The organism is Prevotellamassilia timonensis (assembly GCF_021531665.1).
In the GTDB taxonomy this organism is placed as follows: Bacteria; Bacteroidota; Bacteroidia; order Bacteroidales; family Bacteroidaceae; genus Alloprevotella.
The window spans coordinates 57672-173014 of record NZ_JADYUH010000001.1; the positions used below are offsets into that span (position 1 = coordinate 57672).

Below are 115343 nucleotides of genomic sequence, written 5' to 3' on the forward strand. Positions count from 1 at the left end.
CCATTTGACACCTGTTTGACAGTCTTCCGAAAGGGAAAGCTCTTACGTTCATCAGACAGAAAATCTCGGAAAGCAATAATTTGGGCGCAGCGATGGAAATCCGTCGTTGCGCCCAAAGTGCGTTCTGTGTGTTATCAGTAAAAATCAATAGTGTGTGTTCTGCGGGTCAAAGTGACGGTGTCACGGAACTGTCACGGAAGAGACAAAAAGAGAACCTTGTCTTTTCCACGCGTAGAAAAAGGAACTTGAAAAATGGAACAGCGTGGAAAGTGGGACAAGGTTCTCCGAGGGGTGTCGTTCAGCCCCGATGCGTTTTTTCACTCTTTTGTCTGTCTCGTGTTATATAGTATTGTCTGATTCTGTTTTGTTTCGCGTTCTCTGCTCAGAGCAGTTCAAATTGTTCTTTGAGTTTGCTGAAGTAGCGTCGCGAGACCGTGAGCTCGAGTTTGTCAAAGGGCGGGCAGAGCCTGCAGCGCTGTGTGGAGTTCTCGATGGCGGCGAGATAGTTGATGTTGATGATGCAGGTGTTGCTGATTCTGGTCAAGGCAGGGTGTAGTGCGAGGAGGTTTTCCGCGTTGACGCCTTTTTTCAGTAGATGCACCGTTTGGTCGGTGAGTGTCAGTTGCCAGGAGCGGGTGTCAGCGTTGTAAACGAAGATGAGAATCTGTTCCATGCGCAACAGGAGCAGTTCGGTCACCGATTGCAGTGCGAGTTTCCGTGGCATTTCGTCGCTGATGGGGTTGAACTGTCGCGGTTTTTCTTGGCAGTCGCTGATGATGCGGTTCATGACGGTTTGCAGTTCCTCTTCCTTGTAGGGTTTCAGCAGGAAATCGTAGGCAGCGCGTCGGATGGCATCCAGCATGTAGTGCGAGAAGGCGGTGTAGAAGACTGTTTTAAACGTGAAGTTCAGTCTTGGGCGTATGGCGTCGAGGAACTCCGGTCCGGTGCGTCCCGGCACTTCCACGTCAAGGAAGAGGATGTCGGGTTGGAGGTCCAGCAGGGGCAGGGTGGCTTCCGCGTAGGAGGTGAAGGTGTGAACCTCGCCCACCGCTTCAAAGCGTTTGAGGTCGTTGGCGAGTGTCTCCCGTGCGGTGAGTTCGTCATCGACGATGAAAACAATGAGTCCTTTTCTTTTTTCCATTTTTCAGAGTTTGTTCACGGGCAAAAGTAATATGTTTTTCTTGAACCGATTGTCGTCAAAATTTCACGTTCGCACATGAATTGCAAAACAGCGGGCGCGAGCGGTCGGAAAATGGGGTTAAGTGACGATAAATTTTAGAATACCAAGAGGGTTGAATCAAGTTTTGTGTCCCAAGTCTTTGTCCTCTTTTAAAAAAGTTGCCTAACTTCGCGGGAAATTACGCATTTATAGAGCATGAACCCCCATAGACAGTTGTATCTTCTCAGACGTTTTTCTTCCGTTGTCCGACGACATACTCGTGTGCTGCCTCTTCTCTTGCTGCTCGTTCTGACCGTTTCCTGCGGTCGGAAGGACAGGGTGGATTTGGAGCACGACTTTGAGAAGAAGTTGGGCAACTCCGTCAATCTCATCTACACTCAGCCCGAGCGTGCCGACTCCCAGTTTGTCGCCTTGCAGCAGATCTTGACAGACAGTTCGTTTTGGTATCGTGTGGAGATTTTTCGCGGCACCTGCCTTCTGAGACGTTCAGACACGCTCGGCGCGATGAGGAAATATCAGAAGGTGGCAGCGTGGTGTGAGAAGAATCCACGCTACAACGTGACGGCGGGTGTTCTGCACAACCATCTCGGCGTCTATAACCTGCTGGGTGGGCGTGTCGATTCGGCGCGCTACGAGTTTGAGCGTGCCTTTGAGCTTTTGGACCGTGACCCAAAACAAAGCACGTTGATTTCCACAGTCCTCAATCTTTCCGACCTCTGCTTGCAGGCAGGCGAACTTCCGCTCGCGGCACGTCGGCTTCGCTATGCGCTCTTCCTCTGCGACTCATTGCACGACACGCGCAACCGCTCCGGCATCCACACCGGGCTGGCGCAAATCTACATGGAACTCCAAAACTTTGAGGAGGCGCACCGCTTCTTTGCAAAAGCGCGGGAGGAGGTGGAGACAGAGGACATCTACGCTCGCTTCTACTATCTCACCGCTCTGGGAAACTGTCTCTATTTCGAGCATCGCTATCCTGAGTCCTCCTCCTGCTTCCGGCAAGCCTACAAACTGGCGGACGAGATGAACAGCGACCTGGACCGCTTCTCCTGTCTGGCGAACCTCGGCGAACTTCATCTCATGATGAACGACTTGAAAGAAGCCAAGCGTAGCCTGCACAAATGCGACAGTCTGGCGAAGGTGATTTCAACGGTGAAAAGCGACTCGCGCTTCTATGTCAAAAGCCTCATGGCGGACCTCGCTCTTTTGGAACGCGGCGACACCACCCTTGCCTCCTCCATCAACCTTGACAGCCTGCCCGACCGCGTCGGTTCGCTGCGCTACAAAATCCTGCATTATCAGCGCTTGGAAAGTTATGCAGCAGAACATGGATTGTGGGACAAAGCGTGGCTCTTCAAAACCGAAGCCACCAAGTTCTCTGATTCGCTGCGCTCCTTTTCCACACACAACAGCGTCGCAGAAATGACCATGCGATTTCAACGTGACACGACGCTCTTGCATCAACGAATCATGCTGGCGGACTACAAAGCAAAAAACGTGCAGCAACGAAACATCATCCTCTTCTCGCTCCTCGTCATCATTGTCCTGGCACTGCTGGCAACGCTGGCGATGCTCATCTATCGACGCCGCGTCAGCGAACGTTTCAAAAAGCAGATGGAGAAAATCAACGGTCTGAGAATGAACCTGGTCAAAAACCGCGTCTCGCCGCACTATGTCTTCAACGCCTTGGGCACGTTCCTGCCAAAGGTGAAGAGCTTCCCGGAAATTGACGTGCCCATGGAACTGCTGCTTGACGTCTTGCGCGGCAACCTGCTCAACTCGGAACAGACGGCGGTGAAACTGGACGACGAAGTGGACCTGGTGAAGAAGTTCCTCGCACTCTATGACCTCTCCCACGAGAACCATCCGACGGTCTCATGGCACATCGACGAGCAACTGCTTGACCGCGGCATCATGATTCCCGGCATGGCGATTCAGATTCCCGTCGAAAACGCACTGAAGCACGCCTTCCCCTCTCCGACGCCGCAAAACCGGATTGAAGTGGAGGTGAAGAAGGTGGACGAGAAGGTCTGCCTGCGCATCTCAGACAACGGGCAGGGATTCGACCCGGGACACAGCATCCAAAGCGTCTATGACACGGGCATGGGACTGAAACTCTTGTATCGCACGCTCGAAATTTTGAACGAATATAATTCCCAACAGGCGACACTGACCATTGAAAACCTTCAACTGCCTCTCCACGGCACGGTGGTCACCATCTGCATTCCGCTGGACTATGACTTTGAGCGGACTTATGTTGAATGGGGGGATAGAATGAGGTAAGTAATCCTCAAAAAATAACCTGCATCATCTTTGAAAATCTTTTCGGTCCATATTTCCTCCCTCATCCGTCACATAGCTACGGCTATGCTCCTTCTTCGGGTGAAAATCTGACCTCGAAAATCTAGTTCAAATCTGACGCAACTTATTATTTTCATATTACTAAATCGTTTATTTCTCCCAATAAATGGGGAGTGTGTCGTTTCTCCCTTCAGCGTAACTTTGCAGCGCTTTTCGACCGCAACCGAGGTCGGAAGGCGCATTTCTTTTATTTGCGCAGAAACGATGCGCTCACTCCTTATTTATTTATATGACACTTTTCCTCTCTCTCCTTTCCGTTCTTCTGCCCTCAGTGCCGACAGACACCGCCAGTTTTGACATTGAAGAAGCCGTGGTGGTCGCCTCGCCCAAGGAAACCCGCGCGCTTCGCTGCCAACCCGTCAGCGTCTCTCTCTTTGACGCACGTTCCCTGGAACTGAGGGGCGTGAATGCTGCTAAAGACTTGTCGAGTCTTGCGCCGAACCTTTTCATGCCTGACTATGGCAGTCGGCTGACCTCTGCGGTCTATATCCGCGGCATCGGTTCCCGCATCAACACGCCTGCCGTTGGAATGTATGTCGATAACGTCCCCTACACGGACAAGACGGGCTACGATTTCCGCTTCACCGACGTCGATCGCGTCGATGTCTTGCGCGGTCCGCAGGGAACGCTCTACGGACGCGGCGCCATGGGCGGCGTGATTCGCATCTTCACCGCCAACCCTCTTCAACACAAAGGCACCGACGTGGAAGCCGGCTTCACCACCCGTACCGGAGGGCGGCGCGTTGCCTTCACAACCTATCTCCATCCTCGCGACAAGATGGGGCTCAGCGTGGGAGGATTCTATGAAGGCGCGGAAGGTTTCTTCACCAACCGCGCCACGGGCAAGAAACAAGACGGAGAAAACTCCGCCGGAGGAAAACTCCGCTGGGTTTGGCAACCCACCGACGTGGTCAAACTCGACTGGACAACGTCCTACCAATACACCGACGAGGATGCAAACCCCTATTCTCTCATCGAAGACCCCACTGCCGGCTTAACCGGTTCGACGCCTCTTTTTGGAATCTATCAGAACCGCCCGAGCACCTATCGACGTCACCTGCTCAACTCCGGCTTGGGAGTGGAGCACACGTTCAACCACTTTGTTCTCACCTCGACCACAGCGTGGCAAATGATTGACGACCGTCTTTTCATGGACCAGGATTTCACGGCGCAAGACATCTTCACCTTGGAGCAGAAGCAAAAAGTGCACAATCTCTCCGAAGAAATTGCGTTGCGCAGCCGTGACCCTCTGAGTCGCTGCAAATGGACCGCGGGCGCATTCCTTCTTTATCAGCACCTCGACACGAACTGCCCCGTGACTTTCTGGTCCGACGGTGTCAATTTCCTGAATCGCATGTTTGCGAGCGTACTTCCCTCCAATCCGCCCATGACCCTGGCGCTGCAAGGCTCTGAACTCCCCTTCGTGGCGGACTTGTCCACGCCCACCTTTAATGCCGCCTTCTTCGGAGAATCGACGGTCAGCGATTTCCCCTTCCAAAACGTGGACTTGACACTCGGCGTCCGTGTGGACTATGACCACCGCCGGCTGGACTTGGCGTCGGGAACCGCGGAAGCCGTGCCCTATCATTTCTCCATGTCGATGGGTCCGCAGATGTCGTTTGCAAAGGACTTGCTGGCGGAACCAACGGTGAATGGCGAGGTGAAACGTTCCACGTGGCAGGTGCTCCCCAAAGCAAGCCTCAGCTACCGCCTGCCGAACCATCTCGGAAACGTCTATTTCACCGTCTCCAAAGGCTGCCGCGCAGGAGGTTTCAACATTCAAGCCTATTCCGACCACGCGCAAGTCGCCCTTCAGAAGAGCATGATGGAAGGCGTCAAGGCGTTCAGCATGGAGCAAATCAACGCGCTGCCGATACCTGAGGACAGGAAGCAGGGAATCCTGGCTGCCATGGACGGCGCGCTGAAGATTCCGAACGACCCGGATGTCTCTACCTTGTATTATAAGCCCGAATACACTTGGAGTTATGAGTTCGGCACTCACCTCTCTCTGTTGAAAAACAAACTGTGGCTTGACCTCGCCGCTTTCTACATGAAGACGCGCGACCAACAGTTGGCACAGTTCGCGGGCAGCCAGTTCGGACGCACCGTCGTCAATGCCGGACGTTCTGCCAGTTGCGGAGGAGAAGTCGGCATCCGAGCCTCGCTCTTGAAGGACAGACTTCATCTGAATGCCAACTACGGCTACACCAACGCTCGCTTCAGAAGTTACTATGTGGCTAATTCAGCCTATGACTCCCAAGATCCCGCCAGCCCTCAGTTCATCAGTTTCCGCGGAAAACGCGTGCCTTTCGTGCCGCTCCACACGATGAGTTTTTCTGCTGACTTCCGCCAGCCTCTCGCCGACGATTCGGAGCACAAAAACTTCGTGAAAGCCATCGGCGGCGGCGTGGAGGTGAAAGGCGACGGCGGCGTGAAATGGGACGAAATGAACAACTACGGTCGCTCCTTCCGTGCCCTTCTTGGTGTGCGTCTCTGTGTCGAACTGGCGGGCAACATCACTCTTTCCGCCTGGGGACGTAATCTGACGGGCGAACGCTACTCCACCTTCGAGTTTCAGAACATGAATCGCCGCTTTGCTCAGAGCAACGAACCGCGTCACTTTGGCTTCGACGTGAAATGGCATTTCTGAAACTGCTTGCCTCAGCAGTCTTTTTTTACTTGGAAGGCGGTGTGTCAAAACAAAGATTTTGACACACCGCCTGCTTCGTGTTGGGCTGACAGCAAAACTTGTGCCATGATGCCCTTAAAAAGGAACGCTGGAAAAAATATGAAATAGGCTCCGCGCGCGAGACGCGCGTATTCACCTTTCAAACCTATACGTTTTTCAAGGGTACATGCATTTCCTTCAAACCCTACACAGTTCGGGTTTAATGCCTGATAATCATAGGGGTTAGGTGTGTAGGGTTTGGTCTGTAAACTCTACACAAAACCCTTCATCGTGTAGGGTTGCGCGGCGGAGTGTGTAGGATTGTGGGAAAGCAAAAAATATAAATGTAGGATTGGGCGGAAATATGCAAAAACGCGGTTTTCATCCTACATTTTTGCTCTTCGAGGGAACCTGCGTCGCTGAGAAAAATTTTGCCTATTCGGCGCACCTAATTTTAACTGGGTGCGCTCCTGGCAAGAAATGTTTCTCCATTAATGCCCATTAGTTGTCTCATTAATTTCTGAACAATTTCTGAACAACCCTTGTTCAATCCTTGTTCAACCCTTGTTCAACCCTTGTTCAAACAATCAATTCATGGTCAATTCGTGAATAATTCATGAACATTAATGTTTCAAAAAGGGTGCGCTGCTAACAAGAAATGTTTCTCCATTAATGCCCATTAATTGTCTCATTAAATGTCTCATTAATTTCTGAACATTTCGCGTGTTTCGTGTTCCAAAACAAATTACTGGCTTTTTAATGAATCAAATTCATGAACATTAATGTTTCAAAAAGGGTGCGCCTGAGCAGAAATGTCCTACTCTCAGTGGCTAAAAAAGTAAGAGGCGGCGGTGTAAACCTTAATTACGACACAGCTTCATAGCCGGAGGCAAGGAAAGATTAGCCTGGAGGGCTATACGCCCGCGAAGATGGCGGCGCGCGCCGCTTCGTCACTCCTTCGCGCCGCTTCGTCACTCTGCGTGCGCATCTCGTCACTTCTGCGCGCCGATTTGTCACTTACCGCTGTGCCGCGGCATGTTTACCGCCGCGCCGCGGTAAGTTTGCTGCCGCGCCGCGGTAAGTGACGAAGCCTAAGGAAAAAGCAGGGGAATAGGCTTGACAGAGTGACGGTGACTAAGGAAAGGGTGACGTAGCCTTAGAAAAAACATCGCTGTCCGCTAAGAGTTTTACGGCATCAAGTCACTCCTTCCCGCCGCTTCGTCACTCCTACAAGTCGCTTCGTCACTCCTGCGCGCCGCCCCGTCACTCCTGCGCGCCGCCCCGTTACTTACCGCCCGAGGGATGGCATGTTTACCGCCCGAGGGACGGCAAGTTTACCGCCCGTGGGACGGTAAGTGACGAACCCTAAGGAAAGGGTGACGGAACCTAAGGAAAAAACGTGGCCGTTCGCTAAAAGTTTTACGGCATCAAGTCACTCCCGTGCGCCGCCTCGTCATTCCTTCCCGCCGCCTCGTCATTCCTTCCCGCCGTCTCGTCACTCCTTCCCGCCGATTTGTTACTTACCGCTCGTCGAGTGGTAAGTTTACCGTTCGCCGAGTGGTAAGTTTACCGTTCGTCGAGTGGTAAGTTTACCGCTCGTCGAGCGGTAAGTAACGAACCCTAAGGAAAAAGTGACGGAGCCTAAGGAAAAAGAGTTAAAGCGTCTTTATTGCTTCCCTTTCTTCCTTGCGAAGTACATCTTTTTGCGGAATTGTATAAATTATTTCATTTTCCTCATTCTCTGTGGCTTTTGTATGCTTCCGAGATATGTTTTCGCTGCTATTTGGGGCATTTTATAGACGAAAAGCGACGGCGGAAGAAGGGGGCGCGATGTGGAGTCCTTTCACTTTTCTTTTTGTAAATCTTCCGAGAGGTCGGCGAAGAAGTCGTGGTGGAGGACTTTGGAAATGCGGCGCAGCAAGAGCGTGTCGAGGCTGGAGCGTCGGTAGATGTTATAGACGTTCGTGCGGTCGCAGCACAAGGCTTGCGCAAGCCAGGTTGAGTTTTTTCCCTGTCTCTTCATGAGTTCTTGGATGGCTTCTCCGATGTGTAGCATGTCGTTTGGTTTGGTTGCTTTTATACACAAAGAGGGGAATCATCGGAAAAAAATATCTTCTCAGCGCAAATTTTTCTGTTACTGTCCCGTAAACATACTTAAGGCGGTGTGTCATATCTTAGCCATTCTGACGCACCTTCGGGGGTGTATCCAAAATGTGTTTTGACACACCCCTATATAAGAAGAGGGAACGTTACAGCGTTGGTCGGCTGAGACGTTCCCTCGTTTGTTCGTTTGTTTGTTCAGTGTCTTTGTCTGCGCACGCTGAGTCCGCTTCCGGAGCCGCTCTTAGGCTTGGTGGCTTTGGTTTTGGTGCTCTTCGTTTTGGACTGCTTCGGTGCTTTGGAAGTTCCGGAGGAAGAAGAGGAGGACTTGACGCGGGTGGTGCGAGCGGAGGTGGTGCGTCGCGAAGGCGATGCGCTTCGGCGTGCCGTTCTGGCTGCCTTTCCTGCGGCAGCGATGGAGTCAGCCTCAGCCGCGGCGAGGGAATCGGCTTTCAAGCGAGCGTAGTAGGCAGAATCCCTTCCCCAGACGTGTTCTTGGAGGTCCGTGAGTTCTTTTTCGATTTTCTTCTGTTCCTGCTTGACGGCAGTTTCGTCGGGACAGTAGTTCGCAATGAGTTTGTCCTGCAGGTTCACTGTCTTATAGATTTCCCCTTCGTAGCGATGGGTCGTGAAGAAATCGTCAGCCGAGAGCATGGCAGCGTTGTTGAGTGAACTTCCCATGAGCATGAGTTTGCCGAGATAGGGCGCTACGTCAGACATTTTCACCCAGAACATGGGATACTGTGCCAATTCTCCGCCGAAGTCTGCATCGCCTCTCATGAGGACGGGGCAGAGTGCCGAGACTTGTGTGCGGAAGGTGGCGGTGTGTTGGTCAAAGTAGGTGCTTTCCTTGATGAAGAACGCCTTGACTTCATCGGAGGGCAGGTCTGCATCGTTCACCCTGACTCTCTCGTCCTTTGACTCGTAGAAGATGTGATAGCGGTCCATGATTTCCTTTGCCTTGACGACGTTGTCGGCGGTGAATTTCTCGTTTCCGTCGAGTTTGTAGTCGTAGGCTTTGACCTGTCCTCGCAGCACGAGTTTGAAGAGATAGGTGAAGAGATTCTCCTTTCCGTCTTGAGGTGTCACGGGATAGTAGAGGACGGCGTTAGCGTCTTTGGTGAGGTCAAGTTTTCGATAGAGGTCTCTTCTCCAGGCGGCGTCTTCCGGCATCGCCTGTGCGGTGGGGAACTGTCTGTAGGCGGTTCCTTGTGGCGCGTTGGCTTGTGCCTGTCGTTTTTGTTGTTGTTCGGCACGTCGTTTGGGCGGCTGTGCCACTGCTGCGGTGGCGCAGGCAAGGCTCAGAGTGAGCAGAGCAAGGCGGATTATGTTCATTGCGGGTCAGTTTACGATGATTTCAAGCGAACCGTTGAGCGTTCTTGTGATGCCGTCCGGTCCGATGGCTTTGACGCGTGAAATATAGAAACGTTGTCCTCTTCGCAATTCTCGCATGAGGTTACGTTGGTTTTCGGTGAAGTTGGGTCCTGAAGAGGGCTCGGGGCGGAAGTTGCCCATGCGGTCTGCGAAGACGGTTTCAAAACTGAGGACTTTGAAGGGAATGTTGAGGAGTCCGTCGTCAATGGCTGCGCCGAGTCCTTGTGCACCGAGGAGCGTTCCTTTGGCGAGTTTTCCTCCCTTGAAGCGGTCCGTTCCGACTTGGATGAAGGCTGTCGGGTCGGGGAGTTTGCGCACCTGGAAGGTAAAGACGCCCATTTGGCGGGCGGTGCCTTTGACTTGTCCCGTGACGGTGAAGGTGACGGTGGAGCCGACTTGCGTGGGGCGTGCCGAATATTTCCCCGTGCCCGTCTTGGTGAGGGTTCCTCCCGTCATGGCAAGGGTGATTTGGTTGTTGGGAATGCCCGAGGCACTGACGGAGATGGGGTTGTCAAAGCCGGCGTAGAGCACGTTCATGAGGTCGGCTGCCACGGTGGCTCCGGCGGGCGGGGCGATGACATTGTACTTCTGCGTGAAGTCGCGGCGGATGATGTCGCCGGCGGCGTTCGGCATGAGGATGTAGCCGGAGAAAGAATACTGTCCGGGCGTGTTGACGGTGAAGTTGTAGTTGCCGTCGGCTGCGATGCGGCGTCCGTTGACGTAGATTTCGGGTCGTTGGGTCGTATCTACCGCTGCCATGAAGATGTGGGAGCGGAAGGTTTCTCCGGGATAGAGCGTGGTGGCTTCCGCGCTGACGTAGGCGTTGAGCTCGTTGACGCGGATGTCTTTCATGTCAATGTTGGAAAGGAGGCTGTGAACCACCTCGTTCTCCGCTTTCCTCACGTCGCTCTGGAGTTTGGAGAGCATGGTGCAGGCAGCGATGGAGGGCATTTGCTCGAACATGTACTGCTGCCAGTTCTTGCCCAGATTGTCCTCTCCCGGCGGCACGTCGGTGTTGAGGTTGGAGGCGATGATGGCTTGTCGGCGCGGGTCGGAGACGAAACTGAGAATGCGGTTGCGGAAGGAGTTGATGGCGTTGAAGAGGTTTTCGCCTTGTCCTTTGCGCGGTGCGAGCATGATTTTCTCCGCGGCGTTGAGGTCTTCCTTGTTTTGGAGGTTGTCGGGGTCGCCGTCGGGACCGTCGGTTTCTCGTGCGATGGCTTGGCGGAGGTCTTCGGCGAGATTGTAGAGCGAGTCACTCATTTGTTTCACCTGCATGGCTTTTTCATACCACGGTGCAACCTTGTTGTGGTTCGCCTTGAGTTGCGTTCGGAAGTCTTTGTAAAGTTCCTCGTTTTCTTTCATGGAGTTTCCCGTGGTGAGGCGGAGACTGTCTCCCACGAGTTGAAAACCCTTCAGCACGTCGCTTGACACATTCAGCGCCAGCATGGCCAACAACACGATGTACATGAGGTTGATCATTTTCTGACGTGGCGAGACGGGTCTTTTCTTGATGGTGGACATGATGAAAAAGGGTCTAAGAGGTCTAAAAGGGAGAGGGAACTAATGGTTTGAGACTTGAGGCTCAGAACTGCTGCGGCGTTTGGAAGCCTTGCTGCGGTGCTTGTCGGTTCATGTTCACGGTGAGTGCCTGAATCATGCGGCCATAGACACCGTTGAGTTCTTCGATTTGCAGGGCGAGGCGTCGTGTCTGCTCGTTGATTTGTTCGATGGTTCCCACTTGCTGGCTGATGCTTTTGAAGTGGAGGTCGTAGGTTTTGTTGATGGCAGTGAGTGTTCGGTTGAGGTTTTCCATTTCCTCGCTGTCGCGTGTGAGTTTCGCGCTCTGCTGGTCCACCTTTTGGAAGGTGTCGGCGAGGGTGCGCAGTTTCTCAATGTATTCTTGTGTGGCTGCTTCCATCTCGGGCGAGAGGGCGGCTTGTGCGCGGCGCAGGAGTTCGTCGTTGGCGGCGCGTATGATGGCAGCCAGACGCTGTGCTTCGTTTTCGAAGGGTTCTGCTCCTTCGGGTGTGTTGAGGGCGATGGCTTGGCGGGCTGCTTCCACGGGGTCGGGAGCCACGGTTGCGGCAGGTGCTTCGGTTGCGGCTGCTTCGCCGGACTGCGGGGCAGGCGCGCCGCCCATGATGATGACAGAACCGCCGGCTCCGCCCGCATTTCCTCCGACAAAGGGTTCGCCGCCACCGATGACAGTGCCGCCACCGACGGCTGCGACGTGAGGCATCGGAGCGTTTTCGTTTTCGGGAAGTTCTTCTTCGTTTTCAGGAAAATCTTCGCCGTCTTCGAGTCGCAGGCGTGCTTCGATTTCCTCATCGGTTTCATAGTCGTGCGGCAGTTCTTTTCCGATTTCGGATTTGTCGAAGGGACGGTCAAATGCAGAGAGGAAGAACACCACGACTTCCGTTCCCATGCCGATGAAGAGCATGATGTTGCCGCCCGGCAGGTGGGTCAGTTTGAAGAGCGCACCGAGGATAACGATGGAGGCGCCCCAAGAGTAGGCATAGTTCAAGAAGGTCTGTCCCGGCACGCTGTCCATCCAGTGTTGCAGGCGGATGATGATGTTTATTTTTCTTGCCATCTTTCGTAGCTGTGTTTTTGTTTCGTTTGGGTTTTGGAAGGGAGCGTGGAATCTGTGTTTCCCTTTGCTCCGACTTCATGTGGTCTCATTTTTTCTTTTTTCCGGAAGAGACAGCACTTGTGGTGGATGCCTTGGAGCGGACGCAGCGGAACCCGACATAGGAGCGCGGCTGGTTTTGATATTCCCAACTTCTCCACGCCGATTTGATGAGTGACATCGGGTCTTTCCAAGAGCCGCCGCGCACGCTTTTGCGTTTGAGGACGTAGGGGTCTTCTTTGGCGGCATTATAGACAAGTTGCGGGTTGAGGTCTGCCATGGCGTTGACGCCGGCTTCCGTATAGACCGTGCTGGTCCACTCGGCAACGTTGCCCGCCATGTCAAAGAGTCCGTTGGAGTTGGCACCGTAGATTCCCACTCGGGATGTGATGAGGTTGCCGTCTTCGGTGTAGTTCCCTCGGTCGGGTTTGAAGTTTGCGAAGAAGCAGCCGTCTTTCGATTTTGCCTCATCGCCTTGCCAGGGATAGGGATTTCCTTCCTTTCCTCGTGCGGCATATTCCCACTCGATTTCAGTCGGGAGACGGTAGCGTTGGATGTAGCGTGCCTGCGGGCCGAGTCCTCGGAGCAGATAGTTCGTTCGCCAAGCGCAGAAAGCCTCTGCTTGTTCCCAGGTGACGCCGACGACGGGGTAGTCGTTGTAGTTCGGCGAAGAGAAGTAGAGTTTCATGTACTGCTCCTGCTGCGCGTTGGGGAAGTCGTTCACCCAGCAGGTTGTGTCGGGATAGACGTTGACGATGTAGGTGTTGAGGAAGTCGTAGAGGCTGGAGAGCGGTCGTTCAATGGTTTGACGGATGATTTCTCCGTTGTCATTGACGTAGGCTGTGTCTTTGGAAATCATGATGACCTCATCGGGGTCTGCCGGCGCGTCGGTGTTGAGCGAGCGTTCTTTGGGGTCGAGACGATATTTTCTCAGCGCCGCTTTTTCATAGTCAAAGATTTCGTAGCGATAGATGAGTTGTTTGGCATCCAGCATGACGGTTCCGTCGATGGGATGAGTGTAATAGACGCTTTGGATGGCTCTTTCCTGTTCCTCGGTCGGCTTTTTCCAAGGAATGGGTTTTGCCCAGTTGAGATAGGGCTTGACCGGGTCTCCGTTTCTGTCCTCTTCGATTTTGAAGGTCTCGTCGCCGCCATATTGCGGGTCGGCGAGTCGTTCGCGGATAATGGAGTCTCTAACCCACTCGACGAACTGTCTGTACATGGAGTTGGTCACTTCGGTTTGGTCCATCCAAAATCCATCGACGGAGATGTCTTTTGAGGGCGTGACGGTTCCCCAGAGCGAATCGTTCTGTTCAAGTCCGGTTTTGAGGTATCCGCGTTTGACTTCAATCATTCCGAAGGGCGCGGGTTCGTTGAAGGCCATTCCTTTTTGGCCGGTGACTTCGCCTCCGTTTTGCATGGCTCTGCTGTTTCCGAAGCAGGAAACGAGCAGTCCGCAGAGCGTGGCTGTGAAGAGGATGAAAGGAATCGTGTATTTCATTGTGCTGTTGATAGAGTCAAAAGTCTAAGGTCAAGAGTCGATGGTCTATAGTCTATGGTCTACGGTCTATGGTCAATGGTCTATAGTCAATGGTCTATAGTCAATGGTCAAGAGTCTATAGTCAATGGTCAATGGTCAATGGTCAATGGTCAATGGTCAATGGTCTATAGTCTATGGTCTATGATCGAAGATTGTTTTTGTCAGAGGAATCGTACGCTTCGGTGCAGGTTTTTGCCTCGTTTGCTAAAGTTGAGGTCGAGGCGATAGGCGAGCGTGATTTCGTGCTGCCCCGCGCCGAATCCGATGCCTTCGGTGTTGGCTTCGTAGGAATAACTGAGGTCCACGCCGTGGAAGGTTCCTCCGACAAAGCCGGTGACAGAGTGTTGCGGGCTGTAGGTCACGCCGCCGTAGAGGCGTTTGCGTTCGTTTTCATAAATCAGCCGCGCCGTCACGTCTGCGCGGAACTCCGTGCCGTCGTAGCGCAAGATGGCAGAAGGTGCTAATGTAAAAAACGACCTTTTGGGCGTAATATTGTATCCACAAATAAAATTATATGTGCGTTCTACCTTCATTTCGTTGGTTTCGCCCAGCAAAACCGTGGGCGCGGTGAGGTGTTGCGCTGCTAATCCCGCGTACCATTTCTTATGTGTGAACCATATTCCGGCGGAGGCATCGAATTTTGAACCGCTGAGGTCTGTGGTTGGGAAAGCCGGGTCGTTGGCGTCGCCCAAATCCGCCTTTGAACCGTTCACGCTTTCGTTCAGCATGTCCGCCGAGGCTCCGATGCTCATGTTTCCACCGAAGAGTTTGAAGTGAAAGGCATACATGAGCGAAAACCTTTTGTGTGAGAACAGACCGAACTCGTCGTTCATGAAACTGGCGCCCACGCCGTGGCGTGTTTTTCCCAGTTGCAACGCGATGTCCGCTTCGGCAATCATTGAAGAGCCTGCGTCCTCGTAGCCTGCCGCGTGGGTTTGAATGGCTCCCACGATGTTCAGTTGTGGTGTGCGTCCGGTTGCTGCCGGGTTAAGTGTGGGTTCCAGTTGCCAATAGTGAGCAAATGCCGGGTCTTGTTGTGCCCGAACGGTGAGGGCGGCGACAAGAACCGACAGCAGGGTCAGAAGTCGAAGTGTGTGGAGTGAGCGCATGAAATGTTTGTTCAGTTTGCGAGGCTCGCAGGATGAGGAAAGAGTGGCTTGGGTGGTGTGGGTGCTGCGGCATTGGCGAGGAAGGAGCGGATGGAATGTCCTTTGGTATTCATTCCGTGGCGGTTGCCGCTTTGGCGAGCACGGGCAAAAGTACGAAGTTTTTTTCTAACAGTTTCACAGTGTGACACATTATCCAAGAATCCCTCTTCGCAAGCCATCGCAAGACAAAGTCTGCGGAACGAGCGCGTTGGTTCGTTCCGCAGACTGTTTTCGTGAATCTTGTTGCGATTCTTTTCAATATTCGTCCTCGTTGAAGAGGAAGTCTTCTTTTGTTGGATAGTCGGGCCAAACGTCTTCGATGGTTTCGTAGATTTCGCCCTCGTCTTCAAGTTCTTGCAGGTTTTCGACCACTTCCATCGGTGCACCCGAACGCATGGCGTAGTCAATCAATTCATCTTTTGATGCAGGCCAGGGCGCATCTTCCAACTTTGAAGCTAATTCCAATGTCCAGTACATGATTGTCTAAATTATTTAGTTAGTGATTTTGTTTTGCTATCTCAAATGTGGGCGCAAAAATAAGACTTTTCAGAGAAAAAGCTTAGTGTTTTCACACTTTCTTTTCTTCTGTCCCCGCGAGTGCGTTGATTTTCCGCGAAAGGAGGTAGAGAAAGTCGGAAAGACGGTTGAGAAAGATGAGGGAACAAGCCGGAATGGCTTCTTCGCCGAGCCGCCACGTTGCACGCTCAGCGCGTCGGCAGATGCAGCGTGCCACGTGGGTTTCCGCGGCGGCAGTGCATCCGCCGGGAATTCGGAAGCCGTCAAAACGAAGCTCATGGTCTTTCACCATGGCATCCATGGTTTTCTCCAAGGCTTTGATGTCTTCATCGGTGGGCTGGTTTGCGGAATTGGGAGCCGCCACGGCTTGTGCGCCGATGGCGAAGAGGATGCGCTGGGTGCGAAGGATGAGTGCCGTTTCAGTTTTCAGTTTGTCTGAGATTTCGGGTGAGAGTTGGCAGAGGAGCAGTCCGAGATGAGCGTTCAGTTCGTCAAGTGCTCCGACGGCTTCCATTCTGTCGTCCGTTTTTGCGCATCGTTCTCCGTTTGCAAGATCTGTGGTGCCGTGGTCACCTGTGCGTGTGTATATCATAAGGTTTGTGTGGCTGAGGGGATGTTTGAGAAGATTTGTGGGAGGGTCCGGGTGGCTGAAAAGCCGTGGTTGTCGGGCGTCAGAAATAGTTTATGGTACGGTGTTCTCGTTGCAGGTCAGGTCGGAAGAAAATCAGTCCGAAGTCTGCGAGGTCGAAAGAGACTTGTGCTTTTTCGTGGGCGAGCAGTTTTTTCCATGCGCGGCTTCGTTGTTTTGATGCGGCGATGTGTGCGACGATGAGCAAGCCTTTGGGTTGGAGCAAGTCCATCATTTCGCTCCATTTTTCCGGTGGGAAGTTTGTTCCGAGGCAAATCAGGGTGGCAGGTCCCGGTTTTTCGAGGAAGACAGAGGATTTGGACCCCATTTTCAGTGCGGTTCGTGCTGTGTTTTCTTCGCCGAGTGCTTCGTATGCGGTTTTGGCGTGTGCGAAGTTTGCGAGTCTGAAGAGCAGTTTGTAGTCTTTGAGTCTGAATTTGTGGCTGGATTCTTGTCGGTAGAGTTTTTCCAGCGCGTCGTAGGCATAGTATTCTCCCTTTTCGTAGATGACCCCTGTCACGAACTGAAAGGCAAAGGGCGAGTGAATGCCGTAGCCGCATCGGTGTCGAAATCTTTTGAGCCAGCGGAAGGGGCGTAGCAGACAGGAGAGCGCTCTTTTCATGTTGAAAAACGTTGAAGAAGTATTAAGGAGATTTTTACAAACTGAGGCTGTTAAGAAGTTGTTAAGTGCGCGATTTGTAAAAGTGAACCCCACAAATTGATGGGTTACGGGTTAAAAGATGTTTAGTTTCTTCTGTTTTTTTCTTTCTCTTTTGGTGAAAGCCTGGGAGTCCGATACTTTTGCACCGTGTTTTTCATAGTATTAGATTTAAGGTTAACAAGGTTGGGATACGTTTGTATCCCTTTTTTCAAAGGTAAACCTCTTCCCCACCCCTTTTTTTAGGGTTCAAAGGAAGCTCGTTACGCTGTGAAGCGGGAGTAAATCTGGATTTAATTTTGAGCCTGCACGAACGCCCCGAAGGGTTTTGTGCAGGCTCTTTTTGTTTTCTTTTTTTGTTCAGATTTTGATGCCGAAGGAAAGGTCTCCGGCGTCTCCGAGTCCCGGAACGATGTAGGCGTCATCGTTGAGGATGGGGTCCACGGCTGCGACCCAGAGTGTGACGTTGTCTTCCGGGAACGCCTTTTTTAGGTGTTCGATGCCTTCTTGTGCGGCGATTGCGCAGCAGATGTGCAGTGTTTTTGGTTTTCCGTGTGTGAGGAAGGCTTTGTAGGAGAGTTCGAGGCTTCCGCCTGTGGCGAGCATGGGATCCACCATGAGGAAGGTGCAGTCAGTCAAGTCCGGTGCGGCGATATACTCCACGTGGATTTTGATGTCTTCTTTGTAGCCTTCTTCGCGATATGCGGCGACGAAGGCGGAGTCTGCCTGGTCGAACGTGTCAAGGAATCCTTCGTGGAAGGCGAGTCCGGCTCTCAGCACGGTGCCGACGACGATGCGGTCATCGTAGGTTGGCACTTTTTTCACGCCGAGTGGTGTTGTGATGTCTTTTTCGGAGTAGTGGAGGGTGCGGCTCACCTCGTATGCCATGGCTCTTGCGACTCGTTCCATGTTTCTTCGGAAGAGCGTTTTGTTTCCTTGTGTGTTCACGTCGCGCAGTTGCGCCATGTGACAGTTGATGACGGATGAGTGTTCACCCAGATTGATGACTTTCATTTTTTCGTCTTAATTTTATATACTCCACCTTTCACCGTGCGAGACGTTTTTTTCTGTCCGAGCTGATGTAGATTCCAGTTGCGGGAGCGTGAAGGAGTTGTCGTCCGGTGAGGTCATAGAATTTCAGGCTTTCGTTTTTTGTTTCGTCCGCCACGTTCAGGATGGCAGTGAGTTGTTCTCCTGTGGGAACGATTTTCCATTTGGATGCTTCTTCTGTGTCCGCCCATCCGACGACGGAGCAAGATTCGAGTTTGTTGTCGTGGAGCCAGGCGTGTGCCGTGTTGGTGGAGGTGGTGCTTTTGAGCGTGCTCCATCCTTCGGCGGAAGAAGTGACCAGATATTTTTCGGCTTCAGTTTCCGAGGCTCTGGGCACGGCTGAGAAGTCAACGCCAATTTTTCCCACGTAGGTGTCCGCTTCTTTGTTATAGATTTTCCAGGTTCCGTCTTCGTTTTCGAAGAAGACAAATTTGGCAGTTTCTGCTGTTCCGTCAGTTGTGCCGGTGAATCGGTCAGACGCCACAGTCATGAAGTGGCCGCTGTGTGCTTTGTTTTGAATCGTATAGACTTTCCGGTTTTCAAGTTTGATGGCAGCGTTTTGAAAGGCATCTTCGATGAGGTTGCATGCGTTCAGATAGCCTTCCATGGTAGGGTTGTTCTCATAGACTGTTTCCACGTTGGCGAGTGCTTGTTCCAGTTCTTGAGTTTTACTTTTGTCGAGCATTCCCACGGCGTTTCCGGTGGGCAGTCCCTTTTTTGCATCGATTTTTTCTTTCAGGAGCGCCTTGATGTAGTCCGTGTGGTTGATTTCTTTCTTGAAAGTGTAGGCTCCGTTTGTGATGTCCTCGAGGCTGTAGGATTTATAGACATTTGTGTAGTCAGCCCCGTAGGTTGATTCCTCATAGAGGAAGGCAATGGAGTCGTTTGCCTGCATTATCATGGTGGAGTAGGCAGAGCCGATGTAGGATGCTTGGTGGTTTCCGTCCCAGTTTGCAGCAAAGGTGTTGGGGTCTGCCATGTCTTCGAGTGAAGCGAGTTCTTTGTAGTAGATTCCGACGTTTTGACGTGAGGAAGCCATGGGAACGGATTGTAGTGCGACATAGACTTCTTTTCCGTCGCTGTTTCGGACGGCGGGCACAATCATGATTTCTCCGTTGCAGTCAGCGCCGAAGGTTCCGTTGTTGGAGGCTTGTGATTTAGCCACGGTTCCCCATTTTCCTTCTGCTTTGTTGATGTCTGTGAAGGTGAAGAAGTTGAAGAATCGTCCTCCGCCGGTTCGTGAGCTCAGCACTACTGTTCCGTCAGGCAGTTCTTCGCATTTGGGTTCGTTTCCGCTTGGTGCGGGGAATTCTTCGTAGCCGAGTGAGTTCCAGGTTTCTCCGAAGTCATCGGAGTAGAGCACGCGGTTGCCGTTGTCTCTTGTCCAGAGAGCAGCGTAGAGGCGATAGTAGTCTTTCACTTTGACGAGTCGGCTTTGGCAGATGCGTCCTGAGCCGAAGAAGATGGAGCGTACGGCGTCTGCGCGGTTGTCGAAGATGGAGTAGATGTCTTCTGTGATGTCCTCGTAGGCTGTCCAGGTTTCTCCGCCGTCATGACTGCGGAATCTTGCCACCGGGTTGGGGTTTTCGCGAGTTCCTTGTGTGCAAGGCATTTTGCCGCAAACAGAAATCAGGAGCACTTCATTGCTTTCTCTGTCAGCCACCACGGCAGCGTCTCCGAAGCCGCAGTCTCTGGAAGCGGCGTTTCCGGTTCCGTCACCGATGGTGAATTGAGTTCCCCAAGTTTTTCCGTTGTCTTTTGAGATTCGTGCAACGATGTCCACTTCGCCATATCCGATGTCAGCGCGGCAGGGTCTGTAGTCGCTGATGGCGATGAGGTTTCCGTTTTTGGCTGCGGCGAGTGCGGGGATGCGGTAGGGGATTGCTCCGGAGCGTGTGATGAAGAGGTCTTGTTGCGGTTCGGGTTCAATGAATACTCGGCTCACTTGAACTGTGAAGTCATAGAGCACGACGTTGTGGTTGTCCCCTTCCACGACGAAAGCCGTGGATTGTTTTTCCAAGCCGCTGACGCTGATGGTTTGTTCTTCGTTGGTGACGTTCATTGTTGTTTCGCCTGCCTTGATGGTTAGAGCGTTGGCATTGGCGGCAGCGTTTTTGAACTTGAAGTTATAGCCTGTGATGACCCATTCGGCTTCGACGCTCAGTGTGGCTGTGCAAGAGCCGGTTGTACTGGTGAGATTTTTTCCTGCTGCGATGTTGATGTTAGTTCCGTTGACGCTCATGTTGTTCGCGCCGGTGTTCAGAGTCAGCGTCGGGCTTGTGGTGGAAGACTGCCAGTTCGAGGCGTAGGTGTGTCCGCTGTTCCAGACAGTGAAAGCGCCGTTGTTGAGATCCACGGTGCAGGTTTTGCTGACCGGGGAAATGATGATGGCGGAGCCGTTGTCATAGCCTCGATACCAGAAGGCGAGTGCTCCCCCTCGGATGTTCAGGATGTTGTTGCTATAGCCTTTTTCGCTGACATAGTATGCTCCTTGCACGGTGAGTGCAGAGCCGTTGCTTGTGGCGGTGGCTGCTTGGAAGTTCCAGAGGTTTGTGTGGGTGGAAGCGTTCAAAGTTGCGATGTCGGCGAGGATGGCGTAACTTGTTCCGTCGTTGCTGCCTGTGATGGCAGTGGGAGCGGTGAGCGCTTTGGTTGCGCCGGCTTGTTTGTTGAAAATCATGAAGCCGTCCGTTTCGTTGCCGACGAAACACCAGAGGTTCTCGTCCGCTGCGTTCAGATAGCCTCCGACGGTGATTTTGTTGGCTCCGTTGTTGTCGGAGATGCGCAGTTTTCCGGCTCCGATGGTCATCGTGTACCACGTTGTGTTTTCGGCAAACTCTCCCGTTGCGGTGAGAGTGGTCGGTGTGAAGGGCACGTCAGCCCAGACGCCCACGGAGGTGAAGACCGCGAGGGCAAGGGTTGCTAATCGTTTGATGGTTTTCATATTTTTGATTCTATTTGTTTATAAGGGTGTGAGCGTTTTCTCGCTTCCCCGTTTGTTTTGTTTTCGTTTTTCGTTCAGCAGTGTTTTTCACTTTTTGCCGAGTATGTCGTTCGGGTTGATTTTGCTGATGGCGTCCCTCATGGAAGTGTCTCCTTTGAGGTTTTCGAGTCGATAGTAGTCCATGAATCCCATGTTTCCTTCTCTCAGTGCCTGCGCCAGCGCCTTAGGCACTTCCGCTTCGGCTTGAATCACCTCGGCGCGTGCTTGTTGTGCTTTTGCTTTCATTTCCTGTTCTGTGGCGACAGCCATGGCTCTTCGTTCCTCGGCTTTTGCCTGTGCGATGTTTTTGTCCGCGTTGGCTTGGTCCATTTGGAGTGTGGCGCCGATGTTTTTGCCGACGTCGATGTCAGCAATGTCGATGGAAAGGATTTCGTAGGCAGTTCCTGCGTCAAGTCCTTTTGAGAGCACCAGTTTAGAGATGGAGTCCGGGTTTTCAAGCACCTGTTCGTGAGTTTCGGCAGAACCGATGGACGAGACGATTCCTTCTCCGACGCGTGCGAGGATGGTGTCCTCCCCTGCTCCACCGACGAGTTGGTGGATGTTTGCGCGCACGGTGACGCGAGCCTTGGCGATGAGTTGTATGCCGTTTTTGGCGACGGCTGCAACGGGAGGTGTGTCAATCACTTTAGGGTTGACCGATGTTTGAACTGCTTCGAAGACGTCTCTTCCTGCGAGGTCGATTGCGGTGGCTTTTTCGAAAGACAGGTCAATGTTTGCTTTTGATGCCGAAACGAGTGCGTGAACCACGCGCTGGACGTGTCCTCCCGTCATATAGTGTGCTTCCAAGTTGTCGCGCGTGATGGAATGCAAGCCGGCTTTGTGTGCTTCGATGAGGCTTGGCACGATGATGCCGGGTGGCACGTTTCTGATTCTCATGAGGAAGAGTTGAATCAGCGAGATTTTCACTCCCGACACTTTGGCGGAGAGCCAGAGGAAGAAAGGCACGAAGTGAAAGAAGATGCTCAAGAAAATGATGGCGCCGAAGACGAGGGCAGCCACAACTAAAGGTGTGTCGAACATGGTGTGTTATAGATTTAGGTTTTCCGTTTTCGCAAGTTCTCGCAGCAAAGACAGAGCAAGGCGAGTGCAAAGCGTGGGGCTTGTTTGAGTGTTTTGCCGAGCCGCCGCCTGTTTTCGCGAGTTCTCTCAGCAAAGACAGAGCAAATGCCAAACTTGCTTGAGTGTTTTGCCGAGTCGCCGCCTGTTTTCGCAAGTTCTCGCAGCAAAGATAGTGTAAGGCGTTGAAAGATTGCAAACTTTTCGCCAAGTTTTCTCTCAGACCGTTTTCTCACCGGCTCTCATCCCTTGTTCCTCCCCCGGTTTCTCAGTCATTTCATCTCCCCCACCCCGCTGCTTCGTGAAAGGTTCTCGGTTCAGCCGGGTGAAGCCTTGGGCAACTCTTTTGCCAAACCGGCTTGACGGGGAAAACCTTTTCCACACCCCAAGGCGGTTTTTCGGTTTTAACACTTCTTGCTTTTGGCGACGAAAAGTATTATATTTGTACAGAGATATGGGAGGAGCCTCGGCTCCCCCCTTTTTTCGTCACTTCCCCTTTAAAAACGGGGATTTAGGAGCGCTCCCAGTTAAAATTTGCCTTCTTCTAATTTAAATTTGCCTTCTCCTAATTTCATTTAGGAGCGCTCCTAAGTAAAACTGCACGCCGAGTAGGCAAAATTGGGAGGCGGGAAGTGTTCCCGAAAGTTAAAAATGTTAATGCCTAATCGCCGAAAAATGGCTCAAAATTGTTGGATTTTCCACGGGATGGAGCGGACGGTGGTGGGGGTAGGTTTGGCGGAGAGAGCGTGTGTGCCTGCGTTTCTTTTGTCTTCGCGGTTGGGAATGACGAACTTGCGGTTGGGAATGACGAACTTGCGGATGGGATTGACGAGTCCTTGAGTGGGCATGATGAGTCACCGGTTAGGAATGACGGGTCACCGGTTAGGAATGACGAATCCACGTGTGGGAATGACGGCTCCTCTCTCAGATTCATCGCTTCTTTTGAGCCGTCAATCGGTTCAGTCATGTGACAAAACCACTTTTGCTTCTATTTTTTATTGCATAAATCATCGCGATTTGTGCAAAGTCTTGCTCAAATCTTGTATCTTTGCGCCCGAATTCTTGCAAGAGTGGGCGGCGCCTTGCATCTCGCCCATTCTGACGCACCTTTGAGTCGGCGCGTGATAATAGCCAATCTGCTGCGTTACCATCGGATTCGGGCTTGGTCATGTACTTCAGTACACTCCCTGCGCCCTCATCCTTGGCGCCTTGCATCTCGCCCATTCTGACGCACCTTTGAGTCGGCGCGTGATAATAGCCAATCTGCTGCGTTGCCATCGGATTCGGGCTTGGTCATGTACTTCCCGGCGCGCCATCATAGTTCTTCCATATTTCCTAAACACTCATGCCATGCAACCACTCAGAAGTTTTGACGATTTGACCTCCCTTCTGAAACGCTCCACAAGACGCGTAAGTCTCGCCGTCGTTTGTGGCAGCGACGAAGGAGCCTCCCGTGCGGCGGTGAAAGCCGTTGAGGAAGGCTTTGCAAGCGTTGTTTTTGTGGGACACACAGACAAGGTGCACGCTTTGCCTTGGGTGGAGAACGCTCCAAAGGAATTCGTCGAGTTCCTCCCGGCTTGCGACGATGCGGAGGCTGCCACAAAGGCGGTGAAACTGGTTCGCGAGAGAAAATGCGAAGTCCTGGTGAAAGGATTGCTTCACACAGCCACCTTGCTGCGCGCCGTGCTGAACAAAGAGTGCGGCTTGCTGGCTGACCACGGTGTGCTCACCCACGTCGCCATGGCTGAGATTCCGGGACGCGAAAAGTTGCTGTGTTTCACCGACGCCGCTGTCATCCCCTACCCCACTCAGGCGCAACGACTGGTGCAGGTGGAAGTTTTGACAAAAGTCATCCGCGCGCTCGGAACGCCCGTGCCGCGCATCTCGCTCCTTCATTGCGCTGAAACTGTCAGCGACAAGTTCCCCCACACGTTGGGCTACGGCGAAATCAAAGAACTCGCCGCACAAGGTCGCTGGGGCGAAGTGCTCGTGGATGGTCCCCTCGATTTGAGGACGTCGCTCGATGCCGCAGTCTTGAAAATCAAAGGAATCCACTCTTGCCTGGAAGGCGATGCCGACGGGCTTGTCTTGCCCGATTTGGAATCCGCCAATTTGCTCTACAAAGCCCTCCCACTCTTCTGCGGCGCACGCGAAGCTGGCATCCTGCAAGGGACAACAGCCCCCGTCGTCCTTCCCTCGCGTGGTGACAGTTGGCAGGACAAATTCCTGAGCATCGCCATGGCGGTCATGAGTTTAAACTGATTCACAACCTACCCATATATTCCCTCCATGAATCCATCGCTTGATCCGGAAGTGGCGCAGCCGGTGCCCTCTCCCGGCTATCGCATCTTGGTCATCAATCCCGGCTCAACTTCCACAAAAGTCGGGGTCTATCTGGACGCTCACCCGTTGCTCGTCTCGGTCATCCGGCACCAACCCGAAGAATTGGCGCCCTACAAACACATCACCGAGCAACACGAGTTCCGCCGAAACCTCGTTCTGAAATGGCTGGAGGAAAACAACATTCCTTTTGTCTTCGACGCCATCATAGGACGCGGCGGACTGACAAAGCCCATCCCCGGCGGCGTCTATCGCGTGAATCGCAAGATGTGCTACGACACGTTCTACGCGCTGCGCAAACACGCCTGCAACTTGGGCTGTCTGATTGCCAAAGAGCTTGCAAAGATGCAAACCAATGGTTGTCAGGCTTATATCGCTGACCCCGCGGTCGTTGATGAACTGCTGCCGGAAGCAAGAATCAGCGGGTCACCGCTCATGCCGCGACTGAGCATTTGGCACGCGCTGAACCAAAGGGCCATCGCGAGACGTCACGCGAAAGAGATGGGAACCACCTACGACAAACTCAATCTCATCGTCTGCCACCTCGGAGGCGGAATTTCCATCGCAGCACACCAACAGGGACGCGCGGTCGATGCGAACAACGCCCTTGACGGCGAAGGTCCCCTCTCGCCCGAAAGAGCAGGCACGCTTCCCGCCTCGGATTTGATTCACCTCTGCTTTTCCGGACGCTACACGGAAGACCAACTCAAACGCCGCGTGGCGGGAAAGGCAGGACTGATGGCTCACCTCGGAACGACCGACGTGCGACAGATTCTCACGATGAAAGACGCCGGTGACAAACGCGCGGCTCTCCTCATTGACGCGATGATTTTCCACACCGCAAAATCAATCGCCGCAGAGGGCGCAGTGCTCAAAGGAAAGATTGACGCGATTCTCATCACAGGCGGCATGGCTTATTCGGACTACATCACCAACCATCTCCGCGAACGGGTGGACTGGATGGCGCCCGTCTATGTTTATCCCGGAGAGGACGAAATGGAAGCGCTGGCACTCAACGCCTTGGCTGTGCTGAAAGGTGAGCGTGTGGCGAAAGAATACGAATAAGTTTCCTCAAGGGGTCCAGATTCACAAAACAGCGGACACAACCGCGGAAAAAGAATTCCGTGATTGTGTCCGCTGTTTTGTGGGCAAGTTGAGTTGATTTTGATTCTTTAGAGATGAACGCCTGTCAGGGGAGGAAGGAGCATAGCGGGCTATGTGACTGACGAAACTTCCCAAAGGGCGCGCTAAGAATCAAATCACTCATAAAGACCGTGCGACCAAAACGTGAGCACTTTCTTTTGAACGTTCCTTATCCCGTAATTTATTAAACACCCCTAAAGCGTGCCAAGCCCTCGTTCAGCCAGTTGACGTAGGCATCTACGTCCTCGTCATAGGAGCGCGCCGGTGCCAACGGCTTCCCTTCGTGGTCAAGGAGCACGTAGAACGGCTGGGCGTTCGCGCCGAACTTGCGGCGTTGCAGATAACTCCACTTGTCGCCCACGGTGCGCAGGGTGGTCGTCGCGCCGTTTTCTTCAACGTCGGTGGGAGAGGAGAGAGGTGTTTTTTCGTCCACGTAGAGCGAAATCAGAACGTAGTCCTTGCGAATGATGTCGCGCACGCGGACATCGTGCCAAACGGCAAGTTCCATCTTTCGGCAGTTCACGCAGCCGTGTCCGGTGAAGTCCAAAAGCACCGGCTTTCCGGTTTGTTTGGCATATGCCATGCCCTTTTCGTAGTCCTTGAAATCCGGCTCCACCTTGACGGGGTCGAGGTTGAAGTCTTGCGTGGAAAGAGGCGGTGCAAAGGCGCTGACGGCTTTCAGCGGTGCACCCCAAAGCCCGGGAATCATGTAGATGGCAAAAGCCAAAGAGCAGAGTGCCACGAAAAACGCCGGAATGGAAGTCTTTCGGTCTTCTTCATCGTCGTGCGGGAACTTGATGAGACCGAGAAGATAGAGGCCAAGTAGACCGAAAAGCACAATCCAAAGGGCGAGGAAGGTCTCGCGGTCCAACAAATGCCAACCGTAGGCAAGGTCAGCCACGGAGAAGAACTTCAAAGCAAATGCGAGTTCCAAAAAGCCTAAAACCACCTTCACCTTATTCAACCATCCGCCGCTCTTGGGAGCGCTCTTCAACCATGTGGGGAAAAGAGCGAAAAGTGTGAAGGGTAGGGCAAGTGCCACGGCGAAACCGAACATTCCAATGGTGGGTGCCAACGCCGAACCTCCGTTCGTGCTCACTTCCACCAACAAGAAGCCAATGATCGGACCTGTGCAGGAGAAACTCACCAAGGAAAGGGTGAAAGCCATCAAGAAAATGCTCAACAAACCCGTTGTGGCTTCTGCCTTTCTGTCCACGGCGTTGCCCCAACCGGAGGGAAGCGTGATTTCAAAACCGCCAAGGAAACTTGCGGCAAAAACCAGCAACATCAGACAGAAAAGCATGTTGAACACCGCATTGGTCGAGAGGTCGTTCAGCGCGCTCGCACCGAAAATGGAAGTGATGATGAGCCCGAGCCCCACATAGATGACGATGATGCTGATGCCGTAGGTGATGGCATCGCGTATTCCTTTGCGACGATTCCCGCTTCGCTTGAGGAAGAAGCTGACAGTCATCGGGATGATGGGCCAAACGCACGGTGTGAAGAGGGCGAGCAGACCGCCGAGAAAACCGAGGAGGAAAATGAGATGAAAAGGCTTGCTCGTGACATCTTCTGCATCGCCGCCAAGGCTTTTCAGTTCGTCAATGACCGGCGCCCACCAGGTGTCAATCTCCGTGCCTTCGGCGAGGAGGTTGGGGGAGGGGAGAGCCGTGGCTGCGGAGTCGGTGGCAACGGCTTCCGCCTGGTCGTCTTTTCCTTCCAAAGCGTCGGCAGCGAGGGTTGACTCCTCCTCTTTCACTGCATTCTTTTTCAGTTCTTCGGTCTTGTCCGTGGCTTTCGCTGCGACGGCTGCCTCCGGTCCGTCTGTTCCTTTGATGGAGGCGTTCACACTGGTCGGAGGAAGACAGTTTTGGTCGTTGCAGGCGCCATACTTCATATAACCTTTCAACTCGTAGTTCTTTTCCGTCAACTCAATGCGCTGCGTGAAGGTCGCTTTGCCGACAAAGAAACTTACGGGCATGTCGAAAATTGGGTCGTTCGCGTGCACAGCACCCGGACCGGGCTTCAACGCGCCCAAAGGCTTCGCGCCTTTCGCTTCATCCACGCCGAAAGAGGCACGGGTGGGACCTCCGGCGGCAAAGTCGTTGGAATAGATGTGCCAGCCGGGCGCAGCCGTACCGGAGAAAATGATGTCTATGGTTTTGGCATCCACGCGTTTGTAGCTCACGCTGAAATTGATTTGCGCGCTCAGCGTCAAAAGCCCTGCCATCAGCAAAAGCAGGGTGGCGGTCAGTTTTTGTTTCATGTTTTTCTCTGAAAAATGTATTTTGGAACAAGGCGACGTGCGCACGAGGCGGTCGGTGCAGTCGCCTGTTTCTCTGAGTTTTCACGCCTCAGAAACGGGTGCAAAGTTAATGTTTTCCGTTGGATTTTTTGCTTTCTGTTCGCAGCGCCGGCGTTCCGTCGGTTTTGGAAAGGGTGGGGGAGTGAAACACCGGCGAAGACGGGGTGGACGTCAGTGTGCTTCGAGCCAATTATTCCCTGTGCCGCAGTCTGCGATGAGCGGGACACTCATGGAGAAAGCCTGCTCCATCTCACTGATGACCAGTTCTTTCACGCGTTCTAGTTCTTCGGGCGGAACGCTGAAGTTGAGTTCGTCGTGCACTTGAAGAATCATTTTTGCTCTCAACTTCTCTTCGCGAAGTCTCCGGTCGATGCGAATCATCGCGACCTTGATGATGTCGGCGGCGGTGCCCTGAATGGGTGCGTTCACGGCGTTTCGCTCGGCGTAGCCTCTGACGACGGCGTTTCGCGAGTTGATGTCCGGAAGATAGCGGCGGCGTCCGAAGGCAGTGAGAATATAACCCGTTTTCCTCGCTTCTTCCACGCACTCGGCAATGTAGTCTTTGATGCGCGGATAGGTGTTGAAATAACTGTCTATGAGCTGCTTCGCTTCCGTTCGGGAGACTTCCATTCTTTCCGCCAAGCCGAAGGCGGAAATGCCATAGATGATGCCAAAGTTGGCGGTCTTTGCCTTTCGTCTTTCATCGCGGCTGACGTCTTCCAGTGGCTTGTGGAAGATGCGGGCAGCGGTGGCGGCGTGAATGTCTTTTCCTTCGCAGAAGTCCTTGACGAGGTTCTCGTCCTTGCTCAAGTGCGCCATGATGCGCAGTTCGATTTGCGAGTAGTCAGCAGAGAAGAAGACATCTCCCGTTCCCGGCACGAAAGCCTTGCGAATTTCTCGCCCGTCTTCCCCTCTGACCGGTATGTTCTGAAGATTCGGGTTCGAGGAACTCAGGCGTCCTGTGGCGGTGACCGCCTGGTTGAAGGACGTGTGAATGCGATGAGTCTCGGGGTTGATGAGTTTGGGCAGGGCTTCGACGTAGGTGCTGAGGAGTTTTTTCAAACCTCTGTGTGCCAAAATCTTTCCAACGATGGGGTGGCGGGAGCGAATAGCCTCAAGGACTTCCTCGCCCGTCTGATACTGTCCGCTTTTCGTTTTCTTGGCTTTCTCGTTGAGTTTCAACTCGTCAAAGAGCACTTCTCCCACCTGCCTCGGCGAGGTCAGCATGAAGGAATGACCGGCGAGTTCGAAGATTTCCTTTTCCAGCAACTCCATGCGTTCCGTGAATTGCTTGGCGGTCTCAGCCAGTGATTTCGTGTCTAAGCACACTCCTTCCATTTCCATTCGTGCGAGCACCGGCATGAGCGGCATTTCGATGTCGTTGAACACTCCCCGCAAATTGTTGGCTTCAAGTTCCTTCTCAAGTGGTTTCATGAGTTGCAGAGCCACGTCGGCATCTTCACACGCATAGTCCTTTATGCTTTCGGGCTTAAGCATGTCCATGGTGAGCTGACTTTTCCCCTTCGGTCCGATGAGCTCCTCAATCTTGATGGTCTCATAGTTGAGATAGATTTCAGCAAGGTAGTCCAACCCATGTCGAAGCTCCGGTTGAACGAGGTAGTGAGCAAGCATCGTGTCAAACATCGGAGCGGCGACCTCAACGCCGTGGCGTTTGAGCACCGTGAAGTCGTATTTCAAATTCTGACCGACCTTCAAAATTTTCTCGCTCTCGAAGAAGGGGCGGAAGATGTTCACCATCGCTCGCGCTTTTTCCGTTTCACGTGGAACTGAGACATACCATGCCTTTCCTCCCTCGACGGCAAAACTCATTCCTACCAATTTTGCACTCACAGCCTCGGTTGAAGTCGTTTCTGAGTCAAATGCTACAGTTGAGAAAGTCAAAATATCGTCACATAATTTCTTTGCGTCCTCCTCATTATCAACAAGAAAATATTCGTGATTGACGTCTTTCAAGCGTTTATGGTTCGTTTCTTTCAAACCGCTCGGCAGGTCGTCCGTTTCTAAGTCAAAGAGAGGGCCTAAACTGTTAGTAGTTTTTAACTCCTTTTCCCGCTCGTCCTCGTCCATCTTCTTGATGAACTGTCGGAACTCCAAATTTTCAAAGATGGGTCGGAGGAGATTCTTGTCCGCCTGTGTTCTTTCGAGTTGTTTTAGCTCAAGAGAAATGGGTACGTCAGTTTTAATTGTGACAAGGAATTTGGAGAAACGAATTTGCTCAGCGTTTTCCTCCACTTTCTTTTTCAGTGCACCTTTCAGTTCCGAGGTGGTTTCGAGAAGGTGATCAATGGAGCCGAACTGAGAGATGAGTTTTGCTGCGGTCTTTTCTCCGACACCCGGACAGCCCGGAATGTTGTCCGCTGTGTCTCCCATGAGACCGAGCAAGTCAATGACCTGTTCTGTCCGTTCAATCCCATATTTTTCACAAACCTCCTTAGGTCCGAGCGTCTCCAATCCTCCACCCCCGTGTTTTGGGCGGCGCATGAAAATCCCCGGTTTCACCAGTTGCGCATAGTCTTTGTCGGGAGTCACGAGGTGAACTTCAAGTCCCTGTTCGGCTGCCTGCAAGGCGAGTGTGCCGATGACATCGTCCGCCTCAAAGCCCGGCACTTCGAGAATGGGGATGCGGTAGGCGCGAATGATTTCTTTGATGATGGGCACCGAAGCTTTGATGTCTTCCGGCGTGGCTTCGCGCTGTGCTTTGTAGTCGGGATAAGCTTCGTGCCGGAACGTGCCGCCCGCAGGATCAAAGGCAATACCGACATAGTCCGGGTTCTCCTTCTTCAGCAGGTCTTCCAGCGTGTTCACGAAACCAAAGATGGCAGACGTGTTTTGACCTTTTGAGTTGATTCGCGGACTGCGAATGAGCGCGTAGTAGGCACGGTAAATCAATGCGTAAGCATCGAGCAGATAGATTTTCTTCATGGGTTTGATTTCTTTGCTTCGTGTGTCACGTTTCCTTAAAAGGAGGGTCTTTATTCGTAAAGCTCTTTGCAAAAATAGGGGAAAAGGGGCGGGTAGGGAAGATTTCCGCTCGCTTTTGTCAGTTTTGCGTGTTCTTTCTGTGTCTTTTTGACTCTTTTTTCAGCCTTTTGCCGCTCAAAGTGATGAAAACTCCTCGTAATCGTTTTGTGTTTTGGGCTTCAAGTACTAATTTTGCCGTTCAATTGCATAACCTTCTTTTATGGATTCACTTTCCCTCATTCGTCAGCCGGTGGCTGCGGAATTGGAGCAGTATCGTTCGCTTTTTGATAGTGCTTTGCAGCATGATGACGATTTCCTCGGTCATGCGTTGGCCTACGTGCGTCAGCGCCGCGGCAAAATGATGCGTCCGCTTTTGGTGCTGCTCATGGCGAAAGAATTGGGGAATGTCGGTGAAAAGTCTTTGCGCTCTGCCGTCACTCTTGAACTTTTGCACACCGCTTCGCTCGTCCACGACGACGTGGTTGACGAAAGCCAGGAACGCCGCGGGCAACGCTCTGCCAATGCCGTTTTTGATAACAAAGTTGCCGTGCTTTTAGGAGATTATTTGTTATCGCTTTCGTTGCTGAATGCGGCTGAAACAGAGAATGTGGAAGTTGTTCGTATCATTTCGCGTCTTGGCGGGACGCTCTCGGAAGGTGAGATTTCGCAACTCGCCGTCATCCGTGACGAGGAAGTTAGCGAAGAAGCCTACTTCCACATCATTCACCACAAAACTGCAGCACTTTTCGCTGCCTGCGCACGCCTCGGAGCCATATCTGCCGGCGGTGATGCGGCATACGTGGAAAAAGCCACGAAGTTCGGCGAACTCATTGGCATTTGCTTCCAAATTCGTGATGACATCTTCGACTATTTTCCCGATGGTAACATCGGTAAACCCACCGGCAACGACATGCGAGAAGGAAAACTCACGCTGCCTGTGATTCATGCTCTGAGGCAGGCAGGAAATTCTGAGACTCAACTTCTTGTGAAGAAAATTAAGTCCGGCGAAGCCACAGCAGCCGACATCTCAGCCATGGTTGATTTCACGTTGAAAAATGGTGGCATCGCCTATGCTGAGCAGACCATGCAGCGTTTGCACGACGAGGCTGTTGCGCTGCTCGATGACTGGAAAAATGAAGAGGTCAAGGAGGCGTTGCACCGCTACATTGACTTCGTCATCAAGCGAGAAATCTGATAAATTTTTCGTTGAAGGCGTGCCACATTCAATGGCAAATATCCAATAGTTTCTCCCAAAGTACAAAAATTGCGTCGATTTCTCCGTTTGAGGAAGAAACCGACGCAGTTTTTTGTTTCAGCGAAATGGTTTTTTTGCTTCAGCGAAATGGCTTTTTTCGTGAAAAGCGGGATGGAAGCGGTAAAAGTCTTGTTGGGAAGCGTTCGTCAACCCGCGTTTCCAACGTTTTTGAGTCGTTTTTTTCTAAAAAAGCGAGGAGAATATCGCTCAAAGCGAGAAAATGGCTCAAATCGCTTGATTTGGACTTATTCGGAGTTCTTTTACGTCAATTCTCAGAAAGGTTTGACGTCTTCGCCAAGAATGGCAGAAACCAGAAGATTTGCCAGACGGCTCGTGCCGATGCGGAAGTGACCGTCCTTGACGAATTGTTCGCCGAGCATTTCGCGCACGACGGTGTAGAAATCAATGGCTTCGTCCACCGTTTTGATTCCGCCGGCGGCTTTGAATCCAACGAGGTTTCCGGTCAGTTCATGGTATTCTTTGATGGCTTGACACATGACGTAAGCCGCTTCCAAGGTGGCAGCCGGCTCTATTTTGCCCGTGCTGGTCTTGATGAAGTCTGCTCCTGCATACATGGAAAGAATGGACGCCTTCTTGATGTTTACTGCGGTTTGAAGAGCGCCTGTTTCAAGAATCACTTTCAGGGGTCGTCCGCCGGTGGCTGCTTTGATTTCTGCAATTTCGTCGGCGCAGGTTTCATAGTCTCCGCTTAGGAATTGACCGACGCTGAGCACGCAGTCAATTTCCGTGGCACCGTCGTGAACGGCGAGTGCGGTTTCCGTGGTTTTGATTTCGATGAAGGTTTGAGAGGAGGGAAAGCCGCCAGCCACGCACGCCACTTCAATGCCATCGGCTTCAAGCGATGTGCTGACGATTTTTGCGAAGTTGGGATAGACGCAAATGGTTGCTAAGTGTGGGAGATCGGGGTGGCTGTCTGCGAAATCGTTGACTTTTTCCACGAATTTCAGAACGCTTTCTTGTGAATCCGTCACCTTGAGTGTGGTGAGTTCAACGGTTGCAAGCAAATCACGAAGCACTTCGGGAGTGGCATATTTTCCGCGATTCTCTTCCACCAAGCGGTGCACGGCATCGCTGACGAGTTCGTCGTGAAGATGCAGGTCGTATTTCGCAAAGGCTTGTTCGTAAACGCTGAGCGCCTGGTGCGCTTCTGAGCCACAGTGTTCTTCGTGGCAGTGACAGTGGTTTTCAGACATTTTTTCGGGAGTTATTATGTGTGAATTATGTGTATTCAATCGGTTTTTTTCTTCCTATCTCAACTTTTCGTTTTGTTGATGGCGCATTTTGTCGCGCTTTGTTTTCTTCTCCATGTTCTTTTGAAACGCCTCGGTGAGGTCCACGCCGGTTTGGTTCGCAAGACAGACGAGGACCCAAAGAACGTCTGCCATTTCATCGGCAAGATTGGCGCTTTCACCCGCTTTGAAAGACTGTTGCCCATAGGTTCGAGCCATGACTCTCGCCAATTCTCCGACTTCCTCGGTGAGGCACGCCAGGTTCGTCAGTTCGTCAAAATAGCGTACGCCGATGGTACGAATCCATTCGTCCACTTTTTGCTGCACCTCCCGCAGGCTGGGGGAGGGGAGAGCGGAGTTGGCTGGTGTTTCGGCGTTTGCCGTGAGTTTTTCGTTCATGGGAGGGAGTTTTGAAAGTGTGTTCAGTGGTAAGGCGAATGCCTTGAGATACTGGATTTTACAGTATTTCCGTTTTCACTCTTTGTTTTTAGTGTCCATGCAAATGGTGACGGGTCCGTCGTTCAGAAGTTCAACTTTCATGTCTGCGCCAAATTCTCCTGTCCCTACGGTTTTCCCAATGGTTTGAGAGAGGAGTCGCACAAAGTGTTCGTAGAGCGGAATGGCGTGGTCGTGTCCCGCGGCACGCAGATAACTTGGGCGATTCCCTTTTTTGTAGGATGCCATAAGCGTGAACTGGCTGACAACCAGAACATTCCCGTCCACGTCAGCGAGGCAGCGGTTCATGACGCCTTGCTCGTCGTTGAAAACTCTGAGTCCGGCAATTTTCCGGCAAAGCCACGCGGCATCTTCTTCATTGTCAGCGTCTTCAATGCCCAGCAAGACCAAGAATCCGTTTTGAATGGAAGACTTGACGATGCCCTCGATGGTGACGGAAGCATGGCTGACTCTTTGAATGACTGCTCTCATGGCTTTGTGAATTTGAATGGTGAAACGGAGTGTGGTGCAAAAGTAACAAAAACGCACAGTTCTGAAGCACTCAGGCTTTCAGACTTTGTGAAGTGCGTGGAAAATCAGTTCTCCCTTGGCTGTTCCCAAAAGTTCCTGAAGTTCCGGCAGGCTTGCTTCTTTCACCTTCTTGACGCTCTTGAATTTCTTCAAAAGTTTTTCCTTGGTGGCAGGTCCTATGCCCTTCACCCCGTCCAGTTCGGATGCTGTCTGTCGCTTTGAGCGTTTCTCTCGGTGAAAAGTGATGGCGAAACGGTGCACTTCATCCTGCATCGCAGTGAGCGTTCGAAACAACTGGCTATTTGGTTTGATGCCTATGGTGGAGGGTGGGAAACCGAACAGGAGTTCGCGTGTGCGGTGTCGACTGTCTTTGGCGAGTCCCGCAATGGCGATTTGAAGCCCCAACTCGTCTTCCACCACTTCCCGAATGACTTCCATTTGCCCTCGCCCACCGTCCGCAATAATCAAATCGGGGAACTCGCAGCCTTCGTCTTTCATCCGTTGATAGCGACGTCTGACCACTTCCTTCATGGAGGCGTAGTCGTCGCCTCCATCCGCTGTCTGAATCACATATTTCCTATATTCTTTTTTTGATGCTTTCAGTTTCCGAAAGACGACGCAAGCCGCAACGGCGTCTTCGCCTTGAATGTGAGAATTGTCAAAAAGTTCAATGTGAAAGGGCAGTTTGGGAAGGTTCAAATCGTCCTTAATTTCTTTCAACAGCCGAGTCAATTTCTGCTCCGGATTCAACTTTTCGGCTTGCTTCATTCGGTCGAAACGATATTGCTTCACGTTCAAAAGACTCAAGTCGAGAAGTTTCTTTTTGTCACCCTTCTGAGGTATGGTTTGGGTGAACAAAGTCTCGGGAAGGTCCACGTGAAACGGCACAACCACTTCCTTGGCATGGCTGTCGTAGCGTGTGCGCATTTCCACGATGCCCAGGGCGAGGAGTTCGGCGTCGGTTTCTTCCAGTTTTTTCTTATATTCAAACGTAAAGGCGCGGTTGATGCATCCGTTGACGACGTGCAAATAGTTGATGTATGCCACTCTTTCTTCGCTTTCAATGTGAAAAACATCGATGTGATGAAGAACCGAAGAGACCACCACGCTCTTGGCGTGGAATTTCTCAATCAAGTCATAGCGTCGCTTGATTTCTTGAGCCTCTTCAAAGCGCAGTTCTTCCGCAAGTCTAAGCATTTGCTGTCGCATCCGCTGTGCCACTTCTGAGGTATTCCCTTTGAGAATCTCTTTGCACGCTTCAATGTTTCGGACATACTCCTCTCTGTTCTGCTTCCCCACACAGGGTGCGAGGCAACGTTTGATGTGGTAGTCCAAGCAAAGGGCGTATTTTCCGGTTTTCACTCCCTCTTCGGTGAGTGGTTGGCGACAGGGACGAATTTTATAGAGGTCTCGGAAAAGGTCCAGTAAGGCAGTCAGGGTGGGGATGTGGCTGTAGGGTCCGAAATACGTCGCGCCCCTTTCCTTTCGATTCCTTGTTTTGAAAATTCGCGGAAGGTATTCGTGCGTCACCGCGATGGAAGGGTAGGTTTTGTCGTCCTTAAGAAGCACGTTGTAGTGCGGTTTGTACCTTTTGATGAGGTTGTTTTCAAGCAGCAGCGCGTCTTCCTCCGTGTTTACGACGACATATTTAATGTCCCGGATGTGGCGCACAAGCAGCGCGGTCTTTCGTGTCTGCTGTTCTTTGTTGAAGTAGGAACTTACCCTTCTTTTTAGGTTTTTCGCCTTGCCAACGTAGATAATCTTCCCGGTTGCATCCAGATATTGGTAGCAACCGGGAGATTCCGGGAGATTAGCAACAATTCCGCTGAGATGAGCATCTTTTGTTTCTTCTGCGGACTTCATGCGTTTCTTTTGTGTTTTTATTCTTCAATCGTTAGGAGCGTAGTCACGTCAAGGTCTTTTCCAAGGAACTTTCTTCCTTCCAGTCCTTCCATTTTTAGTTCGATGAGGAAATTGATATACACTTTTTTCGGTCCGAAGTGTTTCACCAGATCATACGTCGCCTGCATGGAGCCACCCGTGGCGAGCAGGTCGTCGTGAATCAACACCACGTCGTTCTCTTCAATGGCGTCGGTGTGAATCTCGATGGTGTCATAACCATACTCCTTCAGGTAGGTCGCCTTTCTTGTCTCGGCGGGAAGTTTTCCCGGCTTTCTTGCCATGACGAATCCTGCGTTCAGTTTTTCTGCCAGCATGGCTCCCATGACAAAACCTCGGCTTTCAATGCCTACAACCTTGGTAATTCCTTTGTCTTTGTAGAGGCGTACCAATTCCTCCAGCATCTCGTGGATGCACTCAGGACTTTTGAATAGTGTACTAACGTCCTTGAAGTGTATTCCCGGCTTTGGGAAATCCGGCACGTTTCTTAGATTTTCTAAAAGCAGTTTTTTGTTCATAAAGTGTTGATTTGTTATGAATTTAATATTGTTTGTTTCACGTGGAACTTTAAATCGCGCATTTCTCCTTGTTGGAGTTTTGCTCTAAGTGAAGAGACGTCTTTTATCTGCCTAAAAGAACGAGCAACACGCTGATGTCGGAGGGAGAAACTCCGGGGATTCGGCTCGCCTGAGCGAGTGTTTCGGGTTTTATGGCAGAAAGTTTCTGGCGTGCCTCTGTGCTGAGTTGCGTGAGTTTTTCGTAGTTGAAATGGTTGGCTATGCGGATGTCTTCGAGTCTCTGCATTTTGTCGGCGAGTGCTCTTTCGCGGGCGATGTATCCGTGATATTTCATTTCTATTTCCGCTGCTTCCATCGTTTCTTCTTTCTCTTCGGTGATGGAATCAAGGAGTTTTTTGAATTCCTTGATTTCGGAAGAAAGAGAAGCAAGCGAAAGTTGCGGGCGGTTGATGAGGTCAAAGATGCGGGTGCCACCTGCGAGCGGTGTCGTTCCGACGCTTTCAAGGAAGGGATTTATTTTTGCTGCTTTCACCGGAAAGTTTCGGCAAAAGTCTTCGATGAGTCCAATTTCCTTTTTCTTCTGTTCGAGACGCTCTGTTCGTTTGGAAGAAGCCAAACCATACTTTTGTGCGTAAGGAGTCAATCGCATGTCCGCGTTGTCTTGTCGGAGAAGAATGCGATATTCCGCGCGAGACGTAAACATTCGGTAGGGTTCATCCACGCCTTTGGTGACCAAGTCATCGATGAGAACGCCGATGTATGCTTCATCTCTCTTTAAGGTGAATTCATCGTTGCCCGTGCATTTCAGAGCAGCGTTGATTCCAGCCACGATGCCTTGTCCGCCTGCTTCCTCGTAGCCCGTGGTTCCGTTGACCTGTCCTGCAAAGAACAGACCTTTTATTTTCTTTGATTCCAACGTGTGCTTTAACTGTGTGGGCGGGAAGAAATCATATTCAATCGCATATCCCGGACGATAGACCCGTATGTCGCGGAAGCAACTCATTTGTTTGAGTGCTTCAATTTGCACGTTCATCGGCAGACTCGAAGAAAAACCATTCAGATAAAGTTCGTTTGTGTCGATTCCTTCGGGTTCAAGAAAGAGCGGATGGTGGTCTCGGTCGGGGAAAGTGACGAGTTTTGTTTCAATGCTTGGGCAGTAGCGCGGTCCGATGCTTTGAATTTGCCCGTTGTAAAGCGGTGAATCCTTCAGTCCGCTTCTCAAAACTTCGTGCACTTTCTCATTTGTTTCGCAAGTCCAGCACGGGAGTTGCGGGAGGGGTCGTGCCGGAGAAATGAAAGAGAATCGGTGAAAGTCCGTTTCGCCCGGTTGTTCCGTCATTTCTTCCAAGTGTACGCTTCTTTTGTCAATTCTCACCGGTGTTCCCGTTTTCATTCGTGCATGTTCAATTCCGAGTGCGGAGATGGAGTGGGTGAGTTTCGTGGCGGCAGGTTCGGCACATCTTCCTCCGGGCACTTTTGTCTTTCCGACGTGCATCAAGCCGTTGAGAAAGGTTCCGGCGGTGATGACCACCGATTTGCCGCGCAGTTCAGCGCCCCAAAGCGTGCGAATGCCGATGACTTCATTGTTTTCGGTGAGAATCTCGGTAGCCTCGTCCTGCCAGATGGAAAGATTCGGTGTGTTCTCCAGTCTTTTTCTCCATTCCCAAATGAAGCGTGCGCGGTCGCACTGCGCTCTCGGACTCCACATGGCGGGTCCTTTGGAGCGGTTCAGCATTCTGAACTGAATGGCTGTGGCGTCGGTGACTTCGCCCATTTGTCCGCCCAGGGCGTCGATTTCGCGCACGATTTGTCCTTTTGCGATTCCGCCGACAGCGGGATTGCAACTCATTTGTGCGATTTTGTTCATGTCCATTGTGACGAGACAGGTTTCTGCTCCCATCTTCGCGGCGGCGGCTGCTGCTTCGCAGCCGGCATGTCCTGCGCCAATCACAATGACGTCAAAATGAAAGATTGTTTGCATCTTTTCAGTGGTTTCAAAAATAGGTTGGGCTCAAAGTCCCTTGCAAAAGTACGAAAAAAAGAAAGCCCACTTTGTTGGAAAAGGAAAAAGCCCTATTTTTGTTGGTTTAACAACGCCCTGTTTTCAAAAAAAGGAAGAAAAAAGCAGGAGACGGTGTTAGCCTTATTCCTCACAAACCAACCCCAAGAGACTATGGAATATCTGCTGCACTACGTTTGGCAACATCGCTGCTACGATGCCTCAAACCTCATCACCGCACAAGGACAAAAGATTGAAGTCCTCGACCCCGGCATACACAATATAATGTATTCCGGACCTGATTTCATCAATGCCAAGATAAAAGTCGAAGGTGTTGTGTGGGCGGGAAATGTAGAAATACATCTTCGCTCTTCAGACTGGAAAAGACACCACCACGAGCGGGATGAAGCCTACAACAACGTGATTCTGCACATCGCTGAGCAGATAGACACCGAGGTGCAGACCGCAGCGGGGCGCACGCTTCCTCAACTGCAACTTTCCATTCCCGAGAAACTCGAAGCAAACTATCGAGAACTTCAAATGGAGGAAACCTATCCGCCCTGTTATCGTGTCATCCCCAAACTCCCTTTGCTCACGGTGCATTCTTGGATGAGTCGTCTTTCCGTGGAGCGTCTTGAGGAGAAAACACGCCGGATTGATGACTATTTGCGTCGAACCGCTGACGACTGGGAGCGCGTCTTCTTCATCACGCTGGCGAGGAACTTCGGTTTTGGAACCAACTCTGCCGCTTTTGAGTTATGGGCAATTTCCATCGATCTCAGTTTCTTGGGAAAACATCGCGATGACCCCTTGCAGGTGGAAGCCTTCTTCATCGGGCAGGCAGGTTTGTTGGACGAATCGCTCGTTCCGCCGGAGCGGCGAGATAACTATTTCCGACTGCTGCAGAGAGAATACGAGTTCCTTCGCCACAAGTTCGGACTCCAGCCCGTTTCGTCAGCGCTGTGGCGCTTTGGGCGGCTTCGTCCTCAGAACTTTCCCTATGTGCGTCTTTCCCAACTCGCCCGTCTCTACAGTGAGCACCAGGTGAACTTTTCCATGTTGCTTGAAACCCGGAGCAACGAAGACTTCCGCCGCCTCTTCCGCGTCGGTGTCACCGACTACTGGCGCACGCACTACACTTTCGGCGTGGAGAGTCGGAGTGTTGAGAAAACCCTTCGGGAGTCCTCGTTGGACTTGTTGCTCATCAACACCGTTTCCCCCTTACTTTTTGCCTATGGTCGTCACCTCATGGACGAAGACCTTTCGGAGCGCGCTTTTCGCATCTTGGAGCAGATACCCCCGGAGCGGAACTACATCACGCGCAGTTGGCAGCGCGCCGGCATTGCGGTTGAACACGCTGCCGACAGCCAAGCCCTGATTCAGTTGAGACAACACTACTGCGAACGAAAAGACTGTCTGCGCTGCCGCTTTGGCTCCGCCTATCTGCGACAGTAATCCTTCCCAATTTGAATCTTTTGAATATATCTAATACACTGAATAACAAGAGAATAAATACAAATAACCATTTGAGTATGCCAAAGTATATTTACAGTCTGCAGATGAAAGTCCGCGACTATGAATGCGATTTACAGGGTATTGTGAACAATGCCAACTATCAGCACTACACGGAACACACCCGTCACGAGTTTTTGCTCTCGCGCGGCGTCAGTTTCGCGGCACTTCATGAAAAAGGGATTGATGCGGTGGTGGCTCGCATGCAACTTCAGTTCAAGACTCCGCTGCGCAGTGGTGACCTTTTCGAGTCCCGTTTGGCGTTGCGCCGTGAGGGCATCAAGTATGTCTTCCAGCAAGACATCTATCGTCTTCCCGATGAAAAAGTCGTGTTGAAATCCGTGGTGGAAGCCGTGTGTCTTGTTCAGGGGAAAATGGGTCATTGTCAGGAATTAGACCGGTTGATTGAAGAATGATGGAAACACTTGCCTCTTTGACCCTCTATTTCCTTCAAGGTCTTTCGGGAAAGGATGCCCTCAAGCTGTTGAACCACTACGGTTCCGCCGAGAAGGTGCTGGCAGATGCCGGGAACGAGTTCCCGCAACTGCGTGACCGTTGTTTTTCCGGCGGTGCGCTGAGCCTGGCGCGTCAGAAAGCAGAAAAAGAGTTAGCGCTTTGCGAAAAGCGAGGCATCAAAGTCTTGCCCTATCTTTCGGAGGACTATCCTCAACTTTTGAGAGAGGAAAACATCGCCGATGCCCCGCCCGTCCTTTTTTATTCCGGAAAATGCGCTCTGCAACGCCGCCGCATGCTGAGCATTGTCGGAACGCGTCAAATGACGGACTACGGCAAGGACTTCATTGAACGCTTCATGGCTGATTTGGCGCGCTTGCGTCCGGATTTGCTCATTGTGAGCGGTTTGGCTTATGGTGTGGATATATGTGCTCATCGCGCTGCGCTGAAAAACGGACTGGAGACTTTGGCAGTTTTGGCTCACGGTTTGGACCGCGTCTATCCCTCCTTGCATCGGCACACCGCCAACGAGATGGTGGAGCACGGTGGACTTTTGACGGAATATCCGATGGGCAGTACGCCGGAAAGAATACATTTTGTGGCTCGAAATCGCATTGTGGCAGGCATGAGTGCCGGGACGCTTGTTGTGGAGAGTGCCGCGCATGGCGGCGGATTGATTACGGCAGATCTCGCTTTTGGCTATGCGCGGGAGGTGATGGCTGTTCCCGGTCGGGTGGGGGATGCCTATTCCGAAGGCTGTTTGCGTTTGGTGCAGCAGCAGAAAGCAAGTCTTGTCACCTCTGCCGAAGATGTGTTGAACGTCCTCGGTTGGAAACCGGAGGAGCCAGCGAAGGTTAGTCAGCCGACGCTTTTTCCCGTCTATACTGCCGCACAGGAAAAACTGCTTGAACTCCTTTCTTCTGCCGAAACCATGAGTCTGGACGAACTGGTTCGGGCGACTGACATGAGCATTGCACAAATCAGCGATGACCTCTTCACGCTGGAAGACATGGGTGTCGTACGGCGCGTTCCGGGAAACCGCTACCGGAGTGTCAGCCTCTGACTTTAGTTTCTGACAGAACGACGCGAAGTTCCACGTCGCATTTTGTTTTCCACACCTAAGGCGGTTTTTCGGTTTTAACACTTCTTGCTTTTGGCGACGAAAAGTATTATATTTGTATAGAGATATGGGAGGAGCCTCGGCTCCCCCCTTTTTTTGTCACTTTCCCTTTAAAATCGGGGTTTTTAGGAGCGCTTCCGGGAAAAATTTGCCTTCCTCTAGTTTTTCTTTGCCTTCCTCTAGTTTAAATTAGGGGAAGGCAAAGAAAAATTATGCGCCGAGTAGGCAAAATTGGGAGGCGGAAAGTGTTCCCGAAAGTTAAAAATGTTAATGTCGAATCGCTGAAAAATGGCTTAAAATTGTTGGTTTTTTGGCGGAACTTCTCGACTAAGAGACTAAGAGAGGAAGAGTCAAAGGGACTAAGAGTCAAAAAGACTAAGAGACAAAGAGTCAAAAAGACTAAGAGACAAAGAGACAAAGGGACAAAGAGTCAAAGGGACTAAGAGAGGAAGAGACGAAGGGCGAAAGGACCGTTTTTTGAAACATTAATGTCCATGAATTTGATTCATTAAAAAGCCGGTAATTTGTTTTGGAACACGAATTGTTCACAATTTGTTCAGAATTAATGAGACAATTAATGGGCATTAATGGAGAAAGAATTTTTGTTTTGGAAGACGAAACGTGCGAATGCTCAGAAATTAATGAGACATTTAATGAGACATTTAATGAGACAATTAATGGGCATTAATGGAGAAACATTTCTTGCTAGGAGCGCACCCAGTTAAAACTAGGAGCGCACCCAGTTAAAACTAGGAGCGCACCTAAGAAAAACTAGGAGCGCACCTAAGAAAAACTAGGAGCGCACCTAATTTTGCAAGGAGCGCACCCTTTTTGAAAAAAAGTGCGATGAAAACGGCGATTTTTGCCTTTTCCGCCCAATGAGCCCAAAAGTGCGATGAAAACGGCGTTTTTTGCTTTTTTCGCCCAACCCTACATGTCCGCTTTTCTATCATTCCAACCCTACACACTGCGCCGCGCAACCCTACACAATGAAGGGTTTTGTGTAGGATTTTCAGACCAAACCCTACACACTTAACGTTGCTGATAATCAAAGTGTAAGCCTGTTTTGTGTAGGGTTTGCAGAGAATGTATGTAGCCCTTGAAAAACGTATAGGAACTGAAGGGTGAGAATGCGCGTTTGCGCGCGAATCCTCTTTCATTGGGCTGCTCGGAGAATTTATGTCATCAAGGTCATTCAAAAATGGCTTGCGCGTTGTCGGTATTGCTTCTGAGCGCGCTCTTTGGTTTATCTCGTCAGTCGCGTAGTTCGCCATGCTCTTTCCTTCGCTTTCAAAGGTTCGTTTCTTCGAATCCTGGCCTTGACTTAACCCAATTTTCAGTCCTCCCTTCAATGAAAGAGCCGTGGCGAAAGACACGCTTTCGTAAGAAATAGAGCGTATTACTTAAAATAATGTAATATATTTGCACCCCAGCAACCTTCCTTAAACTGAGAAATAGTTTGAAAACATTTGAAGAATTAGGCGTGTCGGAAGAAATCCGTCGTGCCATTGAAGAGATGGGATATGAGTCTCCCATGCCTGTGCAAGAAGAGGTCATCCCTTATTTATTGGGCGTCGGTAATGACGTCATTGCCTTGGCGCAGACCGGAACAGGAAAAACCGCTGCTTTCGGTCTTCCCGTTTTGCAGAAGATACGGACGGACGACAAGCGCACGCAGGCTGTCATTCTGAGTCCGACGCGTGAACTTTGTTTGCAAATTGCAGGAGACTTGAAAGACTACTCTCGCTACATTGACCATCTGCATGTCGTTGCGGTCTATGGTGGCAGTAGCATTGAAAGTCAAATTCGCAACTTGAAGAAAGGCGCTCAGGTCATCGTGGCGACACCGGGTCGTTTGATTGATTTGATGCACCGCGGCGTGGCACGCCTGGATGCCGTTGAAAACGTCGTGCTGGACGAAGCCGATGAAATGCTGAACATGGGTTTCTCCGAGAGCATTGACGAAATCCTTGCCGGCGTGCCCGAAGAAAGAAACACGCTCCTCTTTTCTGCCACCATGGGAAAAGAAATTGAGCGCATCGCCAAAAACTACCTCCGAGACTATAAGGAAATTGTCGTCGGCTCGCGAAACGAAGGTGCTGAAAACGTCAACCACATCTACTATCTCGTCCAAGCCAAAGACAAATATGTCGCCTTGAAGCGAGTGGTGGACTATTTCCCCAGAATCTACGCCATCATCTTTTGCCGCACGAGAATGGAAACGCAGGAAGTGGCGGACCATCTCATTCGTGACGGCTACAATGCAGAATCTTTGCACGGCGAACTCTCGCAGCAACAGCGCGACCTGACGATGCAGAAGTTCCGCAATCACCACGTGCAACTTCTCGTTGCCACCGACGTGGCAGCGCGCGGCTTGGACGTGGAGGATCTCACTCACGTCATCAACTACGGCTTGCCCGACGATGTGGAGAACTACACCCACCGCTCCGGACGAACGGGACGTGCCGGCAAGCGAGGCACCAGCATTTCCATCATTCACTTGCGTGAGAAGGGAAAGGTGCGCACCATCGAGCGCGTCATCGGCAAGAAGTTTGAAGCAGGCGTGTTGCCCGAGCCGCAGGAAATCTGCACCAAGCAACTCTACAAGGTTATGGATGAATTGGAGCGCACCGAGGTCAATGAGACGGAGATTGCTCCCTTCCTGCCCGAAGTCTTCCGCAAGTTGGAATGGCTGAGCAAGGAAGACCTTGTGAAGCGTGTGGTCAGTCGTGAGTTCGGACGCTTTTTGGAATACTATGCCAACGCGCCGGTCATTGAGCAGCCGGAAGAACGCACGAAAGGTCGGGGAAAGGGGAAGGATGCCTCAGAAGGCGGTTCGCGCCGTTCGCGTCAAACTTCCGGACCACGCCGCGCCGAAGAAGGCTACACCCGTCTTTTCATCAACCTTGGCAAGCGCGACAATTTCTACGCTCGTGAAATCATCAACCTGGTCAATCGTCATGTCCGCGGGTCCAAGATTGACATCGGGCGCATCGACCTCACCACCAACTGCTCCTTCTTTGAGGTGCCTTCCAACCAGGTGGAAGAGGTGATGGTCAAGATGAAGCGTGCCAAGGTCGGTGACCGCAAGGTGGTCATTGATTTTGCCGACCGGGAAGACGGCGGCGGAAAGAAAGGAAAAGGGCGCGGCGGTCGCACCTTTGCGGAAGTCGCCGATTCCCGTCGCATGAAAAACGCGTGGAAGAAAGAAAAGAAGATGCGGAAGGACGACTGGCAGAAGTTTTTTGAATAGTTCTTTTCCGCGGCGTTTTTGAATCGTTCCTTTGGGGCGCGTGGTTTTGCGCTGCGAGACTCTCCGAAAAGTTTGAGTTTGCGCGGTGAGACTTTTTCCTTATGATAGAATTTGAATCATGAAGTCAATCTTTTTAAATAGGTGGTTCCGCTTCGTCGCTGTGGGTTTCCTGCTGTGGGCTTCAGCGTCTTCGCTCGGTGCGCAGAACGTGCTGTTCCGTGTGGGTGGTGGTTTCGCTTCTCACTATGGTCCGGCGAAGGTGGTCGGTGCATATAAAATAGGTATAGGCTATGAGTGGGAGTTTGACCAGCATTGGTCGGTCACTCCTTCGCTCAATCTCTACGGCAAGGGGTGGCGCCAGCCCGACCGTCCGGTGCGCGTTTTGGACGAGGACGGCAATCAGGTCTTTGACGAAGAGACCGGAGACCCGGTGGTGGGTGTCAAATCACAGCGCACCTCTGCCAACTATTTGGAGTTGCCCGTGATGTTCTCCTACTATCTTCGCCTCGCTCCTTCCCGCTATGTCGTCTTCTCCGCCGGTCCCTATGTCGCTTGTGGTTTGTTCGGCAAGCAGGAGACCAAGGGCGACACCGAGCGTCCCGGCGCCGAAAAGATGTTCTATGAGCATCAGACCTTTGGGCGTGCCGGCGTTCGCCGCATGGATGCCGGATTGCAAGTCTTCTCCGGCTATCAGTTCCCCGCCGGCGTTTGCATCGGAGTGGAAGCCGATTTTGGTTTCATCCCCACTCGAAAGAATGGCGAGAAGAATGTCAGTGCCCTCATTTCTTTGTCCTATAAACTCTGAGCCTCTGTCCCTTTAGAACAGTCATTTCTTTTTCCTATAAACTCTGAGCCTTATTCCCTTTAGAACACAGTCCCTAAAGTTTTCAATTCCTTATTTATAGATATATGTGGAAGAACTTTTTTCGTGTGTTGTTTCATCGTGAACATTTGATTATTTCCGGCGGAGCGATACTGTTGATTCTTTTCTGCTATTTTGTGTCGCTCAACATCTCCTTCCTCAGTCCCGTGGCTCGTGCCATCAAAGACTTTTCCATGTCGGATCTTTACTATCAGATGTGTTGGTCGGACGAGGAGGTGGAAGAGAGTGAACTCGTCACGCTGGTGGACATCACCAAGCAACACACTCGCGGCGAACTTGCCTCCACGGTGGAGCAAGTCAATCGTTGCAATCCGCGCACGGTGGTGCTTGACGTCATCTTTGAAGGCGTGAAGGACGATTTGGCGGGCAACGACAGTTTGGTCAGTGCCCTCTCCGCCAATCCTTCCACCACGGTGGTGGCAGCCAAACTCATTGACTATCAGGACTCGCTTCAGAGTTTTCGAGGCAAGGTCAGTTCCTTCTTCATGGATGAGTTTCCTTTGATGGAGGGCTATTCCAACGTGATGAGCAACCACACCGCTTCGACCGTTCGCGAGATGTCCGTCAATCGGAAACTTCGGGGTGAGCCGGTCTATTCTTTGGCGGCGCGCAGTTACATGGTGGCTTTGGGAGACTCCGTGCAGGCGTTTCCCGGTTTTTCCGAGGACCGCTTGATTAATTTCAAACCGCTTCGCTTCCCTGTGGTTTCAAGCGATTCCATTCTTCAGCACCGCGATTTGATTCAGGACCGCATTGTGCTGATTGGTGCGTTGAAGGAAGAAGCCGACATGCACTACACGCCCATCGGCAAGATGCCCGGTCCGGAAGTGCAGGCGTTTTCCGTGCAGACCTTGTTGGACCAGCGCGACATTCAGGTGGTGCCCGAGTGGCTGTTGATGTTGCTTGCCTTCTTGGCGTGCTACATCACCCAGCTCTTGCAGTATGCCGTCGGCGTCTTTATCGGGCGTCGCACCGACACGCTCAGTGTTTTCCTTTCCGGCTCCTTCCTTTTCTTGCGTTTTGTCACCTTCTCTTGGTTGGCGCTCTTGGCGTTCTTGGGTTTTGTGCTCTATTTCCGCTTCAACGTCTATCTTGCCATGACTTGGATTTTCGCGCCTGTCATGTTGGTGGCTGAGGCTCGTGCCATCTATGCCGCTGTCGTCAAGAGCATGTGCTACAATCACAGTCAGGTGAAGTGGCTCGAGAAGTCTTTATATAAGGTGAGCAAACCAGAATCATAAACGGAGCAAACATCCGAAACCAACTTATCTTCACTCTTCATTCAGTCTTCATTTCAAACACAGTTTTTATCATGAAAAAACTTCTGACCCTTCTTTTCTTCGGCATCGTTTTTTCTTGTTCGATGCTTCAGGCACAGTCCTACACCGTCTTCTCTCTCCGAGGCGAGGTCAAGACCATCAAAGGAAAGAGCAGTTCCAATGTCAAATTGCGTGCGGAACTGACGCCCGAGACCGTGATTTCCGTTCCCACCTCAGGACGCATCATTCTGCTGGACTGTGCCGGCAGCAAACTCTACACCATCAGCCGTCCTTGCCAAGGCAGCATCAAAGAACTGATTGCTCAAAACGGTCAGGTGCAGGTGAAGTCTCTTTCCAAGCAATATTTGGGTTATATCCTTCGTCAGATGTCCGGCAAGGGCGTCATAGAGACCCGTACCTGCTACATGGACCGCACCGCCAGCGTCTATCGTGGTGAGAAAGAAGATTCCACGGCGACGGACTCCACCATCATCATTGAGAACGGAGGGGCGAACTGAGCTTAACTTTTTCTTCAGAAGGCTCTTACCCCTTTACAGCGCTCCTGCGATGGCGGGGGCGTTTCCGTTTTTCCTCCTCTTTCCTTCTCTTTCATTTTTTGCTTCCTCTTTTCCATGTTTCGTTTTCTCCTTCTCTTGTTCTGTCTGAACGTTTCTTTTGTCTTCGCCCAGCAGACGCTGACGTTTGATCAGGAAAAGAAACGCTATGAGCGTCTTGCCGTCACCTTTGAGAATGCCGACAACGCCTATCGTACCGGTCGTATTCAGTCCGCCGACAGTCTCAGCCGCTCCTATTGCGAGCAGTGTCTCGCTTTGGACACTGCCACCTTGCATCACAGTTTCAACTATGCCTGCATGCTGGAGGTGCAGGCGCACTATGCCGCCTACTGTCGTCTTTTCGACAAAGCGATTGAGATGGAAAACCGTGTCATTGCCCTTCGTTGTGAACTGCTGTCCGACCAAGAAGCCGTGTCCTACGGTGTTCGGGAGTTCCTTGGTGTCAGCTACAACGAGCAGGGACTCTTCCATTCCTACAAGGGAGACTATGCCGGCGCCATCGAGTTCGGTTCCCTGGCGGTGGAGACGTTTGAAGCCTATGGCTTGCAAAAGTCAAACCACTATCCCGTCGCGCTGAACAACCTCGCCGCCTACCACAGTTCTCGAGCCGAGAAGGGGGACTATGAGAAAGCGATTGAAATGGGAGAACGTGCCTTGTCCATTCTCAAGAAAAACACGCCCGCCTATGCCGCTGCGCTCAACTCCCTCATCGTCTATTACTCTCAGGCAGGAAAGAACGCGCAGGCAGAACAGACTGCTCAGCAGGCGCTGAAGGCAGTGGCGAAAATCTACGGGGGCGGAAGTTCGGAATATGCCGTGCTCCTTTCGAACCTCTCCGTGCAATATGCCTCCATGAACCGCTACGACCGCGCCGTTGAGTATGGCATCCTCTCGCGAGACCTCTACCGTGCCAACGCCGATACCCTTTCGCTGCCCTACGCTCGTCTGCTGACCAATCTCGCCGCCTTCCATTCCAATTTTGAGAACCACGAAGAGAGCATCGCCTTGCTCACCGAAGCCCTGCCCATCATCGGAAGCATCGAGGGGGAAGGACATGTGGACTATGTGCGCTGCCGTGCCGACCTCTCCGCTGCCTACAACAAACTTGGCGACAGCCAAAAGGCGGAAGAAGTGAGCCGCGCCTCGGGAGGACTGACCGTCGAAGCGGTGTCGGGGACCACGGACCGGAGAATGGCATACGCGCTCAGCAAGGAAGCAGGCGTACAAGCCGCAGCAGGAAACTTCGAGCGAGCTTGTGAGTTGGAGAGTCAGGCGGGCGAGGTGTTCCGTGAGTATGGCGACAGCCTTTCCATGGCGAACTCCTTCATCCTCCGTTCGGGCTATTTGAATCGAATGCGGCGCTACGAGGAGGCGCTTGAACTGGTGCAACGCGCCATGCCCATCTTGAAACGCAACGGGGGCGTCGCTTTACTGCCGCAAGCCTACAACAACCTCTCCATCATCCACCATTACCATGGCGACAGGGAGAAGGCATGCGAAGCAGCCCTCCTTGCCATCGATGCCTACCGCGAGCAGGGAGACACGCTTTCTTCCTTCTATGCCAAGGCACTCGCCAACCTCTCCCTCTATCTCTCCCTGCAGGACAGTCTCTCTCTCGCACTCTCCACCACCGTCCGAGCCATCCGGGTGATGCAGAACGTGCTGGGAGAGAACCACCCCGACAATGCACCGCTTTTCTTCAACGCTGCACACTATAGCAACCTCCTCCATGACTCTCTTGCCGTGGCGGAATTCTATCACAAAGCGCTGCGCATCCAGAATCAAACCATCCGAAACAGTTTCTCTCACAAAACAGCCCACGAAAGAGAAACCTATTGGAACACGAAAAACTATCTCTACCGCGTCGCACCGACGTTTGCCTTCATGAATCCGCGCTGCGACAGTCTCATCGCCGACGCCTACGACGCCAAACTCTTCACCAACGGACTCCTTCTCAATTCCGAAATCAACTTCCGAAAATTGCTCCTGCAGGTGAAGGACTCGGTCATGTTGGAGAAATACAATCGCCTTGACCTCCTCCGACGAGAAATTGAAGCGTGGCAGCAGGAAAACGCGTCAGAGTCCGCCGAACGTCTTGCTGCCGCTGAGGCAGAAGCGGAGCAGTTGGAAAAGGAACTCGTGGTCGGATGCAAGGAGTATGGTGACTTCATGACGAATCTCAGCACCGGTTGGCGCGACGTGGCTGCTTCTCTTTCCGAAAACGACCTCGCCGTGGAATTTGTCTCGCTCCACGTCGGTGGGTTGGGGGAGACCTACGCCGCCCTCATGCTCCGAAAAGACGCTCCTTGCCCCGTCATGCGCATTCTCTTCAGCGACCACGACCTCCGAAAACTGCGCTACGGCAATGCAGACTTCTTTGCCGCCATGAAAACGCATAAAGGTTTGAATGCAATCTATCGGGACACGCTTCTCACACGCCTCGTCTGGCAGCCCGTCTTGGACTATATGCCCAACGTCCGCCGCATCTATTTCTCGCCCTCCGGTTTGCTGCATCAGTTCGCCATTGAATGCTTGCCCCTTGACAGCACACAAGTCATGAGTGACCTTTATGCTTGCCACCGACTGTCCTCGACAGCGCGTCTTTGCGAGAAACGCAGTGAGGAGAACGCGCTTCACCGTGCCGCCGTCTTCGGCGGGTTGGACTACAACACCGACCTTGCCACCCTCATCGCTCTCCGCGAACGGCGCGAATGGGAAGAGGAAGAGCGTTTCATCTCCAGTCTTGCAGACGATGAGGCGTTTGACCTCGCTGCCCTCGAACCGACCGACTCGCTCCTCACCCGCAGCGGCTACGGCTATCTGCCCGGCACGCTCACAGAGGCGGAACAAATCGGAGAACTCCTCATGCAGGAGAACGTACCGACGCTCATGCGCTTGGGACAATCCGGCACCGAAGAATCGTTCAAAGCGCTCGGCGGACGTGACTACTCGCTCATTCACATCGCCACCCACGGCTTCTACCACACCGTCTCCTCCGCCTCCGCCGGTGGGGCGCAAACTGCCTCGGGCGACGAGCAGGGAAGCAGCGATAGCGGATTGAACTCTTGTGGCTTGCTCCTCTCCGGCGCAAACACCATCCTCGCCGAGAAAAACCGTCCGCATGAAGTGGAGGACGGCGTGCTCACCGCTCGTGAGATTTCCACGTTGGACCTCCGCAAGGTGGATTTGGTGGTGCTTTCCGCCTGCAAGACCGGTGTCGGCGAAGTGCGCGAAGACGGCGTCTTCGGCTTGCAGCGTGGTTTCAAGAAGGCGGGTGTTCGTTCTTTGATTATGAGCCTTTGGGACGTGAATGACGCTGCCACGCAGCAGATGATGTCGAGCTTCTATGAAGGGCTCACGCAGGGGCTCAGCCTCCATGGCGCGTTCAGCAAAGCGCGCCGAGAGATGCGCCAAAACGGTTTTGATGACCCCGTGTCTTGGGCGGCGTTCGTCATCTTGGACGGTATGGACTGAGGAGGCGGAGACAAAGCACCTTCTGTCCGGGGTTGTTCTGAAAAGCCCCTTTTGTTCATTATACCCTGTTTTGGGTATTGCCCCCGTGTTGCATTCCCCCTACCTTTGCATCGAGTTAAGTTAGAAAATTTGATTGTTAGAAAGACGTCGGCTGCAGGTTTGCCATCCTGCAGCCGACGTCGTCGGTTGACACCCTTTCGGCACGTGCAAAATGGATGACTGCCGACGCCGTCGGTTGGTGGGCGAGGTTTACCAAAGGAAACATGGTTTGCTTGAAGTGGGGCATCGCATCTGAGTCTGCATCAGGGAAGAGCCTCGCCTCGTTTTCCAACATCATTTCCCTCCAGCCTTTTACCCTCAAAAAAACGTTGTTTGTTAAATCATTTGGCTTTATGTGCATTTTTCGTGGAGTTTTTTTGCACGTACTAAAAAATAAACTTTACCTTTGCCGCGTATATTCGGTGAAAAATGTGCGAAGAATGCTAATCGCATCTTCCAAATCGGATGTACTAAGTCCGGATTCCTTTTATCAACGGTATATTTAGAATATTCCTTAAATCTTTATTGTTTCACTTTAATAATTTCTTACGCAAAATGAAAAGGTTCTACTCAATCCTTTCATTGCTCCTGCTCTTCTTGGCAGGTGCAAGCAATGTAGCTGCGCAGGAATTCAGCGAAGGAACGCTTTTGACAACCACCGAGGCGGTGGCTAAAGAAGCGCGTTTCATCCTGAGATCTCCGGGTACTTCCGACGACCACCCCTCCGGGTATGTCTGCGGTACCAAGCAGTACAAGCAAAACATCGACAAGTCTTGCCTCTTCACTCTTGAAGCTGTGGCAGGTGAGACCGTAGATGGTTATCAGGTTTACCTCCTGAAACAGGTGGAAACGGGTCTTTATTTCAAAGACTTTGAACTGGGTGGTGAATTTTGGGACTCCAGTGACCTGCCTCCCTTCTCCAATGGCGACTTGACCGAAATGACTGACAACAAGGCTCAGGCAATGAAGTTCACCGTGTTGCGGTTTGAAGATGTCAGCGGTCAAGAAAATGTTGCTCAGTCCCGCACCAGCGCCAACAACGCCAAGCAGGACTTGAGCCAGGCTGGTTTCGTCTTCACTCGTGCTAACGTTTCCAATCCCTGTCCCGAGAACAACCCCTACACCTACCTCGGTGGTCTCGGTAAACCGTTCTATTCCCGCTATGTGGATACCAACGTGCATCAGATTTACACCGTGAACGAAAAGACGGGCTTGGACAAAATCGTTGCTTACGCAATGGCTTACTTCCCCGGTTCTCCCGAATCCGCCTTCCCTCCCGGTGTGGACCCCGGCTACTATCCCGCAAACCTCGTGGCTGAAGCCCAAACAATCTATAATAACGTAGGTACTTGGAGAGAGTCCGGTCTTCCCGAAGAATTGCAGACCGAAGAAGCTGTGAATGCTTACTGCGCCCGCATCGTTGAACTGGCTGAACTCCTTGCCAAATCTATCATCAAGGTGGAAACCGGCTACTACTTCATCCGCGACAGCCGCGAAACACCTCGCTACTGGCGTCCCGTTGTTCAGGACAACAAGCAACTTCTCGGTTGGAGTGCTTACACCGTTCCCGAAGTGCTTGACGTAGAATCTGCTCGTCACATCTGGAAAGTCACCAAGTCTTCCGTGAAGAACGCCACCACCGGCGAAAACGATGATGTTTACACCTTCCAGAGCTACTTCACCAACGAATTTGCAAGCGCAACCACCACGTCTGGAGATAGATTCACCATGGCTGCAGAACCCGACAACTTCACAATCGACAAAGAAGCTGCGCTCGAAGCACAGACCGGTTCCTTCGTCATCTATCCCTACGGAAAGTCCGGACAGAAGATGAATACCTTTAATAATGGTGCTATTGGTATTTGGGGATGGACAGATGCAGGCAACTGCTTCCGCTTCCAGACCGTCGATGAAAGTGCTGTGGCAGGTCTCGAAGAAACCATCCGTCAGGCTGCTCTCAACGAGAAACTCCAGACCCTCCTCACCGATGCTCAGACTCTGAAGAGCAACAACGACGGTTCTCTCGGCATGGTGACCAACGGTTCTCAACTGAGCAGCAACTTCCCCATCTCTGAAGGTGGCGGCATCGGTGCTCTTCTTGACAACAATCTTGGAACCTACTTCCATACCAGTTGGAGCAATGCTGATGCCGAACAGGGAGTTTACCACTACATTCAGGCTGACCTCGGCATTGCAGTGGATGCTTTGACGCTTGACTATGTGAAGCGTTGGAGAACCAGCACCACTTCCAACCATGCTCCTCTGACCGCCTTGGTTGAAGTGACCAACGATCCCGAGGGAGAATGGACTCCGCTGGAAGACTTCACCTTTGATTACAACAAGAATGTGGATTATCCTGCCAGCGTGGCTGGAAAAGACACTACCTTGGTAGGTGGCGGCGGTGAGGCAACCATTGACTTCGGTGGCAACAAGTATCGCCACATCCGCCTCTCCGTGACTTCCGTCCTCATCAACGAGAAACAAGAAGGACACAACTACTTCACCCATCCGTTCTGGTACTTGGCTGAACTCCACTTCAAGTCCAACACCACTCCCAACTATGAATTGGTAGATGCTAACCTCCGCGCTCGGTTTGAGGGTCTGATGGCACAGGCTGCTACTGAACTTGAAGCCGGCACTGCCACTCAGAAAACCATTGATGAACTGACTGCTGCCTACAACGAAGTGCTCGCAAGCATTCCTGATCCCATCCGCATCGTGAACGCCGTGGCTGAAGCCAAGGCTCTCCGCGCCAAGGCTCAGGCAGGAACCGAACCCGGTTACTTCTCCTACGATGCCATTGCAAAATTCGATGCTGCCATCGCAACTGCCAACGACGCTGTCAAGGCTGGCATCACGCTCGCAGAAATCGAAAGCGTGATCGCTGCTCTCGACGCTGCTACCGTTGAATTCAATGGTGCCCTCATCCTCCCCGAAGTAGGTTCCCACTATGTCATCCGCAGTGCTTCCACCAAGAAAGCATGGACCAATGACCACTGGAACTCTGCTCGTGCTCCGCTCGCTTCTGTTAGCAACGCTGCCTCTGCAGCTCTTAAGTTCACCTACTTGGACGGCTCCAGCATTACTGAAGAAGGTGCAGAGCTCACTCCCATTGAAGAACTCGTTGACTCTGCTGACGTGTACAACGACATGCGCAACATCTGGGTCGTAGAAGAAGCAGGTGAAGGCAAAATCGCCCTCCGCAATGTCGGAACCGGTATGTACCTCTCCGAAGGTCAGACCGAGAACTCCAGCGGTCAGGCTTATCAGTCTGCAGAAAAGTCTTCTGTGACTTACTACCTCGCAGGCCCCGGTAAGTTCGTCTTCGTCGCCGGTCTCGTTAGCGGTAATGAAACTTACTTCAACTGCAACAGCGCAGGTTCTGTCGTGACTTGGAATGCCAAGGACGATGAAAACGGTTTCTGGTCTTTCGAAGCTGTTGATCCCGAACGTGTGGATGCTCCTTACTATTATCTCAGTCTCGCTCCGGGCAGAATGCACATCGTAACCCTGCCTGTGGATGTGATTGGTGGTAGTTGTGTTTACGGAGATTACGTTTTGGCTGGTCAGTCTGCTGACAACAAACTCGTGCTCACTCCCGGCTCAAACTACAATGAAGATGGCATCATCCCCGCAGGCGTGCCCTTCATCGTGACTGTTCCTGCTGATGCACCCAATGGTACGCAGAACGTCCAGATGGAATACATCCTTGAAGATGGTGATACATACATGGATGGAACCGTGAAGTATGTCTTCGAACCCGTGAAGGTTGCCGGTCTCCAAGGTACACTCTGCGAAACTGCTGTGGCAGGCGTTGGTTGCGCTGTTCTGAACGCAGAAGGCATCCAGGCAATCAAGACTTCCGGTGTGACTGTCGGTGTCAACAGCGGTTACTTCGACGGAACTCAGACGCTTGATGTAGTTGCCGGTGATGGTGACATCACGCTCGACATCCCCGAGAACTTCGTGCTCAACTCCATCAACGACGCCATCGTTCTGAAGGGTGAAAACAACAATGTTTACAGTGTGAGCGGCGTTCTCGTTCGCAAGAACGTGAAGGGCGATGCAGCCGTGAAGGGTCTGCCCGCAGGTCTCTACATTGTCAACGGTGAAAAGGTGGTGGTAAAGTGATTTCCCCATCCTTGAAATAAATGAAGAGGAGTGACCCCGCGTCACTCCTCTTTCTGTATGCGCTCGCCAATCATCTCCAAAACGCGCGGCTCACCTTCTTTTCTTTAAAGGGGTGTTCTAAAAATTAGGTTGAGTTGATTTTTGATTTCTTAGAGATGAACTTTTGTCAGTTGAGGAAGGAGCATAGCGGGCTATGTGACTGACGAAACTTACAAAAGGGCGCGCTAAGAAGCAAAAAGCGACCAAAACGTAAGCACTTTCTTTTGAACGTTCCTTATCCCATAATTTATAGAACACCCCTAAAAAATTCCCGCAAACTTGGTGGCAACGAAGAAAAGCCATAACTTTGCAGCGCAAAACACGACAGAGGATAGATTTGGCCGCTTGCAACCTCTCAAAAACAATGCTAAAACCCGGACCGCGCAGCGACAACACGTCGCAAAAGAGACTGACGCTCTCGCGCCACACCGGATGCACTCCAGCTGAATCAAACTAACCTCTGCCCGATGCCGCGAAAACGGTAACGGGTTTTATTTTGCACTTCAGCTCAAACAACCTAAAGGGGCGTTTTCCCCGAAATCATACAAATCAAAATGGCATATCTTTTCACTTCAGAATCTGTGTCGGAAGGACATCCCGACAAAGTGGCGGACCAAATCTCTGATGCCGTCCTCGACAATCTCCTCGCCTTTGACCCGCAGTCCAAGGTGGCGTGTGAAACCCTGGTGACCACCGGACAAGTGGTGGTGGCGGGCGAAGTGCGCTCCGACGCCTACATCGACCTGCAGGAGGTCGTGCGAAACACCATCGCAAGAATCGGATACACCAAAGCTGCCTATAAATTTGAAGCCGAAAGTTGTGGTATCTTCAGTGCCATTCACGAACAAAGCGCTGACATCAATCGAGGCGTGGACCGCAAAGACGATGCAGACCCCCTCGCACAAGGGGCAGGGGACCAAGGCATGATGTTCGGCTACGCCAACCACGAAACGGACAACTTCATGCCTCTTCCCCTCAGCCTCGCACACGACATCATGATTGTCCTCGCTGAAATCCGGCGCGAAGGGAAGGAAATGACCTATCTCCGACCCGATGCCAAAAGCCAGGTGACGGTGGAATATGACGACAACCACGTGGCACGACGCATCGACACCATTGTGGTGAGCACGCAGCACGATGACTTCATCACCGCCGAAGAAGCCGGTAGTCAGGAAGAGGCAGATCGACAGATGCTGGAACGCATCCGTCACGACGTGGAACATATCCTCATTCCCCGCGTCATCGAAGAACGCATCCACACAGCAGAAGTCAAACAGCTGTTCCATGAGGGAGACATTAAGTATTATGTGAACCCGACGGGTAAGTTCGTTATTGGCGGTCCTCACGGCGACACGGGACTGACAGGCCGTAAAATCATCGTGGACACCTACGGCGGTCGCGGTGCTCACGGCGGTGGTGCCTTCTCCGGAAAAGACCCTTCGAAGGTGGACCGCAGTGCTGCCTATGCCGCACGTCACATCGCCAAGAACATGGTGGCTGCCGGCGTGGCAGACGAAATGCTCGTGCAGCTGAGCTATGCCATCGGTTGTGCAGAACCCATCTCCATCAACGTGAACACCTTTGGTCGCAGTCATGTGAACATGAGCGACGGAGAAATCGCAGAAAAGGTGAAGACTTTGTTCCGCCTGCGTCCCGCCGAGATTGAGCGCGACTTGAAGCTCCGCTTCCCCATCTACGAAGAAACTGCTGCCTACGGACACATGGGACGCGAACCGCAGACGGTGACGAAGACCTTCCGCCAGCCCGGCTTGCCGGAGAAAACCATGACGGTCGAACTGTTCACCTGGGAAAAACTGAATCGCGTGGATGACATCCGAACCGCGTTCGGACTGACGGCGTCTGCCGCGAAATAGTCCCCTTCTCTCTCACCTACCTCTATACTCGCTTTTTGGACAACCCATCATGACCATCACCGTATATGCCGCCTCGAGCGGAAAAGTCGAAGAAAAATATGTGGAGGCTGCGCAACGCCTCGGTGAGCTGCTGGCACAAGGCGGTCACACGCTGGTGAACGGCGCCGGACGCACCGGTCTCATGGCTGCCACCACGGATGCGTGTCTCGCCGCCGGTGGTGAAGCGGTGGGAGTGATTCCGCGCTTCATGATTGAAGAAGGGTGGGAACACAAAGGAATGACACGGTTGGTGGTGACGCCTGACATGCACAGCCGAAAGGAGCAAATGGCTGCCATGAGCGATGCGGTGATTGCACTCCCGGGTGGGGTAGGGACGCTGGAGGAACTCCTCGAAATCATCACGTGGAAACAACTGGGACTTTACGTGAAACCCATCATCATCTTGAACACAGACCACTTCTTCAACGCCCTTCTGGCACAACTGGGAAGGGCTGTGGACGAACACTTCATGAGAACGGAACACACCGCCATCTGGCAGGTGGCAGACTCTCCGGAACAAGCCCTCGACTTCGCCCTGCAGACTCCCGACTGGGACACTTCCGTCCGTAAGTTCGCCGCACTGTAGGCAAGTTGGTGACACGCCCCGACGAGACGCCCTCCCAGAGCGGGCTTGCATCCGCCCTTCAATAGTTAACTGAGAAAAATATTGATTTTAGGGGTGTTCTAAAAATTAGGTTGAGTTGATTTTTGATTTCTTAGAGATGAACTTTTGTCAGTTGAGGAAGGAGCATAGCGGGCTATGTGACTGACGAAACTTACAAAAGGGCGCGCTAAGAAACCGACCAAAACGTAAGCACTTTCTTTTGAACGTTCCTTATCCCGTAATTTATAGAACACCCCTATAGAGCATCCCTGAATCAATTAGTGAGCCATCAAGAGAGAAGATCTCACACTTGAAGCCCTCCCTTTTCATCATGCAACAAGACTCTCTTCATCACGTTTCTGTCAGCGTGTCGCTTCCCGAGGAGGAAGTCACGCCGGAGGCTCTCCTGACGGAGGGGAAGGAGGTCGTGCCCGTTCGGACGGTGGCGGTGAGACGTGAGATGCCGGACACGATTCGTTGTGCTCCTTCCGAGTTACGTCCGTTGCCGGGTGACCTGCCTTTGGAGGGCGTGCCGACACCATTGAAAGACGACTACTGGGCGTTCGGATTGTTGCGTGTGGAGCGGAGCGAGGTCCTCGTGAAACTTGACAGCCTCTATGGGACGCACACTGAGTGCGGCAGTCTCAACACAACCGGCATGGCAGGCGACCCTGTGCCCTATCGTTTCCGCACCGACAACTTTGTGACCATCTGTTTGCTGGTGAGTTTCTTCTTGGTTGTGTGGGTGATTTCCCGCTCCCGTCATTACTTAAGGTTGCGTGTGAAAGACTTTTTCCACCGCCGCGTGCGGGACAATTTGTTTGCCGAGCGTGCAGAAACCGAGTTGCGTGGTCAAATCTTCCTCATCTTCCAAACCTGCTTCGTGCTGGCAGTGCTTTTCTTCGATGTCACGCGGAAGATGCAGGTTGAAGTCTTCAATCAAGTCTCGCCCTACATGATTCTCGGCATGGACACGGCGGTTTGTCTTGTCTATTTCACCACGAAGATAGGTCTCTATTCTTTTGTGAACTCAGTGTTCTTCGACACCGCCCGTTGCCGCCGCTTCACCGAAGCCTATCTCCTCTGCATTCTCGCCCTCGGTGTCGCTTTGTTCCCTCCCGCTTTGCTGATGGTTTATTTCGATTTGAACTTTCAGACCCTCATGTGGGTGGTGATTTGCTTGATTGCAGTTGACAAATTGCTACTTTTATATAAGATTTGGAGCATCTTTTTCAGTACCCCTATAGGCTGGGTGCATCTTTTTATGTACTTTTGCACGCTTGAAATCGCACCGTTGCTCGTTCTGTATCGGGCAATGCTTTATGCCAATAACTTTCTCTTGACAATTAACTAAAACTTTATCAGTCAGCCTCTCTTCAACGCAGAGAATAAGTAGTCATGATTAAGAAGATACTTGTTTCACAACCGAAACCTGCTTCCGAAAAGTCTCCCTACTTTGAGATAGAAGCCAAGCAAGACGTTCAGTTCACCTTCCACCCCTTTATCAAGATTGAAGGGCTTTCCTCCCGTGAATTCCGGCAACAGAAAATCAAGATTCTGGACTACACTGCCATTGTTTTCAACTCACGTCATGCCATCGACTATTTCTTCACGCTCTGCAAAGAGTTGAGAGTCCAGTTGCCCGAAGAGATGAAATACTTCGGTATTTCTGAAACCGTCGCCCTCTACATTCAAAAGTATATCCCCTATCGAAAACGCAAGGTGTTCTTCGGTAGCACCGGCAAGTGGGCGGATTTGGTGACGGTGATGGCAAAGCACAAGACAGAGAATTATCTCGTCCCCCTGAGCGACGTGCACAGCGATGAAGTCACCACAATGCTTGATGCCAAGAAACTGAAGCACAAAGAATGTGTGATGTATCGCACCATCAGCAACGACTATCCCGCCAACGAGCCCTTTGACTTTGACATGCTCGTGCTCTTCACTCCTGCCGGCGTCGAGTCGCTGATAAAGAATTTCCCCGATTTCAAGCAAGGGGACATGCGCCTCGCTTGCTTCGGTCCTGCCACCAAGAAGGCATTGGAAGAAGCGGGCTTCCGAGTGGACCTCTCCGCGCCGACGCCGGAGGCACGTTCCATGACGGCAGCCATTGAGCAATACTTGGAAAAGCAACAGTGAAACGCCGGAGCGTTTTTGTGCTTCCCGAACGCCTTCCGAGCTTTTCCGAACGCCTTTGTGAATGCCTTCCGAACGCTCGTCCCGCAACTTCACTTCCGAAAAGGACTGTGTCAGACAGTGCCAGTCAAAGGCTGTCCGACACAGTTTTTCTTTTCTCAAACGCTTGGCAGTGTGACACTGTCGGTGACTTACGCTCGTCAAGGATGCATTTGAACCAGAAATCCGCCGCGCAGACGGCAATTTGAAACTTGGAACGCGCCTGTGGCGCACCTTCATTATGTCCCAAACTTTCCACAAAAAAGAGCATATTTGCTTGCGCCGTGACATTGAGACGCTGTTCTCTGCCGGCAGCAGGAGTTTGTCACTCTTCCCGTTGCGAGTGACCTATCGGTGCGTGGAGCCAGCCTCGGAACAACCCGCGGTGAAGGTGTTGCTCAGTGTGGCGAAGCGGAGACTGCGCCACGCCGTGGACCGCAACTGCGTCAAACGTCGCATCCGAGAAGCCTATCGCACGCAGAAGAACCTGCTCTGCGACAGCCTCGCACCCGACGTCAGACTTCACCTCGCCTTTGTCTGGCTCGCCGACAAACCTCTCCCCTCTGCCCTCATTCGACAAAGAATGGAGACAGCCCTGCGTCGCATCGCCGAAAATCTCCAAAAAGAGGCAGAAAAGACGGAGGAAAATTGCCCCGTTTCTGACGAAAAATGAGTAATTTTGCAACGGTTTAAGAGCAAGACTCAAGACTTCTGAAGAGGCAACGATTCAAGATGCCAAAAAGCATCGGCGCGACCCAAGGCTAACGCCAATTTTTCTCACCAAGCAAATTCCCACTTTCCGAACCCCTTCACCAAAATTCATTCCTAATACGTCACGTTTCGGAAAGTTCTCCAAATAAAGATTCCTAAACTATGGAAGAAACAACGCCGCAAAGCACGTCATACAGTGCCAGTAACATTCAAGTGCTCGAAGGTCTCGAGGCCGTCCGCAAACGTCCCGCCATGTACATCGGCGACATCAGCGAGAAAGGTCTTCATCATTTAGTCTATGAGACCGTCGATAACTCCATTGACGAAGCGCTCGCCGGCTATTGCACCCACATTGAAGTGACCATCTGTTCAGACAACTCCATCATTGTGCAAGACAATGGTCGTGGTATTCCCGTGGATATGCACCCGAAAGAACACCGCTCTGCCCTGGAGGTCGTGATGACGGTGCTCCACGCCGGCGGTAAGTTTGACAAAGGCTCCTACAAGGTCTCCGGTGGTCTCCACGGCGTCGGCGTCAGCTGCGTGAACGCCCTTTCCAACCGCATGATTTCCGAGGTCTTCCGCGACGGAAAGGTCTATCGTCAAGAATATGCCAAGGGTAAGCCACAAACCGGCGTAGAAGTCGTGGGCGAAACCGAACTCCGCGGCACACGGCAACACTTCTGGCCCGATGACACCATCTTCACGACGACTACTTATAAATATGACATCCTCGCCAACCGCATGAGAGAACTCGCCTTCCTCAATGCCGGCATCACCATCACCCTCACCGATGAGCGCCCCGACGAAGAAGGCAACATTCGCAAGGAAGTCTTCCACTCCGACCTCGGACTCCGCGAGTTCGTGCGCTACATTGACTCTTCACGCACGCACCTCTTCGACGATGTCATCTACATCCGCACCGAGAAGAACAACATTCCCATCGAGGTGGCTATTATGTATAACACCTCCTACAGCGAGAACCTCCACTCCTACGTCAACAACATCAATACCATCGAAGGCGGCACCCACCTCGTCGGCTTCCGCATGGCAGTGACGAGAGTGTTGAAGAAATATGCCGAAGAGACCGCAGCCAAGCAACTTGAGAAAGCCAAGGTCGAAATCACCGGCGAAGACTTCCGCGAAGGTCTGACCGCCGTCATCTCCGTCAAAGTCTCCGAACCACAGTTTGAGGGACAGACCAAGACGAAGCTCGGCAACTCCGAAGCCGCCGGCGCTGTGAACCAAGCCGTGGGAGAGGCACTTTCCTACTATCTCGAAGAACACCCGAAGGAAGCCAAACTCATTGTCGATAAGGTCATCCTTGCTGCCACTGCCCGCGTCGCCGCCCGCAAGGCTCGCGAAAGCGTGCAGCGCAAGAGTCCGATGTCCGGAGGCGGACTTCCCGGTAAACTCGCCGACTGCTCCTCCAAAGACCCCGCACAGTGCGAACTCTTCCTCGTCGAGGGTGACTCCGCAGGCGGTTCTGCCAAACAAGGAAGAAGCCGTGCCACACAAGCCATCCTTCCCCTTCGAGGAAAGATTCTCAATGTGGAAAAAGCCATGTGGCACAAGGCGTTTGAGAGCGACGAAGTCAACAACATCATTCAAGCCCTTGGCATCCGCTTCGGCTTGGGCGAAGACAGCAAAGAGGCAAACCTCGACAAACTCCGCTATCACAAGGTCATCATCATGGCGGATGCCGATGTCGATGGTCAGCACATTGCCACGCTCGTCATGACCCTCTTCTATCGCTACATGCCGCAAATCATTCAGGATGGCTATCTCTACATCGCCATGCCGCCACTCTACCGTTGCACGAAAGGAAAAGTGCAGGAGTACTGCTACACCGACCGCGACCGTCAAATCTTTATGGACAAGTATGGTGATGGAACGGAAGACGGCATCAAGACCCAGCGCTACAAAGGTCTCGGTGAGATGAATCCCGAGCAGCTTTGGGAAACCACTATGTGTCCCGAGACGCGTCTGCTGAAACAAGTGACCATCGAAAACGCTGCCGAAGCCGACTACGTCTTCTCCATGCTCATGGGCGATGACGTCGGTCCCCGCCGCGAGTTCATTGAAAGCAACGCTCTCTACGCCAACATTGACGCGTGACGTAGTCCGAAAAGCCGCCGCGAAACAGAGAACGGCGAGGCGGAAACGACAAGAAATTCACCTCATACGAGTAACACGAAACTGTGCCCACCCAAAAAGTGCGGCACAGTTTTTTTGGTCTTTCCGTCAGATGACCATGCAAAAAATAAAAGCTATACGCGCTTCGCAGCGAATATAGCTTACATAGTCATTTACCTAAAAAACACTATTACCTTTTATTTTTACAGTGCAATCGCTTAAGGACAAAGAATGTGTAATTGGTAAAATGTGGATTCGGATAGTAGCGATTGCATCATCATTTCTTATATGCGATGCAAATTTAAGTTGTACCATTCATTCTCACAAATAATTTTCCACGAACCTTTACTTTTTGTTCACGAATCTCTTCTTTCTGTCTTTTCTCTCTGTTTTACCTTGCAGAATGTCGCTTCACTTTCCTTTCTTCAGGAAAAAACGTTCGGTCAATGCCTTCACTGTGGAAGAAAATATCCTCGATACCTTCTCCATTCTCCCCCGTCCATCTCCCGAACATCGTTCGCCGCAGGCGCATCGCTTGCTTTGTTTCGGTTTTTTATTGATTTTTTGTAACTTCGCAGCGCAAAGACGCGCATTATTTCTTTTTGCCCGTCACCACTGAGTCGCGTCACTCCGGCGCGTGCTCCATGTCGTTCAAAACACGTTCTGACACCTCTCATGTCTGTTATCATCAAAAAAGTCTGCAATCACGCAGATTTGAAGAAATTCATCCGCTTCAACTACGAGTTCTATAAAAACTGTCCCTACTCCGTGCCCGACCTCTATGAGGACATGTTGGACACATTTTCTCCGAAGAAAAACGCCGCGTTTGAGTTCTGCGAGGCGGAGTATTACCTCGCGCTACGAGACGGAAAGATAGTGGGGCGCGTGGCTGCCATCATCAACCATCGTGCCAACGAACAATGGAAGAAACGCACCGTGCGTTTCGGATGGATTGACTTCATCGACGACCCGGAGGTGAGCAGCGCGCTCATTGAGGCGGTCAAAGCCTACGGTCGCGCCAAGGGAATGACGGAAATCGAAGGGCCGCTCGGATTCACAGACATGGATGCCGAGGGCATGCTCATCGAAGGCTTTGACCAACTTTCCACGATGGCGACCATCTATAACTACCCCTACTATCCGAAACACATCGAGGCTCTCGGCTTCAAGAAAAGTGCGGACTGGGTGGAAATGAAAATCTACATTCCCGACGCCATCCCCGAAAAGCACCGTCGTATTTCCGAAATCATCGCGAGGAAATATAATCTCCACGTGCGGAAATTCAAATCGCGCAAAGAGGTTGTAAACAGTGGGGCTGCACACCGGATTTTTGAACTCATCAACGACGCCTATGCGCCTCTCTTCAACTTCTCCCGCATGAGTGAGAAGCAGATTGACCAGTATGTCCACACCTATCTCCAAGTGCTCGACTTGAGAATGGTGACGGTGGTGGAGAACGAGCAAAACGAAATTGTGGCGGTCGGCGTCTCCATGGCATCGCTCTCGGAAGCGTTGCAGAAAGCCCACGGCAAATTGTTCCCCTTCGGTTGGTTCCACCTGTTGCGTGCTTTGATGTGGAAACGCCCGAAAATGCTTGACCTTCTGTTGGTCGGCGTGCGCCCGGACTACCAAGGCAAGGGTGTGAACGCACTGCTCTTCACCGACCTTATTCCGGTCTATCAGAAACTGGGATTTGAATATGCAGAGAGTAATCCGGAACTGGAACTGAACGACAAGGTGCAGAACCAGTGGCAATATTTCAAGACGGAACAACACAAACGCCGTCGCTGCTTCGTCAGCAAGATTGACTGAGTCTCCCAAGCCTTTTGCCCCTCCGATGGCTTGGTGACTTTCGCTCGTCGGGGTGTGAGTCACGCCCCTTATTTCGCATTAGAAACTTGAACCTGCACCAAACGCCGCAGGCATTTTATATATGGAAGAAGAACTGAAAACGGTAGTGTATGACGAGTCAAAGATTCGTCATTTGGAAGACACGGAACACATCCGCACCCGCCCCGGCATGTACATCGGACGCTTGGGCGACGGTTCCCACGCCGAAGACGGTATTTACGTCTTGCTGAAGGAAAGCATCGACAACAGCATTGACGAGTTCAACGAAGGTTTTGGCAAGCGCATCGAAGTCAACATCCACGAAGATCTCAGTGCCGAAATCCGTGACTACGGGCGAGGCATTCCTCTCGGCAAACTCGTGGAAGCCGTCTCCAAACTCAACACAGGCGGAAAATATGACACTGCCGTTTTCACCGCCTCCGTCGGAATGAACGGCGTCGGTCTCAAGGCAGTCAATGCCCTCTCAGCCAAGTTCATCGCAAGAAGCTGCCGACAGGGGAAAATGCACGAAGCCATTTTCGAGAAAGGTGTCCTCGTCAGCGACGAAGAAGGAGACACGCAGGAGGAAGACGGAACCTACATCTTCTTCGAACCCGACCCCGAACTCTTCCACAACTACAAGTTCCACGGTGAGTTCGTCGAAAACATGCTTCGGAACTACACCTATCTCAACACAGGACTTGCCATCTTCTACAACGGGCGCCGCATCCTCAGTCGCAATGGGCTCGAAGACCTCCTCAACGACAACATGACCGCTCCCGGACTCTATCCCATCATTCACCTCAGCGGAGACCACATCGACATCGCCTTCACCCATACTTCCCAATACGGTGAAGAATACTACTCCTTCGTGAACGGTCAGCACACGACCCAGGGCGGCACCCACCAGAGCGCGTTCAAGGAACACATCGCCCGAACCATCAAGGAGTTCTTCGGGAAAAACTATGACGTACAGGACGTGCGAAACGGACTCGTTGCCGCCGTTGCCGTCAGAGTCATCGAACCCCTTTTCGAAAGCCAGACAAAAATCAAACTCGGTTCGCTCACCATGGCGCCCGACAAAGACATGGAAGGCAAACCCTTCCCGCTCTCCGGAGTCAGTGTGAACAAGTTCGTCGGAGACTTCGTCAAAGAAAACGTGGATAACTTCCTCCACCGAAATCCCGACATCGCGGAAGTCATCAAACAAAAAATTGAGGAAAGCGAGAAAGAACGCAAAGCCATCGCCGGTGTCACCAAACTTGCACGCGAACGTGCCAAGAAAGCCAACCTGCACAACCGAAAACTCCGCGACTGCCGCATACACCTCAACGACCCCGCACCGAAAACAAAGAAAAAAGAAGGGGAGGAAACGTCCGACAAACGCTTTGACTCCTCCATCTTCATCACCGAAGGCGACTCCGCCAGTGGCTCCATCACGAAAAGCCGCGACGTGAACACCCAGGCAGTCTTCTCTCTGCGAGGCAAGCCCCTCAACAGTTTCGGACTGACGAAAAAGGTGGTCTATGAAAACGAAGAGTTCAACCTCCTCCAGGCTGCGCTGAACATTGAAGACGGACTCGACGGTCTGCGCTACAACAAAGTCATCGTCGCCACCGATGCCGATGTCGATGGCATGCACATCCGCCTGCTGATGATTACGTTCTTCCTTCAATTCTTCCCGGACCTCATCAAGAAAGGACACGTCTATATCCTCCAAACCCCGCTCTTCCGCGTCCGTAACAAGAAGAAAAAGGTGCGCGCCGCCAAGAACGTTGGGGCGGAACAGCCAAACGCTGCCGGAGAAGCCATCCTCAAAAAGACGCGCAACTCGGACCGCTCCGAGTTTGAGACAATCTATTGCTACTCCGAAGAAGAGCGTCTCGCTGCCATTGAGAAACTCTCGCCCGACCCCGAAATCACGCGATTCAAAGGACTCGGGGAAATCTCGCCCGACGAGTTCAAAAACTTCATCGGTCCCGACATGCGACTTGAGCCCGTCTCGCTCCACAAAAGCGACAATGTCGGTAGTCTGTTGGAATACTACATGGGAAAGAACACCATGGAACGACAAGGCTTCATCATCGACAACCTCGTCGTGGAAGAAGACCTGACCGAAGAAGACGAGTGAAACACAGAACATTCCTTATATCCTTCCAATTTAGCAGTGAAAACAGCCATTTTCCCTGGCTCCTTCGACCCCTTCACGGTCGGACATGCCAACCTTGTGGAACGCGCCCTGCCCATGTTTGACCGCATCGTCATCGGCGTGGGACTCAACGAAAACAAACGCTCCTTCTTTCGCCCCGAAGAGAGAGTAAAGTTCATCAGCGACCTCTACGAGAATGAGCCGCGCGTGAAAGTCGTGGGCTACAACGACCTGACCATCGACCTCGTGCGCCGCGAAGGAGCACAGTTCATCGTGCGCGGCTTGCGTTCCGTCAAGGACTTTGAATATGAGCGCGACATCGCCTCCATGAACCACCGGCTCTCCGGCGTCGAGACGGTTCTGCTCTTCACCGATGCCCGCTATGCCGACATATCCTCCAGCGTCGTCAGAGAACTCCTCGCCTTCGGCAAAGACGTCTCCGACTTCCTGCCGAAGAAGAAATAAAGGCACAGGCTTTGTCTTCCGCGTCAAAAGGCAGCGGCAGTCCTTCTTTAGAACACTCCATAACCAAAAACTAACCACGACGCTCCGGCGTCCATCCCCATCCTCATGAAATCAAAACTCCTTCTCTTTCTCCTGCTTCTCCCCGTCACCCTCTTTGCACAACAATACACCAACCCTCCGCAAGACAATCGGCAGAGAGAACAATTGAATCCCTACGGCGACTTGGACTTTGAGCAGGTCAAGAAACTGCAAATGGCACAGGTCGCCATCACCTGTCTCTACGTGGACAGTGTGGACCAGAAAAAACTCGTGGAAGACGCCATCAACGGCATTCTCTCCAAACTTGACCCGCACTCCTCCTACACCAACGCCTCCGACACGAAGAAACTCAACGAACCGCTCGCCGGAAACTTTGAAGGCATCGGCGTCAGTTTCAACATGGTTGAAGACACCTTGCTCGTGCTGCAAGTCATCGGGAAAGGACCTTGTCAGAAAGTGGGTGTCCTGGCGGGCGACCGAATCATCTCTTGCAACGACCGTGTCATCGCCGGCGTGAAAATGGATCGTGACACCATCATGTCCATCCTCCGCGGACCGAAAGGCACGAAAGCACGGTTGAAAGTCGTCAGAAGAGGCGTTGAAGAACCCATCTTCTTTGACGTCATCCGCGACAAAATCCCTCTCAACACACTTGATGCGGGCTATATGCTCAACTCCACCATCGGCTACATCCGCCTTGAAAGTTTCGGCGCCACCAGCGGCGTGGAGGTGCACGATAAAATCAAGGAACTGCGCAAGCAAGGCATGAAGGACCTCATCCTTGACCTCACTGCCAACGGCGGAGGGCTCATGGCTGCCGCACAAGATGTCGCCACGGAGTTCCTTCCGCAAGGTTCCATGGTCGTCTATGCCGAGGGACGCACCGCCCCACGCCAAGAACTCAAAGCCACCTCCGGCGGACTCATGCAACAAGAAGGACGTGTCGTGGTGCTCGTCGATGAAACCACCGCCTCTGCCGCGGAAATCGTCAGCGGAGCCATCCAAGACCATGACCGTGGCGTCATCATCGGACGACGCACCTTCGGGAAGGGACTCGTTCAGAGACCCGTGGACCTGCCCGACGGTTCCATGATTCGACTGACTGTTTCGCACTACTACACTCCCTCGGGACGCTGCGTGCAGAAACCCTATAAGAAAGGAGACAAGAAAGCCTACGACAAAGACCTTGACACCCGCTTCGAGCACGGAGAACTGACCTGTCTGGACAGCATACACCTCGATTCCACCAAGGTCTATAAGACGCTTGTCAAGGGGCGCACCGTCTATGGCGGCGGAGGCATCATGCCCGACATCTTCGTTCCCTTGGACACCACGCTCATCACTCCCTTCTATCGCCAACTCCGTCGTCACAACCTCATCAACGACCAAGTCTTGAAGTTCGTCGATGCCAATCGCCGGGAGATTCAGTCGAAGCACAAAAAGTTCGACTCCTACATCAAGAACTACACCGTCCCCGCCTCCCTCATTGACGCCATCTTTGCTGCCGCAGAGAAGAAGAAGGTGACGCCCAAGGACGAAGAAGAACGAAAGAAAACCGTGGAACAACTTGAAGTGTCGCTCAAAGAACTCATTGCCTACGACATTTGGGAACGTAACGAATATTTCCGTCTCGTGAACCGTCGCAATGACATTTTGAAGCGTGCGCTGGAATATTTGGAGACGGGAAAATAGCGTGAGTAGTCCTAAAATCATGCACAGACTCCGGTTCATGCGACTCCGTTCAGTCGTCGGCTAACTCCTCATCGCGCCCTTTTGATTTCTTTTCCGCTGATGCTCTTCAACTCCTTTGAATTTTGCCTTTTCCTTCCCGTAGCGTTTGCGTTCTATTGGCTGCTCCGGTGCCGGTGGCACTGGCAAAACGCCTTTCTGCTGGCAGCAAGTTATGTCTTCTACGCCATGTGGGACGTACGCTTCCTTTGGCTCATCGCCGGTGTTTCGCTCACGGCGTGGCTGAGCGGAATGGGCATCTCCCGCTTCGGTCGTGGCAGCCGCAGAGCGAAGGGCATCGTGGCGGCACAGGCGGCGGTGAGCCTCGGTGTCCTGTTTGTCTTTAAATATTTCAATTTTTTCGTAGATGCCTTCGTCAGCCTTTCCGAGTGGTTAGGCTTTTCTGCCTGTCGTCCGCTGTGGCAGGTGGCGCTGCCCGTGGGCATCAGTTTCTACACGTTCCAAGCCTTGGCATACGTCATCGACGTGTATCGCGGCGAGACAAAGGCGTGTCGCAGCGCCCTCACATTTTTCACCTTCATTGCATTCTTTCCGCAGTTGGTGGCAGGTCCCATTGAGCGTGCCGCGCGGCTGCTGCCCTACTTCGACCGCCCGCGCAGTCTTGACTATGCCTCGGCAGTCGATGGCTTGCGCCTGTTGCTTTGGGGCATGGTGAAGAAAACCGTGATTGCGGACAACTGTGCCACCATAGTCAATGCCATTTATGCCAACCCGAATGCCGATGGCACGGACCTTTGGGTGGCAACCTTCTTCTTTGCCATTCAGATTTACGGTGACTTCTCGGGCTACTCCGACATCGCCGTGGGTTGCGGAAGGCTCTTTGGCATTCCCCTGATGCAGAACTTCCGCTTGCCCTACTTCTCGCGTAGCATCGCCGAGTTCTGGAGGCGGTGGCACATATCGCTCATGTCGTGGTTTCGTGACTACATCTACATTCCTCTCGGCGGGTCGCGTGGCGGCAGACTGCGCACGGCAGGCAACACCTTCATCGTGTTCCTGCTGAGCGGGTTGTGGCACGGAGCGAACTTCACCTTCGTGCTGTGGGGCGCGTATCACGCCTGCCTTTTCCTGCCGGGCATTCTCCTCAGAAAACAGCGGCGCCGCAATGACGACATGGCTGCCGGAGGCTCATTGCCCTCGTTCCATGTGGCTTGGCAGATGGGGCGCACTTTTCTGCTGGTGTGTCTCGGTTGGGTGTTGTTCCGTTCGGAGGACGTGAGTGCTGCCGGTCTGCGACTGCACCGCATGTTCACCGACCTGCATTGGCACGTGCCCTTCTGCGGACGTCTGCCGCTCTTGTTGCCCATCGCGCTCTTGCTCGTGGAATGGTTCACGCGGCACAGGGAACATCCGCTCGACCTGCCGGCGCGGGGACTTTGGCGAAGCCGTGCAGTGCGCTATGCCGTTTACTATGCCCTCATCCTTAGCGTGCTGCAATGGGGCGGCACGCCGGTGGAATTTATCTATTTCCAATTCTAAATGCCCAAGATGAAACGATTCCTGCTCCGCACCATCCTCTTCCTCTTGCCCCTCGCCTTGCTGCTTGTGGGCGGCGAGGTCGTGCTGAGGCTGCAACCCAATGCTGCCAAGGCAAAGGATAATGCCATGCGGCTCACGGGCAACCTCATTGACACGTTGATACTGGGCAGTTCGCACGCCTACTATGGGCTCTGCCCCGAAATCTTTGGAAGCAACGCCTACAATGCGGCGCAGGTGTCGCAGACGCTGAAGTACGATGAGTTCATTCTCAACCACTACGCCTTGCCGAGGCTGCGGACGGTGGTGCTCACGATGTCCGATTTCAGTTTCTACGAGGAGTTGGAAGGCACTCCGACTTGGTATTATGCCGCTCGCTATCGCATGTATATGGGTTGCGACTACCATTCTCTCGCCAGTGCCTACGCTTGGGAGGTGGCAGCGTTTCCAGTCTTCACCAAGAAACTGCTTGCCCTCTGCCGTCCCCCCAAAGAGCGGTGGAGTCTGCGTGGACAAGGACTCGAATTCACACTTGAAAATCGCGATGCCGACTGGGACAACGGCAGCGAAAGGGCAGCCGTGAACCGCTACGAAGACCTCAGCCACGGCGATGTCAACGAGGCTCGCCTCTGCCACATGGCTGCCTGGTGTCAAAAGCGCGGCATCAGTCTTGTGCTGGTTGCCACACCGCTGTGGCGGTCATACCGTGCAGCGCAAAATCCGGCGCAAACGGCTGACATGCACCGTCGCATTGCTGCGGTGGTCGCTCGTTTTCCGCAAACGGTTCGTTTCCTTGACTTCTCCGCCGACCCCGCTTTCACCGCCAACGACTTCTTTGACTCCGACCACCTCAACACCCTTGGCGCAGTCAAGTTGTCGAGGAAAGTGAAAGGGAAAATATGAACCGCAAACTCAAAGAATGCGGCTGTCTAAAACTCAAAAGCCTAAAAACATCCTGCCCGAAGTTCTGTAAGAAAGGACTTCGGATTTTTTGTTGTCCGGTAAACACGCTTCGTGGTTGGACTCCGTTGAGGTTTGTGCAGGAAAAGTCCCTCTTTCCTTAGTTCTCGTTACTTACCGCTCGTCGAACGGTAAACTTACCACTCGTCGAGCGGTAAGTAACGAATCGGCTTGTAGGAGTAACGAATCGGCTTGTAGGAGTGACGAATCGGCGCGCAGGAGTGACTTGATGCCTTAAAACTTTTAGCGGTCAGCCACGTTTTTTCCTTAGGCCTCGTCACTCTTTCCTTAGTCTCCGTCACTCTTTTCTTAGTCTCCGTCACTCTTTCCTTTGGGTTTGTTACTTACCGCCCCACGGGCGGTAAACTTACCGTCCCACGGGCGGTAAACTTGCCGTCCCTCGGGCGGTAAACATGCCGTCCCTCGGGCGGTAAGTAACAAGTCGGCGCGCAGGAGTGACGGAACGGCGCGCAGGAACGACGCCACGCCGTCCGCGAACGTTATGTTTTGACGAATGTAGATTTTGATGCAACTCGGCTCCCGTGACGCCCCGTTGACACCGTCACGTTCGTCACGCTCGTTACGTTCGTTACACACGTTACGCACGAATCATTCGCGTTCATTCGTTCCATTCGTTTGATTCGTGTTCAAAAAACAGAATCAGCCGTGGCGAGGATGAGGGGGACAGTGGAGGTGACGCGGGTCGGCGTGGCGTCGGCGGTTGGTCAAACGTCAAGCCCGCCTTTTGACTTTCAAACGGGTGTTGAAAAAGCGAGCGGGAAAGATGGCGAGGTGTAGCATCATGACTTCGTCCGCCAAGAAAAAGAGGGCTACGTCCAAGTGGACGCAGCCCTCAAAATTGGGTGTGGCGAGAAAGCCTGTTTTTTATTTGCCCGACATGCCTTCCTCGGAGAAGTTGGCGGGCAGCATGGAGATGGTGATGCAGTTGCCCTGCTTGAGAAGTACTTTCTTGGCAAAGGCACGGATCTTGTCGGAGGTCACTCCCTGAATGGCGGCTTCACAACCGGTGCGAGAGTCTTTGTTCCAAACAACCTTTTCGGTGATGACATCGTCCCAGTAGCCATTCTTCTTCTGATTGTCGGCGAGTGCCTTCTCGGCGTATTTCTTCACTTTGTCCAGTTCCTCTGCGGTCACGCCCTTGGCGGCGATGTCCTCGATGCCTTGGCGCATGAGCAGCAGGGCAGAGTCAAGACTGGCGGGTTTCACAGGGCACTGGATGGTCAGCTGGTATTCGTCGTTCACGTCGCGTTCCAGTTCGGCGCGTGCACCGACGCTGTAGGCGATGCCGGCATCTTCGCGGATGCTCTTGAGGTAGCGTTGCGTGAGGATTTCACCGAAGGCGCTGACCACTTGTGCGTCATTCACAGTCCAGGGCTGCTTGCCGTGCCAAATCTGCAGGATGATGGCTTGGGGCGTTTCCATGGTGCGGCGGAAGTGGTTGTCCACCTTGCCTTTGGCGGGGTCGATGTGCAAATCAACTGCCTGCTCGCGGTTTTTCACGCCGGGGAGTGTGGCAATGTACTGTGCCACGAAGGCTTTCAGAGAGTCGGGATTGAAGGCACCGGTGAAGAAGAAGTCGAAGTCGCCGGCAGAGGCGAAGCGTTCGGCATAGACTTTCTTGATTCCTTCGTAGGTCACCTTGTCCAAATCAGCACGATTCAGCTGAGCTTTGCGCGGCTGGTTCTTGTAGATGGTCGCCATGATGGAGTCGTTGAACGCCTTCATGGGGTTCTTTTCGGCGTTTTCAAGACTTGCCTTGACGAGGTTCATGATGTTGTTATAGGCGTCGTTATCGTCAATGGCAGGCTGGAAGCGCAGGTGAATCAGTTCAAAGAGCGTGCGGAGGTCCTTGGGAGTGGATTCGCCGGAGAGTTGTTCGCTCAGTTCGCCGAGTGTCACGTTGACGGAGGCTTGTTTGCCGGCGAGTTTCTTCTGCAATTCGGTCTGGGTGAAGTTGCCGACGCCGCAACTGTTCACCACGAAGTCAAATGCTTTGACGTTGGCAATGTCGGCATCGGAAGTTTTGTTCTTTCCGCCGAAACTGCTGGCGCTGAAGAGCACCTGAGAGTCGTCGATGTCCGTCTGCTTGAAGAAGACGCGGGCGCCGTTGTCGAGGTTCCACACCTTGTAGCCAAAGTCAGCGTCCTTTGCTTCGGGCAGTGCCTTGGGCTCGGGGAGATTCGGCACGAGCGGTTCGTTCTTCACGTTGTCCACGTAGGGCGTGAGCTCAGCTTTCTTGGCTGCTTCCACCGCTTTCTTCATGTCGTCGGAAGTGGGAATGGTAACGCCTTCCTTTTCGGGGAACATGGCGAGCAGAACGAAGTTGGTGTCAACGGAGCAGGTGAATTGTTGGAAGGCTTGGTTCACCGCTTCCACGGGCATTTGCGGAACGAGCATCTTGTAGGTTTGGTAGGAGTCCTCAATGCTGGGGATGGGGTCGTTCTCAAGGAAGTGGCGAACATATTGCGGCACGAAGAAGTCGTTTCTCTGTTTGTCGCGGTTGTCATAGGTTTTCTCTTCCGCGCTGAGGAACTCTTCGCGAGCACGCACCAGTTCCGTGGCGGTGAATCCGAAGCGTGTGGCGCGCTCCACCTCCTGCATGGCAACCTGCACGGCGGCAGTTTCCTGTCCGGGCTTAGGAATCACAACGAGGCTGTAGGCGTCTTTTGTCTTTGACATGATGAAGTTGCCGTCGCCTGCCTGTGCGAGTGCGAAGGGACAGTCGGGTTTCTGTGCCAATTCCTGCAAACGGGCGTTGAGCATCTGCTCGCTCATGGAGATGAGATATTTCACCGCCACATAGTTTAAGGTCTTCTTGAGTTGGTCCGGCATCGGGTCATGTTTGAAGAACATCAGGATTTGGGTCATCTGCTGCTCCTTGTCCTTATCCACAATGTAGATGGGTACGTTGTTGTCGGGGACGGGATAGGTTTCGTATTTTGCGGGATTCTCCTGTGCTTTGATGGGCGAGAAGATTTCCTTGATTTTGGTTTCGACGAGGTCCACGTCAATGTCTCCGACGACGATGATGCCTTGGAGGTCGGGGCGATACCATTTCTCATAGTAGGCTCTCAGTTCTTCGGGTTTGAAGTTGTCGATGACGCTCATCAAGCCGATGGGGAAGCGGAGACCGTAGCGGGAGCCGGGATAAATCTTGGGAAGGTTTCTCTCGAAGATGCGTTGGGAAGCGCTGGAGCGCATTCTCCACTCTTCGTGAATCACGCCGCGTTCCTTGTCGATTTCCTTGGGGTCGAGGGTCAGACCGTCTGCCCAGTCGTGAAGAATGAGCAGGCAGCTGTCAATGTTGCTCTCGGTCACGGGGACGTCGTCAATGTTATAGACCGTCTCATCGGTGGAGGTGTAGGCGTTGAGGTTGTGACCGAACTTCACGCCGATGCTTTCGCAATACTTGATGAGTCTGTCACCGGGGAAGTTGTCCGTGCCGTTGAAGCACATGTGTTCCAGGAAGTGAGCGAGACCGCGCTGGCTCTCTTCTTCCTGCACGCTGCCGACCTTCTGCGCGATGTAGAAACTGGCGAGATTCTCGGGCAGCGCGTTGTGACGGATGTAGTAGGTAAGTCCGTTGGGCAGCTTACCGATGCGCACATCCTTGTCAATGGGCAGTTCCGGAACGGACTGCGCCCCTGCAGGCAGCCACACGAGCGTTGCCAACAGGACAAAAAGGAATTTGATTTTTTTCATGATGAAATGGAATGTAAATGGTAATAATTCTGTGTCGTCTGTGAGGATTGTATATAATAAGGTATATACGAAGGTGGGCTTTAGTGCTTACATGATTGAGGCGCTTTCTGCCCCCTTCTTCGCCGGTTGGGGCTTTTGTTGGTTAGACGTTGCGCCGTTCGATTTTGCTACATACCTCTGCTCTTTTTGTTCTGAGAAACGAGGAAATAATGTAAGAAGCGAGCAAAAGTACTATTTCCCACTGACTTGAAGCGCTTTTGGAAAACAAATTGTTAATTTTGCGCGTTAAAAACTTTCTTTTCTCTTCTCGCAAGAGACATCATCTATAACACAGACCACAAAGATGATTCGCAAATTTGATTTCCTCGTCATCGGTTCCGGCGTGGCAGGAATGAGTTATGCGCTGCAAGCCGCAGCTTCCGGAAAGGGCAAAGTTGCCCTCGTTTGCAAAACACAGATTGAAGAAGCCAACACCGCCAAAGCGCAAGGCGGCATCGCTTCAGTGACCAACTTGAAAGAGGATGACTTCCAAAAACACATCCACGACACACTCATCGCCGGGGACTACATTTCTGACCCGAGCGCCGTGGAACAGGTGGTGAAAAAAGCGCCCGAAGGCATCAAACGCCTCGTCGAATGGGGCGTGAATTTTGATAAACAGGAGGATGGCTCCTTCGACCTGCACCGCGAAGGCGGACACTCCGAGTTCCGCATCCTTCACCACGCCGATGACACCGGCTTCGAGATTCAACGCGGTCTCATCGAAGCTGTGCGCAGACACCCCGACATCGTCGTCTTGGAAAACCATTTTGCCGTCGAAATCATCACCCAACACCACCTCGGCATTGAAGTGACCCGCCGCACGCCCGACATTGAATGTTTCGGCGCCTACATCCTCGACCCGGACACTCGGAAGATTGACACCTTCCTCTCCCGCGTCACCGTCCTTTGCACCGGAGGCTGCGGAGCGGTCTATACCACCACCACCAATCCCGAAATCGCCACGGGCGACGGCATCGCCATGGCATACCGCGCCAAAGCCACCGTCCGCGACATGGAGTTCATTCAGTTCCACCCCACTGCGCTCTTCCATCCCGGCGAGTCGCATCCCGCCTATCTCATCACGGAAGCCATGCGAGGCTACGGCGGCATCCTTCGACTTCCCAACGGTGAAGAATTCATGCAGAAATATGACCGAAGACTTTCCCTCGCGCCCCGCGACATCGTCGCCCGAGCCATCGACAAGGAAATGAAGATTCACGGACTCGACCATGTCTGCCTCGACGTCACGCACAAAGACCCGGAGGAAACGAAACACCATTTCCCGAACATCTATCAGAAATGCCTCAGCCTCGGCATTGACATCACGAAGCAATACATCCCCGTCGTGCCCTGTGCCCACTACCTCTGCGGCGGCATCAAAGTCGATCTCAACGCCTGCTCCAGCATCAAGCGACTCTACGCCATCGGCGAATGCGCCTGCACCGGACTCCACGGTGGCAACCGTCTGGCTTCCAACTCGCTCATCGAAGCCGTCGTCTATGCCGACACCGCCGCAGCCCACTCCATCGCCCACATTGACGACTATGCCTTCAACACCGACGTCCCGGAATGGAACGACGAAGGCACCATGTCAAACGAAGAGAAGGTGCTCATTGCGCAGGACGCCAAGGAAGTGGAGCAAATCATGTCAAAATATGTCGGCATCGTCCGCTCCGACCTTCGCCTGAAACGCGCCTGGACCCGCCTTGACCTTCTCTATGAAGAAACCGAGGAACTCTTCAAGCGCGTCAAAGCCACCCGCGACATCTGCGAACTGAGAAACATGATAAACGTGGGCTATCTCATCACCAGACAAGCCATGGAAAGAAAGGAAAGTCGTGGGTTGCACTACACGATTGACTACCCCAAACACGCCTACGACCAAAATTAAGTGTCTCTCTTTTCGCATTTTTTAAAAAGTTATACATATCTTTGCCCCATATCTTCCTTTTTTGAAGAATAAACTAAAGTACACAACGATATGAAACACTTCAAAACATGGATGGCGTGTCTGCTCCTCGGCGGAATGACCATGCAAAGCGCACAGGCGCAGAAAGAAGGGAAGAAGGAATATCCCTACGCTTTCATCGGCGTTCAAGGAGGTCTTCAGTCCACCTTCACAAACTTCACCTTCTCCAACATCGAAACCCCCATCTTCGCCGGTAGTGTCGGTGCCATGTGGACGCCCGTGGTCGGAACTCGAGTTCACGTCAGCGCCATGAACTGCAAAGGAGCCATCAAAGAACTCAACGAGACCTACGGCTACAAGTTCGTGACCTCCGATCTCGACCTCATGATTAACCTCAAGCGCATCTTCGCGCCCTATAACGAGCAGGACATCAACGTCTATCTCATCGGTGGCGTCGGTCTGACCTACGCTTGGGACAACGAAAAGGTGAACGCTCTCGCACAGTCCTCCGGAAATCGTAGCTACAGCCTCGCTTGGGACGATGACCGCCTCGTCCACAACTTCCGCGTCGGTGCTCAGTTTGAAGCAGCCCTCTCCCGCGTCGTCGGACTCAACTTGGAAGTCACCGCCAACAACCTTTCCGACCGCTTCAACTCCAAAATCAACGGAAAAGGTGACTGGCAACTCCAAGCGCTCATCGGTCTCAACTTCAAAATCGGACGTCCCGGTAAGGCGAAAGCCACCTCTGGAAATGCAATCGCCATGCAGGACTACAACGCCAACAGAAATGCTGATGCCTTGGCTGCCAACAAGCAAGACCCGTCCGCGACGCCGAAACCCGACCCCAAACCCGTCGTGACACCTCCCGCACCCAAGAAACTGGCTGAAACGAAGTGCGAAATCTTCTTCGACATCAACAGTTCCGCCGTGCGCGCCTCCGAAGAAGCCAAACTCCAAGCCTTCGCAGAATGGATGAAGCAACACCCCTCTGCCAAAGCTGAAATCATGGGATATGCTGACGCAGGAACGGGCAACCCGAACATCAACCGAAACATCTCTCAGAAACGCGCCGACAGAGTAGCCAAAGTCCTCGTCGAACGCTACGGCATTTCCGCCGACCGCCTCACCACAGGCTATAAGGGTGACAGCGTTCAACCGTTCAAAGATAACGACTCCAACCGCGTGGTCATCGGCGTGGCTAAAGAAACGAAATGAATTTCATCCGGCGTGAATCGTCGCAGATGAAAGAAGCCGGAAACCATTAAGAAACCAATCAAGGTGCTCTCAGAACCAGTTCGCAGGTTTTGAGAGCACCTTTTGGTTTGCCCGTTCTCGTCTCCGCAAAGCCAACGCCGCTATGACACCTCCGTGACGCCTTCGTGACACCTTCGTGACACCTCTGTGACACCGTCTCCGAACTGTCGCGAACCCACCGTGCGCGTTGCGTAAGCACCGCGACTGATGAAGTGCGTTTAGTGGACAGCGATGCTTGAAAAAAGGTTCAGAAGGTGGTTTTGCGTCTAAAAATGAAGCGAGTTCTTCAAATCTCGGAGGAATGATGACGGGCAGATGCATCGAACTTCTTAAATTTGCCAAACTCTCGGAGACGTTCTCCCGGGGAATCACCTAACCCTATATTCTCAGCAGAATTTTCTATGTCCAAAACGATGCGTTGCGTGGTGGAACACATCACCTTCCAAAGTGCAGAGACGGGCTATTCCGTCTTGCGCGTCAGTTCTTCTGACTATAAGTCCCTCGTCACCGTGGTCGGTAACTTCCTCGGCGTGGGTGTGGGGACCGTTTTGCAGTGTGAGGGCGATTGGAAGACTTCGCGTTTCGGGCAGCAGTTTGAGTGTGAACGTTGGGAGGAGGTGATGCCTGCCACCGCCTACGGCATAGAAAAATATCTCGGCAGCGGTTTGGTCAAAGGCATCGGACCTCGTTTTGCGCGTCTCATTGTCGCCAAGTTCGGCACTGAAACCATCCACGTGATTGAAAACGACATCAAGCGCCTCTATGAGGTGGAAGGAATCGGCAAGAAACGCGTGGAACAAATCCAAGAGAGTTGGGCAAAGCAAAAGGACATCAAGAACGTCATGCTCTTCTTGCAGGGACATGGCGTGAGCGTTGCCTATGCCACAAAGATTTATGGGAAATATGGGCAGGACAGCGTGGAGATGGTGAAGAGTAATCCCTATCGTCTTGCCGATGAGATTTGGGGAATCGGCTTCAAAACCGCCGATGGCATTGCCCAAAAGCTCGGCTATGAAAAGAGTGACCCGCGCCGCTGTCGCAGCGGACTGCTCTACACGCTTCAGGTCTTCTCCGAGGACGGTCATTGTTTTGGCGAGGAGGAGTCGCTGGTGAGCGAGACCGTGAAACTGCTTGAGGCTGACGAAGAGACGATTCGCACCGCTTTGGAGGATATGTGTGAGAACGGCTTGCTCGTTCGGGAAGAGGAGCGGGTCTATCTTCCGGCTTTCTTCAAGGCTGAGAAGTCGGTGGCTGAAGGGCTCGCCATCCTGGTTCGCACTTCGGGCGACAGTCTCTTCAAACTTTCCGTGGACATTGACGAACTGCAGCGAGAAGCGGGTGTCACCTATGATGAGGTGCAGATTGCCGCTATCCGCCAAGCCATCGCTTCAAAGGTCATGGTGCTGACCGGCGGACCGGGCACAGGAAAGACCACCACGACGCGTGCCATCATCGCCGCGTTGGAAGCAGCGAAACTGCGCATCCTGCTCGCCGCTCCGACCGGGCGCGCTGCCAAACGAATGAGCGAAGCAACGGGGAAGGAGGCAAAGACGATTCACCGCTTGTTGGAATATAATCCGCAAGAGGGCTGCAACCGCAATGCGGACAATCCTTTGGAAGGTGACGTGCTCATCGTGGACGAATGCTCCATGATTGACTTGATGCTGATGTATTTCCTCGTCAAAGCCATTCCGCCCCACATGCGTCTCGTCATGGTCGGCGACACCGACCAGTTGCCGAGCGTCGGCGCGGGCAATGTGCTGCGTGACATCATCCTTTCCAACGTGGTGCCTGTCGTTCGTCTCACCCGTATTTTCCGGCAGGCGCAGTCCAGTCGAATTGTGATGAATGCCCATGCCATCAACCAAGGCCGCTTCCCCGACATCAGCAATGGGCTTCAGACCGACTTTTTCTTCCTTCCGCAATCCGATGCCGAGACTGTCGTGAAGGACATCGTGGCTTTGGTGCGCGACCGTTTGCCTCGTGCCTACAAAGTGCGTTCCTCCCAGATTCAGGTCCTCTCGCCCATGCAGCGCGGAACGCTGGGAACGGTGAATCTGAACCGTGCTCTGCAAGAGGCTCTGAATCCCGGAAAGGGTGGACTGGTGCGCGGCGCAGTGTCTTTTCGTCGCGGCGACCGCGTCATGCAACTGAAGAACAACTATGACAAAGATGTCTATAACGGTGACATGGGGCACATCGTGAGCATTGATCGGGAAGAACAATCGCTCAAGGTTTCCTTTGATGGGCGTGAGGTGGACTATGACGGCTCCGACCTCGACGAACTGACGCTCTCCTATGCCACCACCATCCACAAGTCTCAGGGGTCGGAGTTTCCCATCGTCGTCATGCCGGTGCTGATGGCGCACTTCGTCATGTTGCAGCGAAATCTGATTTACACCGGCATCACTCGCGCCAAGAAAATCTGCGTTCTGGTCGGTGAAACCAAAGCATTGAACACTGCCATCCGCAATGTGAGTTCCCTGCAGCGCTACACTCGTCTCTCCCAGCGTCTGGCGGAAATGGTCAAGAGTCTTTGAGAAAGAAACGTTCTCGTGAAGACTCCTTGTCTTGTGAAATTTAGAACTTCCCTCAATCATCACCTCTTTTAGAAAACCTCCTTAGTTTACAGTACGAATATGAGCATTGAAGAAATCATTGGGGCTGTGCGGAAATATTTCAACATCATGCCCGACATGGAAGACCGAGCGGAGATTGTTTCCCAAATCAGTCAAGGTGTCAGTTTCAAAGGCGCGAACCTCTGGGTGTTGATTTTCGCCATTTTCATCGCCTCGCTCGGACTGGATGTCAATTCCACGGCGGTCATCATTGGCGCCATGTTGATTTCACCTTTGATGGGTCCCATCATTGGCATGGGACTCGCCATCGGCATCAACGACATCGACCTCCTGCGGCGCTCCTATCGAAACTTTGGCGTCGCCACCCTCATCAGCGTCCTGACCGCCACGGTCTATTTCCTCATCACACCGCTCGGTGAGGCACAGTCGGAACTCTTGGCACGCACCTCGCCGACCATCTATGACGTCTTGATTGCCACCTTTGGCGGAGCCGCAGGCATCACCGCCCTCTGCACAAAAGGCAAGGGCAACGTCATTCCCGGCGTCGCCATCGCCACCGCGCTCATGCCGCCGCTCTGCACCGCCGGATTCGGACTTGCCTCGGGCAACATCCTCTATTTCCTCGGGGCGTTCTATCTCTTCTTCATCAACACCGTGTTCATCACGATTTCCACCTATGTCGGCGTTCGGCTCATGCACTTCCCCCAAAAGCAGTTTCTCAAGGAAGAGAATGAAAAACGGGCGCGCCGCATTGTCTGGGGACTTGTCGTGGTGACCATGATTCCTGCCGCTATCATGACTTTCGGAATCGTGCGCCGCGGCATCTCTGACAGCAACGTGCGAAACTTTCTCAAAAACGAGCTGACGCAGAGTGGCACACAAATCATTTCCGGCGAAATCTTGGAGGACTCTCTTTGGCTCAACGTCGTTGCCGTCGGAAAGGAAATCTCCGAAAGCAAGATAACAGAAGCAGAAAAACGACTTGCAAATTACGGTCTGAAGGACTATCGCCTGCACCTCATTCAGGGAACACGCTCCGACAGCCTGCTTCAGCTGAGTCATCAATTGACGCAGGCGGCTTCGAGTCGGGAAAACCGAGAAAAGCAGGTTTTGGAATTGAATGCACGCGTCAGCGAATTGACCTCGCAGCTTGCTGACTACACACGCCTTGAACGACTTTCTTCCGAGATTCGTGGCGAGTTGGCAGCAGTCTTTCCGCAGGTGAGAACCGTGGCTCTTTCCAAGGCTGTGCAGGCGCAGCGTGACACGACCGCCACGACGAGTTTCGTTTCGGCGATGGTCGGTTTGTCAAAGGGCAAGCGTCTCTCCTCGGAGGAGCGACTGAAATTGAAGGAATGGCTGCGGGCTCGCTGCAAGGCAGACAGTCTCGTGCTTTGCGTGATGGAATGAGCCGTTTCCACGTCCTGTTCTTTTGTCGAAAACCCACGAAAAATGCGCTGTCATGATGGCAGCGCATTTTTCGTTATTAGTAAAAACTTCTTCCGAAGTGTTTTTTCGAAGCGGATGAATCTCCTATTTATGCTTCCGGCTCGCCCGTGAGGCGTTTGTGCATCTCCTTCTTGTTCTGCAGCATTCGGATGGCTTCTTTCAGTTGCTTGTCGTATTGAAGAGCATAGCGCTCGCTGCCGGCGTTGTAATAGTAGTTCGCCACGATGGCGGCTTCCACGGCTTGTCTCACGAGATTCTCCCAACGGTGCAGGTCGGTCACCACGTCGTGCGTCAGTTTCTTTTCCAAAGCCTCCAATTCCGCCTTGGCGTCTTGTTCGTAGCCTTCATAGCGTGCCACCTTTTTCAGCACTTCCAGGTAGTGCAGGCTTTGACGGTCGTAGGTGAAGCCTTTTTCTTGCATATATTTGCAGAATTCCTCATACTCTTCGTTCGTCAAGTGGAATTTCTCGGGTTCTCCGATGGAGGCGTGTTTGATGCGATATTCCACGCAGTAGTCAAACAGTTGTTCGCTCTGCGTAAGGTAGTAGATGATGCGCGGCAGGCTGTCCGCTTTGACAACGATGTCCGGCGTGATGCCACCTCCGTCGCGCACAATTCTTCCGGCAGCGGTGAAAAACTCTTTGGCGAGGGAGTCCGGTTTGTGGACAGGCATGCCGTCCTTGAAGTCGTAGGCTTGTATGCAGCGTCCGGAGGGAATGTAGTATTTCGCCCACGTCATCTTCAGTGCGCCGTTGTAGGGCATCTCGCGGCTCTGTTGCACGAGCCCTTTGCCATAGGTTCGTTCGCCCAAGATGATGGCTCGGTCATAGTCTTGCAGTGCGCCGCTGGTGATTTCAGCCGCTGAGGCTGTGCCGAAGTTTGTCAGCACAATCAGCGGGATGTCCGGGTCCTGTGCGTCAAGAGTGGTTTTATAGACGTGGTTTGCTTCTTTCACTTTTCCACGTGTCCGAAGCACCTCTCTGCCTCGTTGTATGAAGAGGTTCACGGTGCTGACCGCTTCGTCCATCACGCCGCCCGGATTGTCGCGCAGGTCAAGAATCAGTGAGCGGGCTCCTTGTTGTTTCAGTTCTGTCAGGGCGCGGCGGATTTCGTTGGCAGAACCCTCAATGAATTTAGAAAGACTAATGAATCCGATGCTGTCGGCAACCAGTGTGGCGAGAGAGACGCTGGGCACACTGACTTTTTGGCGAGTGATTTGAAATGTCATCACTTTGTCAAGGACGGGACGCTTCACCTTCACCACGATTGTCGTGCCGGATTCGCCGCGCAATTTGTTGCTGACGCTTTCGGAGTAGTCTTGAATCTTGTCTGCATCTTTCTCGTGACACGTCCCCAAGTCCTTACCGTCAATGCTCAGCAGGATGTCGCCCGGGAGGAGTCCGCTTGTGGCAGCGGGAGAATTTTCGTAGGGCAAGCCGATGACACATCTTCCCGATGCTTCCTGAAATTGAATGCTTGAGCCAATGCCGCTATATTTTCCTGTGGAAAGCAGCTTCAAGTCCTCCGTGTTCTCCTGCGGATAGTACTCCGTGTAGGGGTCCAGTTGTTGAAGCATGTAGTCCAGCGCATTGCGGATGTTCTTCTCCGCGTTCAACGTGTCCACGTAGTAGAGGTCTAAGTCACGATAGACAGAGTTAAAGATGTCCAGCTGCTTGGAGACGTCAAAATTGTGGTTGTCGCTGTTTTGTGCGGCGAGCGGCGCACTCGCGAGGAGCGGGCACACCATAAATAATATAAGGGAAAGTGTTTTCATCTGAGAAATTGACTTGGAAAAGCCGTGTGGCAGGCGGGTTCATCAAACGTTTTCGTTCCACGAGTTTCTGATTTGTGCCCATGTCTCCGGGCTTAGGGCGGTGCCGACCACTTCAATGATGTGTCCTGCCAGGAGTGAACCGAGTTCAGCACAGGCTGTCAGGCTGCTGTTCGTGGAGAGCGCATGGAGGAAGCCGGCGGAGAAATAGTCGCCCGCTGCTGTTGTATCCACGACGTGTGGCACCTCGCGGGCGGGGCAGTGGGCAGTTTCGTCGCCCCTTTTCACCCACACGCCTCGTTTGCCAATCTTGACCACCGCCAGTTCGCAGAGGTCAGAGAGGCGGTGAAGATTGTGTTTCGCGTGGTCTTCGCCGGTGAAGGCAGCTGCTTCCTGTTCGTTGGCAAAGACGATGTCGGTCTGATGCAGGAGTTCCTCAAAGAAATCGCGCTCCTCGAGCACGATGTTGTAGCTCGCAAGGTCCAGACAAACCTTCAGTCCCGCCTCGTGGGCAAGTTCGACGGCGCGTCGGATGAGCGCGTGGTTCTGCACGAGATATCCTTCAATGTAGAAGAAGTCATAGTCGTCAAACCATTCCGGCTTCACGTCTTCCGCTTCCAGTGCGGCGGCAGCGCCGAGATAAGTACCAAAAGTGCGTTGTCCGTCAGGCGTGATGAACGTGGAAGCCACGCCCGTCGGCAGTTCCTCGTCGCGAATCAGTCGGGCTGCGATGCCGTGTTCTTTGCAGTTGGCGGCAAAGAAGTCGCCGGGCTCGTCTTTCCCGACTCTGCCAATCAGTCCTGGGGCGCCTCCCATGTTGGCGATGGCGAGGATGGTGTTACACGCTGAGCCTCCGGTTGTGCGTAGCGGATTCATGGAATGCAACCTTTTTTGGATTTGAAGGTAGCGTTCAGTTCGGATGAGTTGCATGGACCCTTTGGGGAGGTCAAATTCTTGCAACAAGTCTTCGTTGGGAATCTGCACGAGCGAGTCCACGAGTGCGTTCCCAATGCCCAGGATTCTTTTCATTCTAATTTTTTGCAAATTTTCTCTGCAAAGATAGTGCTAAATTCAAAATTATCTCTACCTTTGCACCGCAATTACGGAAAGAGACTTTCTTCTCATCGTTTCCGCAAGTTGTTTTGCTTCAGTAGCTCAGTTGGTTAGAGCACCTGACTGTTAATCAGGGGGTCGTTGGTTCAAGCCCATCCTGAAGCGCAAATTCCGAATCGGTCTCCCGGTTCGGATTTTTGTTGTTGTATGCCTGGTTCGTCAAGACCGTCTGACCCGTGAATCCTTGCTGTCCGATAAATGGGCTCAATGGATTGCGTAATCACCGCCTCACGGCACGGGGTCATAACCACTGCCGCCCCAAGGATGGCAGCGCAGGATGCGGCGTGCGGCGAGCCACGTGCCTTTGAGAGGACCGTGCTTGCGGAGTGCTTCCAGCGCATACTGCGAGCAGGTGGGAGTGAAGCGACAGGCGGGAGGAGTGTAGGGCGAGATGTAGTGACGGTAGAAATGTATCGGCAGACACATCAACCAAACCGCCGCGCGGCTCACACGTGACAAGGGACGGCGGGACGGGGTTGGCGTCTGCTCTTCGTTCACTGAGTGCATTGTTGCGAGAGCGTCGATTTTCATACGTTCGGTTTGTGTTCGCGTGCGGCGCAGAGTTTTTGGAAGGCTTCGTCCATGAGGGCGAAGAGTTCTTCGGTTGTTTCGGCGCGGAGGATGGCAATGCGCAGCGGGCGGAAGTCGGGAATCCCCTTGAACAATGGCGTGGCGGCGAGGTGACGACGGGAGTGGAGAATGCCGCTGCGTTCGCCGCAACGCTCCACGCTGAGGTTCACCTGCTGCTTCAAAACAGCGAGTTTCCAAGCGTCAGAGAGTGGAGCGGCATCGGTGGAAATGGCTTGGCTGACGTCAAGGCTCGTTCCGTCCAAGTGGTCGCGAATCTCCTTGAAAATCCAAGGACAGCCAAAGGTGGCACGCCCCACCATGACGGCATCTACGCCAAGGTCGTCAAAGAGTCGCTGTGCGGTCTTTCCGTCCGCAATGTCGCCGTTGGCAATGATGGGAATGTGAATGCGTGGGTTGCGTCGCACCTCGCCGATGAGGCTGTGGTCCGCCTGACCTTGATACATTTGCGCACGGGTTCTGCCGTGAATCGTGAGTGCCTCGATGCCGCAGTCCTGAAGTTGTTCGGCGAGGGAGGTGATGACCAAGTGTTCCGAGTCCCAGCCCAATCGCGTCTTGGCGGTGACGGGAACAGAGACCGCGTCCACGACGTGGCGCGTGATGTCCAGCAAGAGCGGAATGTTCTGCAGAAGTCCCGCGCCGGCGCCTTTTCCAGCCACTCGTTTCACGGGGCAGCCGAAGTTCAAGTCCAGCACGTCGGGGTGCGCCTTCTCCACCACAATCTGGGCGGCGTCGCGCATGGCTATCGGGTCTTTGCCGTAAATCTGAATCGCCACGGGACGTTCGTCGGGGCTCACGCGCAGTTTGTCGAGACTCTTCCCGACCATGCGCACCAAAGCGTCGGAGGCGACGAACTCAGAATAGACCATGGAAGCACCGAGACTGCGGCACAGCAGACGGAAGCCGATGTCGGTGACATCTTCCATGGGAGCAAGCAGCACGGGGCGAGGACCGAGGTCAATGTTTCGTATTTTCATGAAGTCGGAGAATACTAATTCTTTGAGGAAACAATCTTTTCACGCCACACGGGACGAACGATGGGCAGGAGAACGGCGATGCCGGCGATGGTGAGGAGCGTGCCGAGCGCAAGGTTTGCCCAGAGCGGGAATGATTCTGTTGCTTCGCTCAGTGAGGGGAAACAAAGAAGCAGCACGGCGAGGGCGTTGTTGAGAATGTGGGCGGGAAGGCAGAGACGCATGTCGCCGGTGCGCAGAAAGAGTAAGCCGAAGAGGATGCCGATGAAGAAGGCGGGCAGTCCCTGTTGCCAGTTGCCGTGGAAGAGAGCAAAGCAGAAAGCGGCGAGAGCGGCAGCCCCCCAGGCGGGAAGCCCGCGGCGGAAGAGCACCCGCGTGATGCCGGCGCGGAAGAGCAACTCTTCACATGCCGGACCGACGAGACAGAGCAACGCCACACAGAAAACATTGTTCTTCTGTTGTTCAAACATGGCTTGTGTGCCGGCGTCGTCCAGTCCGAACGGGGCGAACAGAAACGAAAGTCCCAGTGCCAACAAAAGTGTGCCGACGCAGGATTGAATCATCATCCGTGAAGAGTCTGCTTCTGTCACTGCCACGGGAACGTCCTTGACGCGGTCGCGACGATACCATATATATATACCCACCGAAAGCAGCAACTCGGCAAAGAAGAGGCTGACGCCGAAACCGACCGGCGGGAGATTCATCAGTACGGCGGGGTCAAGAGGCGCCACAGAAATCTCTGGCATGAAAAAAATGATGGTCAGCACGAGCGCAAGCAGTTGCGCCGCGAAAAAAAGAAGGAGAAGAAGAATGGAAGGAAGCATGAGTGAGGGAGGCGAAGCCGCTATTTCGGTTTTTTGTTTCGGTTTTCAGATTCCAAGTTTCAGTCTTCAGGTGCGTTTGAAGCGAAGAATTCTTTGACGAAGTCCGCGTCGAGTGCGATGCGTGCTTGAAGTTCTTCGATGGAGGCGAAGCGTTTTTCGTCTCGGATGCGCCGATAGAAGCAGAGCGTCATGTGAGCACCGTAGAGTGCGTCGCCCGTCCAGTCCAAGAGGTGTGCTTCAATGGTACAGTCGTTCCCGTTGTCCAAGGTCGGGCGGCAGCCGATGTTCACCATTGCCATATAACTGAATCCGGCAGAGGCGAAAGAGTCTCCATCGTGAATCACCGCCTTGGCGACATAAACCCCTTTGCCCGGCACCACCTGCTCTGCACACCGCGGCTGGAGATTTGCTGTCGGCCACCCCATCGCCGACCCCGCTTTGTGACCCTCCACCACGATGCCCGAGAGCCGATAGGGACGACCGAGACACATCCGAGCCATCTCCACGTTGCCGGCATGAAGGAAGCGGCGAGTGGCAGAAGAACTGATGCGGATGCCGTCGCACTCAAAGGGTTGCGCCTTGACGACCTCTATGCCTAAGTCTTTGCCCTGCAGCACGTAGTCTCGGAAACCGGAGGCGCGGTCGCTGCCAAAGTGGTGGTCATAGCCCGTGAGCAGACAGCGCACATTCAGGTGGTCACGCAAGATTTGCTGCATGAACTCCGCCGAGGTGAGGCGGGACATGGCAACGTCAAAGTGAAGGAGGGCGACGGCGGGAATCCCTTCTTGTGCTAACAATTTCAGCTTTTCATCGTTCGTTGTCAGCAGTTCGGGCCAGTAGCCTGCCGGCGAGAGAGCCAGTTTCGGATGTTCTTCAAAAGAGATGACCAGCGGGTTCAAACGGCGTTCGGAAGCCGTGCGGAGCAGTTCCTCAATGAGAAAATGGTGACCGCGGTGGACACCATCGAAGAAACCGATGGTGGCGCAGAAGCCTGCCGACTCGTCGAAGGGGAACGCCGAGAGTTTATGGAAGGATAAGTTTGCCATGAGCGTCAAAATATTTAAACCAGCCGCTATTCGCGGGAGCCAGAAGGGCTTTCCAACCGCATTGCTCAGCGGCTTCGCAATTCGTGAGACTGTCGTCGAAGAAGAGAATGTCTTCCGGTTTCTCGCCCAACTCCTCGGCAACGCGGGCATAGAGCGCAGGGTCCGGTTTCTGAAGTTGCAGACGGTAGGAGAGGAACGCTTGTTCAAAATAGTCCTCGCGCCGACGACCGCAGGAGGTGAAGAACTTCTCTTCCGCCTGTTGCCAGTGAATGGGGTTTGTGTTGCTGAGCACGGCGGTGCGATAGTTCGCGTGAATTTTCTCCAGCAGAGCGAGGCGTTCGGCTGGAATCCCCACCGTGTAGTCTTCCCACGCTTTCACAATTTCCTCGTCGGTGACTTCTTCTCGGATGCCGAGTTTTCGGAGTTCGCGGCAGAACGTGGGCACGTCTATCCGCCCTTCTTCGAGCAGAGAAAAGACACCGCCTTGACGATAGGTGCCCAAGAAGGGACGAATGTCAAGACCTAAGCGTTGAAAGGCTTCGATGCAGCGTGTGGGTTCAAGGTCAACGATGACGCCGCCATAATCAAATACAAGAGTCATGGGAATGAATGTATAGAGAAGGGAAGTAGAGAAAGGTAGTAAAAGCAGACTACTTCTCAGAGGAAACAATCAGATAGAGTTTGTCGGAGGGACGGGTCTTTTCGGGCACGGGAATGGAGACGCGCATGCCTTTCTCCGCCTTCTGCACCGGCCCATGGTCGCCGTGGATGTCGGTGGCGGTGACATAGTGCGCGCCGGTGGTCGGTCCCACGATGAGGAGTTTGTCTCCCACTTGGAAGCCCCCCGCTTCAAGCAGGAACTCGCCCACGCCGAGGCGGGAGAAATACTTCTGTCCTTTGCCGATGTATTGTTTTCGCTCCGTGGCTTGCGAACCATAGACCTTGCTCCATTCTCCCATCTTTTGTCCGAGATAGTAGCCGTCCCAAAAGCCGCGGTTGAAGACGGTGGCAAGTTGTTTGTCCCATTCCGCCACGCGCTCCGGAGAGAAAGTTCCGTCGAGCACGGCACGGAGTGCCTCTTTGTAGCATTTCACAACGGTATAGACGTATTCTGCGGCGCGGGCTCTTCCCTCGATTTTGAAGACGCTGACGCCAGCCTCCACCATTTTGTCCATGAAGCCGATGGTCTTCAAGTCCTTTGGGCTCATGATGTATTTGTTATCTACGTCCAACTCCATCCCCGTCTCGCGGTCAGTGACGGTGAAACTGCGGCGGCAGACCTGCATGCACTCGCCGCGGTTGGCGGAGCGTCCAAGGTTCTGCAGGGAGAGGTAGCACTTTCCGCTGACCGCCATGCACAGCGCGCCGTGGCAGAACATCTCAAGTCGGATGGGTTTTCCCGACGGACCGCAAATCTGTTCTTCTTCGATGGCGCGGTGGATGTGGGCGACCTGCTCCAAGTTCAGTTCACGTGCAAGGACGGCGACGTCGGCGAAGCGGGCATAGAAGCGAAGCGCCTCCACGTTTGAGATGTTCAACTGGGTGGAGAGATGCACTTCCTGTCCGATTTCTTGGCAGTAGGAAAGAACCGCCACGTCCGACGCAATGACCGCCGAGATGCCCGCTTCCTTGGCGGCGCGGCAGATTTGCTGCATGAGTTCGAGGTCGGTGTCGTAGATGATGGTGTTCACCGTGAGATAGGATTTGACACCGTGGTTGGCGCAGGTCTCTGCGATTTCGTGGAGGTCACGAATGGTGAAGTGATTGGCGCTGTGCGCTCTCATGTTGAGTGCTTCAATGCCAAAATAGATGGAATCGGCTCCGGCTTGCAAGGCGGCGGCAAGCGCCTCCCTTGAACCGACGGGAGCCATGATTTCGTAAGCGTTCATTCTAAGCGTTTTCTAAGAGTATTCTTGCCATGTCTCGGCAAATCTCATTCAATGGTTGTTCCTTTTGAAGTGCCGAGGGCGTCGGCTCGAGTGATGATGACGCGTTTCACGCCTGCTCTCACTGCAGCGAGGCTGTTTTCAATCTTCGGAATCATGCCTCCCACCACGATGCCATCGCGTTTCAGCGTTTCAAAAGTCTCGGCGTTGATGTGAGCAATGACACTTGCCTCATCGTCCGGGTCAGCCAGCACTCCGGCAAGTTCAAAGCAGAAGACGAGCGTCACGTCAAATTCGGAGGCGAGTGCTTTGGCTGTTTCGCCGGCGATGGTGTCGGCGTTCGTGTTCAGCAGCGTGCCTTCCCCGTTGTGGGTCAGTGGTGCCATTACGGGCGTGATGCCGGAGCGGATGAGAGAGGCGAGGTGAGAAGCGTCCACGGAATCAACGTCCCCGACGAAGCCGTAGTCCACGCCGTTTTTCACGGGGCGTCGGTGGGCAAGCATCACGTTCATGTCGGCACCCGTCAGTCCGAGTGCGTTCACGCCACAGGCTTGCAGTTTCGCCACGAGATTTTTGTTGACGAGCCCGCCATAGACCATGGTGACCACGTCAAGCATCTCAGCGCTTGTCACGCGGCGTCCGTCAATCATCTGAGTTTCGATGCCCAACTTTGAGGCGAAAGCGGTGGCAGATCTGCCGCCGCCGTGAACCAGCAGTTTGTGTCCTTCGATCTGAGAAAAGTTGTTCAGCAGTTTCTCCAGGGATTCGGGGGTTTCTACAATCTTTCCGCCCACCTTCACGACGGTCAGCGGTTCTTTTCTTTCAGTCATGTGTTTAGGAAGTGTTGTGGGGTGTTCTAAAAATTACGGGATAAGGATCGTTCAAAAGAAAGTGCTTACGTTTTCAACCTAATTTTTAGAACACCCCTTTTTTAGAACAGGTTCATCCGTGCTTCGTTGATTAGTTTTCGGATGAGGTCGGAATTGGTGTTCGGGCAAATCATCAGCATGCCCTCTTTTTGTGCAACCAGGAAATTGTCCAAGCCTGCGACCACTGCCTTCATGCCGTTGGGAAGCACGACCATGCAATCCTTTGAGCCGGAGAAAATCACCTGACTGTCTCCGCTGACCGCATTGCCGTCGGCATCAGTGTGCATGGCTGCGTGAACCTCGGGCCAGCAGCCCACGTCAGCCCATCCGAAGTCACATTCTTGCACTGCCACGTTCTCGCAGTGTTCCAAGATGAGCAGGTCGAGCGAGCGCGGCACCTCGCTTGGGAAGGTGGAGCGAACATAGTCCATTTCCTCGGCAATGGTCAGCATTTGCTGTGCCAGATTCTCCACCGAGGCGGGTGTGGTGCGTCCTCTGACGTGGTCAAAGAAGTGTCCCATCGTTTCGCCTTTCCACAGGAAGAGCCCCGTGTTCCAGAGGAACTCACCGCTTTCCATGAACATTTGGGCATAGTCCAGCTCCGGTTTCTCGGTGAAGGATTTGACGGCGTAGAGGTCAGCGTGGTTCAGAGACTTCCCTTTTTGAATGTAACCGTAGGCGGTGTTCGGCTGGGTCGGCTTGACGCCCATGGCGAGGAAGGTGTCGTGGGAGTCCACATAGTCCAGTCCTTTCAGAATTTGCTCCTTGAATCGTTCTTCGCGAAGAATGATTTGGTCTGCCGGTGTCACCACGAGATTGGCTTTTGGGTCGCGGATGACCACGTGCCAAGTTGCCCAGATGGAGGAAGGCGCGGTGTTCAGTTGAACCGGCTCGGGAAGGATGTTCTCAAGTGGGAGTTGCGGAAGCTGCTGCTTCACGGTCTCCACGTAGTTTTCAAAGGTAGATACGAAAATATGCGATTCCGGCATGATGTCAGCAAAGCGGTCGTAGGTCTGTTGCAGCAGCGTTCTGCCAGTTCCGAAGAAATCAATAAATTGTTTCGGTTGCGTTTCGCTGCTCACGGGCCACAGTCTTCTTCCGACGCCTCCCGCCAGAATGATGCAGTAGTTGTTTTGCTTGTTTTCCATGATAATAATGTGGATTAGGAACCGTTTTCGGCGAAGATAGGCATTTTCGTTTTGAAGAGCCTAAGGTTTTGCACAAAAATAAGGAAAAAGCCTTTTCTTTGCCGTATCTTGTACCATATTAAACGGCTTTTCGGTGTTTTTATTCATTCCTCTTCATTCAATTTCCTCTTTTTTTTGTTTTTTTGCAAGCGAATGGTGAATCAACGGCTTCATCGCGGGACCACACCTTATTATATATATGGAAGTCGTTGTCGCCACGCCCTTTTATCACAGAAAAACTCTAAATCATCAGATACTATGAAAAATCTTTCACTCAGTGCTTTGCTGCTTGCCGGTGCTTGTCTGACGCAGCCCGCCGTGGCGAAGATTTCTGACCTGCTTCCCCTTCCCAAGCAAGTGGTAGCGGTGAAACAGACTCCTTTCAACTTGCAACGCAGTGTGCGCCTCACCGACCCCACCTCCTGCGCTCTTTTGCAGACCGTGCTCACCGAAGCCGGTGCCACCCTCTCTGATGACGCTTCTGCCACCGTCACTGTGGAAATCGTCTCTGAGATTCCCGGTGCGTTCAACCACAGCGTGAACCTTTTCCCCGATGAAGCCTACAGCCTCGACATCAGTTCTGACGCCGTGGTGATTCGTGCCCTCAACGCCACCGGCGTGATTCGTGCCGCCCAGACCCTGCGTCAGTTGGCGGAAGGCTATGAGGAAGGCAGCGCTGCTTTCGAATGCCTCCAACTCTCCGACTGGCCCGCCTTCAAGGTGCGCGGTTTCATGCACGACGTGGGACGCTCTTTCTTGAGTTTTGATGAACTCAAGCGCGAAATTGACAACCTCTCCCGTTTCAAGGTGAACGTCTTCCATTGGCATCTCACCGAGAAACTCGCCTGGCGCTTTGAGGTGAAAGCCTTCCCGCAACTCACCGCCGCCGAGAACATGACGCGCTATGCCGGACAGTTCTACACCCAAGACCAATGCCGCGAGTTGGTGGACTACGCCGCCGAGCGTGGTGTGACCGTCATCCCTGAGATTGACATGCCCGGCCACAGTGCTGCCTTCAAGACTGCCATGGGCTTTGACATGCAAAGCGACGAGGGCGTCGCCGCACTCAAAGTCGTGCTTGACGAAGTGGCAGAAGTCTTCGCCGGTGCCCCCTACATTCACATTGGCGGCGACGAAGTCACCATCACCTATCCCAACTTCCTTCAAACCATGGCTGACTATGTGCGTGGCAAAGGCAAGAAGGTGGTCATGTGGAACCGCCTTGTGGCAGGTCCTCCCACCGCTGCACTCTGTGACATGACGCAGATGTGGGCAACCTCCGGAAGAGTTGTCAGCGGACTCCCCAACATCGACTGCCGCTACAACTACACCAACCACTTTGATGTCTATGCCGACTTGGTGGGAATCTATAAGAGCAACATCTTCTACGAACAGCAAGGCACGGCAGACGTGGCAGGCACAATCAGTGCGGCTTGGAACGACACCAAAACTGCCACCGAATCCGACATCGTCCGTCAGAACAACATCTACGCCAACATCCTTGCTTCCGCCGAACGTGCTTGGAAGGGCGGGGGCAAGGCATACATCGAAAGTGGCGGAACGACCCTTCCGAACGTGGGCGACGAATTTGAAGAGTTCGCTGACTTTGAGCGTCGCTTCCTCTTCCACAAAGCACACTCGCTGAAGAACGAACCCATCCCCTACGTCAAGCAAACCAACGTTCGCTGGCGCATCACCGACCCCTTCCCCAACAACGGAAACAATGCGCTCGCCCTGCCGCCCGAAACTTGCACCGACGAGATTCTTCCTTCTTCTTTTGAATTGGACGGAAAGACCTATGGAACTCACAACGCCACCGGAGCCGGCATCTGGCTTCGTCACATTTGGCATCCGACCGTGCCTTCCTTCTTCTCCAGTCCTGCCGACAACCAGACTGCCTATGCTTGGACTTACGTCTATTCTCCCGTTGAACAACAGGTCGGTGCGCAGATTGAGTTCTACAACTACAGCCGCTCGGGCAGTGAAATGGGACCGATTGCCGGACAGTGGGACCGCCGCGGCTCCAAGGTTTGGCTCAACGACGTCGAAATCCCCGCACCGGAATGGCAACAAGCCGACCAAAGCATTCCGCAGGACCACAGCACCCTCGGACTGACCAACGAGAACTTCACCGCACGTCCCGTCGTGCAACTCACCCTGAAGCAGGGCTGGAACAAGGTCTTCATGCGCCTGCCTCACGTCAACAAGGGCGGAACGGGTCGCGACAAGTGGCAGTTCACCTTCGTCTTCACCGACACGGAAGGAAAGAATGCGGTGGACGGACTCATCTACTCTCCCACTCAGTGCATTGATGCAGACGCAGAGCGCGTTTCGCTTTTCGTCGATGAATTGGACACTTGGTTGAGAACGGAGTTTAACGACAAGGTCGGATACTACGACACGGCGCTCGCCAATGATTTCCGTCAGCAGTTGGAGGCTGTGCGCCTCACGCTCGGCGAAGAAATGGACGCGGAAGCCCGCAACGCACAAATCTCAGTGCTCACCGCTGCCCGCGAGGCTCTGCAAACCGCTGTGGCTTCTGCCGGCATCAATCAGCCGAAAGCCAGCAGTGAAACCGTGGCACACTTCTACATTTTCAACACGCCCCTCCGCGAAAGTCGCTATCCGACTTCACAAGGTGCTGACGCCGAAGTCATCGGCAACACCACCGCCTCCAAAGCGTCCATGTGGAAGTTCGTGAAACGCACCGACGGCACTTGGAACATTCAGAACGCGGCAGACGACACCTACATTTCTCCGGTTGCCAACTACAACACCGCGCTGAAAACAGTGACAGCAGAACCCGCAACCGGATGGACCATCTCCAAGTCCAATGCCATGGGGTTCGTCATCATCACCTCCGGCAACGTGCAGTTCAACCAGACGAAGAGCGCGCAGTCTTATAAGGTGTATAACTGGGGAAGCGGAACCAACCTGACGGATGACGGTTGTAAGTATGTCTTCACGGAAGTGGAGATGCCGCAACTCAGCACCACCAACGATGTCTATTGGTATCAGTTCTGCACGCCTCTCCGCGGCAGCCGCTATCCCACGGGCTACGGTGACGGCGAAGCACTCATCGGTGAGACCGCTCCGACCGATGCTTCCGTTTGGAAGTTCATGGCACGCGGCGACGGCAGTTTCGACATCGTGAACAAGGTGAGCGGTCTCTTTGTGAATCCCGACGTCACCAACAACACGGCGCTCACTGCCACTGCCACGCAACCCGCTGCCGGATGGAACTTCCTCGTTGCAGCCACCGTGGGCTACTTCGGCATTGTCAGCGGCACTTCTCAGTTCAATCAGACAAACAATGCCGGACAGGGTTGGAAAGTCTTCAACTGGGGCAGCGGCACGAACCATAGCGACACCGGTTGTCAGTATGCCTTCACCCTCGTGGGCGAGGAGCACCTGTTGGACGGCATTTCCTCTTCCACAACGTCTGCCACCGACCACGCCCTTTATGACCTCAGCGGTCGCCGTGTGGTTCAACCTCAAAAAGGACACATCTATCTTTATCGCGGAGGTAAGTTCCTGGCTCGCTGAACCGCGGAACACCTTCAAAGAAGTCTTCGAAAACGCGATGAGTTCGAAGACCTCTTTTCTTTGATTTCTGACCGACGCATACAATCTCTAAACCATGAAATTCTCTTCTTTCTTTTTGATGGCGCTCATGGCGCTGTCTCCCTCGCTTCTTTGCGCCCAACGCTCGGAGCAGGACCTCACCCACGGCTGGCGTTTCCATCAGGGAGCTGCCGAGGGTGCGGAATCTCCTGATTTCAATGACCAAAACTGGCAAAGTGTCAATGTTCCCCACGACTGGGCAATCACCGGTCCCTTCTCGCGTGACCACGACTTGCAGAAAGTGGCAGTCACCCAGAACTTCGAGACGGAGGCATCGGTCAAGACGGGACGCACGGGCGGTCTGCCCTACGTTGGCGAAGGATGGTATCGCACGTCCTTCCGTTCCACGGCGGGCAAGCAGGTCAGTCTCGTCTTTGAAGGCGCGATGAGTGAAGCGAAGGTCTATGTCAATGGAACACAAGCCATCTTTTGGCCCTACGGCTACAACGCCTTTCACTGCGACGTCACGTCTTTGCTTCGTTCCAACGGCGAGGCAAATGTCTTGGCGGTGCATTTGGAAAACAAACCGCAGTCCAGTCGTTGGTATCCCGGCGCAGGACTGTTCCGTCATGTGAAGGTGGTGGAGACGGAGCGCGTCCACATTCCCGTTTGGGGAACGCAGGTGACGACGCCTCATGTGGCTGCCGACTATGCCTCTGTCTGTCTTCGCACGACCATTGAGGGCGCCGACACCTGTTTGCTGACGCTGAAGACGGACATCGTGGATGAGAACGGCAAGACCGTGGCTTCCAAAACGAACCGAGGCTATCTCAACCACGGTCAGCCCTTTGAACAGCATCTGACGGTGGAGCGTCCGCGCCTTTGGTCGCCCGAAACGCCCCACCGCTATCGTGCTGTGACGGAAGTCAGTGTGGGTGGAAAGGTGACCGACCGCTACGAGACTCCCTTTGGCATTCGAAGCATTGAGTTTGTGGCTGACAAGGGCTTCTATCTGAACGGCGAGCGTCGCAAGTTCCAAGGGGTCTGTCTCCACCACGACCTCGGACCGCTCGGTGCTGCCGTCAATCGCAGTGCCATCCGCCACCAGCTGCGCATGCTCAAGGACATGGGTTGCGATGCCGTGCGCACCTCCCACAACATGCCGGCGCCGGAACTCGTGGAACTTTGCGACGAGATGGGTTTCATGATGATGCTTGAACCTTTCGACGAATGGGACATCGCGAAATGCGACAACGGCTATCACCGCTACTTTGCCGAGTGGGCGGAGCGCGACATGGTGAACATGCTCCGTCAGTTCCGCAACCATCCCTCCGTCGTCATGTGGAGCATTGGAAATGAAGTCCCGACGCAGTGTTCTTCCGAGGGTTACAAGGTGGCGACTTTCTTGCGTGACATTTGTCACCGCGAAGACCCCACGCGCCCTGTCACCTGCGGCATGGACCAAGTCTCTTGCGTGCTGGACAACGGTTTTGCCGCCATGCTTGACGTGCCGGGATTCAACTATCGGGCGCACCGCTACGAGGAAGCCTACGAACGTCTGCCGCAGAACCTCGTGCTTGGTTCGGAAACCTCCTCGACCGTAAGTTCCCGTGGCGTCTATCATTTCCCCGTCGAGAAGAAGGCGGATGTCGTCACTGCTGACCACCAGAGTTCAAGCTATGATTTGGAGTATTGCTCCTGGTCGAACATTCCCGACGTGGACCTCGCTCTTGCCGAAGACCACGAATGGACGCTGGGACAGTTTGTTTGGACGGGCTTTGACTACCTTGGCGAACCCTCGCCCTACGACACCGATGCCTGGCCCAACCACTCCTCCATGTTCGGCATCATTGACCTCGCTTCCATTCCCAAGGACCGTTTCTATCTCTATCGCAGCGTCTGGAACAAGAAGCAACCGACGCTTTGGGCGTTGCCCCACTGGACCTGGCAGGGACGCGAAGGGAAGGTCACTCCGGTCTTTGTCTATACGTCTCATCCCTCAGCCGAACTCTTCATCAATGGAAAGAGCCAAGGACGGTTGAGCAAGAAGAACCGCCAGACCGCGAAAACCGTGGAAGAGCGCTATCGCCTGATGTGGAATGACGTGGTCTATGAACCGGGAACGCTCAAAGTCGTGGCATACGATGCCGCCGGAAACAAGGCGGACAGTCTGACGGTCAAGACGGCAGGCAAGCCTCATCACCTCGTCATTGAACCTTCGTTCACCGAGACACTGGCTGCCGATGGGAAAGACATCGGCTACTATCTCGTGAAGGCGGTGGATAAGGAGGGCAATCTCTGTCCTCATTTCTCGGGACAGGTGGAATTGGAAGCGAAGGGCGCTGCCTGCTTCAAAGCCGTGGCGAACGGCGATGCCACCTCCCTCGAACTCTTCCACCTTCCCCGCATGCACGCTTTCGGCGGACAGCTGATGATGCTTGTGCAGGCAGGTTCTCAAGCCGGCACTGCCCAACTGCGCGCCAAAGCGAAAGGACTCCGTCCCGCCACACTCAGCGTGGAGGTGAAGTAGGGGGGATGCTTCGACTTTCGTCACACCGTGAGTTTTGTCCTTTATGGTTTTCTTGTGACTACTTAGTTCAAATATAAGAATATGAAAAAGTATTTCTTTCTCCTTTCTCTATTTGCCGTTTGCAGTCTCACAGCCTGCGGCGGTGATGAGGCTTCTGTTCCGCCTCCTGTGACTCCTCCTGAAGACCCCAATCCTCCTTCCGAGCCCGGCGGCTCCACCACGCCCGACGACGTGACAGCCTTTGTGCGCGGTGCCGACATCAGTTGGTACACTGAGATGGCAGCCGACGGTCGCCGTTTCTTCAACTCCGCCGGACAGGAGCGCGAATGCCCCGTCTTGATGCGTGAAATCGGCATGAACGCCGTGCGTCTCCGCGTCTGGGTGAATCCCGAAAAGAAATTCTGTCAGTTCTCCGACATCGCCGACGTCACAGCCAAAGCCCTCGCCGCAAAGCAGGCAGGACTGAACGTGATGATTGACTTCCACTTCTCCGATTGGTGGGCAGACCCCTCGCGCCAGGAGACGCCTGCCGAGTGGGAGGGGCTCTCGCTGGAAGAGCTGAAGGTCAAGGTGGCAGAGCATGTGCGAGCCACGCTCTCTTCTGTCACCGCCCAAGGCGTCAGCGTGGCTTGGATTCAGATTGGCAACGAAACGCGCAACGGCATGATGCACCCGACGGGACAGCTTTGGAACAACCAGGGCGACCTTCCCGGCGGATGGACGAAGTTTGTGCAGCTCTACATGGCAGGCTATGATGCAGCCAAGGAGATTTGCCCCGAGGCATACGTCATGCCGCATCTCAACCACGCCTACGAGGACAACGACTGGTGGTTCAAGCGCTTCAAACAGGCGGGCGGGAAGATGGACATGATTGCTCTCTCTCACTATCCGCAGGTGGACGACGCTGGTCAGACGTGGAGCGCATTGAACTCGCAGGCGGTGACGCAAATCAAACGCCTGGCTGTCGCCTACGCCGTGCCCGTCATGGTCAGTGAGTTTGGCGTGATTCAGACAAACATCACGCTTGGCACGCAGGTGGCAAACGATTTCATGACAAAGGTGAAGGCGCTCGGTCCTTCCGTTTGTGCCGGTGTGTTCTATTGGGAACCGCAGGTCTATGCCAACTGGAAGCCGTCTTCCTACAACACCTTCGGCTGGGCTGCCTATCAGATGGGTGCTTTCTCTTCCGACGGACGACCGAGCAGCATCCTTGATGCCTGGAAACAGTGAGAAGGTGTTCGTCACGCGGTTCACGGGAACCGTGTTGAGTTTCAAACCCACTTCTTCGTTTCCTTCCACCATTTTGCGGGCACACTGTCCTCAGACTCCTTGCGATAGGGGTGTTCTAAGAATCGTCTCATCCTGATTCTTAGAACACCCCTACAGTATTTCAACGCCTCCGTGACGGGTTGGTGACTTGAGTCACGGGGTGTCACCAAGGTGTTACGGAGGTTGAATGGCATCCAATCTACATTCGTCAAAACATAACGTTGGCAGACGGCGTGGCATCACTCTTTCGCGCCGATTGGTTACTCCTTCCCGCGCGCCTCGTCACTCCTACAAGCCGACTTGTTGGCGGTGTGTAAAAAAGATTTTGACAAACCGTCCTCATTGTGTTGGGGCTTACAGCAAAACTTGTGCCAAAATGCTCTCAAAAGGGAACGCAGGAAAAAATGTGAAATAGGCTTCGCGCGCGAGACGCGCGTTTTCACCTTTCAAACCTATACGTTTTTCAAGGGTATATACATTTCCTGCAAATCCTACACGGTTCGTGTTTAAAGTTTGATATTCAGATGGGTTAGGTGTGTAGGGTTTGGTCTGAAAATTCTACACAAAACCCTTCATCGTGTAGGGTTGTACGGCGGTGTGTGTAGGGTAGTGATGAAGCAAAAAATATAAATGTAGGATTAGGCGGAAATATGCAAAAACGCGGTTTTCATCCTACATTTTTGCTCTTCAAGAGAACTCGTGTCGCTGAGAAAAGTTTTGACTATTCGGCGCACTTAATTTTACTTAGGAGCGCTCCCAGTTTTTCTTAGGTGCGCTCCTAGTTTTTCTTAGGTGCGCTCCTAATTTCACTTAGGTGCGCTCCCAGTTTTTCTTAGGTGCGCTCCTAGTTTTTCTTAGGTGCGCTCCCAGTTGAAATTTGCCTTCCTCAAATTTTTCTTTGCCTTCCTCAAATTTTTCTTTGCCTTCCTCAAATTTTTCTTTGCCTTCCTCAAATTTTACTTAGGAGCGCACCTAAAAAACTGCGCGCCGAATAGGCAAAATTTTTCTCAGCAACACAAGGTTCCTCGAAGAGCAAAAATGTAGGATGAAAATCGCGTTTTTGCATATTTCCGCCCAATCCTACATTTATATTTTTGCTTCACCACGACTCTACACACACCGCCGCGAAACCCTACACGATGAAGGGTTTTGTGTAGAATTTTCAGACCAAACCCTACACACCTAACCTATCTGACTATCAAACTTTAAACCCGAACTGTGTAGGGTTTGAAGGAAATGCATGTACCCTTGAAAAACGTATAGGTTTGAAAGGTGAATACGCGCGCCTCGCGCGCGAAGCCTATTTCATATTTTTTCCTGCGTTCCCTTTTGAGGGCATCATGGCACAAGTTTTGCTGTAAGCCCCAATACAATGAGGGCGGTGTGTCAAAATTTATGTTCTGACACACCGCCCCGGTTTGGTTCGTCCGATAAAATTGTCGTTCTTAGTGTCGTCTGATTTTCCTTCTCCCCGGTCAGTTTCCCTCCTCACCAATCTTCTCTTTCTTTCACTGCACCGTCCTCCACGTGCCAGATGCGTCTGCCGACAGGGTGGGGGAAAGACTTTTCGTCGTGGCTCACGGTGACGACGGCGCTGTGTTGCGTTTGTTGGACGAGGATGTCGTAGAACTCATTTCGAGTTTTCTCGTCCAAATGGGTCTCCGGTTCATCAAGGAGCAAGAGCTCGGGAGCGGAGACCAAGGCACGTGCCAGCAAGGTGCGTTGCCACTGTCCGCCGCTCAAACTTGAGATGGGTCGCGCCGCAAGGTCTTCGATGCGAAACAGACGCATCATTTCTTCCAAGCGCGTCTCCCACTGTCCGAGGCGTGAGAAAGGATGCCACGAAGTGCGGTTTGACAAGCCGGAACGCACGATTTCGCGCACCGTTGTTGGGAAACTTCGGTCGATGTGGCGATATTGTGGCAAATAGCCAATCTTCACGCCGCTCTCGCGGACGATGCTGCCGCAGGTGGGCGGAAGAAGTCCTGCCAGCAGACGGAGCAGCGTGGTTTTTCCGCCGCCGTTTGGTCCGGTTAGGACGATGAAATCATGGTTTTTGACCTGATTGAATATGTGACAAAGCACATGGCGTTCGCCATAACTCAAACAAACGTCTTTAATGTCAAGGAGAAGTTTATCCATCGGAGAGGAAAGCGTGTGGAAACAATACCTATTAAAATGGTACAGGAAGTTAGTTGGCGAGGCAGTCTGCGATGCGCAGGAGTTCGTTCTTCACGTCTGCCGTCAGCGGATTGATGCGCACGAGCGGCACTTGGAGCATTTCCGCCAAATGCTGCGCTTGCAGCCCTTGATGTTCTTCCGACAAAAAGACTACCTGTACGCTGTCTGTTTTTGCGGCGTTCGCCAGTTGTTCCAAGCGTGCCGCCGATGCTTCCTTGCCATCGATTTCCACGGGAAGTTGGCGTAGTCCGTAGTCTCGGGCAAAATAGCCTAAGGCAGGGTGATAGATGAGGAACGACCTATGGCGCAGTCCTTTGAGGCGTTGCGTGAGCGTTTCGTCCAACTGTGCCATCTCGTTCTGGAACTTTGACAAGCGTTGGCGGAATCCGTCGGCAGAGTCCGGCACCACTTCGCACAGGGCGTTGCAAACGCGCTCTGCCATCAGCGAAAGGTTGCGAACGCTCATCCAGACGTGTGGGTCAAGTCCGGAGACACTGCCGTGAGCGTGTCCCGGGCTCTCCAGCGGTTTGACGTCTTTTGCCACCTCAAACAAGGCGATGCCGGCGGCGTTTCCGGTCATGCGTGGCAGCACGGTGCGTTCAAAAGGCATTGTGCCAAACATGAACACTGCCTTTGAAGAGTTCAACTCCATGAGTTGACGCGGCGTCGGGTCAAAAGTCTCGGGACTTGCTCCTTTCGGCATGAGTGAGACAATGCGGAAGGCGTCGCCGGCGACAGCCTCGGTCACAAGGCGCAGCGGTTCCATGCTCACCGTGATGGTCGGGCGGTTGTCAGACGGAGCGTCGGCACAACTGCACCAAGTCGTGGTGAGGAGCAGGAGAAACAGGAGAGGAAGAAGATGTTTTGTCATAGTTTGCATTGCGTTTCTTTTGCTGATGGTTTAAAGGGGAGAACACCCCTTAAATTTGAACGTATGCCCGCACAAGAATCCAGTAGCGAACATATTTCCCGACGGCGACGGCGGTCATGCCGTAGATCATGCGCACTTTGAGGAAGCCCATGGCGACGGTGATGACGCTTCCCAGAAGAGGCACCCACGCCAGCAGTCCCGCCCAGGCACCGTAGCGGCGCACCCATTTCTTTCCTTTCTCCAACTTTTCCGGCGGTGTTTTCGTCAGTCGCGTAATCCACTCCTCGCGTCCCAGCGAACCGACGCAGTAGTTGAAGAGAGAGCCCAGTGTGTTTCCTGCCGTGCCCCAAAGGAGCAGGTCGTCCGGGTTGCAGCCTGCTGCCAGCATGCCCAGCATGACGACTTCGCTGCTGAACGGAAAGAAACTGCCTGCCAGAAAGGCAGCCACAAACATTCCGATGTCGCCGTGACGAATGAGGATTTGAACGAACTCTTCCAAGGTGGGATGAATTTAGCGTTTTGAAAAAGGAAATGTGGTTTTCAGGGGTATTCTATAAATTACGGGATAACCTAATTTTTAGAACATCTCTTCAAAGGAAATGTTGGTAAATGCCCAGTCCGACGAGCAACAGCAGACTGACGTTGAACCAAGCGTCGAAGAAGCGTCCATTTCCCGTGGCATAGTAGTGCGCCATCAGAATGGCAGAATTCACGATGAAAAGGCGGAAAATTGTGATAAACTCGGAAGGAATGAGCCAAAGCGCGATGCAGAGGAGAATCTGTGCGGTCACGACCGTGTAGAAAAGCATTCGCGTCTTGATTTTGTCATTATAGGCGGTGTGAAAAAGGTGGACGAGGGCGCATAAGGAAAAGAATGTCAGCACAGCGCCACTCACCATTTCCCCCGTGGTGAGCAGTTCAAAGTCCGGCAGGCGGAATGAGAAGTGAGAGAGCAACGCCGCAGGCAGAGAGTCCAGACGGTTTTCCCACACGGCGTATGCCACGTAGAACCAATAGGGCATCAATAGACCCAAGAGTCCTGCCACGAGGCTGCGGAAGGTGAAACTGCGGAGAAAAAAGAGCATTCCAATCCAATAGACCGGAATCAAGAAAAGAATAAACGGGAAAAACAGACTCCCGATGCCAAGAAAGAGGAAGGCGTGGAAGACATAGCCCTCACTGCGATACTGCTGGTAGGTTGAAAAGAGCATGAAATAGCCCAAGACCAGGCAGAGCGGTTGTAGCATTTGCACGTCGAGTGTCTGCAACGAAGGGTGGATGAGCATGAGGAAAAGGAAGGACGTGCTCACCAGCCGGGAACGAACTCGCAAGAGGGAGAAGCGGGTGTTCATCTCCATGAGAAGATAGGCGGTCACCGCCGTCAGCGCCAAGCCCCCCCAACGTTCGAGCGAGGAAACGTCGGGCAGCATCCAGCACACAGCCGTCAGCAGAAACATGACCGGCAGGGTGAAAGAACCGGAAACCACGGTGTTGCGAAAAGAATGACGATACAAGGCGATGAGATGGAGATGAAACGAAGAAAAACAAAAGCGAGGGTGTGTCAAAATGCAAATTTTGGGCTTCACCCTCAAAGGTGCGTCAGAATGGCTAAGATGCAAGGCGCTGAGGATGAGGGCGCAGGGAGTGTACTGAAGTACATGACCAAGCCCGAATCCGATAGCAACGCAGCAGATTGGCTTTTATGACACACCGTCGGTGAAAAGGGGGATCTTTAAAGGTCTTGACCAATGTCGCGACGGAAATATTTCTTCTCGAAATCAATGGCGGCAGCGCCGGACATGGATTTCGCAAGTGCTTCCTGTTTGTCGCGACCGTAGGAAGAAACGGCAATGACGCGACCGCCGGAGGTGACCACGTTGCCGTCTTTCAAGGCTGTGCCGGCGTGGAAGACCACACTGTCAGTCACTTTTTCCAAGCCGGAAATCGGGTAGCCCTTTCCATAGGCTTCGGGGTAGCCGCCGGAGACAAGCATGACGCAGACGGCAGCGCGTTCGTCGAACTCCACCGTGCGGCGGTCAAGGTCGCCCTTCGCCACGCCTTCGAACAAATCCACGATGTCGCTCTTGAGACGCAGCATCACGGTTTCGGTTTCCGGGTCTCCCATGCGGCAGTTATATTCAATCACCTTCGGTTGTCCGTCGCAGTTGATGAGTCCGAAGAAGATGAAGCCTTTGTAGTCGATGCCTTCCTTGCTCAGTCCCTCGACGGTCGGACGGATGATTTCGTCTTCCACTTTCTTCTTCCATTCCGCCGTGGCGAACGGGACGGGTGAAACGCTGCCCATGCCGCCCGTGTTGAGTCCCGTGTCGCCTTCTCCGATGCGTTTGTAGTCCTTTGCTTCCGGAAGGATGGCATAGTGTTCTCCGTCGGTCAGGACAAACATGGAGCATTCGATTCCGCTGAGGAATTCTTCGATGACCACTCGGGCTGAGGCGTTTCCAAACTTACCGCCCAGCATGGAGCGCAGTTCCGTTTGTGCCTCTTCAAGTGAGGGAAGAATCAACACCCCTTTCCCAGCGCAGAGTCCGTCCGCTTTCAAGACGTAGGGCGGCTGGAGTGAGGCGAGGAAGCGGCAGCCTTCTTCCACCTGGGTGCCGTTGAAGGTGGCGTAGGCAGCGGTGGGAATACCGTGGCGTTGCATGAACTGCTTGGCAAAGTCTTTGGAGCCTTCCAGTTGAGCGCCCGCTGCGGAGGGACCGATGACGGGAATTCGGCTCAAGTCGGCGCGAGAGCGGAAGAAGTCGGCGATGCCTCCCACAAGCGGGTCTTCCGGTCCGACAACGACCATGTCAACGTTCTGTTCCAGTACGAAATCTGCGATGAAATCGAAGTTTTTTGCAGGAATGGGCACGTTTTCCGCCACTTCTGCCGTGCCGGCGTTTCCGGGTGCCACGAAGAGTTTTTCGACTTTCGGACTTTGAGCGATTTTCCAAGCGAGGGCATGTTCACGCCCTCCGCTGCCAAGGAGCAAGATTTTCATTGTGAACGATTTTTGATTTGTTGTGCAAAAGTAGTGGAAAGCGCACAGAGTGCAAAGAGTTGTCACGTTTTTTCGCCGACTCGTCACTCCTTCCTGTCGCTTCGTCACTTCCCGCCGTGCACTGGCGGTGTGTCATAATAGCCAATCTGCTTCGTTGCTATCGGATTCGGGCTTGGTCATGTACTTCAGTACACTCCCTGCGCCCTCATCCTCAGCGCCTTGCATCTTAGCCATTCTGACGCACCTTCGAGGGTGAAGCCAAAATGTGCATTTTGACACACCCTCAACGGCTTTCAGAAGTGCCGAGCCCTAAGGAAAGAGTGAGAAAGTCCGGGGAAAAAGTGATGTTTCAAGAAGCCGTTTGACGGTCTTTTCTGCTGTCGTGTGCAGTTCAAGAGACAAGAAGAGGAGCAATCTGAGATTTTATCCCTACTTTTGCACGTTGAAGCGCAGTTTCGCACGCTGTGTCTTCCGAGTCAGCATGAAAATCATAATCAAAAATCATTTGATACTTTAGCCCTATGAAAAAGTACAATCTAATCAACAACTTGCTGGGCTGGTTCTCTTTTGCCGTGGCAGCCGTGACCTACTGCCTGACGGTGGAACCGACCGCAAGTTTTTGGGACTGTCCGGAGTTCATCACCACAGCCTATAAACTTGAAGTGGGTCACCCTCCCGGCGCACCGTTCTTCATGCTGACCGGCAACTTCTTCACTCAGTTCACAGACGACCCGACCAAGGTGGCGTTCTGCGTGAACATCATGTCGGCACTGCTTTCCGCCCTTTGCATTCTCTTCCTCTTCTGGAGCATCACACACCTGGCGCGGAAACTCATTTGCAAAGACGGCGTCGTCACCTCCCTCTCCCAACTGATTGTCATCATGGGTAGCGGTCTGACCGGTGCGCTCGCCTACACTTGGAGCGACACATTCTGGTTCTCTGCCGTGGAAGGTGAGGTCTATGCCTACTCCTCCATGTTCACTGCTTTGGTCTTCTGGCTTATTCTCAAATGGGAAGACCATGCCGATGAGCCTCACTCCGATCGCTGGTTGGTGCTCATCTTCTATCTCACCGGACTTTCCATTGGCGTTCACCTTCTGAACCTGCTTTGTCTGCCGGCGATTACCCTCGTGTATTATTATAAGCGTTATCCCTCCGCCAACTTGAAGGGTTCTCTCGTGGCTTTAGGTGTTTCCATGCTTTTGGTGGCAGCCGTGCTCTACGGCGTCGTGCCCGGCATCGTGAAAGTCGGAGGCTGGTTTGAACTCTTCTTCGTGAACAGCCTCGGCATGCCGTTCAACACGGGTGTTGTGATATATCTCATCGTGCTCATCGGCGTGGTGCTTGCCGCCATTTGGAGCACCACGCAGAAGAACCGCGTTCGCACGCAGATTCTCTATGTCGCCAGCATCGCGCTGCTCGGCATCCCCTTCATGGGTCATGGTGCGCTCTCCGTGGTTTGCGGCTTGCTCGTGCTCGGCGCTCTCTATTTCGTACTGACGCTGAAAAACAAGGACGGAAACTTCATCCTGCGCAAACGCTTCCTCAACACCTCCCTGCTCTGCATGCTGATGCTGATGATTGGCTACTCTTCCTACGCCATCATCGTCATCCGCTCCACGCAGAACACGCCGATGGACCAGAACTCTCCCGAAGACATCTTCACCCTCGGCACCTACATGGGACGTGAACAATATGGTTCCTATCCGCTCTTCAAGGGCGAGGCATACTGCTCGCAAGGGCAGGCTTACGCCGCTGGTGCCATCGAATACGAAAAGCGCATGCGCACTCAGCGCAAAGAAAAGGCAACGCCCGATGAACCCGACCAATATGAAGAAATTGAAGAAACCGTTGGCGTGAACTATCCTTCCGAACTCACCATGCTCTTCCCGAGAATGTGGAGCGCAGGTCACACTGCTCAATATCAGGAGTGGATGGGCGACATTGAAATGAATGAAGGCTACATGCAAACGCCCGACGGCTACGAAGTGCCCGTTTCCATGCCGACGCAGTTGGAAAACATCCGCTTCTTCTTGTCCTATCAGGTGAATTTCATGTACTGGCGCTACTTCATGTGGAACTTCGCAGGACGCCAGAACGACATTCAGAGCAAGGGCTTCGAACTTGAACACGGCAACTGGATTTCCGGCATTCCGTTCATCGACAATGCGCTCTATGGCGACCAGAGCCTGCTGCCCGACGCCCTGTCAAAGGACAACAAAGGTCACAACGTCTTCTACTGCCTCCCGCTCTTGCTTGGTCTCATCGGTCTTTTCTGGCAGTCCTATCGTGGCGAGAAAGGCGTTCGCCAGTTCTGGGTGGTCTTCTTCCTGTTCTTCATGACGGGACTTGCCATTGTGCTATATCTGAACCAGACCCCCAGCCAGCCTCGCGAACGTGACTATGCTTACGCCGGTTCGTTCTACGCTTTCGCCATCTGGATTGGTCTCGGCGTGGCAGCCCTCGCTTCGCTGTTTGAGAAACTGCTGAAGAAGCCCGTTCTCGCCGCAGCCGTTGCCTCGCTCGCCGGCATCTGCGTGCCCTTGCAAATGGTCAGTCAGACTTGGGATGACCACGACCGCTCCGGACGCTATGCCTGCCGCGACTTCGGATTGAACTATCTGAACACCCTGCCCGAGAAAGGCAATCCCATCATCTTCACCAACGGCGACAACGACACCTTCCCGCTCTGGTACAACCAAGAAGTGGAAGGACAGCGCACCGACGCCCGTGTCTGCAACCTCTCCTATCTCCAAACGGACTGGTACACCGACCAGATGAAGCGTCCCGCCTACGACTCTCCCGCGCTGCCCATCACCTGGGAAAGAATCTGCTATGTCGATAACGGCAAGCACGCCTACTATCCCATCCGTGCTGAGGAGAAAGTGCAGTTGGACGCTCTGAAGAAGACGAACCCCGAAGTTGACCCCTACGAACTGTCCTATATTCTCAAGAACTATGTCTGCAAAGAATCGGGCGGCTACTTCCCCACCGACTCCGTGGTGGTTTCTGTGAACAAGGAGGCTGTCAGAGAAAGCGGCATGTATCTCCCGTTTGGTCCCGACTCCATCCCCGACAAGATGATTATCTCCCTGAAGAATGTGAACGAACGCCAGGGCGGACTCTATCGTGCCGACGTCATGGTCTATGAGATGCTCGCCCATGCCGATTGGAAACGTCCGATGTACATGAGCGTCACCCTTGGTTCCGAGAACTACGCTTCGCTGGAGAACTTCTGTGTGTTGGAAGGCTTGGCTTATCGCATCACGCCGTTCAACTTCGGCGGCAGAGGCGTGGTGGACGAGAAACTCATGATGCACAACTTCATGGAGCGCTTCAAATATGGCAACATGTCGCAGCCCGGTCTCTACATTGACGAGACCGTCAGCAGAATGTGCCGCACGCATCGCCGAATGTTTGTAATGCTCGCCGACAGACTCGTGCGCAGCGGAAAGAAGGACGATGCCGCCAAAGTGCTGGCACGTTGCGAGAAGGAACTGCCCGCCTGCAACATCCCCTACACCGACGACGATTCACAACTCGCCTCCCTCTGGGCAGAAGTGGGCAACGCCAAGGAAGCAGAAAGAGTGGCAAAGGCTGTGCTGACCTATAACCTTCAGTATTTCAACTACCTCAACTCTCTTTCCGCCTCCACCATCGAAAGCTATCGCAGCACCAACTACTATCTCTTCGCTTCCACCATCGAGGCACTCCAAGCCCTCGGCGCGGCGAAATCGAAAGAGGAGAAGGCGTTCAGAAACAAGGTTGAAAAACTCTATGACACGCCGGCTTTCAACAGTGGAATGTCCACCTACTATCAGCAGATGGGGGGATAACCTTTTTAGGGGTGTTCTATAAATTAGGTTGAGTTGTTTCACGCTTTCTCAGAGATGAACTTTTGTCAGTGGAGAAAGGAGCATAGCAGGTTATGTGACTGACGAAACTTGCAAAAGGGCGCACTAAGAATCAAATTACTCAGAAAGACTCTGCGACCAAAACGTAAGCACTTTCTTTTGAACGTTCCTTATCCCGTAATTTATAGGGGTGTTCTAAAAATTAGGTTGAGTTGATTTTTGATTTCTTAGAGATGAACTTTTGTCAGTTGAGGAAGGAGCATAGCGGGCTATGTGACTGACGAAACTTACAAAAGGGCGCGCTAAGAAGCGAAAAGCGACCAAAACGTAAGCACTTTCTCTTGAACCTTCCTTATCCCGTAATTTATAGAACACCCCTATAAAACACCTCCTTTAAACCTACCGCATGATTATCGAGCAACCCGCAGTTTTCTTGCGTTGGCTTTATCCACACGCCCTGTGGCGCATGAACCGAAAGGAAAAGGCTGTCTATCTCACGTTTGACGACGGTCCCATTCCCGAGGTCACGCCATGGGTGTTGGACGTGCTCGACAAATATGGCATCAAAGCCACCTTCTTCATGGTCGGCGACAACATTCGGAAGCACCCCGAGGTCTTTGAGATGGTCAAAGCCCGAGGACACCGCCTCGGCAACCACACGTTTAACCACATCGGCGGACTTCGCCACGGCATCACCTCCTATCTCAACAACGTGGACAAAGCGAATGAGTATTTGCATACCGACCTCTTCCGACCTCCTCACGGATGGATGAAGTGGGACCAGTATGTCTTTGTCAAGCGGCGCTACAAGGTCGTGATGTGGGACCTCGTCACCCGTGACTACTCCACCCGCCTGAACGGGCGTGACGTCTTGTTGAACGTGCGCCGCTTTGCCCGCCCCGGTAGCATCATCACTTTCCACGATTCCGTGAAAAGCCACGACAAACTGCTCTACGCACTGCCACGTGCCATCGAGTGGCTGCTCAGTCAGGGCTATTCCTTCAAAGTCTTTGAGTGAACCGCCACCGCACCCGACGGAGCGAGCAGCGCTATATAAGGTATATACGAAACGTCTCCGCGCTGGCTTTGCGCTATGCTTCGAGCGCTATATATAATAAGGTATATTTCCTCAACTCTTCATGCTATGAAACGACACGTCTTTCTCCTTTTGCTTTCTTTTTTCGGACTCCACGTCGGCGCCCAGCAGGTGGTGCGCTTTGACCGCCCCACTTCGCTGCAAGGACGCGAAATCTGGTGGAAGGGAAACGAAGACAAAAAAGGAACCGGCTTCAAACCCATCAGTGCAGGAGAGGGGCACGCCAATCCCGACCGCGAATGGGAAAATGCCTCGCTGCCCCTTGGCAACGGCAGCCTAGGCTGCAACGTCATGGGTTCTGTCGCCGTGGAACGCTACACGCTCAACGAGAAGACGCTCTGGCGCGGCGGTCCCAACACGGCGAAAGGACCGGCAGACTATTGGAATCAGAACAAAAAGTCGGCACATCTGCTGCCCGAAATTCGCGAAGCCTTCGCCCGTGGAGACTGGGACAAGGCTGCCGCACTCACACAGGCAAACTTCAACAGCGAAGTGCCCTACGAATCCTGGCGAGAACCGCAGTTCCGCTTTGGCTCTTTCACCACCCTCGGCGAACTTTGCATCGCCACGGGACACGATGAAAACACCGTTTCTGACTATCGCCGCGAACTTTCCGTCGATTCAGCCTTTGCCACCGTGGCATACAAAACGCCTGAAGGCGTAACCCACGAACGCCGCACCTTTGTCTCCTATCCCGCCAATGTCATCGCCATCCGCTTTAAGGCATCGGAGAAAGGAAACCAGAATCTCCGCATCACCTACTGTCCCAACCCGCTCGGCGAAGGAACGTTCTCCGTGGACGGAAAGAACGGCGTCCTCTACCTCGGTCGCCTGGACAACAACGGCATGCAATATGCCGTGCGTTTGCAAGTGAAAACCGTGGGCGGGAAGGTGACTTGCCAAGACAGTCTGCTGACGGTGGAGCGTGCCGATGAGGCTGTCATTCTTCTCACAGCCGACACGGACTACGCTCCGAACTATGACCCTGACTTCTCCGACCCCCTTGCTTATGTCGGAGTGAATCCCGCTGCCACCACGAAGAAATGGATGAACAAGGCTTCGAAGAAAGGGTTTGACCGTTTGTTTGCAGAACACCATGCCGACTATGCCGCCCTCTTCAACCGCGTCACCTTCCGACTCGGAGAGGAAAATGCGAGCCTTGAAGCGGAAAAAATGACCACGCCGGCGCGTCTGGCTGCCTATCGACAAGGAAAAGCCGACCCCTCGCTCGAAACGCTCTACTTTGCTTTCGGCCGCTATCTCCTCATCTCCTCTTCCCGCCCCGGCAACCTGCCTGCCAATCTGCAAGGAATCTGGCACAACAATGTGGACGGACCTTGGCGTGTGGACTATCACAACAACATCAACCTCCAAATGAACTATTGGCCCGCGCTGACCACGAACCTTGCCGAATGCGCCGAGCCGTTGACGGACTTCATCCGCCTGTTGGAAAAGCCGGGAGAGAAAACGGCGAAAGACTATTGGGGGGCCAGAGGCTGGGCAGCCGGAATCTCCGCCAACATCTTCGGTTTCACCGCGCCGCTGGAAGGGGCTGACATGTCTTGGAACTATAATCCCATGGCGGCTTCGTGGCTGGCGACGCACTTGTGGGAATACTATGACTTCACTCGCGACCTCCGTTTCTTGAAAGAGACGGCGTGGCCTCTGATGAAACCCTGTGCCCTCTTCTGCGAGGACTTCCTCTGGCGCAAGTCGGATGGCACGCTGACCGCTGCGCCTTCCACCTCGCCGGAGCACGGTCCCATCGATGAGGGAACGACCTTCACCCACGCCGTCATCCGCGAAATCCTCCTTGACTGCATTGAAGCCGCCCGCGTCTTGAAATGCGACACGGTGGACGTGGCACGCTGGGAAAAGGTGCTGCGAGATTTGGCTCCCTACCGCGTTGGACGCTACGGACAACTGCTTGAATGGAGCCGCGACATCGACGACCCGAACGACCAACACCGCCACGTGAATCATCTCTTTGGTCTGCATCCCGGTCACACCATCTCTCCGCTGACCACACCGGAACTGGCGACAGCCTCCCGCATCGTTTTGGAGCACAGAGGCGACGGAGCCACCGGCTGGAGCATGGGGTGGAAACTGAATCTTTGGGCACGTCTTCACGACGGCAACCATTCCTACGTGCTCTATCAGAATCTCCTCAAACACGGAACGAACGACAATCTCTGGGACAGCCATCCGCCCTTCCAAATTGACGGAAACTTCGGCGGCGTCGCAGGTGTGACGGAAATGCTGTTGCAAAGTCACGCCGGCGTCATTGACCTCCTGCCCGCTCTTCCCGATGCTTGGGCAGACGGCAAAATCACAGGTCTTCGTGCCCGAGGAAATTTTGAAGTAGATGTGGAATGGCACGGCGGACGTCTCACCCGCGCCGTCATTCGCTCTCTTGGTGGTAACACCTGTGCCGTGCGCTACGCTTCTCACACCCTCCGTTTCCCCACGGAAAAGGGAAAAACGGTGGACATCGTTTTTGACGGTGAAACGCTGCAGGCAATCTTCGATGGCACTCACTCCGCTCACTTCGTTTCGCGGGCGACGGGAAGCAATTGAAAGCAGGTCTCCAATCCCTCGTTTCCCGCCCGTTTTAATCCCGAAAAACGTTAGAATATCTCTTGCCTCTCCTTATTTTCGCGTCGTAAATACATCGAAACCAAGAGTTTAAGTAGTGTTATAAAAATAAGCGCGCTCGAGCGCGCTTATTTTTATATGTGTAGAAATTTGCGGAAAGAGCGGCGTTCCGTTCTCTTTTTCCGGCATCACAAACCGTAGAAACTCTTGGCGTGGTTCAGCGTGTTCTCGCCGACCGCGTAGGCGTAGCACGCCACGGGAACAAACTGCAAGGCGAGGTCTCCCAGTGCAATACGTCCGGTTTTGTGGATGCTGGTTACAATCGCTTCGCTCATGTCGTTCTTTTCCAAGAAATATTTCAGAGAGTTCAACTCTTGAGGGTGTTCAAAGTAGCGGTCAGTCCATTTCACCTCCACTGCCCAGTCCGGTTTCTGGCGTGCGATGTTCAGTCCGACAATGTCCACCTCGCCCTGCTGCTGTCCCATCTTCCAGTTAGCATAGCGAATGGAGACTTCCTGCCGCGGGAACCACTGCGCAAAGACTGCTGTTTCGACCATGTCTCCGATTTCGCTGTCCTGCAGACTGATGGGTTGGAACAAGGCGCAGCGGAGCGAGGGGTTCGTCAGATAAATTTTGAACTGCGTCTCGCGCTGATAGTGTTTTGCCGTGTCGTCCGTTCTGCGCACGACCTTGATGAGGAAAGCCGCTTCCAAATAATTAATGTATTTTCTCAGCGTCTCTTTTCTGACGCCGGATTCTTTGGAAAGTGCCTCATAGGTGAACTGTGCGCCGGAGTGGTAGGCAATCATCGTGAACAAGGAGTTGAGTTCCTGCACATCGTTGATGCCGTAGAGGCTGGGAAGGTCGCGTAGCAAGACTTTGTCGATGATGTCGTGGCGAATGAACTGTCCCGGGTTTTCTTGAATTTTCTCGGAGAAAACGACTTCCGGATAGCCACCGTAGTTGATGTAGTCAATGAAAAGGCGGTTGAGAAGTTCTTGGTCGAGTGCTTGGCAGAATCTCACCTTTTGACCGTGCCACTCCAGAAAGTTGGGGAAGATGATGTTCGAGTAGCCTTTCAGATGAATGTATTCATAGAACGTCAGCGGCGGCAGGCTGAAATCGGTGAAGCGTCCGGCGCCGCTCTCATCGCTTTTCAGTTTGAGCTCGGCGGCGGCAGATCCGGAAGCAACGAAACGCACGTTGCGGTAAGTGTCCACCAGTGATTTGAGGTTCACCTCCCATTCTTTGAGATATTGAATCTCGTCGTAGAAGACAAACATTTGTTCTTGCGTCGCGCTCTTTCCGAGCGTTTGACACGCCAGCGAGAAAAGTTGCTCAAGGAAGATTTTGTTGTAAATCGGTGTTTCCACCGATATATATATTATGTTCTGGGCAGGAACGCCGCTGTCAATCAGTTTTTGTATGGCGTGGAGCATCATCACGGTTTTGCCCACTCTTCGGGGTCCCATGAGAATCAGCGCGCGCCTCAGTTCCAAGTCCTGCAGCAAAGGCATGAAGATGTTCAGATAGAGGCGTGGTGACATCTGACGGTAGAAGTCAGGAATTTTGCCTTCCGTCCACCAAGGGTTGTCCACCTTCAGTCTGCCGATGATTTGCTTTTCCAATAGTTCAGTGTATTCCATACGCT

Annotated in this window: 80 protein-coding genes and 1 tRNA gene; 39 read left to right on the forward strand and 42 right to left on the reverse strand. The window is 53.1% G+C overall.

Annotated elements, in window-relative coordinates; all coding sequences use genetic code 11:
- Positions 1-382: 382 nt before the first annotated feature.
- Positions 383-1141: a LytR/AlgR family response regulator transcription factor gene (locus I6E40_RS00250; protein WP_235384839.1), complete on the reverse strand. Its 759-nt coding sequence runs from the start codon at positions 1139-1141 to the stop codon at positions 383-385.
- A gap of 300 nt (positions 1142-1441) precedes the next feature.
- Between I6E40_RS00250 and I6E40_RS00255 the strand changes: the two genes are divergently transcribed.
- From I6E40_RS00255 to I6E40_RS00265, 3 genes are all read left to right on the forward strand, one after another.
- The gene (locus tag I6E40_RS00255; protein ID WP_235384840.1) at positions 1442-3463 is read left to right on the forward strand and encodes a histidine kinase; all 2022 of its coding nucleotides are present in this window, start codon (positions 1442-1444) and stop codon (positions 3461-3463) included.
- A gap of 307 nt (positions 3464-3770) precedes the next feature.
- Positions 3771-6191, forward strand: a complete 2421-nt coding sequence (locus I6E40_RS00260) for a TonB-dependent receptor (RefSeq protein WP_235384841.1) — start codon at positions 3771-3773, stop codon at positions 6189-6191.
- A gap of 1458 nt (positions 6192-7649) precedes the next feature.
- Positions 7650-7796: a hypothetical protein gene (locus I6E40_RS00265; RefSeq protein WP_235384842.1), complete on the forward strand. Its 147-nt coding sequence runs from the start codon at positions 7650-7652 to the stop codon at positions 7794-7796.
- Between the two features lie 256 nt (positions 7797-8052).
- On the opposite strand, the gene I6E40_RS00270 is transcribed toward I6E40_RS00265, so the two are convergent.
- The 14 genes from I6E40_RS00270 to I6E40_RS00335 all read right to left on the reverse strand — a co-directional run bounded on the left by I6E40_RS00270 (position 8053) and on the right by I6E40_RS00335 (position 23193).
- Entirely contained in the window at positions 8053-8265 is a 213-nt protein-coding gene (locus tag I6E40_RS00270) for an XRE family transcriptional regulator (protein WP_235384843.1), read from the reverse strand.
- 242 nt (positions 8266-8507) lie between these two features.
- Positions 8508-9644: a gliding motility protein GldN gene (gldN, locus tag I6E40_RS00275; RefSeq protein WP_235384844.1), complete on the reverse strand. Its 1137-nt coding sequence runs from the start codon at positions 9642-9644 to the stop codon at positions 8508-8510.
- A 6-nt stretch (positions 9645-9650) separates the two neighbouring features.
- Positions 9651-11207, reverse strand: coding sequence for a gliding motility protein GldM (gene gldM, locus I6E40_RS00280; protein ID WP_235384845.1), 1557 nt, complete (start codon positions 11205-11207; stop codon positions 9651-9653).
- 61 nt (positions 11208-11268) lie between these two features.
- On the reverse strand, positions 11269-12279 hold the full coding sequence (gene gldL, locus I6E40_RS00285; RefSeq protein ID WP_235384846.1) for a gliding motility protein GldL: 1011 nt from the start codon (positions 12277-12279) through the stop codon (positions 11269-11271).
- Positions 12280-12364: 85 nt separating this feature from the next.
- On the reverse strand, positions 12365-13816 hold the full coding sequence (locus tag I6E40_RS00290) for an SUMF1/EgtB/PvdO family nonheme iron enzyme (RefSeq protein WP_317207384.1): 1452 nt from the start codon (positions 13814-13816) through the stop codon (positions 12365-12367).
- A 200-nt stretch (positions 13817-14016) separates the two neighbouring features.
- A complete protein-coding gene (locus I6E40_RS00295; protein ID WP_235384847.1) occupies positions 14017-14964 on the reverse strand; it encodes a PorP/SprF family type IX secretion system membrane protein in 948 nt (315 codons plus the stop codon).
- A 294-nt stretch (positions 14965-15258) separates the two neighbouring features.
- Positions 15259-15480 carry a DUF2795 domain-containing protein gene (locus I6E40_RS00300; RefSeq protein ID WP_235384848.1) on the reverse strand — a complete coding sequence of 74 codons (222 nt, stop codon included), beginning with the start codon at positions 15478-15480 and terminating at the stop codon, positions 15259-15261.
- Positions 15481-15571: 91 nt separating this feature from the next.
- Positions 15572-16111, reverse strand: coding sequence for a cob(I)yrinic acid a,c-diamide adenosyltransferase (locus I6E40_RS00305; RefSeq protein ID WP_235384849.1), 540 nt, complete (start codon positions 16109-16111; stop codon positions 15572-15574).
- Between the two features lie 79 nt (positions 16112-16190).
- Positions 16191-16769, reverse strand: coding sequence for a hypothetical protein (locus I6E40_RS00310; RefSeq protein ID WP_235384850.1), 579 nt, complete (start codon positions 16767-16769; stop codon positions 16191-16193).
- Positions 16770-17165: 396 nt separating this feature from the next.
- On the reverse strand, positions 17166-17819 hold the full coding sequence (upp, locus tag I6E40_RS00315) for a uracil phosphoribosyltransferase (protein ID WP_235384851.1): 654 nt from the start codon (positions 17817-17819) through the stop codon (positions 17166-17168).
- A gap of 31 nt (positions 17820-17850) precedes the next feature.
- Positions 17851-20799, reverse strand: a complete 2949-nt coding sequence (locus I6E40_RS00320; protein ID WP_235384852.1) for a sialidase family protein — start codon at positions 20797-20799, stop codon at positions 17851-17853.
- Between the two features lie 87 nt (positions 20800-20886).
- The gene (gene floA / locus I6E40_RS00325; protein WP_235384853.1) at positions 20887-21879 is read right to left on the reverse strand and encodes a flotillin-like protein FloA; all 993 of its coding nucleotides are present in this window, start codon (positions 21877-21879) and stop codon (positions 20887-20889) included.
- A 716-nt stretch (positions 21880-22595) separates the two neighbouring features.
- The gene (locus tag I6E40_RS00330) at positions 22596-22763 is read right to left on the reverse strand and encodes a hypothetical protein (protein ID WP_235384854.1); all 168 of its coding nucleotides are present in this window, start codon (positions 22761-22763) and stop codon (positions 22596-22598) included.
- Between the two features lie 115 nt (positions 22764-22878).
- Positions 22879-23193: a hypothetical protein gene (locus I6E40_RS00335; protein ID WP_235384855.1), complete on the reverse strand. Its 315-nt coding sequence runs from the start codon at positions 23191-23193 to the stop codon at positions 22879-22881.
- Positions 23194-23265: 72 nt separating this feature from the next.
- On the opposite strand from I6E40_RS00335, the gene I6E40_RS00340 reads away from it, so the two are divergent.
- Together I6E40_RS00340 and buk are read left to right on the forward strand one after the other, a co-directional pair.
- Positions 23266-24177, forward strand: coding sequence for a phosphate acyltransferase (locus tag I6E40_RS00340; protein ID WP_235384856.1), 912 nt, complete (start codon positions 23266-23268; stop codon positions 24175-24177).
- A gap of 27 nt (positions 24178-24204) precedes the next feature.
- On the forward strand, positions 24205-25320 hold the full coding sequence (gene buk / locus I6E40_RS00345) for a butyrate kinase (protein ID WP_235384857.1): 1116 nt from the start codon (positions 24205-24207) through the stop codon (positions 25318-25320).
- A 262-nt stretch (positions 25321-25582) separates the two neighbouring features.
- On the opposite strand, the gene I6E40_RS00350 is transcribed toward buk, so the two are convergent.
- Positions 25583-27664, reverse strand: coding sequence for a protein-disulfide reductase DsbD family protein (locus I6E40_RS00350; RefSeq protein ID WP_235384858.1), 2082 nt, complete (start codon positions 27662-27664; stop codon positions 25583-25585).
- 210 nt (positions 27665-27874) lie between these two features.
- Positions 27875-30655 carry a DNA polymerase I gene (gene polA, locus I6E40_RS00355; protein ID WP_410897018.1) on the reverse strand — a complete coding sequence of 927 codons (2781 nt, stop codon included), beginning with the start codon at positions 30653-30655 and terminating at the stop codon, positions 27875-27877.
- Between the two features lie 250 nt (positions 30656-30905).
- Here polA and I6E40_RS00360 point away from each other — a divergent pair, with 250 nt between their 5' ends.
- Positions 30906-31880: a polyprenyl synthetase family protein gene (locus tag I6E40_RS00360; protein ID WP_235384860.1), complete on the forward strand. Its 975-nt coding sequence runs from the start codon at positions 30906-30908 to the stop codon at positions 31878-31880.
- A 332-nt stretch (positions 31881-32212) separates the two neighbouring features.
- On the opposite strand, the gene deoC is transcribed toward I6E40_RS00360, so the two are convergent.
- The 6 genes from deoC to mnmG all read right to left on the reverse strand — a co-directional run bounded on the left by deoC (position 32213) and on the right by mnmG (position 38554).
- Positions 32213-33154 (reverse strand): deoxyribose-phosphate aldolase, encoded by a 942-nt coding sequence (gene deoC, locus I6E40_RS00365; RefSeq protein ID WP_235384861.1) that lies wholly within the window; start codon positions 33152-33154, stop codon positions 32213-32215.
- Positions 33155-33208: 54 nt separating this feature from the next.
- A complete protein-coding gene (locus I6E40_RS00370; protein WP_235384862.1) occupies positions 33209-33589 on the reverse strand; it encodes a nucleotide pyrophosphohydrolase in 381 nt (126 codons plus the stop codon).
- Between the two features lie 75 nt (positions 33590-33664).
- Complete coding sequence (gene dtd, locus I6E40_RS00375; protein ID WP_235384863.1) at positions 33665-34117, reverse strand: D-aminoacyl-tRNA deacylase; 453 nt, start codon at positions 34115-34117, stop codon at positions 33665-33667.
- Between the two features lie 78 nt (positions 34118-34195).
- Positions 34196-36019, reverse strand: coding sequence for an excinuclease ABC subunit UvrC (gene uvrC / locus I6E40_RS00380; RefSeq protein ID WP_235384864.1), 1824 nt, complete (start codon positions 36017-36019; stop codon positions 34196-34198).
- A 17-nt stretch (positions 36020-36036) separates the two neighbouring features.
- On the reverse strand, positions 36037-36573 hold the full coding sequence (locus I6E40_RS00385; RefSeq protein ID WP_235384865.1) for an adenine phosphoribosyltransferase: 537 nt from the start codon (positions 36571-36573) through the stop codon (positions 36037-36039).
- Positions 36574-36676: 103 nt separating this feature from the next.
- Positions 36677-38554, reverse strand: coding sequence for a tRNA uridine-5-carboxymethylaminomethyl(34) synthesis enzyme MnmG (gene mnmG / locus I6E40_RS00390; protein WP_235384866.1), 1878 nt, complete (start codon positions 38552-38554; stop codon positions 36677-36679).
- A 192-nt stretch (positions 38555-38746) separates the two neighbouring features.
- On the opposite strand from mnmG, the gene I6E40_RS00395 reads away from it, so the two are divergent.
- The 8 genes from I6E40_RS00395 to I6E40_RS00430 all read left to right on the forward strand — a co-directional run bounded on the left by I6E40_RS00395 (position 38747) and on the right by I6E40_RS00430 (position 51101).
- Positions 38747-40027 (forward strand): DUF2851 family protein, encoded by a 1281-nt coding sequence (locus I6E40_RS00395; RefSeq protein ID WP_235384867.1) that lies wholly within the window; start codon positions 38747-38749, stop codon positions 40025-40027.
- A gap of 77 nt (positions 40028-40104) precedes the next feature.
- A complete protein-coding gene (locus I6E40_RS00400; RefSeq protein ID WP_235384868.1) occupies positions 40105-40500 on the forward strand; it encodes an acyl-CoA thioesterase in 396 nt (131 codons plus the stop codon).
- A complete protein-coding gene (gene dprA, locus I6E40_RS00405) occupies positions 40497-41600 on the forward strand; it encodes a DNA-processing protein DprA (RefSeq protein ID WP_235384869.1) in 1104 nt (367 codons plus the stop codon). Before I6E40_RS00400 ends, dprA begins: the two co-directional genes overlap by 4 nt.
- Positions 41601-43116: 1516 nt before the next feature.
- Complete coding sequence (locus I6E40_RS00410) at positions 43117-44910, forward strand: DEAD/DEAH box helicase (protein ID WP_235384870.1); 1794 nt, start codon at positions 43117-43119, stop codon at positions 44908-44910.
- Between the two features lie 118 nt (positions 44911-45028).
- Entirely contained in the window at positions 45029-45715 is a 687-nt protein-coding gene (locus tag I6E40_RS00415; protein ID WP_235384871.1) for an outer membrane beta-barrel protein, read from the forward strand.
- Positions 45716-45819: 104 nt separating this feature from the next.
- Positions 45820-47034, forward strand: coding sequence for a CHASE2 domain-containing protein (locus tag I6E40_RS00420; RefSeq protein WP_235384872.1), 1215 nt, complete (start codon positions 45820-45822; stop codon positions 47032-47034).
- Positions 47035-47105: 71 nt separating this feature from the next.
- Positions 47106-47570: a hypothetical protein gene (locus I6E40_RS00425; protein WP_235384873.1), complete on the forward strand. Its 465-nt coding sequence runs from the start codon at positions 47106-47108 to the stop codon at positions 47568-47570.
- Between the two features lie 114 nt (positions 47571-47684).
- On the forward strand, positions 47685-51101 hold the full coding sequence (locus I6E40_RS00430; protein ID WP_235384874.1) for a CHAT domain-containing tetratricopeptide repeat protein: 3417 nt from the start codon (positions 47685-47687) through the stop codon (positions 51099-51101).
- Between the two features lie 136 nt (positions 51102-51237).
- Here I6E40_RS00430 and I6E40_RS00435 read toward each other — a convergent pair whose 3' ends face one another.
- Complete coding sequence (locus I6E40_RS00435) at positions 51238-51438, reverse strand: hypothetical protein (RefSeq protein WP_235384875.1); 201 nt, start codon at positions 51436-51438, stop codon at positions 51238-51240.
- A gap of 257 nt (positions 51439-51695) precedes the next feature.
- Between I6E40_RS00435 and I6E40_RS00440 the strand changes: the two genes are divergently transcribed.
- The 14 genes from I6E40_RS00440 to I6E40_RS00505 all read left to right on the forward strand — a co-directional run bounded on the left by I6E40_RS00440 (position 51696) and on the right by I6E40_RS00505 (position 71460).
- A complete protein-coding gene (locus tag I6E40_RS00440) occupies positions 51696-55271 on the forward strand; it encodes a hypothetical protein (RefSeq protein WP_235384876.1) in 3576 nt (1191 codons plus the stop codon).
- Between the two features lie 593 nt (positions 55272-55864).
- On the forward strand, positions 55865-57184 hold the full coding sequence (locus I6E40_RS00445) for a methionine adenosyltransferase (protein ID WP_235384877.1): 1320 nt from the start codon (positions 55865-55867) through the stop codon (positions 57182-57184).
- Positions 57185-57233: 49 nt separating this feature from the next.
- Positions 57234-57809: a TIGR00730 family Rossman fold protein gene (locus I6E40_RS00450; protein WP_235384878.1), complete on the forward strand. Its 576-nt coding sequence runs from the start codon at positions 57234-57236 to the stop codon at positions 57807-57809.
- 349 nt (positions 57810-58158) lie between these two features.
- Positions 58159-59181 (forward strand): DUF4271 domain-containing protein, encoded by a 1023-nt coding sequence (locus I6E40_RS00455; protein WP_235384879.1) that lies wholly within the window; start codon positions 58159-58161, stop codon positions 59179-59181.
- 44 nt (positions 59182-59225) lie between these two features.
- Positions 59226-59966, forward strand: coding sequence for a uroporphyrinogen-III synthase (locus tag I6E40_RS00460; protein WP_235384880.1), 741 nt, complete (start codon positions 59226-59228; stop codon positions 59964-59966).
- Between the two features lie 277 nt (positions 59967-60243).
- On the forward strand, positions 60244-60675 hold the full coding sequence (locus I6E40_RS00465) for a ribonuclease P protein component (protein WP_235384881.1): 432 nt from the start codon (positions 60244-60246) through the stop codon (positions 60673-60675).
- Positions 60676-60875: 200 nt separating this feature from the next.
- Entirely contained in the window at positions 60876-62831 is a 1956-nt protein-coding gene (gyrB, locus tag I6E40_RS00470) for a DNA topoisomerase (ATP-hydrolyzing) subunit B (RefSeq protein WP_235384882.1), read from the forward strand.
- 370 nt (positions 62832-63201) lie between these two features.
- The gene (locus I6E40_RS00475) at positions 63202-63468 is read left to right on the forward strand and encodes a hypothetical protein (protein ID WP_235384883.1); all 267 of its coding nucleotides are present in this window, start codon (positions 63202-63204) and stop codon (positions 63466-63468) included.
- Positions 63469-63524: 56 nt separating this feature from the next.
- Positions 63525-64661: an N-acetyltransferase gene (locus I6E40_RS00480; RefSeq protein ID WP_235384884.1), complete on the forward strand. Its 1137-nt coding sequence runs from the start codon at positions 63525-63527 to the stop codon at positions 64659-64661.
- Between the two features lie 121 nt (positions 64662-64782).
- Positions 64783-66810, forward strand: a complete 2028-nt coding sequence (locus I6E40_RS00485) for a DNA topoisomerase IV subunit B (RefSeq protein ID WP_235384885.1) — start codon at positions 64783-64785, stop codon at positions 66808-66810.
- A gap of 36 nt (positions 66811-66846) precedes the next feature.
- Positions 66847-67293, forward strand: a complete 447-nt coding sequence (coaD, locus tag I6E40_RS00490; RefSeq protein ID WP_235384886.1) for a pantetheine-phosphate adenylyltransferase — start codon at positions 66847-66849, stop codon at positions 67291-67293.
- A gap of 105 nt (positions 67294-67398) precedes the next feature.
- The gene (locus I6E40_RS00495) at positions 67399-69024 is read left to right on the forward strand and encodes a S41 family peptidase (RefSeq protein WP_235384887.1); all 1626 of its coding nucleotides are present in this window, start codon (positions 67399-67401) and stop codon (positions 69022-69024) included.
- Between the two features lie 99 nt (positions 69025-69123).
- Positions 69124-70560 carry an MBOAT family O-acyltransferase gene (locus tag I6E40_RS00500; protein WP_235384923.1) on the forward strand — a complete coding sequence of 479 codons (1437 nt, stop codon included), beginning with the start codon at positions 69124-69126 and terminating at the stop codon, positions 70558-70560.
- Between the two features lie 9 nt (positions 70561-70569).
- Positions 70570-71460, forward strand: coding sequence for a hypothetical protein (locus I6E40_RS00505; protein WP_235384888.1), 891 nt, complete (start codon positions 70570-70572; stop codon positions 71458-71460).
- Between the two features lie 366 nt (positions 71461-71826).
- On the opposite strand, the gene I6E40_RS00510 is transcribed toward I6E40_RS00505, so the two are convergent.
- Together I6E40_RS00510 and I6E40_RS00515 are read right to left on the reverse strand one after the other, a co-directional pair.
- Positions 71827-72114 (reverse strand): hypothetical protein, encoded by a 288-nt coding sequence (locus I6E40_RS00510; protein ID WP_235384889.1) that lies wholly within the window; start codon positions 72112-72114, stop codon positions 71827-71829.
- A 288-nt stretch (positions 72115-72402) separates the two neighbouring features.
- A complete protein-coding gene (locus tag I6E40_RS00515; RefSeq protein ID WP_235384890.1) occupies positions 72403-75240 on the reverse strand; it encodes a M16 family metallopeptidase in 2838 nt (945 codons plus the stop codon).
- 343 nt (positions 75241-75583) lie between these two features.
- On the opposite strand from I6E40_RS00515, the gene nadB reads away from it, so the two are divergent.
- From nadB to I6E40_RS00535, 4 genes are all read left to right on the forward strand, one after another.
- Positions 75584-77173, forward strand: coding sequence for an L-aspartate oxidase (gene nadB / locus I6E40_RS00520; RefSeq protein WP_235384891.1), 1590 nt, complete (start codon positions 75584-75586; stop codon positions 77171-77173).
- 90 nt (positions 77174-77263) lie between these two features.
- On the forward strand, positions 77264-78406 hold the full coding sequence (locus I6E40_RS00525; RefSeq protein ID WP_235384892.1) for an OmpA family protein: 1143 nt from the start codon (positions 77264-77266) through the stop codon (positions 78404-78406).
- Positions 78407-78846: 440 nt separating this feature from the next.
- Entirely contained in the window at positions 78847-80985 is a 2139-nt protein-coding gene (locus I6E40_RS00530; RefSeq protein WP_235384893.1) for an ATP-dependent RecD-like DNA helicase, read from the forward strand.
- 99 nt (positions 80986-81084) lie between these two features.
- On the forward strand, positions 81085-82434 hold the full coding sequence (locus I6E40_RS00535; RefSeq protein ID WP_235384894.1) for a DUF389 domain-containing protein: 1350 nt from the start codon (positions 81085-81087) through the stop codon (positions 82432-82434).
- Between the two features lie 127 nt (positions 82435-82561).
- Here I6E40_RS00535 and I6E40_RS00540 read toward each other — a convergent pair whose 3' ends face one another.
- Together I6E40_RS00540 and I6E40_RS00545 are read right to left on the reverse strand one after the other, a co-directional pair.
- Complete coding sequence (locus I6E40_RS00540; RefSeq protein ID WP_235384895.1) at positions 82562-84247, reverse strand: S41 family peptidase; 1686 nt, start codon at positions 84245-84247, stop codon at positions 82562-82564.
- Positions 84248-84289: 42 nt separating this feature from the next.
- A complete protein-coding gene (locus I6E40_RS00545; RefSeq protein WP_235384896.1) occupies positions 84290-85273 on the reverse strand; it encodes an adenosine kinase in 984 nt (327 codons plus the stop codon).
- A gap of 115 nt (positions 85274-85388) precedes the next feature.
- Between I6E40_RS00545 and I6E40_RS00550 the strand changes: the two genes are divergently transcribed.
- A tRNA-Asn gene (locus I6E40_RS00550) sits at positions 85389-85462 on the forward strand.
- Between the two features lie 123 nt (positions 85463-85585).
- Here the strand turns inward: I6E40_RS00550 and yidD are convergent.
- The 8 genes from yidD to I6E40_RS00590 all read right to left on the reverse strand — a co-directional run bounded on the left by yidD (position 85586) and on the right by I6E40_RS00590 (position 92692).
- Positions 85586-85783, reverse strand: a complete 198-nt coding sequence (yidD, locus tag I6E40_RS00555) for a membrane protein insertion efficiency factor YidD (protein ID WP_317207386.1) — start codon at positions 85781-85783, stop codon at positions 85586-85588.
- A 101-nt stretch (positions 85784-85884) separates the two neighbouring features.
- Positions 85885-86922: a tRNA dihydrouridine synthase gene (locus I6E40_RS00560; RefSeq protein ID WP_235384898.1), complete on the reverse strand. Its 1038-nt coding sequence runs from the start codon at positions 86920-86922 to the stop codon at positions 85885-85887.
- Positions 86923-86936: 14 nt separating this feature from the next.
- On the reverse strand, positions 86937-87743 hold the full coding sequence (locus tag I6E40_RS00565; RefSeq protein WP_235384899.1) for a CPBP family intramembrane glutamic endopeptidase: 807 nt from the start codon (positions 87741-87743) through the stop codon (positions 86937-86939).
- Positions 87744-87802: 59 nt separating this feature from the next.
- Positions 87803-88789, reverse strand: coding sequence for a riboflavin biosynthesis protein RibF (ribF, locus tag I6E40_RS00570; RefSeq protein ID WP_235384900.1), 987 nt, complete (start codon positions 88787-88789; stop codon positions 87803-87805).
- Positions 88767-89390, reverse strand: a complete 624-nt coding sequence (locus tag I6E40_RS00575) for an HAD family hydrolase (RefSeq protein WP_235384901.1) — start codon at positions 89388-89390, stop codon at positions 88767-88769. The genes ribF and I6E40_RS00575 overlap by 23 nt, the downstream gene beginning before the upstream one ends.
- A 49-nt stretch (positions 89391-89439) precedes the next feature.
- Positions 89440-90678 carry a peptidase U32 family protein gene (locus I6E40_RS00580; RefSeq protein WP_235384902.1) on the reverse strand — a complete coding sequence of 413 codons (1239 nt, stop codon included), beginning with the start codon at positions 90676-90678 and terminating at the stop codon, positions 89440-89442.
- A gap of 44 nt (positions 90679-90722) precedes the next feature.
- The gene (gene argB, locus I6E40_RS00585) at positions 90723-91505 is read right to left on the reverse strand and encodes an acetylglutamate kinase (RefSeq protein ID WP_235384903.1); all 783 of its coding nucleotides are present in this window, start codon (positions 91503-91505) and stop codon (positions 90723-90725) included.
- A 101-nt stretch (positions 91506-91606) separates the two neighbouring features.
- Positions 91607-92692, reverse strand: coding sequence for a mannose-1-phosphate guanylyltransferase (locus I6E40_RS00590; protein WP_235384904.1), 1086 nt, complete (start codon positions 92690-92692; stop codon positions 91607-91609).
- Between the two features lie 297 nt (positions 92693-92989).
- Here I6E40_RS00590 and I6E40_RS00595 point away from each other — a divergent pair, with 297 nt between their 5' ends.
- From I6E40_RS00595 to I6E40_RS00605, 3 genes are all read left to right on the forward strand, one after another.
- Positions 92990-96277 (forward strand): family 20 glycosylhydrolase, encoded by a 3288-nt coding sequence (locus I6E40_RS00595; RefSeq protein ID WP_235384905.1) that lies wholly within the window; start codon positions 92990-92992, stop codon positions 96275-96277.
- Between the two features lie 94 nt (positions 96278-96371).
- Entirely contained in the window at positions 96372-98825 is a 2454-nt protein-coding gene (locus tag I6E40_RS00600; RefSeq protein WP_235384906.1) for a glycoside hydrolase family 2 TIM barrel-domain containing protein, read from the forward strand.
- Positions 98826-98906: 81 nt separating this feature from the next.
- Positions 98907-100055 carry a glycosyl hydrolase 53 family protein gene (locus tag I6E40_RS00605; protein WP_235384907.1) on the forward strand — a complete coding sequence of 383 codons (1149 nt, stop codon included), beginning with the start codon at positions 98907-98909 and terminating at the stop codon, positions 100053-100055.
- Between the two features lie 1527 nt (positions 100056-101582).
- Here I6E40_RS00605 and I6E40_RS00610 read toward each other — a convergent pair.
- From I6E40_RS00610 to purD, 5 genes are all read right to left on the reverse strand, one after another.
- Entirely contained in the window at positions 101583-102236 is a 654-nt protein-coding gene (locus I6E40_RS00610) for a metal ABC transporter ATP-binding protein (protein WP_235384908.1), read from the reverse strand.
- A gap of 49 nt (positions 102237-102285) precedes the next feature.
- The gene (locus I6E40_RS00615; RefSeq protein ID WP_235384909.1) at positions 102286-103146 is read right to left on the reverse strand and encodes a metal ABC transporter solute-binding protein, Zn/Mn family; all 861 of its coding nucleotides are present in this window, start codon (positions 103144-103146) and stop codon (positions 102286-102288) included.
- A gap of 49 nt (positions 103147-103195) precedes the next feature.
- The gene (locus tag I6E40_RS00620; protein ID WP_235384910.1) at positions 103196-103645 is read right to left on the reverse strand and encodes a YqaA family protein; all 450 of its coding nucleotides are present in this window, start codon (positions 103643-103645) and stop codon (positions 103196-103198) included.
- A 91-nt stretch (positions 103646-103736) separates the two neighbouring features.
- On the reverse strand, positions 103737-104633 hold the full coding sequence (locus I6E40_RS00625) for a hypothetical protein (protein WP_235384911.1): 897 nt from the start codon (positions 104631-104633) through the stop codon (positions 103737-103739).
- A gap of 245 nt (positions 104634-104878) precedes the next feature.
- The gene (gene purD, locus I6E40_RS00630) at positions 104879-106147 is read right to left on the reverse strand and encodes a phosphoribosylamine--glycine ligase (RefSeq protein WP_235384912.1); all 1269 of its coding nucleotides are present in this window, start codon (positions 106145-106147) and stop codon (positions 104879-104881) included.
- A gap of 521 nt (positions 106148-106668) precedes the next feature.
- Here purD and I6E40_RS00635 point away from each other — a divergent pair.
- The 3 genes from I6E40_RS00635 to I6E40_RS00645 all read left to right on the forward strand — a co-directional run bounded on the left by I6E40_RS00635 (position 106669) and on the right by I6E40_RS00645 (position 113674).
- Positions 106669-109983, forward strand: coding sequence for a DUF2723 domain-containing protein (locus I6E40_RS00635; RefSeq protein WP_235384913.1), 3315 nt, complete (start codon positions 106669-106671; stop codon positions 109981-109983).
- Positions 109984-110407: 424 nt separating this feature from the next.
- The gene (locus tag I6E40_RS00640; RefSeq protein WP_235384914.1) at positions 110408-111019 is read left to right on the forward strand and encodes a polysaccharide deacetylase family protein; all 612 of its coding nucleotides are present in this window, start codon (positions 110408-110410) and stop codon (positions 111017-111019) included.
- A 126-nt stretch (positions 111020-111145) separates the two neighbouring features.
- Entirely contained in the window at positions 111146-113674 is a 2529-nt protein-coding gene (locus I6E40_RS00645; RefSeq protein ID WP_235384915.1) for a glycosyl hydrolase family 95 catalytic domain-containing protein, read from the forward strand.
- 206 nt (positions 113675-113880) lie between these two features.
- On the opposite strand, the gene I6E40_RS00650 is transcribed toward I6E40_RS00645, so the two are convergent.
- Entirely contained in the window at positions 113881-115338 is a 1458-nt protein-coding gene (locus I6E40_RS00650; protein ID WP_235384916.1) for an ATP-binding protein, read from the reverse strand.
- Positions 115339-115343 lie beyond the last annotated feature (5 nt).

Coding starts and splice junctions, on each gene's coding strand:
- I6E40_RS00290 (WP_317207384.1), bottom strand. CDS start 13,816: ATGAAATACACGATTCCTTTCATCCTCTTCACAGCCACGCTCTGCGGA.
- I6E40_RS00400 (WP_235384868.1), top strand. CDS start 40,105: ATGCCAAAGTATATTTACAGTCTGCAGATGAAAGTCCGCGACTATGAA.
- I6E40_RS00340 (WP_235384856.1), top strand. CDS start 23,266: ATGCAACCACTCAGAAGTTTTGACGATTTGACCTCCCTTCTGAAACGC.
- I6E40_RS00450 (WP_235384878.1), top strand. CDS start 57,234: ATGACCATCACCGTATATGCCGCCTCGAGCGGAAAAGTCGAAGAAAAA.
- dtd (WP_235384863.1), bottom strand. CDS start 34,117: ATGAGAGCAGTCATTCAAAGAGTCAGCCATGCTTCCGTCACCATCGAG.
- I6E40_RS00395 (WP_235384867.1), top strand. CDS start 38,747: ATGGAATATCTGCTGCACTACGTTTGGCAACATCGCTGCTACGATGCC.
- I6E40_RS00320 (WP_235384852.1), bottom strand. CDS start 20,799: ATGAAAACCATCAAACGATTAGCAACCCTTGCCCTCGCGGTCTTCACC.
- gyrB (WP_235384882.1), top strand. CDS start 60,876: ATGGAAGAAACAACGCCGCAAAGCACGTCATACAGTGCCAGTAACATT.
- I6E40_RS00505 (WP_235384888.1), top strand. CDS start 70,570: ATGAAACGATTCCTGCTCCGCACCATCCTCTTCCTCTTGCCCCTCGCC.
- I6E40_RS00370 (WP_235384862.1), bottom strand. CDS start 33,589: ATGAACGAAAAACTCACGGCAAACGCCGAAACACCAGCCAACTCCGCT.
- upp (WP_235384851.1), bottom strand. CDS start 17,819: ATGAAAGTCATCAATCTGGGTGAACACTCATCCGTCATCAACTGTCAC.
- I6E40_RS00525 (WP_235384892.1), top strand. CDS start 77,264: ATGAAACACTTCAAAACATGGATGGCGTGTCTGCTCCTCGGCGGAATG.
- I6E40_RS00260 (WP_235384841.1), top strand. CDS start 3,771: ATGACACTTTTCCTCTCTCTCCTTTCCGTTCTTCTGCCCTCAGTGCCG.
- gldM (WP_235384845.1), bottom strand. CDS start 11,207: ATGTCCACCATCAAGAAAAGACCCGTCTCGCCACGTCAGAAAATGATC.
- gldL (WP_235384846.1), bottom strand. CDS start 12,279: ATGGCAAGAAAAATAAACATCATCATCCGCCTGCAACACTGGATGGAC.
- I6E40_RS00270 (WP_235384843.1), bottom strand. CDS start 8,265: ATGCTACACATCGGAGAAGCCATCCAAGAACTCATGAAGAGACAGGGA.
- deoC (WP_235384861.1), bottom strand. CDS start 33,154: ATGTCTGAAAACCACTGTCACTGCCACGAAGAACACTGTGGCTCAGAA.
- I6E40_RS00545 (WP_235384896.1), bottom strand. CDS start 85,273: ATGAAAAGAATCCTGGGCATTGGGAACGCACTCGTGGACTCGCTCGTG.
- I6E40_RS00460 (WP_235384880.1), top strand. CDS start 59,226: ATGATTAAGAAGATACTTGTTTCACAACCGAAACCTGCTTCCGAAAAG.
- I6E40_RS00640 (WP_235384914.1), top strand. CDS start 110,408: ATGATTATCGAGCAACCCGCAGTTTTCTTGCGTTGGCTTTATCCACAC.
- purD (WP_235384912.1), bottom strand. CDS start 106,147: ATGAAAATCTTGCTCCTTGGCAGCGGAGGGCGTGAACATGCCCTCGCT.
- I6E40_RS00560 (WP_235384898.1), bottom strand. CDS start 86,922: ATGAAAATACGAAACATTGACCTCGGTCCTCGCCCCGTGCTGCTTGCT.
- argB (WP_235384903.1), bottom strand. CDS start 91,505: ATGACTGAAAGAAAAGAACCGCTGACCGTCGTGAAGGTGGGCGGAAAG.
- I6E40_RS00360 (WP_235384860.1), top strand. CDS start 30,906: ATGGATTCACTTTCCCTCATTCGTCAGCCGGTGGCTGCGGAATTGGAG.
- floA (WP_235384853.1), bottom strand. CDS start 21,879: ATGTTCGACACACCTTTAGTTGTGGCTGCCCTCGTCTTCGGCGCCATC.
- yidD (WP_317207386.1), bottom strand. CDS start 85,783: ATGTGTCTGCCGATACATTTCTACCGTCACTACATCTCGCCCTACACT.
- I6E40_RS00330 (WP_235384854.1), bottom strand. CDS start 22,763: ATGCCCACTCAAGGACTCGTCAATCCCATCCGCAAGTTCGTCATTCCC.
- I6E40_RS00645 (WP_235384915.1), top strand. CDS start 111,146: ATGAAACGACACGTCTTTCTCCTTTTGCTTTCTTTTTTCGGACTCCAC.
- I6E40_RS00565 (WP_235384899.1), bottom strand. CDS start 87,743: ATGCTTCCTTCCATTCTTCTTCTCCTTCTTTTTTTCGCGGCGCAACTG.
- mnmG (WP_235384866.1), bottom strand. CDS start 38,554: ATGCAAACAATCTTTCATTTTGACGTCATTGTGATTGGCGCAGGACAT.
- I6E40_RS00480 (WP_235384884.1), top strand. CDS start 63,525: ATGTCTGTTATCATCAAAAAAGTCTGCAATCACGCAGATTTGAAGAAA.
- I6E40_RS00495 (WP_235384887.1), top strand. CDS start 67,399: ATGAAATCAAAACTCCTTCTCTTTCTCCTGCTTCTCCCCGTCACCCTC.
- I6E40_RS00250 (WP_235384839.1), bottom strand. CDS start 1,141: ATGGAAAAAAGAAAAGGACTCATTGTTTTCATCGTCGATGACGAACTC.
- uvrC (WP_235384864.1), bottom strand. CDS start 36,019: ATGAAGTCCGCAGAAGAAACAAAAGATGCTCATCTCAGCGGAATTGTT.
- I6E40_RS00440 (WP_235384876.1), top strand. CDS start 51,696: ATGAAAAGGTTCTACTCAATCCTTTCATTGCTCCTGCTCTTCTTGGCA.
- I6E40_RS00415 (WP_235384871.1), top strand. CDS start 45,029: ATGAAGTCAATCTTTTTAAATAGGTGGTTCCGCTTCGTCGCTGTGGGT.
- I6E40_RS00580 (WP_235384902.1), bottom strand. CDS start 90,678: ATGAACGCTTACGAAATCATGGCTCCCGTCGGTTCAAGGGAGGCGCTT.
- I6E40_RS00590 (WP_235384904.1), bottom strand. CDS start 92,692: ATGGAAAACAAGCAAAACAACTACTGCATCATTCTGGCGGGAGGCGTC.
- I6E40_RS00615 (WP_235384909.1), bottom strand. CDS start 103,146: ATGACAAAACATCTTCTTCCTCTCCTGTTTCTCCTGCTCCTCACCACG.
- I6E40_RS00635 (WP_235384913.1), top strand. CDS start 106,669: ATGAAAAAGTACAATCTAATCAACAACTTGCTGGGCTGGTTCTCTTTT.
- I6E40_RS00540 (WP_235384895.1), bottom strand. CDS start 84,247: ATGAAAACACTTTCCCTTATATTATTTATGGTGTGCCCGCTCCTCGCG.
- I6E40_RS00445 (WP_235384877.1), top strand. CDS start 55,865: ATGGCATATCTTTTCACTTCAGAATCTGTGTCGGAAGGACATCCCGAC.
- I6E40_RS00455 (WP_235384879.1), top strand. CDS start 58,159: ATGCAACAAGACTCTCTTCATCACGTTTCTGTCAGCGTGTCGCTTCCC.
- I6E40_RS00385 (WP_235384865.1), bottom strand. CDS start 36,573: ATGAACAAAAAACTGCTTTTAGAAAATCTAAGAAACGTGCCGGATTTC.
- I6E40_RS00530 (WP_235384893.1), top strand. CDS start 78,847: ATGTCCAAAACGATGCGTTGCGTGGTGGAACACATCACCTTCCAAAGT.
- I6E40_RS00595 (WP_235384905.1), top strand. CDS start 92,990: ATGAAAAATCTTTCACTCAGTGCTTTGCTGCTTGCCGGTGCTTGTCTG.
- I6E40_RS00420 (WP_235384872.1), top strand. CDS start 45,820: ATGTGGAAGAACTTTTTTCGTGTGTTGTTTCATCGTGAACATTTGATT.
- I6E40_RS00430 (WP_235384874.1), top strand. CDS start 47,685: ATGTTTCGTTTTCTCCTTCTCTTGTTCTGTCTGAACGTTTCTTTTGTC.
- I6E40_RS00435 (WP_235384875.1), bottom strand. CDS start 51,438: ATGATGTTGGAAAACGAGGCGAGGCTCTTCCCTGATGCAGACTCAGAT.
- I6E40_RS00295 (WP_235384847.1), bottom strand. CDS start 14,964: ATGCGCTCACTCCACACACTTCGACTTCTGACCCTGCTGTCGGTTCTT.
- I6E40_RS00575 (WP_235384901.1), bottom strand. CDS start 89,390: ATGACTCTTGTATTTGATTATGGCGGCGTCATCGTTGACCTTGAACCC.
- I6E40_RS00465 (WP_235384881.1), top strand. CDS start 60,244: ATGTCCCAAACTTTCCACAAAAAAGAGCATATTTGCTTGCGCCGTGAC.
- I6E40_RS00535 (WP_235384894.1), top strand. CDS start 81,085: ATGAGCATTGAAGAAATCATTGGGGCTGTGCGGAAATATTTCAACATC.
- I6E40_RS00335 (WP_235384855.1), bottom strand. CDS start 23,193: ATGGCAACGCAGCAGATTGGCTATTATCACGCGCCGACTCAAAGGTGC.
- I6E40_RS00650 (WP_235384916.1), bottom strand. CDS start 115,338: ATGGAATACACTGAACTATTGGAAAAGCAAATCATCGGCAGACTGAAG.
- I6E40_RS00310 (WP_235384850.1), bottom strand. CDS start 16,769: ATGAAAAGAGCGCTCTCCTGTCTGCTACGCCCCTTCCGCTGGCTCAAA.
- I6E40_RS00515 (WP_235384890.1), bottom strand. CDS start 75,240: ATGAAAAAAATCAAATTCCTTTTTGTCCTGTTGGCAACGCTCGTGTGG.
- I6E40_RS00600 (WP_235384906.1), top strand. CDS start 96,372: ATGAAATTCTCTTCTTTCTTTTTGATGGCGCTCATGGCGCTGTCTCCC.
- I6E40_RS00485 (WP_235384885.1), top strand. CDS start 64,783: ATGGAAGAAGAACTGAAAACGGTAGTGTATGACGAGTCAAAGATTCGT.
- I6E40_RS00425 (WP_235384873.1), top strand. CDS start 47,106: ATGAAAAAACTTCTGACCCTTCTTTTCTTCGGCATCGTTTTTTCTTGT.
- I6E40_RS00500 (WP_235384923.1), top strand. CDS start 69,124: ATGCTCTTCAACTCCTTTGAATTTTGCCTTTTCCTTCCCGTAGCGTTT.
- ribF (WP_235384900.1), bottom strand. CDS start 88,789: ATGGCAAACTTATCCTTCCATAAACTCTCGGCGTTCCCCTTCGACGAG.
- gldN (WP_235384844.1), bottom strand. CDS start 9,644: ATGAACATAATCCGCCTTGCTCTGCTCACTCTGAGCCTTGCCTGCGCC.
- I6E40_RS00605 (WP_235384907.1), top strand. CDS start 98,907: ATGAAAAAGTATTTCTTTCTCCTTTCTCTATTTGCCGTTTGCAGTCTC.
- dprA (WP_235384869.1), top strand. CDS start 40,497: ATGATGGAAACACTTGCCTCTTTGACCCTCTATTTCCTTCAAGGTCTT.
- I6E40_RS00300 (WP_235384848.1), bottom strand. CDS start 15,480: ATGTACTGGACATTGGAATTAGCTTCAAAGTTGGAAGATGCGCCCTGG.
- I6E40_RS00350 (WP_235384858.1), bottom strand. CDS start 27,664: ATGAAACAAAAACTGACCGCCACCCTGCTTTTGCTGATGGCAGGGCTT.
- I6E40_RS00305 (WP_235384849.1), bottom strand. CDS start 16,111: ATGATATACACACGCACAGGTGACCACGGCACCACAGATCTTGCAAAC.
- buk (WP_235384857.1), top strand. CDS start 24,205: ATGAATCCATCGCTTGATCCGGAAGTGGCGCAGCCGGTGCCCTCTCCC.
- I6E40_RS00610 (WP_235384908.1), bottom strand. CDS start 102,236: ATGGATAAACTTCTCCTTGACATTAAAGACGTTTGTTTGAGTTATGGC.
- nadB (WP_235384891.1), top strand. CDS start 75,584: ATGATTCGCAAATTTGATTTCCTCGTCATCGGTTCCGGCGTGGCAGGA.